This window comes from Mesorhizobium sp. NPDC059054, from assembly GCF_042739215.1.
Lineage (GTDB): Bacteria > Pseudomonadota > Alphaproteobacteria > Rhizobiales > Rhizobiaceae > Mesorhizobium.
In genome coordinates, this window is sequence record NZ_JBHYHV010000006.1 from 398,420 (window position 1) to 513,762 (window position 115,343).

General features: G+C 59.8%; 106 protein-coding genes and 2 pseudogenes (2 of these 108 running past the window's edge). 43 read left to right on the forward strand and 65 right to left on the reverse strand.

Going from position 1 to position 115,343, the window contains the following annotated elements; all coding sequences use genetic code 11:
* From ACFWXH_RS25720 to ACFWXH_RS25735, 4 genes are all read right to left on the reverse strand, one after another.
* A protein-coding gene (locus ACFWXH_RS25720; RefSeq protein WP_379124137.1) for an SDR family NAD(P)-dependent oxidoreductase crosses the window boundary here: on the reverse strand, positions 1-657 show its 5' portion. It extends 102 nt beyond the left edge of the window; only the first 657 of its 759 coding nucleotides appear in the window; its start codon is at positions 655-657; its stop codon lies beyond the left edge, outside the window.
* 24 nt (positions 658-681) lie between these two features.
* Positions 682-1,530: a carbohydrate ABC transporter permease gene (locus tag ACFWXH_RS25725; RefSeq protein WP_379124421.1), complete on the reverse strand. Its 849-nt coding sequence runs from the start codon at positions 1,528-1,530 to the stop codon at positions 682-684.
* A gap of 2 nt (positions 1,531-1,532) precedes the next feature.
* Positions 1,533-2,402, reverse strand: coding sequence for a carbohydrate ABC transporter permease (locus tag ACFWXH_RS25730; protein WP_379124138.1), 870 nt, complete (start codon positions 2,400-2,402; stop codon positions 1,533-1,535).
* A gap of 107 nt (positions 2,403-2,509) precedes the next feature.
* Positions 2,510-3,751 carry an ABC transporter substrate-binding protein gene (locus ACFWXH_RS25735; protein WP_379124139.1) on the reverse strand — a complete coding sequence of 414 codons (1,242 nt, stop codon included), beginning with the start codon at positions 3,749-3,751 and terminating at the stop codon, positions 2,510-2,512.
* A 221-nt stretch (positions 3,752-3,972) separates the two neighbouring features.
* Between ACFWXH_RS25735 and ACFWXH_RS25740 the strand changes: the two genes are divergently transcribed.
* A complete protein-coding gene (locus ACFWXH_RS25740) occupies positions 3,973-4,662 on the forward strand; it encodes a GntR family transcriptional regulator (protein ID WP_379124140.1) in 690 nt (229 codons plus the stop codon).
* Positions 4,663-5,190: 528 nt separating this feature from the next.
* Here ACFWXH_RS25740 and ACFWXH_RS25745 read toward each other — a convergent pair.
* From ACFWXH_RS25745 to alr, 13 genes are all read right to left on the reverse strand, one after another.
* Complete coding sequence (locus tag ACFWXH_RS25745) at positions 5,191-6,102, reverse strand: sugar phosphate isomerase/epimerase family protein (protein WP_379124141.1); 912 nt, start codon at positions 6,100-6,102, stop codon at positions 5,191-5,193.
* A gap of 52 nt (positions 6,103-6,154) precedes the next feature.
* Positions 6,155-7,369 carry an ROK family protein gene (locus tag ACFWXH_RS25750; RefSeq protein ID WP_379124142.1) on the reverse strand — a complete coding sequence of 405 codons (1,215 nt, stop codon included), beginning with the start codon at positions 7,367-7,369 and terminating at the stop codon, positions 6,155-6,157.
* A gap of 71 nt (positions 7,370-7,440) precedes the next feature.
* The gene (locus ACFWXH_RS25755; protein ID WP_379124143.1) at positions 7,441-8,484 is read right to left on the reverse strand and encodes an SIS domain-containing protein; all 1,044 of its coding nucleotides are present in this window, start codon (positions 8,482-8,484) and stop codon (positions 7,441-7,443) included.
* Positions 8,474-9,466 (reverse strand): glucokinase, encoded by a 993-nt coding sequence (gene glk, locus ACFWXH_RS25760; RefSeq protein WP_379124144.1) that lies wholly within the window; start codon positions 9,464-9,466, stop codon positions 8,474-8,476. Before glk ends, ACFWXH_RS25755 begins: the two co-directional genes overlap by 11 nt.
* Entirely contained in the window at positions 9,463-10,674 is a 1,212-nt protein-coding gene (locus ACFWXH_RS25765; protein ID WP_379124422.1) for a Gfo/Idh/MocA family protein, read from the reverse strand. The genes glk and ACFWXH_RS25765 overlap by 4 nt, the downstream gene beginning before the upstream one ends.
* Before the next feature lie 118 nt (positions 10,675-10,792).
* Positions 10,793-11,941, reverse strand: coding sequence for a substrate-binding domain-containing protein (locus ACFWXH_RS25770; protein ID WP_379124145.1), 1,149 nt, complete (start codon positions 11,939-11,941; stop codon positions 10,793-10,795).
* Positions 11,942-12,010: 69 nt separating this feature from the next.
* Positions 12,011-12,928: an ABC transporter permease gene (locus tag ACFWXH_RS25775; RefSeq protein WP_379124146.1), complete on the reverse strand. Its 918-nt coding sequence runs from the start codon at positions 12,926-12,928 to the stop codon at positions 12,011-12,013.
* A 35-nt stretch (positions 12,929-12,963) separates the two neighbouring features.
* The gene (locus tag ACFWXH_RS25780; protein WP_379124147.1) at positions 12,964-13,818 is read right to left on the reverse strand and encodes an ABC transporter permease; all 855 of its coding nucleotides are present in this window, start codon (positions 13,816-13,818) and stop codon (positions 12,964-12,966) included.
* A 124-nt stretch (positions 13,819-13,942) separates the two neighbouring features.
* Positions 13,943-15,463, reverse strand: coding sequence for a sugar ABC transporter ATP-binding protein (locus ACFWXH_RS25785; protein WP_379124148.1), 1,521 nt, complete (start codon positions 15,461-15,463; stop codon positions 13,943-13,945).
* A 183-nt stretch (positions 15,464-15,646) separates the two neighbouring features.
* A complete protein-coding gene (locus tag ACFWXH_RS25790; protein WP_379124149.1) occupies positions 15,647-16,207 on the reverse strand; it encodes a HEAT repeat domain-containing protein in 561 nt (186 codons plus the stop codon).
* 96 nt (positions 16,208-16,303) lie between these two features.
* The gene (locus ACFWXH_RS25795) at positions 16,304-17,197 is read right to left on the reverse strand and encodes a TIGR01459 family HAD-type hydrolase (protein WP_379124151.1); all 894 of its coding nucleotides are present in this window, start codon (positions 17,195-17,197) and stop codon (positions 16,304-16,306) included.
* A gap of 27 nt (positions 17,198-17,224) precedes the next feature.
* Positions 17,225-18,076: a DMT family transporter gene (locus tag ACFWXH_RS25800; RefSeq protein WP_379124153.1), complete on the reverse strand. Its 852-nt coding sequence runs from the start codon at positions 18,074-18,076 to the stop codon at positions 17,225-17,227.
* Between the two features lie 32 nt (positions 18,077-18,108).
* Entirely contained in the window at positions 18,109-19,323 is a 1,215-nt protein-coding gene (gene alr / locus ACFWXH_RS25805) for an alanine racemase (RefSeq protein WP_379124155.1), read from the reverse strand.
* 223 nt (positions 19,324-19,546) lie between these two features.
* Between alr and ACFWXH_RS25810 the strand changes: the two genes are divergently transcribed.
* Positions 19,547-20,719: a hypothetical protein gene (locus ACFWXH_RS25810; protein ID WP_379124157.1), complete on the forward strand. Its 1,173-nt coding sequence runs from the start codon at positions 19,547-19,549 to the stop codon at positions 20,717-20,719.
* 112 nt (positions 20,720-20,831) lie between these two features.
* Here the strand turns inward: ACFWXH_RS25810 and ACFWXH_RS25815 are convergent.
* From ACFWXH_RS25815 to ACFWXH_RS25835, 5 genes and pseudogenes are all read right to left on the reverse strand, one after another.
* Positions 20,832-21,779: pseudogene (locus ACFWXH_RS25815) on the reverse strand (C45 family autoproteolytic acyltransferase/hydolase); the annotation flags it as partial.
* A complete protein-coding gene (locus ACFWXH_RS25820) occupies positions 21,776-22,522 on the reverse strand; it encodes an amino acid ABC transporter permease (RefSeq protein WP_379124158.1) in 747 nt (248 codons plus the stop codon). The gene ACFWXH_RS25820 and the pseudogene ACFWXH_RS25815, both read right to left, overlap by 4 nt.
* Complete coding sequence (locus tag ACFWXH_RS25825; protein ID WP_379124160.1) at positions 22,495-23,136, reverse strand: amino acid ABC transporter permease; 642 nt, start codon at positions 23,134-23,136, stop codon at positions 22,495-22,497. The genes ACFWXH_RS25820 and ACFWXH_RS25825 overlap by 28 nt, the downstream gene beginning before the upstream one ends.
* A gap of 10 nt (positions 23,137-23,146) precedes the next feature.
* Positions 23,147-23,932, reverse strand: coding sequence for a substrate-binding periplasmic protein (locus ACFWXH_RS25830; protein WP_379124162.1), 786 nt, complete (start codon positions 23,930-23,932; stop codon positions 23,147-23,149).
* A gap of 239 nt (positions 23,933-24,171) precedes the next feature.
* Positions 24,172-24,993 carry an IclR family transcriptional regulator gene (locus ACFWXH_RS25835; protein ID WP_379124164.1) on the reverse strand — a complete coding sequence of 274 codons (822 nt, stop codon included), beginning with the start codon at positions 24,991-24,993 and terminating at the stop codon, positions 24,172-24,174.
* Between the two features lie 282 nt (positions 24,994-25,275).
* On the opposite strand from ACFWXH_RS25835, the gene aepX reads away from it, so the two are divergent.
* Genes aepX through ACFWXH_RS25880 form a run of 9 tightly spaced genes read left to right on the forward strand, consistent with a single transcriptional unit; the run spans position 25,276 to position 34,555 of the window.
* The gene (gene aepX / locus ACFWXH_RS25840; protein WP_379124166.1) at positions 25,276-26,208 is read left to right on the forward strand and encodes a phosphoenolpyruvate mutase; all 933 of its coding nucleotides are present in this window, start codon (positions 25,276-25,278) and stop codon (positions 26,206-26,208) included.
* Positions 26,209-26,262: 54 nt separating this feature from the next.
* Positions 26,263-27,474: a pyridoxal phosphate-dependent aminotransferase gene (locus ACFWXH_RS25845; RefSeq protein WP_379124168.1), complete on the forward strand. Its 1,212-nt coding sequence runs from the start codon at positions 26,263-26,265 to the stop codon at positions 27,472-27,474.
* A gap of 11 nt (positions 27,475-27,485) precedes the next feature.
* Positions 27,486-28,283 carry a phosphocholine cytidylyltransferase family protein gene (locus tag ACFWXH_RS25850; protein WP_379124170.1) on the forward strand — a complete coding sequence of 266 codons (798 nt, stop codon included), beginning with the start codon at positions 27,486-27,488 and terminating at the stop codon, positions 28,281-28,283.
* A gap of 29 nt (positions 28,284-28,312) precedes the next feature.
* Positions 28,313-28,918 (forward strand): CDP-alcohol phosphatidyltransferase family protein, encoded by a 606-nt coding sequence (locus ACFWXH_RS25855; RefSeq protein WP_379124172.1) that lies wholly within the window; start codon positions 28,313-28,315, stop codon positions 28,916-28,918.
* Positions 28,915-30,471 carry a hypothetical protein gene (locus tag ACFWXH_RS25860; protein ID WP_379124174.1) on the forward strand — a complete coding sequence of 519 codons (1,557 nt, stop codon included), beginning with the start codon at positions 28,915-28,917 and terminating at the stop codon, positions 30,469-30,471. The genes ACFWXH_RS25855 and ACFWXH_RS25860 overlap by 4 nt, the downstream gene beginning before the upstream one ends.
* Positions 30,468-31,268, forward strand: a complete 801-nt coding sequence (locus ACFWXH_RS25865; protein ID WP_379124176.1) for an SDR family NAD(P)-dependent oxidoreductase — start codon at positions 30,468-30,470, stop codon at positions 31,266-31,268. Before ACFWXH_RS25860 ends, ACFWXH_RS25865 begins: the two co-directional genes overlap by 4 nt.
* Positions 31,269-31,297: 29 nt before the next feature.
* Entirely contained in the window at positions 31,298-32,425 is a 1,128-nt protein-coding gene (locus ACFWXH_RS25870; RefSeq protein ID WP_379124178.1) for an NAD(P)/FAD-dependent oxidoreductase, read from the forward strand.
* A gap of 20 nt (positions 32,426-32,445) precedes the next feature.
* The gene (locus ACFWXH_RS25875) at positions 32,446-33,600 is read left to right on the forward strand and encodes a PLP-dependent aminotransferase family protein (RefSeq protein ID WP_379124180.1); all 1,155 of its coding nucleotides are present in this window, start codon (positions 32,446-32,448) and stop codon (positions 33,598-33,600) included.
* Positions 33,601-33,622: 22 nt separating this feature from the next.
* Positions 33,623-34,555 (forward strand): DMT family transporter, encoded by a 933-nt coding sequence (locus tag ACFWXH_RS25880; RefSeq protein ID WP_379124181.1) that lies wholly within the window; start codon positions 33,623-33,625, stop codon positions 34,553-34,555.
* Between the two features lie 50 nt (positions 34,556-34,605).
* On the opposite strand, the gene ACFWXH_RS25885 is transcribed toward ACFWXH_RS25880, so the two are convergent.
* The 7 genes from ACFWXH_RS25885 to ACFWXH_RS25915 all read right to left on the reverse strand — a co-directional run bounded on the left by ACFWXH_RS25885 (position 34,606) and on the right by ACFWXH_RS25915 (position 42,446).
* Entirely contained in the window at positions 34,606-35,718 is a 1,113-nt protein-coding gene (locus ACFWXH_RS25885) for a PLP-dependent aminotransferase family protein (protein ID WP_379124183.1), read from the reverse strand.
* 58 nt (positions 35,719-35,776) lie between these two features.
* Positions 35,777-37,027 carry an ABC transporter substrate-binding protein gene (locus ACFWXH_RS25890; RefSeq protein ID WP_379124185.1) on the reverse strand — a complete coding sequence of 417 codons (1,251 nt, stop codon included), beginning with the start codon at positions 37,025-37,027 and terminating at the stop codon, positions 35,777-35,779.
* Between the two features lie 189 nt (positions 37,028-37,216).
* Positions 37,217-38,044: a carbohydrate ABC transporter permease gene (locus tag ACFWXH_RS25895; protein WP_379124187.1), complete on the reverse strand. Its 828-nt coding sequence runs from the start codon at positions 38,042-38,044 to the stop codon at positions 37,217-37,219.
* Positions 38,041-38,970 (reverse strand): carbohydrate ABC transporter permease, encoded by a 930-nt coding sequence (locus tag ACFWXH_RS25900; RefSeq protein ID WP_379124189.1) that lies wholly within the window; start codon positions 38,968-38,970, stop codon positions 38,041-38,043. The genes ACFWXH_RS25895 and ACFWXH_RS25900 overlap by 4 nt, the downstream gene beginning before the upstream one ends.
* On the reverse strand, positions 38,970-40,127 hold the full coding sequence (locus ACFWXH_RS25905; protein ID WP_379124191.1) for an ABC transporter ATP-binding protein: 1,158 nt from the start codon (positions 40,125-40,127) through the stop codon (positions 38,970-38,972). Before ACFWXH_RS25905 ends, ACFWXH_RS25900 begins: the two co-directional genes overlap by 1 nt.
* Complete coding sequence (locus ACFWXH_RS25910; RefSeq protein WP_379124193.1) at positions 40,127-41,647, reverse strand: alkaline phosphatase family protein; 1,521 nt, start codon at positions 41,645-41,647, stop codon at positions 40,127-40,129. The genes ACFWXH_RS25905 and ACFWXH_RS25910 overlap by 1 nt, the downstream gene beginning before the upstream one ends.
* Positions 41,648-42,071: 424 nt before the next feature.
* A complete protein-coding gene (locus tag ACFWXH_RS25915; RefSeq protein WP_379124195.1) occupies positions 42,072-42,446 on the reverse strand; it encodes a Rid family hydrolase in 375 nt (124 codons plus the stop codon).
* Between the two features lie 315 nt (positions 42,447-42,761).
* On the opposite strand from ACFWXH_RS25915, the gene ACFWXH_RS25920 reads away from it, so the two are divergent.
* The 3 genes from ACFWXH_RS25920 to ACFWXH_RS25930 all read left to right on the forward strand — a co-directional run bounded on the left by ACFWXH_RS25920 (position 42,762) and on the right by ACFWXH_RS25930 (position 45,859).
* Entirely contained in the window at positions 42,762-43,685 is a 924-nt protein-coding gene (locus ACFWXH_RS25920; protein WP_379124197.1) for a LysR family transcriptional regulator, read from the forward strand.
* A gap of 93 nt (positions 43,686-43,778) precedes the next feature.
* A complete protein-coding gene (locus tag ACFWXH_RS25925) occupies positions 43,779-44,978 on the forward strand; it encodes a pyridoxal phosphate-dependent aminotransferase (RefSeq protein ID WP_379124199.1) in 1,200 nt (399 codons plus the stop codon).
* 8 nt (positions 44,979-44,986) lie between these two features.
* A complete protein-coding gene (locus ACFWXH_RS25930) occupies positions 44,987-45,859 on the forward strand; it encodes an isocitrate lyase/phosphoenolpyruvate mutase family protein (protein WP_379124201.1) in 873 nt (290 codons plus the stop codon).
* Here ACFWXH_RS25930 and ACFWXH_RS25935 read toward each other — a convergent pair.
* Positions 45,856-46,812, reverse strand: coding sequence for a LysR family transcriptional regulator (locus ACFWXH_RS25935; RefSeq protein ID WP_379124203.1), 957 nt, complete (start codon positions 46,810-46,812; stop codon positions 45,856-45,858). The genes ACFWXH_RS25930 and ACFWXH_RS25935 overlap by 4 nt on opposite strands.
* 154 nt (positions 46,813-46,966) lie before the next feature.
* Between ACFWXH_RS25935 and ACFWXH_RS25940 the strand changes: the two genes are divergently transcribed.
* From ACFWXH_RS25940 to ACFWXH_RS25960, 5 genes are all read left to right on the forward strand, one after another.
* The gene (locus ACFWXH_RS25940) at positions 46,967-47,203 is read left to right on the forward strand and encodes a helix-turn-helix domain-containing protein (RefSeq protein WP_379124205.1); all 237 of its coding nucleotides are present in this window, start codon (positions 46,967-46,969) and stop codon (positions 47,201-47,203) included.
* Between the two features lie 128 nt (positions 47,204-47,331).
* Positions 47,332-47,517 carry a DUF3606 domain-containing protein gene (locus tag ACFWXH_RS25945; RefSeq protein ID WP_379124206.1) on the forward strand — a complete coding sequence of 62 codons (186 nt, stop codon included), beginning with the start codon at positions 47,332-47,334 and terminating at the stop codon, positions 47,515-47,517.
* 626 nt (positions 47,518-48,143) lie between these two features.
* Entirely contained in the window at positions 48,144-48,347 is a 204-nt protein-coding gene (locus tag ACFWXH_RS25950) for a hypothetical protein (protein ID WP_379124208.1), read from the forward strand.
* Positions 48,348-48,922: 575 nt separating this feature from the next.
* Positions 48,923-50,467, forward strand: coding sequence for a patatin-like phospholipase family protein (locus ACFWXH_RS25955; RefSeq protein WP_379124210.1), 1,545 nt, complete (start codon positions 48,923-48,925; stop codon positions 50,465-50,467).
* 568 nt (positions 50,468-51,035) lie between these two features.
* Positions 51,036-51,194 carry a hypothetical protein gene (locus ACFWXH_RS25960; RefSeq protein WP_379124212.1) on the forward strand — a complete coding sequence of 53 codons (159 nt, stop codon included), beginning with the start codon at positions 51,036-51,038 and terminating at the stop codon, positions 51,192-51,194.
* A 171-nt stretch (positions 51,195-51,365) separates the two neighbouring features.
* Here ACFWXH_RS25960 and ACFWXH_RS25965 read toward each other — a convergent pair.
* Positions 51,366-51,825, reverse strand: a pseudogene (locus ACFWXH_RS25965) (GNAT family N-acetyltransferase).
* A 214-nt stretch (positions 51,826-52,039) separates the two neighbouring features.
* Here ACFWXH_RS25965 and ACFWXH_RS25970 point away from each other — a divergent pair.
* Positions 52,040-52,477: a helix-turn-helix transcriptional regulator gene (locus tag ACFWXH_RS25970; protein WP_379124214.1), complete on the forward strand. Its 438-nt coding sequence runs from the start codon at positions 52,040-52,042 to the stop codon at positions 52,475-52,477.
* A gap of 1,089 nt (positions 52,478-53,566) precedes the next feature.
* Here the strand turns inward: ACFWXH_RS25970 and ACFWXH_RS25975 are convergent.
* The gene (locus tag ACFWXH_RS25975; RefSeq protein ID WP_379124216.1) at positions 53,567-54,256 is read right to left on the reverse strand and encodes a GntR family transcriptional regulator; all 690 of its coding nucleotides are present in this window, start codon (positions 54,254-54,256) and stop codon (positions 53,567-53,569) included.
* A gap of 298 nt (positions 54,257-54,554) precedes the next feature.
* Here ACFWXH_RS25975 and ACFWXH_RS25980 point away from each other — a divergent pair, with 298 nt between their 5' ends.
* Complete coding sequence (locus ACFWXH_RS25980) at positions 54,555-54,881, forward strand: SDR family NAD(P)-dependent oxidoreductase (protein ID WP_379124218.1); 327 nt, start codon at positions 54,555-54,557, stop codon at positions 54,879-54,881.
* Between the two features lie 316 nt (positions 54,882-55,197).
* Here the strand turns inward: ACFWXH_RS25980 and ACFWXH_RS25985 are convergent, their stop codons facing one another.
* The 3 genes from ACFWXH_RS25985 to ACFWXH_RS25995 are packed head-to-tail and all read right to left on the reverse strand — an operon-like array spanning position 55,198 to position 57,878.
* Positions 55,198-56,769 (reverse strand): sensor histidine kinase, encoded by a 1,572-nt coding sequence (locus ACFWXH_RS25985; RefSeq protein ID WP_379124220.1) that lies wholly within the window; start codon positions 56,767-56,769, stop codon positions 55,198-55,200.
* A complete protein-coding gene (locus tag ACFWXH_RS25990; protein WP_379124222.1) occupies positions 56,769-57,428 on the reverse strand; it encodes a response regulator transcription factor in 660 nt (219 codons plus the stop codon). Before ACFWXH_RS25990 ends, ACFWXH_RS25985 begins: the two co-directional genes overlap by 1 nt.
* 3 nt (positions 57,429-57,431) lie before the next feature.
* Positions 57,432-57,878: a PepSY domain-containing protein gene (locus tag ACFWXH_RS25995; protein ID WP_379124224.1), complete on the reverse strand. Its 447-nt coding sequence runs from the start codon at positions 57,876-57,878 to the stop codon at positions 57,432-57,434.
* Between the two features lie 269 nt (positions 57,879-58,147).
* On the opposite strand from ACFWXH_RS25995, the gene ACFWXH_RS26000 reads away from it, so the two are divergent.
* The 7 genes from ACFWXH_RS26000 (at position 58,148) to ACFWXH_RS26030 (ending at position 65,740) form a co-directional block, all read left to right on the forward strand.
* Complete coding sequence (locus ACFWXH_RS26000) at positions 58,148-58,642, forward strand: hypothetical protein (protein ID WP_379124226.1); 495 nt, start codon at positions 58,148-58,150, stop codon at positions 58,640-58,642.
* Positions 58,623-59,765, forward strand: a complete 1,143-nt coding sequence (locus ACFWXH_RS26005) for an ATP-binding protein (RefSeq protein WP_379124228.1) — start codon at positions 58,623-58,625, stop codon at positions 59,763-59,765. The genes ACFWXH_RS26000 and ACFWXH_RS26005 overlap by 20 nt, the downstream gene beginning before the upstream one ends.
* Before the next feature lie 177 nt (positions 59,766-59,942).
* The gene (locus ACFWXH_RS26010) at positions 59,943-61,241 is read left to right on the forward strand and encodes a glycosyltransferase family 87 protein (RefSeq protein ID WP_379124230.1); all 1,299 of its coding nucleotides are present in this window, start codon (positions 59,943-59,945) and stop codon (positions 61,239-61,241) included.
* A gap of 896 nt (positions 61,242-62,137) precedes the next feature.
* Positions 62,138-62,797, forward strand: a complete 660-nt coding sequence (locus ACFWXH_RS26015) for an ABC transporter permease (protein ID WP_379124232.1) — start codon at positions 62,138-62,140, stop codon at positions 62,795-62,797.
* Positions 62,798-62,807: 10 nt separating this feature from the next.
* Positions 62,808-63,542, forward strand: a complete 735-nt coding sequence (locus ACFWXH_RS26020) for an ABC transporter permease (RefSeq protein WP_379124234.1) — start codon at positions 62,808-62,810, stop codon at positions 63,540-63,542.
* Between the two features lie 43 nt (positions 63,543-63,585).
* Positions 63,586-64,434: a transporter substrate-binding domain-containing protein gene (locus ACFWXH_RS26025; RefSeq protein WP_379124236.1), complete on the forward strand. Its 849-nt coding sequence runs from the start codon at positions 63,586-63,588 to the stop codon at positions 64,432-64,434.
* A gap of 61 nt (positions 64,435-64,495) precedes the next feature.
* Entirely contained in the window at positions 64,496-65,740 is a 1,245-nt protein-coding gene (locus tag ACFWXH_RS26030) for a CapA family protein (RefSeq protein WP_379124238.1), read from the forward strand.
* 122 nt (positions 65,741-65,862) lie between these two features.
* Here ACFWXH_RS26030 and ACFWXH_RS26035 read toward each other — a convergent pair whose 3' ends face one another.
* From ACFWXH_RS26035 to ACFWXH_RS26050, 4 genes are all read right to left on the reverse strand, one after another.
* The gene (locus tag ACFWXH_RS26035; protein WP_379124240.1) at positions 65,863-66,159 is read right to left on the reverse strand and encodes a hypothetical protein; all 297 of its coding nucleotides are present in this window, start codon (positions 66,157-66,159) and stop codon (positions 65,863-65,865) included.
* Between the two features lie 256 nt (positions 66,160-66,415).
* Complete coding sequence (locus tag ACFWXH_RS26040) at positions 66,416-66,658, reverse strand: hypothetical protein (RefSeq protein ID WP_379124242.1); 243 nt, start codon at positions 66,656-66,658, stop codon at positions 66,416-66,418.
* A 262-nt stretch (positions 66,659-66,920) separates the two neighbouring features.
* Complete coding sequence (locus ACFWXH_RS26045) at positions 66,921-67,175, reverse strand: hypothetical protein (protein WP_379124244.1); 255 nt, start codon at positions 67,173-67,175, stop codon at positions 66,921-66,923.
* A 48-nt stretch (positions 67,176-67,223) separates the two neighbouring features.
* On the reverse strand, positions 67,224-67,361 hold the full coding sequence (locus tag ACFWXH_RS26050; protein WP_379124246.1) for a hypothetical protein: 138 nt from the start codon (positions 67,359-67,361) through the stop codon (positions 67,224-67,226).
* Between the two features lie 162 nt (positions 67,362-67,523).
* Between ACFWXH_RS26050 and ACFWXH_RS26055 the strand changes: the two genes are divergently transcribed.
* From ACFWXH_RS26055 to ACFWXH_RS26075, 5 genes are all read left to right on the forward strand, one after another.
* Positions 67,524-68,219, forward strand: a complete 696-nt coding sequence (locus ACFWXH_RS26055) for a response regulator (protein ID WP_379124248.1) — start codon at positions 67,524-67,526, stop codon at positions 68,217-68,219.
* Entirely contained in the window at positions 68,212-69,273 is a 1,062-nt protein-coding gene (locus ACFWXH_RS26060) for an ATP-binding protein (RefSeq protein WP_379124250.1), read from the forward strand. The genes ACFWXH_RS26055 and ACFWXH_RS26060 overlap by 8 nt, the downstream gene beginning before the upstream one ends.
* 79 nt (positions 69,274-69,352) lie before the next feature.
* Positions 69,353-71,143: an ABC transporter ATP-binding protein gene (locus ACFWXH_RS26065; RefSeq protein WP_379124252.1), complete on the forward strand. Its 1,791-nt coding sequence runs from the start codon at positions 69,353-69,355 to the stop codon at positions 71,141-71,143.
* A 31-nt stretch (positions 71,144-71,174) separates the two neighbouring features.
* On the forward strand, positions 71,175-72,815 hold the full coding sequence (locus ACFWXH_RS26070) for a hypothetical protein (protein WP_379124254.1): 1,641 nt from the start codon (positions 71,175-71,177) through the stop codon (positions 72,813-72,815).
* Positions 72,816-72,952: 137 nt separating this feature from the next.
* Positions 72,953-73,306 carry a hypothetical protein gene (locus ACFWXH_RS26075; protein WP_379124256.1) on the forward strand — a complete coding sequence of 118 codons (354 nt, stop codon included), beginning with the start codon at positions 72,953-72,955 and terminating at the stop codon, positions 73,304-73,306.
* Between the two features lie 204 nt (positions 73,307-73,510).
* On the opposite strand, the gene ACFWXH_RS26080 is transcribed toward ACFWXH_RS26075, so the two are convergent.
* Entirely contained in the window at positions 73,511-73,987 is a 477-nt protein-coding gene (locus ACFWXH_RS26080; RefSeq protein WP_379124258.1) for a helix-turn-helix domain-containing protein, read from the reverse strand.
* 22 nt (positions 73,988-74,009) lie between these two features.
* Here ACFWXH_RS26080 and ACFWXH_RS26085 point away from each other — a divergent pair, with 22 nt between their 5' ends.
* The gene (locus tag ACFWXH_RS26085; protein WP_379124260.1) at positions 74,010-74,372 is read left to right on the forward strand and encodes a multiprotein-bridging factor 1 family protein; all 363 of its coding nucleotides are present in this window, start codon (positions 74,010-74,012) and stop codon (positions 74,370-74,372) included.
* Between the two features lie 38 nt (positions 74,373-74,410).
* Here the strand turns inward: ACFWXH_RS26085 and ACFWXH_RS26090 are convergent, their stop codons facing one another.
* Entirely contained in the window at positions 74,411-74,902 is a 492-nt protein-coding gene (locus ACFWXH_RS26090) for a hypothetical protein (RefSeq protein WP_379124262.1), read from the reverse strand.
* 160 nt (positions 74,903-75,062) lie between these two features.
* Between ACFWXH_RS26090 and ACFWXH_RS26095 the strand changes: the two genes are divergently transcribed.
* Complete coding sequence (locus tag ACFWXH_RS26095) at positions 75,063-75,284, forward strand: multiprotein-bridging factor 1 family protein (RefSeq protein WP_379124423.1); 222 nt, start codon at positions 75,063-75,065, stop codon at positions 75,282-75,284.
* Between the two features lie 1,334 nt (positions 75,285-76,618).
* On the opposite strand, the gene ACFWXH_RS26100 is transcribed toward ACFWXH_RS26095, so the two are convergent.
* From ACFWXH_RS26100 to ACFWXH_RS26125, 6 genes are all read right to left on the reverse strand, one after another.
* Entirely contained in the window at positions 76,619-78,379 is a 1,761-nt protein-coding gene (locus ACFWXH_RS26100) for a hypothetical protein (RefSeq protein WP_379124264.1), read from the reverse strand.
* Complete coding sequence (locus tag ACFWXH_RS26105) at positions 78,376-78,537, reverse strand: hypothetical protein (protein WP_379124265.1); 162 nt, start codon at positions 78,535-78,537, stop codon at positions 78,376-78,378. The genes ACFWXH_RS26100 and ACFWXH_RS26105 overlap by 4 nt, the downstream gene beginning before the upstream one ends.
* Positions 78,534-80,069 (reverse strand): hypothetical protein, encoded by a 1,536-nt coding sequence (locus ACFWXH_RS26110; protein WP_379124267.1) that lies wholly within the window; start codon positions 80,067-80,069, stop codon positions 78,534-78,536. Before ACFWXH_RS26110 ends, ACFWXH_RS26105 begins: the two co-directional genes overlap by 4 nt.
* Before the next feature lie 351 nt (positions 80,070-80,420).
* Entirely contained in the window at positions 80,421-82,361 is a 1,941-nt protein-coding gene (locus tag ACFWXH_RS26115) for an AAA family ATPase (protein ID WP_379124269.1), read from the reverse strand.
* On the reverse strand, positions 82,358-82,873 hold the full coding sequence (locus tag ACFWXH_RS26120) for a hypothetical protein (protein WP_379124271.1): 516 nt from the start codon (positions 82,871-82,873) through the stop codon (positions 82,358-82,360). Before ACFWXH_RS26120 ends, ACFWXH_RS26115 begins: the two co-directional genes overlap by 4 nt.
* Before the next feature lie 47 nt (positions 82,874-82,920).
* On the reverse strand, positions 82,921-84,174 hold the full coding sequence (locus tag ACFWXH_RS26125; protein ID WP_379124273.1) for a dsDNA nuclease domain-containing protein: 1,254 nt from the start codon (positions 84,172-84,174) through the stop codon (positions 82,921-82,923).
* Between the two features lie 498 nt (positions 84,175-84,672).
* Here ACFWXH_RS26125 and ACFWXH_RS26130 point away from each other — a divergent pair, with 498 nt between their 5' ends.
* From ACFWXH_RS26130 to ACFWXH_RS26155, 6 genes are all read left to right on the forward strand, one after another.
* Positions 84,673-89,178, forward strand: a complete 4,506-nt coding sequence (locus tag ACFWXH_RS26130; protein WP_379124275.1) for a hypothetical protein — start codon at positions 84,673-84,675, stop codon at positions 89,176-89,178.
* A 502-nt stretch (positions 89,179-89,680) separates the two neighbouring features.
* Positions 89,681-90,046: a DNA-directed RNA polymerase subunit omega gene (gene rpoZ, locus ACFWXH_RS26135; RefSeq protein ID WP_379124424.1), complete on the forward strand. Its 366-nt coding sequence runs from the start codon at positions 89,681-89,683 to the stop codon at positions 90,044-90,046.
* 167 nt (positions 90,047-90,213) lie between these two features.
* On the forward strand, positions 90,214-90,657 hold the full coding sequence (locus ACFWXH_RS26140) for a MarR family winged helix-turn-helix transcriptional regulator (RefSeq protein WP_379124277.1): 444 nt from the start codon (positions 90,214-90,216) through the stop codon (positions 90,655-90,657).
* Between the two features lie 540 nt (positions 90,658-91,197).
* Positions 91,198-92,352, forward strand: a complete 1,155-nt coding sequence (locus ACFWXH_RS26145; protein WP_379124279.1) for a porin — start codon at positions 91,198-91,200, stop codon at positions 92,350-92,352.
* 182 nt (positions 92,353-92,534) lie between these two features.
* The gene (locus ACFWXH_RS26150; protein ID WP_379124425.1) at positions 92,535-93,323 is read left to right on the forward strand and encodes a polysaccharide deacetylase family protein; all 789 of its coding nucleotides are present in this window, start codon (positions 92,535-92,537) and stop codon (positions 93,321-93,323) included.
* Positions 93,307-94,452 carry a glycosyltransferase family 4 protein gene (locus ACFWXH_RS26155; protein WP_379124281.1) on the forward strand — a complete coding sequence of 382 codons (1,146 nt, stop codon included), beginning with the start codon at positions 93,307-93,309 and terminating at the stop codon, positions 94,450-94,452. The genes ACFWXH_RS26150 and ACFWXH_RS26155 overlap by 17 nt, the downstream gene beginning before the upstream one ends.
* A gap of 78 nt (positions 94,453-94,530) precedes the next feature.
* Here the strand turns inward: ACFWXH_RS26155 and ACFWXH_RS26160 are convergent, their stop codons facing one another.
* From ACFWXH_RS26160 to ACFWXH_RS26180, 5 genes are all read right to left on the reverse strand, one after another.
* On the reverse strand, positions 94,531-94,779 hold the full coding sequence (locus ACFWXH_RS26160; RefSeq protein ID WP_379124282.1) for an EF-hand domain-containing protein: 249 nt from the start codon (positions 94,777-94,779) through the stop codon (positions 94,531-94,533).
* A gap of 410 nt (positions 94,780-95,189) precedes the next feature.
* A complete protein-coding gene (gene bamA, locus ACFWXH_RS26165; RefSeq protein ID WP_379124426.1) occupies positions 95,190-97,592 on the reverse strand; it encodes an outer membrane protein assembly factor BamA in 2,403 nt (800 codons plus the stop codon).
* Positions 97,593-97,858: 266 nt separating this feature from the next.
* Positions 97,859-98,332, reverse strand: coding sequence for a GNAT family N-acetyltransferase (locus ACFWXH_RS26170; protein ID WP_379124284.1), 474 nt, complete (start codon positions 98,330-98,332; stop codon positions 97,859-97,861).
* A 438-nt stretch (positions 98,333-98,770) separates the two neighbouring features.
* Positions 98,771-100,171 carry a hypothetical protein gene (locus ACFWXH_RS26175; protein ID WP_379124286.1) on the reverse strand — a complete coding sequence of 467 codons (1,401 nt, stop codon included), beginning with the start codon at positions 100,169-100,171 and terminating at the stop codon, positions 98,771-98,773.
* 231 nt (positions 100,172-100,402) lie between these two features.
* Positions 100,403-101,233, reverse strand: coding sequence for a helix-turn-helix domain-containing protein (locus ACFWXH_RS26180; RefSeq protein WP_379124288.1), 831 nt, complete (start codon positions 101,231-101,233; stop codon positions 100,403-100,405).
* A 327-nt stretch (positions 101,234-101,560) separates the two neighbouring features.
* Here ACFWXH_RS26180 and ACFWXH_RS26185 point away from each other — a divergent pair, with 327 nt between their 5' ends.
* Both ACFWXH_RS26185 and ACFWXH_RS26190 read left to right on the forward strand, forming a co-directional pair.
* Positions 101,561-102,559 carry a class I SAM-dependent methyltransferase gene (locus ACFWXH_RS26185; protein WP_379124290.1) on the forward strand — a complete coding sequence of 333 codons (999 nt, stop codon included), beginning with the start codon at positions 101,561-101,563 and terminating at the stop codon, positions 102,557-102,559.
* Complete coding sequence (locus tag ACFWXH_RS26190) at positions 102,504-103,493, forward strand: LysR family transcriptional regulator (protein WP_379124292.1); 990 nt, start codon at positions 102,504-102,506, stop codon at positions 103,491-103,493. The genes ACFWXH_RS26185 and ACFWXH_RS26190 overlap by 56 nt, the downstream gene beginning before the upstream one ends.
* 29 nt (positions 103,494-103,522) lie before the next feature.
* Here the strand turns inward: ACFWXH_RS26190 and ACFWXH_RS26195 are convergent, their stop codons facing one another.
* The 13 genes from ACFWXH_RS26195 to ACFWXH_RS26255 all read right to left on the reverse strand — a co-directional run.
* Positions 103,523-103,762 carry a DUF2274 domain-containing protein gene (locus ACFWXH_RS26195; protein WP_379124294.1) on the reverse strand — a complete coding sequence of 80 codons (240 nt, stop codon included), beginning with the start codon at positions 103,760-103,762 and terminating at the stop codon, positions 103,523-103,525.
* 2 nt (positions 103,763-103,764) lie between these two features.
* Complete coding sequence (locus tag ACFWXH_RS26200; protein ID WP_379124296.1) at positions 103,765-104,913, reverse strand: TrbI/VirB10 family protein; 1,149 nt, start codon at positions 104,911-104,913, stop codon at positions 103,765-103,767.
* Positions 104,910-105,878, reverse strand: a complete 969-nt coding sequence (trbG, locus tag ACFWXH_RS26205) for a P-type conjugative transfer protein TrbG (protein WP_379124427.1) — start codon at positions 105,876-105,878, stop codon at positions 104,910-104,912. The genes ACFWXH_RS26200 and trbG overlap by 4 nt, the downstream gene beginning before the upstream one ends.
* 23 nt (positions 105,879-105,901) lie before the next feature.
* Entirely contained in the window at positions 105,902-106,591 is a 690-nt protein-coding gene (trbF, locus tag ACFWXH_RS26210) for a conjugal transfer protein TrbF (RefSeq protein WP_379124298.1), read from the reverse strand.
* Complete coding sequence (gene trbL / locus ACFWXH_RS26215; protein WP_379124428.1) at positions 106,588-107,952, reverse strand: P-type conjugative transfer protein TrbL; 1,365 nt, start codon at positions 107,950-107,952, stop codon at positions 106,588-106,590. The genes trbF and trbL overlap by 4 nt, the downstream gene beginning before the upstream one ends.
* Positions 107,953-107,954: 2 nt before the next feature.
* A complete protein-coding gene (gene trbK-alt, locus ACFWXH_RS26220) occupies positions 107,955-108,239 on the reverse strand; it encodes a putative entry exclusion protein TrbK-alt (protein ID WP_379124300.1) in 285 nt (94 codons plus the stop codon).
* 21 nt (positions 108,240-108,260) lie between these two features.
* Complete coding sequence (trbJ, locus tag ACFWXH_RS26225) at positions 108,261-109,028, reverse strand: P-type conjugative transfer protein TrbJ (RefSeq protein ID WP_379124302.1); 768 nt, start codon at positions 109,026-109,028, stop codon at positions 108,261-108,263.
* On the reverse strand, positions 109,025-111,481 hold the full coding sequence (gene trbE / locus ACFWXH_RS26230; RefSeq protein ID WP_379124304.1) for a conjugal transfer protein TrbE: 2,457 nt from the start codon (positions 111,479-111,481) through the stop codon (positions 109,025-109,027). Before trbE ends, trbJ begins: the two co-directional genes overlap by 4 nt.
* 9 nt (positions 111,482-111,490) lie before the next feature.
* Complete coding sequence (locus ACFWXH_RS26235) at positions 111,491-111,772, reverse strand: VirB3 family type IV secretion system protein (RefSeq protein WP_379124306.1); 282 nt, start codon at positions 111,770-111,772, stop codon at positions 111,491-111,493.
* A complete protein-coding gene (locus tag ACFWXH_RS26240; RefSeq protein ID WP_379124308.1) occupies positions 111,772-112,104 on the reverse strand; it encodes a TrbC/VirB2 family protein in 333 nt (110 codons plus the stop codon). Before ACFWXH_RS26240 ends, ACFWXH_RS26235 begins: the two co-directional genes overlap by 1 nt.
* Positions 112,101-113,084, reverse strand: coding sequence for a P-type conjugative transfer ATPase TrbB (gene trbB, locus ACFWXH_RS26245; protein ID WP_379124310.1), 984 nt, complete (start codon positions 113,082-113,084; stop codon positions 112,101-112,103). The genes ACFWXH_RS26240 and trbB overlap by 4 nt, the downstream gene beginning before the upstream one ends.
* Before the next feature lie 185 nt (positions 113,085-113,269).
* Entirely contained in the window at positions 113,270-113,686 is a 417-nt protein-coding gene (locus ACFWXH_RS26250; protein ID WP_379124312.1) for a CopG family transcriptional regulator, read from the reverse strand.
* 5 nt (positions 113,687-113,691) lie between these two features.
* A protein-coding gene (locus ACFWXH_RS26255) for a conjugal transfer protein TraG (RefSeq protein ID WP_379124314.1) crosses the window boundary here: on the reverse strand, positions 113,692-115,343 show its 3' portion. The gene runs 322 nt beyond the window's last position; only the last 1,652 of its 1,974 coding nucleotides appear in the window; its start codon lies beyond the right edge, outside the window; it ends in the stop codon at positions 113,692-113,694.

The window sequence follows — 115,343 nt, forward strand, 5'->3', positions numbered from 1 at the left end:
TCTGCCGACATCCATCGGATCGTTGTAGCGCCCCGTGGCATGCCAGCCGGCATAGATGGCAGCCAGTTCGGGATTGGCTTTAACCTCCAGGGCAATCGCTTCGGTATGCGTAAGACCAGGACAGACGGCATTGACGCGAATTTTGTAGCGTCCCAGACTCCAGGCCATGGCGCGCGTCATGGCAGCCATGCCCCCCTTGGTTGCCGCATACATTTCAAAACCGGGCACGCTGGCAAATGCGTGGTTTGAGGCGATGTTGACGATCACGCCACTCCTGCCCTTCTGCATCAAGCGGCCGGCATGCTGAGCGCACAACAGCGATCCGCGCAGATTGACGCTCCAGAGCAACTCGATTTTCTCAAGCGGAAAATCGAGGAAATCACCGGTGATCGTCAGGCCGGCATTGTTCACCAGTCCGTCGAGCCTGCCGTACCGATCATCGACTGACGCAAAGAGCCTGGTAATGCTATCCGGGTCGGAAACGTCAGTTTCGATGAAATCCGTGTTGCGGCCAAGAGCAGCTACGCTCTCAGCCAACGCAACATTCTTCTCGGCAACGACGATGTGGGCACCGAGCGCGCCAGCCGCCTCGACGATGCCAAGACCAATGCCTGCGCCACCTCCTGTGACGATCACCACGCGCTCAGAAAGCGGCATCAGCGAATTCCTTCTAGCCATGTATCACCCTTTCACGGCACCGGCCGAAATGCCGCTGACGATCTGACGTTGGAGGACGAAGAACAGGATCAGCATAGGCAGCGATCCCAGAACCGACGCTGGAAACAGCTTGGTTGGATCGATGTTATGAGTGCCCAAAAACCTGAAGACGGCAACGGTGATGGTGAACTTGCTTTCGTCGGTGAGCAGCAGAAGCGGGTACACCAGATCGTTCCACACACTCAAAGTAACGAACAGCGCGATCGTGCCGGTAATGGGGCGCAGAAGCGGCAGAATGACGTGCCAATAGACCTGTATGGCGTTGCAGCCATCGATGACGGCAGCATCTTCCAACTCTTGCGGAATGGATTTGAGAAAGCTCGTGTAGAAGAACACGCCCAGAGGCAGATTGAGTGCCGTGTAGGCAATGATAACACCGACATAGGTATTCAGCAGATGGAGGTCCCGCAGGAGGATATAGAGCGGCGTCATGCCGATGAAGAGCGGAATGGTCAAACCCAACGTCAGGAAGAGGTAAATCAGCGTGGAAAGCAGCCCCCGCAGCCGCGCCAGCGGGTAAGCCGCGAGTGAAGAAAGCAGGGACACCAGGAGCGTCGTGCTCACCGTGATCACGATCGTATTGGCGATACTGCGCCAATACGCCATAGCGGAGAGAACCCCACGGTAGTTGTCGAGCGTCGGTGCAAGCGGCAGGCCAAGGGGGGTATCCATGATATCTTCGGCCGTTCGTAGCGACATCGCGATCATGTAGAAGATCGGCCAGAAGAAGAGCGCCGCGACGGCGAGCGCCAGCGCACCCAGATAGATGGACTGCCAGCTTGCTCGCCGTCCTATCGAGATGAAGGACTGCACGGTCAAATCCGGTTCTCCCAGGCTCGAAAGAAGCGGTTCTGGATGAACGCGATCGCCGCGATCAGCACCAACATCACAACCGAAAATGCACTGGCGAAACCGAACCGATATTCATTGAAGAGAGCCTTGAATACCGCCAGTCCTAGCGTCGTGGACGCGCCATCGGGCCCGCCATTGGTGAGAATGAGCGGAAGTTCAAAAGTCTTGAGGCTTCCGATGGTGCTCAGCGTTATGTTGACCGTGAAGGCCGGCGCCAAAAGCGGCAATTCAATGTAAAAAAACCGCGACCATGGCCCGGTGCCGTCGATAGCGGCGGCTTCCTGGATCTCCTTGGGAATGTTGCCGTAGCCTGCGAGGAAGATCGCAGCCGAATAGCCGGCGAACATCCAGATATTGACGATTGCAACCGAATAAAGAGCAAGTTTGGCATCGCCGAGCCAAACCTGTTGCCACCCTTCCAAGGCCAGCATGCCAAGGATCTCGTTCAAGCCACCGCCAATGGGCGAATAGATGTATTGCCAAATGAAGCCGGCAACCACCAGCGAGAGCATTGAAGGGACGAGCATGATAACACGAACGAGGTCACGTACAGCCGGTACCGAAAAAAGCAACACGGCCACCGCGAGGCCCAGAAGGTTCTGCAAAACGACAACGACGAAGCTGTAGAACAGCGTCTTCCACAGGATCGCCAGGTTGTTGGGGTCCGTGGCGATCTGCCGGTAATTGTCAAGGCCGATATAGTTGACAGCCCCCACCCCGGAATAGTCCGTGAGACTGTAACGGAGCGCGCTGAGCAGCGGATAGATGCTGAAGATCAGATAGACCGCGAGCGCCGGCAGCGTGAACAGAATAAGCCGGGACTTTGCCTGCATGACAATCTCCTTTGACAACGTCTTGCCAGCAGCGCGACCGTTGAGCGGGACGCATGCCCCTATTGCGGGCGGAAGCGGGGCGGCCGCGCGTCATTTGCGGCCGCGCGTCATTTCGGGATGGCAGCGGCGTCCCAGCGCGCGAGAAGCGGCTTCGGGTCCTGATTGACGTTGGCCAGGAAGGCCATGATCGTATCGCGGCCGACATCGAGCAGCCGTTTCCCCCATAAGCCCTCCGGGAAGAAAGTACGCTCGCGTCGATATGCTTCGAGAAAGGGGCCAGCCAGATCGGGCAATGCCACGGAGCCGCTCTTTAGCGGACTGAGGCCGGCCTCGGCCTTCAAATAGACGTTGAGGTTTTCATCCCTGGCCCAGAACGCCACCCATTTCTTGGCGGCATCGATCTTCTTCGAATGCTTGCTAATCGCCCAGGATGTGGTGATGACATAGGGAGCAACCCCCGAATTGCCGTCGAGCGCGGGAAACGGTCCGAAACTGAAATTCAGCTTTTTCGCACCCGTTTGGAATGGAATGATATTCCAACCGCCTTGCACCAGGAACGCGACACGGCCCGCCCTAAATTCGCTCAGCGCCAAGCTCCACGCGTCGACACCCAGATTGATCTTTGGGTTGAAACAACCCGCATCCACCAAAGCCCTGATCGCTTCGAAACCGCGGTTGAAGTTGGCGTCGTCGACAAATTTCCGCTTCCCGTCGACAAAGCTTTGGGCATAGCCAGGATTCTGTTTGCCCCCGTCCTTCAATGCCAGCGCCGTGGCGAATGCCTGCGGCGCCCAGCCGTCCTTGGCCGGCATCAGCATAGGCGAAATGCCAGCTTTCTTGAGCTTGCCGCACGCCTCAGCCATCATGGCAACATTTTGAGGAAAAGACGTCACACCAGCCTTTTTCATCAGGTCAAGGTTCCCGAAAATCCCAAGCAAGCTCAACTCGGTCGGCAAGGAGTACAACTTCCCATCCACCTTCGTATTGGCCAGATAGTCATCCGAAAGAGCGGAAATCCAAGGCTGGTCGCTCAGCTCCAACAGTTGATCCGCGCGCCCCCACTGACGAGCCAACACGGGATCGACCATGAGGACATCGGGAGCATCACCGCCCTGCATGCGCGCCGGCATCACCGTGTCGGTATCCCCACGGGACAAATAGGTCAGTTTGATCCTGATATCGGGGTTTTGTTTTTCGAATTTTGCAATCAGCTCTGGGAAGTTTGCGATTTCCACTCCACCGCCCTTCCAGGAACTCACTTCCAATTCGACGGGGGCGGCACTGGAAGAACTTGCATAGACAACAGCGAGCATTCCTGCAGCAATCAGGCTGATAGACCGTAAGCGCATGGTTCCTCCTATCTCCAGTCAGGCTCGGCAGGAAAGCGTGGTTCCGCCCACAATCATTCCTTTGGTGTCTACTACCATCCTATGGCTAGCATCATAATGCACGAACGTCAAAATATAATGTATGATTTTTTGCATTTTGCGTATGAAATTTTCGCTTTGTACAAAATCGCGACCTCCGGTAAACACGGTGGATGGCGAATTTCGCAGCGTTGGAGATGTGAATGGCGGCTAACCAACCGCGAGAGGAAGAACAGGAACATTTGGTGGACGTTCACGGTGCGACGACCGTCCACGACCGCATTCGTGAGGCGATGATCGAGGGCACTCTCGCCCCAGGCTCGCGGCTCAAGATCCAGGAACTCGCCCATCGTTTCGATACGAGTTCGAATCCGATCCGTGAAGCCCTGCAGCGTCTTCAGGGCGAAGGGCTGGTCCAGATCAATCACAATCAGGGAGCCTTCGTGAGGCCGATAGATGAGCAGTTCGTGCGCAATGTCTACGAATTGCTAGGGCTGATCGAACCCTATCTCGTTCGCCGTTTCGTCGAATTCGCCCTTCCCGAGGAGGTCGAGAAACTCGCTCGGTTGATCGACAGATTCGAGGAGCATAATTTCGGCGACACCCAAACCTATCGCAGCCTGGACACGGAAATTCATGGTTTGACCTATCAGCGTCACTACAACAAGCAAGCCATCGATCTATGGAAGCAAAAACGCATTTTGGTGGGATTGCTGGGGCGGCGCTACGCGATCGGCCAGGTACGACGGAAGGCGATATTGCGAGAACATCGAATGCTGCTTGAAGCAGTGCGCCAGCAGGATGCCGAGCAGGCAGCGCACGTTGTAGAGCAGCACGTCAAGGGCTCTGCCGTGCATTTCATCGAATTGCTGCGGGCTGACTTACCGCGGTAGTCGGCAGTGAACACGTTACACCAAGCAGAGTGACCTTGCACATATTCATCCTGGAGCCCTCTCTCGGCTGGCGGCGTCTTGAAGGTACATCACCACGACCTCTACCGTTGACTCGGAAACAGGGAAAAGCTGGGCCGCAATTTCAGAAGCGACGCTCCAAGTAGATCGATGCCCACCGTTTGTGTGGCTGGCACACTCAGACAGCAGGAACACGACGGTGGCAGCGTTTTTCGTCTGCCGTGTCGTCATGCGCTTGCCGAGCGGGGTGGCAGCAGTGATCTCCTCGAGCTTGGCGAGCGGCTCCGGGAAGGTCTTCGGCCAGATCTATGGAGTAGCGTCATGATCCCCGCGAACATGACCGCGTCGATACGAATTCCGTCTCCCGGAAGCGCTGCCGCCCATTCCGTGTTGAACTTCTCGATCGCTTTGACCGCACCCGCGGGTTATCCAAGCCTGATATATTTGTCACGGCGGGTCTGGTTCAACAGAGCCGCTTGGCATGGCGATGGGAAGAGCGGCGTCGCGTCCTCAACTTTCAGATTCGGCGCGCCAATAACGGCAGCTGCTGGCGATATCGTCGAGCACCTTGTCGTCTTCGGCTTCAAAAGCTGGAAAAACTTCCAGGGTAAGATGCTTGACCGCCGAGGCACTTGCTTTCGCCAATGTATCGTGAACCGCCTTTGGGTGAATAATCCCGATTGAATTTGTCTCCTCGGTAAAACACCAATGGCGATCACCCCGACCGTCGGTCTGCTGCAGATGAACAAGGGGACTAAGATGGCTTAATTCAGCCAGCCACAGATACGGATCCTGCTCTACTAGTGGCAGATCGGGCCGACACGCGTGGCCTACATCGTAACAGAATGCGACGCTGGCACCATCCATCTGCTCGAAGCGTGCAGCCAGGCCAAGACATTCCGCAATGCTGCTTGGAAATTCGCGCGCGACAGGCATGGGTTCCCACAAAAGGTAACGCAATCCGGCGTCTCCTGCGTAACTGGCAAGGTTTGCGACATGCTCCAATTGCTCTTGCGCCAATGCGTTTCGTCTTGCGGGGTCGCGAAAGTCAGCTACGCTGTATGCACCCATATGCCCTCCGAACGTATCGGCGCCAATTGAAACGCACAGATCGATACCGCGTTTGTACCGCTCCAGTGCCGCGAGGCGCATCTCAGCTTCGGGATGAAGGAGCATATTGGCGCTATAGTCAGCCAGCCCCGAAAAGACGCTCGAAACGACAATGCCCTCATTCGCGCAGGCGGCGCGGATCCGCGAGGCTTGGGCCGCCAATCGCGCAGCCGAACCGGAGAGGTCGACCAGATCAAGCGAGAGCTGTACATCCCTGACGCCAAGACGCTGCGCAACCAACGCAGCCCAGACCTCCGGTTCTGGCCAACGCTTCATGGCAAAGCCATTGTTTATGCTCAATGTAGGCGCCATTGCCTTCCCCTCAACTGGAAAATTGGGGCAGGACCTGCTGACAGGTCCGACTCTAAATCTTTATCGGTACTGCAGCGCCAACCGGCGTCAGATGGCCGAAGCTGTAAAACAGTGGCAGAACGGCTGCTCCAAGGGCAGCCACTTCCTGTCCAACAGCCCCCAAAATCAACCTCGGCGCTGCCCGTTCTCTTCGAGAGGACACGGACGGCGGCAGCGGGGTAGCCCGTCGCTCGAGCTCGGCAAGTATCGGTTGCGGCATAAAACCATTGATGACGATGGTTTCGGGATCGAACAAATTCTCAAGATTCACCACGAGAATGCGCAGCACGGTCGCGGCCGTTTCCATCCATGTTTGCAATTCCGGATCCTGCGAACCGAAACGGTCCAGGAGTTCGTCATAGACGGCCGGTGCGCTCGGATAACCGAGATGCTCGAAAGCGGAATGGATTGACAGATAAGTTTCCGCACAGCCGCGGTTGCCGCAGTAGCATCGCTTTCCATCGGGATAGACAACCATATGGCCGATTTCACCGGCGTTGCCAAAGGTGCCTTGATAGGGCTGACCATTGACGAGGACGCCGCCACCGAGACCGGTGCCAACAAAGATCGTGACCACATTGCGATATTGACGAGCGACACCGAAATAGTGTTCGCCCATGGCAGCAGCGGTCGCGTCATTCTCCAGATAGACTGGCAGTCCCAGCCGCTGCGACAGCCATTCGGAGATTGGGGCATCGCCCCAATCCGGCAAAACCGTGGGGCCATTTGCGAGAACCTGATCCACCTCGAAAGGGCCAGGCATGACAACGCTGACGCCACAGACGCGATCCAGCGTAATACCCGCATTTGAAACCAACTGTCTCGTGGCAGCTTCGAGCGCTGGCAATCCCTGCTGCGGGGTCGGACTGGCAACCCGGACCATGAGTTCTCCGCACCTTCTCCCTGACAGATCAAGCAGCATGCCAATCAACCAATTATGATCAAGTTGAAGGCCTATAGAGTAAGCGCCATTTGGATTGATGGAGAGCAGCTTTGGCGGTTTCCCGCGGGATCGAATCTGAACCAGACTCTCAACGAGCAAGTCACCAGCAACGAGTTCATCCGCAATATTGGACACGGTTTGCACCGACAGGCCGGTAATCCGCGCCAAGTCGGCTCGCGAGAGCGTGCCGTTCACGCGAACAGCTTCAATCGCAACACGCCGGTTATGATCACGAGCGTTCTCCAAATTGGCACCAGAAAATGCCTGCACATTCTTCGAATCCATGGGCAGTCCCGTCATGCAACCGACAGGATGTCACGTGCGTATCTGTGCATGTGCTCATCCGGAAGATGCCGCTAGACCGTAACAGTTACCTTTTTCAAGCTCCTCGGTGAATCGACATTAATACCACGGCTGCCCGCAACGCATTCAGCCAGGCGATAAAAGCGCGAAATCATGGCAATTGACTCCAAGACGCTGTTGGGCGTTTTGGGAACAGGCAGCCAATCAACGGTTTTTTCACGACCGGCAACAAACACTCGAACACCCATCGAACGCGCTTTTTGCGCGGTCTCAAGTACACCAGGCAGCGCACTGTCCGACTGGGCAAACAGCACAACCGGACGCTCCGGTACCAACAAGGCCGCCGGGCCATGCCAGACCTCCGCGGCGCTGAAGGCTTCCGCGAAGATGTAGCTTGTCTCTTTCAATTTAAGTGCCGCCTCGCAAGCGATCGGGAACCCTATGCCTCGCCCAAGGACAATCGCGCTTTCGACTTGGGAGAACGCTTTCGCCACATTCTCCCAATCCGTTCGCGCGGATTGCTCGATGATATCCGGCAAGCTTTTCAGCGAAAGCGCCAGATCGGCATCGCCACACCATTCAGCAACGACGGCCGCAATAGCGACGAGGCTGCACACAAAACTTTTCGTCGCCGGCAGCGCCAGTTCGGGCCCGGCACCCACCGGCAGCACGATGTCAGAATTCTGCTCAAGGCGCGATTGTGGACTGTTCACAAGCGAAATCGAAAGGGCGCCCGCGAGACGATTGCTGGCTTGCAGCACATTGATATCATCGCTGGCTCCCGACTGCGAAATCGCCCAAGATACCATGCCGCTTAACTGCAGCGGCCGCCTATAGATGGACGACAGTGAGGGTCCAACCGAAGCGACAGGAATGCCGATCCGCGACTCCACCAGATGTTTCAGGAAGGATGCGGCGCAATCGGAACTTCCACGCGCCACTGTCGCCATTGCACAAGGCGACTGTCGACGAAGTCTGCGTCCTGTTTCTATGTAGTGCGGAAGATACGTATCCAATTGCTTTGCTACGCAATCGGGAATCTGGTCGATCTCGCGCGCCATCTGCGTCTTGCGATCGGCGGAAGGGTCAAGCCGCATGGTCGCCACCCAGCCTATCAGAAACGTGTTCGTTGCCTGCCAGGATCCGTGCACACCCCTTTAAGGCTGCAAAACGATCCGTGATTATAAAGGTGCCGACGTCGGCCAAAAAAGGACGTCCCCGCCCTTTTCCTTCCAGGCGCTCTCGCAAGCTGCTGCCCGAAATCAACGGAGCCATTTGGATGAGAAGCTCGCCATTCAGAAATATGCCGCCGCGCGCGCCGCAGGTGAGCGCAGCATTGCCACATACGTCGCCCAGCAGACCCAGAAACATTTCGAGTGTCTCACGCTCCCGGGAAAACGCATCCGCGACGCCGCGCTCCACAATATCATATGACGAGATGCCGGAGGCAGTGTCGGTGGCATCAACAGCCGCAAGCGCCTTGTGTAATTCGACAATACCGCTGCCGCACAAAACGCGTTCGGCCGACACGCGGCCATGACGCGCGCGCAAGACCTGCCAAGCGGCAATCTCCCTTTCCGCGTGGACGGGCAAGGTGACATAACCGCCCTCGCCCGACAGAATGAGGGGTTTTGTAGAATCGCCGTGCAACACAACAGCCATACCCAAACCGGTTCCCGGGCCGATGATGAGTTGGGGCATCGATGGCCGCAGGCTGCCGCCGCCAATTCTGGCCAGACTATTAGCGTCAAGTGTGGGAAGAGCCGCGGCCAGGGCCGCGAAGTCGTTGACGACGACAAAGCGGTCAAGGCGCAGCGTCTTGCGTGTGCCTTCAATGGAAAACGTCCAGCCCCTATTGGTGATATTCACCTCGTCGCCGATGACGGGACCGGCGATACCGATGCAGGCCTCACCGATTTTAACGCCGAACGCCACGATCGCGTGATCCAGCAACTGTTCGAGCGACGAAAAATTGCTGCACCGCAAGACAATAGGGGTCGACTGACGGTCACCCTCCGCAACGGACAAACGGGCGTTGGTGCCTCCGATATCGCCGACAAGGACAGCAGGCGCATTCAAGACTCCACCTCTCGCGCTACGACGGGTACGAAATCGGTGAGGTCTTCCTTGTCGAATTCGACAGTCCGGCCCTCTTCCGCGGATTTATAAAGCGCCATCAGCATTCGCACGACTTCGACGCCGTCCGCGAACGTCTCGAACGGCATTTGTCCCATGCGGAAGGATTCGACCATTTCTCGATTTTCGTTTGTGTAGCCATAGGTGCCGTGCTCGTCTTCCACCACGGGCATGAGGCCTTGTTCGGAATTCTGCTTCTCGACCAGATCCTCGCCCGCTTCGCCTGCGAGATTGCGCGAGAAGAAAACCTTCAATCCTGATCCAAGAGAGCTGTATTCCATTGAATACTCGGCCCCGAGCACCTCGAGCTGAATGCGCAGACCCGCGCCAATGTAGGCCCAGGATGTGGCACATTCGATCACCACATCCGTTCCGTCATCGCGCGTCATGACAATGGTGCCGCGCGCAAAATCTTCTGCCGGCCGCTTCAGATAGTCGACGTCGCCGCCCATACCGCTTGCCAGCGAACGGGCGTAGTCCGGTCTGTTCCATTTGAGCGTCGCGACCGTGCCAGTCGCTGATTTGGGTTTCAGCGTCTGCCGCGCCGCGCCGGGGGCCGTCAGAAGAAAGCGACCGACTTCGACGCTGTGGCACATCATGTCCAGCAGCACCCCGCCGCCTTGGCGCTGGCCTTGCCAGAACCATGGTTCGTGAGGACCGGCATGTTCCTCGGTCGCCCGTGCGACATAGGGAGCCCCGGCAGCCGCAGCCGCACGCGCCCAAAGAATGGACTTGCCGCGCACGACTGCGGTCGCGAAGAGCTGGTTTTCGAGGTAACCGTGCAGGAGCGCTGCTTCCTCGACAAGGTGCAACATCTCTTCCGCCTCCCTGAGTGTCCGGGCAAGAGGCTTTTCGCAGGCGACCGCGCGCAGCACGCCGGGATTGGCGATAGCGAAGTCGCGGATCGCGCGCATGGTCTCGAGACGCACATAATTGGGCGCAAGTATCCACACGGCGTCGATCTCGCCGGAGGCAAGCATGGAATTGAGATCCTGATACGCAACGCAAGGTCCAAGCTTCAAGGCATTGGCTTTGGCGGCCAGCGCCTCCCTTCGCTGCTTGGTGGGACCATAGATGCCCCGCACCTCGACATTGCGAACTGAAACCAACGATTCAAGGTGAAAATTTGCGATGAAGCCGGCGCCAATCATGCCGATGCGCAACGTCTTCAATTCGGTGAATGCCTTGGACAAGATCGCTTCCTTTGTTTTCAGCTGTCCGTAGTGGCCGGGCTGGCCATAGACACCGCCCGGCCGGTTGCTGGCGGGGCTATTTCGTGCCGCCCCAAATTTCCGGATAGCCGACCATGTCCTCGCAACCGCAAAGCGCGTAATGCTGTGGCGGCATGTTGGCTTTGGTGTATCTGTCCAGCGTCTCGGCGGTGATTGTGGGCTGAGGCAGATACCAAATCGGCCCAGGCACTTTCTCGCCGCTCAGGATCTGAGTCGCCGCGATGATTGCCGTACGCCACTGGAAGGTGGGGTAGGTCGGCGCGATCGCGGTAAGCTCCTTTTCCTTCCATTTGGTCAGAAAATCCTGCTGATCTTCACCGGTGAAGATCGGGATATCGGCACCGATATCCTCGAACGCCTCGATAGCGGCCACTGAGGTTGCACCCGCATCCATCCAGACGGCATCGATCTTGCCGAAGCGCTGGAGATAGTCCTCGACGATCGATTTGGCCTTTGCCCGATCGTCCTTGGTGAATTCGGAACCGATAATCTTGATCTTGTCGTTTGCCGCAAAAATACGCTCCGCGGCCGACCAGCGGGTTTCAAGAACATCCACACCGGGAGAAATGCGAAGCGCCAGCACGTTGCCACCTTGCGGCAGCGAATCGACAATGAAGCGCGCCGCCTGCGCTCCGAAGGCATAGCCGCCGATCGGAGTGATAAAGCTGACGGGACATTCCGTTGCAACGCCGCGCGAGAACACGATCACGGGTAGCTTGGCACAGGCGCGCTCGACGGCAGGCGTCAGTGCCGCGGTGGTGTTCGGCGTGACCAGCAGTATGTCGCACTTGTTGCTTGCGAGCAGATCATCGATGTCGGCGATCTGCTTGTCGTCCTTTCCCTCACCGTCGGTTACGATGAATTCCTTGATGTTGGCATGAAGCTTGACTTCTTCCTGCATGGTTTTGTAGCCGACGACTTGCCATGGGTTGAAGATGCCGGCATTCGAAAAGCACACTGTCCATGGCCCGTTCTTCTTGTACTTAGACATGTCGCGGAAATTGTCCGCCATCGACTGCAGCCAGGGCTTGGCGGAATCTCCGATCGGCTTGGCGTCCAGCATCGCGATCTGGCGGTCATGTTCCGCCTGATCGAAGAACTTGTTGTCTTGCGCGACCGCTGAGGTACACACCGCGATAGCGATTATGGCGGGCAGAATCGATTTTATCTTGCTTGGTAATGGCATGACGTCCTCCCTCTTCAACTTCGGCGCATCATCCCGCCGACCGGATGTCAGAGACCGCTCTGACGGCATTCACTTTCTGCGGGCCGAATAGGCCACTGCGCAGATGATGATCAGACCTTGCACAACGTCTCGAAGGGGCTTTGGAAATCCCCAGATGTTGAGGAGCGTGAACAGCGCGTTCAATGCCAGCGCTCCGGCGATGACCGGCAGGACCGAACCGCGCCCGCCAAGCAGCACCGCGCCCCCGAGCACCGCAGCAGAGATTGCCTGCAATTCATAACCGGCACCCGCCGAGGTCGAGACACCGGAGAATCCGCCGAGCAAAATGGCGGCGATCGCGGCGCTCAGGCCCGAAAACATGAAGGCAACAATGCGAACACCAGCAACATTGACGCCCGACAGCCTCGCGGCGCGCGCATTCGCGCCTACCATGTAGAGCTGGCGGCCGAAGCTGGTGTTATGCAGGAGGAACCATGCGACGGCGGCAAAAACAATTACGACAAGCAGCGCGATCGGAAAGCCAAGGATACTCTCGCGTCCAAACCAGCGGAACGCGTCGGGCAGATTGCCGCGCGCGGAACCGCCTGAAAAATAGAAGCCCGCGCCACGCAACATCAGCAGCATGCCAAGCGTAGCGATGATCGATGGCACCTTGCCAACCGAAACGACAAGACCGTTTACGGCACCCGATGCCAGCCCGATCGCAAGGCTCAGCGCTATGCACGGATAGACCAGCTCAGGACTGGTGTTGAGCAGCAATGCGCTGAGGAGGATGACCAAGGTGATCAACGATCCGACCGAGAGGTCGAAGCCCCCGGAAACGATTACCAGAAGCTGCCCGATCGCCAGAACAACAAGCGGCGAAGATCGTCGCAGCAGCTGCATCATGGGCCCATAGTCGAGATAGACCGGGTTGGACACCACCATCGCAACCACGATCGCGAGCAAGATGAGGTAGATGGGTTCGACGGATTGAAGCTTCCGCAAGAAACCGGACCTGACAAATATGGAAGCACTCCGCGTCATGCGACCTCCTCGCGAGACCTGATCGAGTAAGCCGCGACCGCGACGATGATGATCGCCCCACGCAGAACCTGCTTGAGATAGGGGTCCACGCCCAGTTGATTGAACAGGCTGTCGATGAAGCCGAGGATCAAAACACCTGCCAGCGTCCCAAGTATGCCGCCTTTGCCGCCTGCAAGCAGAGTCCCGCCAACGACCGCAGCGGCAATGGATTCGAGATCGTAGATCCCATCGGAGCCAACCCAGGGAGCTCCCGATCCAAGCCTACCGACCAGGAAAAGGCCCGCGGCAGCGGCCATCAAACCTGTTACCACATGAGCGCCGATGATGATGTTTGCCGTGCGAATGCCAGCAAGGCGCGCGGCCTGACGGTTGCCGCCGACCGCATATATGTGCGCGCCGAACCGTGTGCGATGCAGTGCGTAGCTGGCAACCGCGACGAGTATCAAAAGAAGGAAAACGGGCGCTGGAATGCCAAATGGCCGGCCATAGGCGAGTTGCTGGTACTCGATAGGCACGGAGCCCGCGAAATTTTGGAAGCTCGTGCTAAGAATGCCCTGGATGATGAGACCGACACCGAGGGTGGCGATAAGCGGATTGACATCCAGTCGGGTCACCAGCAGGCCGTTCACCAGTCCGATTGCCATGCCGAGCAGAAGAATGAACGGAATGGCGGCTGCGATCATGATTGGATCGCCCTGCATGATGAATGATGCCAGTACCGCCGCCAGCGAGATGACGTAGGCGACGGACAGGTCGATCGATGCCACCAGGACGACGAAAGTCTGTCCGATCGCTACAATGCCGAGCGTTACCGATCGCTCGAGCATATTCGACAGAAATGCCCACGACATCCCTCCAGCGCGCCCGTACAGCTCAAGTATTGGGATGGAAGTGAGAAGCATCATCAGAAAGACCCACAGCACTGGCGGCACTGCGAGCATCGTCCTGAGCCAAGGCGCTTTCCGCGCAGATCGGCTAAGCATGGCTTCTTCCTCCCGCCTCTAGCAGAATTTCAGCCTCGGACGCATCGGGCGGAAATTCGGCAGTCAGCGTCCCGTCTCTTATGACGAGAATGCGATCGCTAAGTCCCAGCACCTCCGGCAGTTCCGACGACAGGACCAAGACCGCGCGCCCTTCATCCGCGAGCCTGCGCAGCAACTCGTAGATCACCGCTCTGGCACCGACGTCGACACCGCGGGTGGGTTCTGCGAGGACCAAAACCCTTGCCTCGGTCAACAACCATTTGGCCAAGACAACCTTTTGCTGATTGCCGCCCGAAAGACTGGATGCCGGCGCGCCTCGGTCAGCAGGTTCGAACGCGACACGTTCCAGGATCGCGTCGATGACGTCGGCCCGAATACGGCCGGGATTCGAAAACCATCCAGCCATGGCGCGTGACGCCAAAAGCAGATTGTCCCCGATAGCCTGCTCGAGCGCCAAACCCTCACTCTTGCGGTTTTCGGGAACGAAAGCTATTCCGGCGCGCATGGCATTGGCCGGATTGTCGATGTCCAGAGGATTTCCGTCGATCGTGACCGTACCCGATTGAAAACCCGGACTTCCCCAGATTGCGTATGCCAGCTCGCTTCGCCCCGAGCCTTTCAGCCCGAAGATACCGGTAATCTCGCCGCCTCGAACCTCCAGATTGATGTTCGAAAGGCCATCGCCACCGCCGCCAGTCACCTTCAGAACGATATCAGAATCCCGGGACGAGCCAGGCCGCTTCGGGTAATACTCGTCGAGTCTCCGCCCGATCATCGCCGACACCAGCCGCTCGGGCGACACCTCCGCGATAGGGGCAGACAGCGCTTTCTCGCCATCCTTGATCACGGTGACCTCGTCGCACAGATTGAATATCTCGGCCATGCGATGCGAGATGTAGACGATGGCAAGCCCGTCGGCGCGCAATCTGCGGATGAGGTTGAACAGAATTTGGCAGTCATCGTCCGCCAGGGTGGCGGTTGGCTCGTCGAAAACCAGCACACTGGCGTCGAAAGCCACCGAGCGCGCAATTTCGATCATCTGCTGGCTGCCAATGCTGAGATCCGCGACACGTTCATCGGGGTCCAGATCGAGATTAAGCAGATTCAAAATCTCCGCTACGCGGCAGCGCATTGCATCGACCTGCAACCTTCCGCCTTTTACCCGCTCGCGACCGGCGAATATGTTCTCCGTTACGGTTCGGTGCGGGAAAAGATTCAACTCTTGATGGACAATGGCTATCCCATGCTCCTGAGCTGCGCGCGGATGGTTCATAACTATGCGGCGCCCATCCAGCAGACACTCGCCTCCGTCAGGAAGGACGGCACCCGTCAACACGTTCATGAGCGTTGACTTACCAGCTCCGTTCTCTCCGACGAGCCCGTGTACGCGCCCACGGAAAAAATCGACACTGACGCCCTTAAGGGCGCGAATGGCGCCATAACTTTTGGTGATATTGCGCAGCGAAAGAATGGGATCCAACCCGATTGCCGCGCGTTCCTCCGCGATGTCCATTTGTCCCTCCAACAGACAAACCTCTAATCGGAATTATTTATTAAGTCAATTTGATTTGAAAAATAATTTCCTAGAGGATTCTGCGATTTTTGGCCAGCATTTGGCGGGTGCCGTTTCTTACTCAACTTCATTGCGGACGCAGAAGCGCTGCGCCAAATAGCTGTAGCCTTCAACCCATTCGCCTCAACCCTTCGTCGACCTCGTGCGGCCCAGGGCAACCTCACGGCGGGCGCTTTTCAGTGAAGCGGTGAATCCAAAATCGGGATCTTTCAGCAACCTCTGCGTCGCATCAACGTGCCGCCGGACCCTCGCGCTTCCGCGTTCTGCCGCGACAGCAAGGACAGACCCGATCACGTCCTTTCCCAACGCAACGAGGGCCCGGCTCAAGCTGCGTTGCGTCTCCGCGTCCCCATCGCCAAGGCTTGCCGCCAGTTTTCCGGCCAGCCAGACGCGCTCGTTTTCGGGCACCAGCGCCACGGCCGAATACCATGCCGTGCGGACGACGCTCTGATCTGCGTCATCCAGCCGAGCCGCCACGGCTGGCCACGCGGTTGCGTCCTTGACCTTGGACAGTGTGTGGAGGGCCTGGCGCCTGGCCCGTGGTTCGGGGCGGGCCAGTTCCTCGACCACGCGCGGCACGACCACGTTCGCCGGGAGCCGGATCAGTGCCCAGGTCAGCATTTCACGGACCTGGAAATCCGGCTCTACGGCACATTGGTGCAGCAATATCTCCAGGTCCCGCAATGATGGGGTCATCCCGGCGCGGAGGGCCGCGTTAAGACGCAGGGATGGGTCGGGATTGTCGAAGATCGGGATGGGTAGGCTTGTCCGTCCGGAATGCTACCATCGCAACGTCGGTGAAACGAACGTCGGAACGACCGCGGATTTCCCAAAGACAATTTCCAGCCGGCCCTTACTCGGTGTCTCACCCCATTGAATGCCAAGTTCGGCTTTGTGGATTCCGCCAGCGATCAGAACACTCGTCATGCCAGCTCCGTTCGCACCGGCGATATCGGTGGCCAGGGCGTCCCCGATGGCAACGATACTGGCCGCATCCTGGCCGAGCCAGCGCGACACGCGCCGATATGTGTCAAGATGCGGTTTGCCGTGATGGAAAACGCGCCCACCCAAAGCCGTGTAGTGAGCGGCAACTGTTCCCGCGCATACAACCACCTCATCTCCAACATCGACCGTAAGATCCGGGTTGGCGCAGATCATTGGCAGATCCCTTGCCGCTATGACCTGCCAGGCATAGCGGTCAAGAGTTGCATCATTGCCAGTGCACAAAACGAAGTCGGGCTGATCGCCGATGTCGACAGACTGCCGGTCAAGTCCTGCCAGCAGGCCAGCCAGTTCGGGCGGTCCAACATGCAGGTAGCGCTTGCCGAACGAAGCGTAGTCCGGATGGTTGTCAGAAGAAAACGCCTCGAACACCAGTTCTCCGGAAGTGACAAGATAATGGTACAGACCGGGCGAAAGTCCCATGGCGGCCAGCCTATTAGCAACAGTTGAGGCACGCCTTGGTGCATTCGAGAGCAGGCAGATCACAATGCCGGCGTCCCGCATCCGGCGGAGTGTTTCTATCGCGTGAGGATAGATGTCTTTGCCGTTGTGCAGGACGCCCCAGATGTCGACGATGGCGGCCTTGTGATGCGGCTCGAAAACATCAGAGAGGCCTTCGACGACTGGCGGCAGGAGCAGCATTGTAGGCATGGGTTCGAGTGTCGAAAGCACAGTTCAAATTCCTTTTCGTCACGCCACCTATCCGGAAACGGCTGATTGGCGCTCCGGGCCTCGAGCCGAGCCGACCAGGAAAAGCAGCACCGAGCCGAGTACGATAGAGCCGCCGAGCACAGTGGATTGCGCCGGAACTTCGTGGAAGGCCAGCCAGACCCAGATCGGAGCCAGCGGTGTTTCCACGGCCCCGATCAGGGCGGCATCACGCGCCGGCAGATAGCGCAAGCTCAGGCCGAATGTCAGGAAGCCAAGTGTCATCTGCACAAGGCCAAAGGATGCGAGCCAGCCGAGATCCTTTGGTGCGACGGCGAGCGGGCTGGCCAGCGGCAAGACGGCGAGCGCGCATAACAGGTTGGAGAGGATCAGAACCTCCGCCAGCGGGAAGCGATCCTGCCTGCGAATGGCTATCGCCATGACGGCCATCAACAGGGTCATGATCAGGGCAAGCAGGTCGCCGAAAAAACCGCCCCCCGAAAACGCGGAAGCGCCGACCGTGAACGTCGTTCCGACGATGACGGCAACACCGGCCATCAGCGTGGTCGAGGGCGGCCTGTCACGGAGCCAAAGCCACGACAGGGCTGCCACCAGCAGCGGTGCTCCGGCATGAATGACCGCGACATTCGCAACCGTGGTGTTTCGCAACGCGAATATGAAGGCGACCATAGCCGCTGATGACATGCTCGCAACCAGCCATGCCGAGGGTGTAAGCCTGCCCGGGATGCCGCTTAACGGCTCCCGAAGTCCAAATTTGACGAACAGCAGCATGAAACCGGCGCTGAACGCGCTACGCCAAAACAGCAGCGTCCAGCCGTCGACAGTGATCAACCGAGAGAACAGCCCTCCCGTGCTCCAGAAGATGGCCGCCAGAATCGCCAAGGCAATCCCCGCATTTCTGTTGCCTGCGGGGATCATATGCCACCTTGAGTGGCGTGACTGTCGGTCGAATGATATCGATCCGGAACACTGGAGCGCGAAGGCTGCCGCTTTCGAATGAACAAGTTGATGTCTTCGCGGCTATCTTGTCGGTATCGCTTCAGGCACCCCAGACCCAAGCGCATCGTGATTTCCTGGGCGTTGACGCCGATACGGGCGGCGAGGTCGTCGACGCCAAAACCGTCATGAAGGAACTCACCCCAATTGCCGGGCGCACAGAAGTCGACCGGTATGTCCGTCACATCGACAGTGACATATTCCATCGAGATGCGCCCAACCAAAGGGGCGAGATAGGATCCAAACCGCACCGAAATCTTATCGGCACAGGCCCACGGCAAGCCTTGGGCGTAACCGATGCCGACGATGGCAATCCGGCTGTTCCGGCGGGCGCGAAACGTCGCGCCGTATCCGACGGCCTCGTGTGCAGACACCTCCCGCAAAGCCAGAACGCGCGCTTTGAGGCGTAGAACCGGATACAACGGGTTGGGATGGATGTTCGCATTGTTCAGTCCAAAAAGCGCCGACCCGATCCGGGCCATGTCAAAGTGGAACGATTTGTCGAGCCACGCCCCAGCCGATGCGATCAGGCTGCTCGCTGACGGATGGGCCGATCGCCGTGCCCTCTCAAACCGCTGCTTCTGGACCTCATTCATCACGTTCGACGAGTGGTCGCTGCAGGCCAGATGGCTGATCAGCACCTTCGGCGGCTGCAGCAGGAACTGTCCGTTTTGCGAGAAGCGCTCCAGCTCCGGGCCTGACAATCCGAGGCGCGAGAACCCGGTGTCGACGTTGAGCAGGTATGGGTCCCCGGCGGCCATGCGAAAGTGGAAATCCATCTCCTCCTGGGTATTGATCACCGGCAGAATGTCTTCGATGCGGTAGACCCGTCCGAAGCGAACGTACTCATCATGGAAGGCTGCGATCGTTGCGCCCGGGCATACCGCCCGCAACCTCAGAGCCTCATCCAGATTGGCAACGAAAAAGGCTGAGCAGCCCGCTTCATAGAGCGCCCTCGCCAGGGGCTCGAGACCAAGGCCATAGGCATCACTTTTGACGACCGCGGCGATGCCCACATCAGGACCGACAATGCCGGTCATGATGCGATAGTTGGCGCGAACCGCGTCCAGATCGATCTCCAGGACGGCACTTTCCGACGGCAAAAATTGCGCAATGTTGGCAGCCTGGATCATTCACGGTCTCCACCTTGCGTTCTCGCCGTGGCACAGCGGCAAAAGGTAGAGGCGAGACTATGTTGCGTGGATGACGCGCATCTTTCAAACGCGTGACAGGGATCAGTTTTTAAGATGCATCGATCTCAAAAAAGCCGGTGGGCGAAGCTGCAAGGAAGATGCTGTCACAAACGCCTGTCATTGTCTTCCATGCCAACCCACAACATGTGAGCACGGAACGCGCATGGCTCTCGAAATGGACAACCCTTCGACCAGGATAGTGATCCTCGGCTGCGGCGTCTTGGGCAGCGGTGTCCTCGATTTTCTGAGCCAAAGCGGTCGCGACTATGACATCCACATCGCGGCCCGGGACAACCAGAAACTGTCGCTTCGCGTGAATCTGGCCCGATATACCGCGGCCAATCTCGGGCATCATCCGCGCATTGAAATCGGCTCTGTCGATCTGATGAATATCGAGGCGACGGCAGCCTATCTTGCTGCGGTCCAGCCTCACATCATCTTCAATGCCACGACACTTCATTCATGGTGGGTCATCACGCAATTGCCTCCTGCGGTCTACCAACGCCTGGACCGGGCCCGGGGTGGGGTTTGGACGGCCATGCACCTGGTCCTCGTGCGCCGGCTGATGCAGGCGGTCCGGATGTCAGGCGTTCAGGCGAAAGTCGTCAACGCGTCATACCCCGATGTGGTAAACGCGGCGCTCGCCGCCGAAGGCTCCGCTCCCCTGATCGGAATTGGCAACATCGCCAATGCCGTGCCGGGTATCCAGCTGGCGGCTGCGCATCTTCTTGGTTGCGAGGTAGCTCGCGTCGGCGTGCGCTTCTTTGCCCATCACTATTTGAGCTACCGTATGCCGAGCACCGGCGGGACGGACGGCGCCCCATATCATCTGACTTTGTCCCTCGACGGCGAACAACTGCCAGTAGATGCAATCGACCATGGCGAATTGTTCGCCACCGTTGCCGGCCGGTTCCGTCGCGTAAAGGGTTTGGCGGGACAGTCGGTGACCGCTTCTTCGGCGACCGCGGTCTTGCGGACGCTGGCTGACGGGGTCGACCGTGTCGTGCATGCACCTGGACCGCAGGGTCTCGTCGGAGGATATCCGGTGAGACTGTCACGCGACAGGGTAGCCGTCGAACTGCCGGCGGGGCTCTCACTGGAGCAGGCCGTTTCTGTCAACCGTGCCTGCCAGAAATTCGACGGCATCGATTCAGTCGATGCGGACGGGACGGTTCATTTCACCACGGACTCGGCCGCGATTATCCGCGAAGAGCTCGGCTTCGACTGCCCTGCCGTGCGCCTCGCGGAGTGCGAAGAGGTTGCGGACGAACTTTCGGCCAAGTTTGCGGCGTACCGGCTGGCGCAGCTTGCGAAATCCGATCTGAACGCGGCCTGACCTGCCCGCTCCGGTTGTCCGCGACGCGGCACGCAACAAACGTACCTGCGCTCGGCAAGCCAAAGCAGAGATGCATCACGCCGGCAGCGCAGTCGTTCACGACCGAGCAGGCTGTTTCGGTTGCTTCCTGCGGCGACGAGCTCTTCGAGACGGCGTTCGGGGCTCCCGTTCGATCACGCAGCACGCGGATGGCGTCAGCCACGGCGTTCAGCGATCCGGTTGCCTCGGCGAGCAATGCATATCGTTCGAATGTCGACGGATAGAGTCGCTGCAGCAGGTGCTGGTTCTCGACCGCCCGAGCCTGCTCAAGCACGGCATGATTGGTATGGACCAGCGGCCCCGCAGCCCGAAGCGAGTTGACTCCCGTGGCGGGCGAGAGTTCAACCGCCGCTATCCGACCTGATGCATCCGCCAGCAGATAACTTCTCCCGGCCATATGCGGCAGCCGGCGCAGCAGACGCAGAGCGCCCGGTACATCCGGTTGCGACATCACCAAGCGACGCACCACTTGGCTGGGCAGACCGGCGGACACCGTATCGAGCATGAGATCGTTGGTCACCAGAGACAGGCCATCGCCGTTCTGGCCAAACCATCCGAGTGTGCCTTTGGACGCGACCGTGGCAAGCCGGGAACCGTCCGGGTCCGAGTGCATGAAAAGGACCAGGTCAGCCTTGGTGCCGCCGGGTGCATCCCAATTCTGGCCAACAACTGCACCACCACGGCCTTTGAAGGCCAGCGCACTGCAGCCGGTAGCCGTCGGCTCATCGAAGAACTCGAACCCGATGCGAAGGAAGATATCCTCGGCAGCGCACCGCGCGCCGGCCGCCAGACCGTCGATCTCTGCCGCGATGGTGGGCGCCAGCTTGAGCAGGATACGCCACGATGCTGCCGCTCGGCGCCGGGCCCCGCGCATGACGCGCGCTGAAATGGATCTTTCCAGGAATTCGAGCGCGGAGAGGATATCCCGGTCAAAAGCGGCGCCATGCTGAACGCCGCGCTCGTAGGGTGAACCCTGCAAAAACATGACGGGAAAAGCGTCCTGCGCCATTCGCATCCTCATCGCGCTAGCGGCGCTGCGCGCGCGGACACATTGGGCCCGCGGTACCGTTTTCGCTTTCCGACCCAGGGTGCGGTCGTTCGTCGTTCAATGGCGCGCGCAATCACCGCGGTTGGCCAGCCCAGCGCGAGATAAAACAGCCCGGCAAGCAGAAAGACATGCAGGGGCATGAAGGATTCGGACATGATCGAGCGGGAAGCCAAGGTGAGCTCGTTGACACCGATCAGAGCACAGACGGAACTGTCCTTGAGCAGCGCGGTCAGGGCAACGATCAACGGCCCAAAGACACGGCGTACCGCCTGAGGCGTGATAACAAGCCGCAGTGCCTGAAGACGCGTCAATCCCAGTGCACGGGCGGCCTCCCATTGGCCTTGCTCGACCGTTTGCATTCCGGCGCGCAACACTTCTGCGACATAGGCGCCATGCACAAGGACAAGGCCGACCGTGCCCGCCAAGAAAGGCGAGAGCGTCAGGCCGAAGCCGGGAAGGACGAAATAGATCAGATAAAGGACGATCAACAGCGGTATGGCGCGCAACGCCCAGACATAGAAGGAGACGAAACGGCGGAGTCCCGGGCTGCGGGATGTCCTCATTGCTTCCAGGAAAAGGCCGAGCGCGCACGCCCCCGAAAAGCTGGCCGCGGTCAGGGCAAGCGTGAGAAAGGCGCCTTCAAGCAGGCGCGGCGCCCAGTCAGCGAGATATGAAGCCATCGCGTCCATCACGCGCTCGCCATCTGTTCGGCCCATCGTGTTGCCCGAAACAGGATGAACGCGATGCCGAGATAAATTGCTGCCGCCAGTGCGTAGACCAGGCCCGTCTCGAAAGTCTGGTTCATGAGCGCGCGCGCCTGGAACATCAACTCGGGGGCCGCGATTGCGGCTGCCAGTGTGGTGTCCTTGAGAAGCGCTAACGCGTAGTTCCCGATCGGTGGAAGGCTTATGCGCCAGGAATTGGGAACGATCACCAGCCGGAACGCCAAAAGGCGTGAAAGCCCAAGCGCAGCGGCGGGCTCGCTTTGTTTCGCCGCAACGGATCGGAACGCCGCAGCGAAGGTGTCCATAAGCATCGCCGATCCTATGACGCCCAGACCGACTGTCGCAGCCGGTACGGGCGCAAGCCGGATTCCGAGATGGCCCAGGCCAAAATAGACCAAAAACAACCAGACAAGACTGGGTATGTTGCGCAGGATGTCACCATAGGCCGTGAGGGCGGTGTCGAGTGCCGAAGACCGCAGCAGAAAGCTTGCCGAGGCCAAGGCAAAGCCGAGCGAAATCGCCAGAACGAGCGCACCGAGCGCGATGATGACGCTGATCCTTGCGCCATCCAGCAAGGTCGAGAAAACACTGCCGAGGTCAACCACAGCTCACGACCTATTGCGGGCAACGCGGAGCGACCCAATCGGCGGGCCTGTCGACACCGGCACGGAAGTTCTCGCTCGAGGGTATGAAATTGACATCGCTGATCAGGCCATAGGGTTTGCCGATGGCCCTGACTTCGCATTTCGACCACATCAGCCTGATCTCCCGGCTGAGGTCGTCGGCAAGCGCCTGGTTGGTCTTGGAAAGACCGAAAACATATTGCCGGCCCGTACTGGTCAACAACGGGAATGCCGGATTGTTGTCGATGAAGGGGATGGTATGCAGCCGCCAATTCGCATTGCGCGACAGCGCATAGTCGATGGCTGGCGGGTCACCGATCATCGCGTCGATCCTGCCGATGACCAGATCACGCATCGCCGCATCGGGCGTGTCGTAGAGCGAAAGCTGCAGGCCGGGCAGCCTTCTCAGTTCAGCCAGAAAGCCAAAGCCGATCATCGAGCCGACCTTCTTGTTCTCCAGATCTGCCAGTCTGTTCCAGTTCTGGCTGATCTTCTGGGTGATCCCGTTCTGGAAATAGGCGGTGGGGTCGGTCATGGCCAGGACGTCGGCTCGCTGCCGCGTCCAGGCAACATTGCCCCCGATGATATCGACGCGCCCGGACTGGGTCGCCGCGATCGCGCCGGACCATTCCATCGGAACCGGTTTGATCTTGAGGCCGAGTTTGGTCGCCGCCATCTGCAGGATTTCGCCATCGTATCCCGACAGCGCGCCATCGACAGCGACAAGCCCCGGCATGTCGCCCGTGACGGCAACGCTGAGGGTTCCCGGCTCACTCAATTGATACCGTTCCGAAGCGAGGCCGGCCGTCGCAAACGGCGCCGTCGCCAGGGTCCAGAGTGCGACACCTAGGCAAATCCGAACAACAAGCCGCGCATAAACCATCTACCCTTTCACTCCCATATGAGAGGGGGAATCGGCCATCGATATCCATAATGTGAGTGAAGTCTAATACTTGCCGGCTTACTTGTAAACGTGCCCAAAACGCCGCGTTTCGGCGGCGCGAAGCGCTTCGCGCTTTACCGGCTTGGACGGTGGCGGAAGGCTATTTCCAATGGGTTGACGTGCATCTCGAGCAGTTGCACTTCCTGTTTGACCAGTGGAAGCAACTGCGCGAACCGGTCCTGGGAGAGTCTGGCGCTGGTCATGTTCACGGCGATGGCGACGCCGCTTGGCCTGCCTCTCGGACAGACCGCCAGGGCGAACGCCGAGATCCCCGCGACAAGGTCGCCTCGGTCGAGCGCGTATCCTTGCTGACGAACCGCCGGTAGCAGACTGCGGACGCGGGCCGCAGTTAGCCCGTGGTGTTGCGGATAGAGCGGCGAATTCGCCTCAATGATCGCATCCGCCTCGTCCGGCGGCAGCGAGGCCAGGATTGCCAAACTAGCGGAACCAACCCCGAGCGGTATCTGGCCGCCTATTCCGCCGGTAAGGCTGTCAATCGTATAGCTGCCTTGGTGACGATCCACGCAGATCGCATTCACCCCGGACCGCGCCATTAGAAAGACGGTATCGCCCGTGGCTGCACCGATCCTCGTCAACGCAGGCTGAGCCAGGGTGCGCAGACCAGACTCATCGGCGGCATGGACGCCGAGCACAAAAAGCCCGAGGCCAAGTCGGTAACGTTTGCTGAGGTTGTCCCGATCGATCAGGCCATGACGCTCGAGAGCCACCGCAATCCGATGCGCAGTTGATTGCTTGAGACTTAGCCCGTCGCTGATTTCAGCAACGCTGGCGCCCGCCGCTCCCGCTGTTTCGCCGACGAACTTAAGCACCGCGATCGCACGGTCAAGAAGTTGCGTTCCGCTCCCCTGCTCCATTTCCTTGACTGCTTTTGGCATCCACCACGCGTTGTCTTGAACCTCAATGCACCCCAATGCCCCATAGCGCCACGCTTGACAAGTGCGCGCCGGTATTTCCTTGCGACGGCTAATCCATAATTTGGGTAATTTTCTGCATTGACAACCACAATGTGGTATGAATATCGTATGACAGTTCGGTGACGCTCGATCCAATCAGCGAGCTTCATCACAGTCGGCTTCGGACGGAAGGCCTGACCAGACGCCCCGATGTCCGAGCCGTTGAACGAACGCGAATGCATCTCAAACTGGGAGTAAGCGTCCATGGCGCACGCAGGAGAAGCAGGCCTTTCTAATCCCGTGGCTTCGTCCGCGGCCAAACCAAGTTTGCGGGGAATAATCCAGGCCAACACGCTGAGCTTCGTCATGGAGGCGCATGATGCGCTCTCCGCGACGATTGCGGAGCGCGCAGGGTTCAAGGGCTTGTGGGCCTCCGGCTTGTCGATCGCATCCAGCCTCGGCTACCGGGATGCCAATGAAGCATCTTGGACACAGCTGGTTGAGGTTGTGGAGCGGATGGCCGACGCGGCTTCAATCCCCATCCTGGTCGATGCAGATAGCGGCTTCGGCAACTTCAACAATGCCAGGCTCGCAGCGAAGAAGCTTTTCCAGCACGGGGCGGCCGGCATCTGCCTCGAAGACAAAGGCTTCCCAAAGATGAACTCCTTCGTCGGTGACCGGCATCCGCTGGCGGAAGTCAGCGAGTTTTGCGGCCGGTTGCGTGCGGTGAAAGATACGCTGGGATCCGAAGACTTCGTTCTTGTCGCTCGCGTCGAGGCGCTCATTGCGGGCTACGATCAGGAAGAAGCGCTGATGCGGGCGCATGCCTATGCCGACGCCGGCGCCGATGCGATCCTCATCCACTCGCGCAAGGCAGACGCCAGCGAAATCCTGTCCTTCGCCAAGGAATGGAGCAACCGCCTGCCATTGGTGATTGTGCCGACGAAGTATTACCGCACACCGGTCGACGAATATCGCGCGGCCAAGATCTCGACGGTCATCTGGGCCAACCACAACATGCGTGCGGCCGTGCTGGCCATGCGCCAGGTCTGCGAACGGATCCTGCGTGAGGGAACGATCGCCGGCATCGAAAGCGAGGTCGCCACATTGGACGATGTCTTCGACCTGCTCAACTACCGTGAACTGGCGGAAGCCGAGATGCGGTATCTTCCGACGGTCGCTGTCGCTGCTGAGTAGCGGCAGCCGAACGGACACTTCCCAACCGATAACTGCAACATTGTGAGGCCGACCATGTTGGCACAACGTACGAAGCTTATTGCGTCGTCGGGGACGGCTGCCGCGCGCGCGGCCGCCAAGGCAGCTTCCGACGCCGGCAAAGAAATCATCGACCTGACCGCCGGAGAAATCTGGTGCGATCTGGCGCCAAGCGTGCGCCAGGGCGCGCTCGCGGCAATCGAACGCGGCGAAAACCGTTATACGGACACTGTCGGCCTTCGCGAGCTGCGCGAAGCACTTGCCGGGAAAGTATCCCGCGAAACCGGGCAAGGCTGGCAAGCCGACGAGGTCGCGGTTACGAGCGGCGCCAAGCAGGCCCTTTTCAACACGGCGATGGTCCTGCTGGATCCGGGCGATGAAGTCATAATCCCGAGTCCTTATTGGACGACCTTCCCGGCGCAGGTTCTGATTGCCGGCGGACGACCGGTGCATGTCGATACGCGCGACAATGGCTATGTTCCGAGACCCGAGGATATCGAACGCGCCATCTCGGCGAGGACCCGCGCCATCGTCGTCAACACGCCCAGCAATCCGACAGGCGTCGTTTACGATCAGACTACCCTCGAGCGCATCGCCAACCTGGCGATCCGCCATAATCTCTGGATCATCTTCGACGAATGCTACGGCGCGTTTGCGCATGCGCCGCATGTTCATCATCCCATCGTCTCGCTCGTCCCGGAAGTTCGGTCACGCACCGTCATCATCAATGCGTTCTCCAAGACGCTTGCTTTGACCGGTTGGCGCATTGGTTATCTTGCCGGTCCGAAAAGCGTGATCGACGCTGTCAAAGCACTGCAGTCCCACACCACATCGAACCCGAATGTGATCGCCCAGCACGCAGTCCTGGAACATCTGAGGAACGGTGACGGCAGCTATGAACGACGGCTCTTGGACCAGTTGACGCAGGCCCGACGGCTCGGCCTCGGTATTCTGGCGCGCCAGGTTATCGCGCCACCGCCGCAGGCACAGGGCGGGTTTTATTTCTATCTCGACCTCGGCGGCCTTTCAGATCTCGGCACCAGGTCTACCGCGCCGCGGACCGCGGACGATGCCGTCAACGCACTGCTTGCAGAAGCCGGCGTGGCCGGTGTTTCGGGCAGTGCATTCGGAGACCCGATGGGTCTTCGCCTTTCCTACGGGATTGCTCAAGACAAGCTCGCGCTTGGGCTCGAGAGGCTCGTGGGGACCTTTGACTCGTGGACCAAAGCATCTCGCAACGTAGCTTAAGGAAGATTGTCATGTATCGGACTGAAGTACCCAAGAGCGCTGTTATCCTGGCTGCAGGTATGGGCTCGCGGCTGCGGCCGTTGACCGACTTCCGGCCAAAACCTCTGGTGGAGGTCCTCGGCGTTTCGATTATCCACAACGCCCTGCGCCACCTCGGCACGATGGGTGTAAGGTCCGTCACCATCGTGGTGGGCTACCGAAAGGATGCCATCGAGTATGCCTGCGGTGACCGTTTTGCCGGCGTCGACATCGACTATGTCGAATCCACCGTCTACGACCGCACCGGCAGCGCCTATTCGCTTTGGCTGGCGCGCCACACGCTGCTGAGCGGCGACATCTTCCTGCTTGAGGGAGACGTCTTCTTCGAACGGCAGGCGCTGGTGTCGCTTATGGCCGCGGGCGCCGGCGACGCAGCCGCGGTCGCTCCATTTACGGAAGAAATGGAGGGCTCCGCCGTCGTTCTTGGCGCCGGCGGGACCATAGCGGAAGTCCGCATGAAGCAGACTGCCGCGGACCTGAACCAGATCGGCGGTCCAAGCCTGTTCAAAACCCTCAATCTGTTTCGGTTCTCCCGCGCCACCCTTTCGACCCTCATCGTGCCTGCCCTAGACGACCTGATCGGCACCGGGGCCGGCACAACCTACACCGAACAGGTGCTGGCGCAGCTGATAGCTCGTGGCCTGAAGATCACCGCGGCGCGATGTGACACCGTGAAATGGTACGAGATCGACAATCAGGCCGACTTGAGAATGGCGGAGAATCTCTTCGCAGCGCCGCCTGATATGCCGGTTTTTTCACAAGCCGTTTAACCCGTTGCCCCGGCCGAGGAGGAACGCACATGCTTCGTCAACTTGCCGACCCCGCGAACGCGATCACCGGAACAGGTCTCGCTTTGTCCGTCATTGGCATCAGCTTAACACTCGCCGGCCGCCCGGAGGCCGGTGTTGCGGTCACGCTCTGGGCCTTGCTCGCCGATCATCTCGACGGCGTGGTCGCCAAGCGCACCAGGGGGCGAGCAGTTGAGACCGGAGAGGTTGGCAAAAACCTCGATTCCCTGGCAGACCTGGTCAGCGCGGGCATCTTTCCGGCGGTCACCTTGATCGTCGTGGGACAGGGGTCACTCCTGTCCATCGTCGCGGCGGCGACCCTGGTGTTGGCGAGCGCGTTGCGCCTGAGCTATTTCAACGTATTCGGGTCTCCCGGCGGGCGCTTCATCGGCGTGCCGACGACATATGCAGTCCCTCTGACGGCAATCCTGTTTCTGCTTCGTCCGCTGATTGCCGAGCAGGTCTTTCCGTTATTCTTTGCGGCCGCAGTCATCGTTCTGGCCGTGCTCCACGTTGCGCCGCTGAGCGTGCCCAAAACCCAAGGTGCGATGTATGCGGTCGTGACGGCTTTCTGCGTCGCCTCCTCCCTCCTGCTCGCATCAAGGACGCTGGGATGAACACGCACTCGACAATCCGGCATTTGCCGGCTGGACCTTCTGCTCCAGGCGCAGTCTTTCGTGCTCTGGGCGTCGAGCCCATCATCCAATGCGCTGGCGTGCGCACAATCTATGGAGCCAGCAATCCTTCTGCCGAAGTGATCGCGGCCATGAATGCAGCGGCCGAAACATTCGTGGACATGGACGAGCTGGCTGATGGAGTCGGCCAGCGGCTGGCCGAGCTCACGGGTGCCGAGTGGGGCGTGGTCACGGCTGGAACGGCCGCCAGTTTGGCGCTTGCAGCGGCCGCATGCATAGCCGGGAACAATCCCGAATTGATGTTGAGGCTGCCCGATACAGCCGGGCTGCGCCGCAAGGTGCTGATCCCCACCGACCAGCGGTTTGCCTATGAGCAGGCGATGCGGATCGCCGGCGGCGAGATTGTCAGCGTCGCTGACCGTCACGAACTGGACGAGGCAATCGACGGAGCGGCGATGATCTGCCTGATCGGCCGCCTCGACGGGACGACTACGCTTCCCCTCAACGCCATTCTGCCGGTCGCCAGGGCACATGACGTGCCGATCCTTGTCGATGCGGCCGGCCTTTCTCCGGCCAAGCCAGATCGCTGGATCGATGGTGGAGCGGACCTGGTCGTCTATGCTGGCGGCAAATATCTGCGCGCACCTCAGTCGACGGCGATCGTGATCGGCAAAAAGGCGCTGTGCCAGGCGATCTGGTGGAACAGCGCACCGCACCAGGCGTTCGGCCGCGCAATGAAGGTCGGAAAAGAGGAAATGGCAGGCGCGGTCGTCGCGCTCGACCGCTGGATCAATCACAGATCGGCAAAAGAAGAGCGAAAGCGGTGGCAGCCCCGCCTGGAGCGGATAAGAGCCTACCTATCCGCGATCGCCGGCGTGTCGACCGAAATCAAGACCTGGCCAGGATCGGTTACCGCGACCCGGCTGAAGGTTTCCTGGGATTTCGGCCAGATTCCGTTCGACAGCGAAGCCTTACGGCTCGCGTTGCTGCAGCAGCGACCGCGCATCCTCATCCACGACTTCTGGTCGACGAGGACCTCCACGATCCTCGATCCCGTCAACCTGTCAGACGAAGAGGCCGACATCGTCGGGGCGGCTTTGGCTGCCGCGTTTGCCGATCCCTCCAGCATCGCACCTTTGGTCCCGTATGCGGCGCCGCAAACGGACGTATCGGGAGCTTGGCGGGTCGACATCCGGTTCCTGCGCGGCATGGCGAGCCACAGCCTGGAGCTTCAGCAGATTGGCGCCTCGGTGGTTGGCACACATCACACGGGAAACCGTACCGGCGTCGTCACAGGGGAAATCCACGGACGCCATCTGCGGCTGGAGGCGGCGCATGAACAGGTCCCGATCTGGCTGTTCTACGGATTCGAAGGCGAACTGAACGAGGACGGGGCTTTCATCGGAACGCTTCGACTGGGCGGCACTGCAAAGGAACATCTGGGGCCGGTCTTCAAGGGGCAGTATGGCACTGCAAGCTGGTGCGCTCGGCGTGCCGGCGCCGGTCCGACGACACCATTGGAGAGCGGATCATGACGGTTCACCAGACGGAATTACATGTCGAGGCGGCATTCGGACTGAGGGGCAGGGTCGCGCTCGTTGTGGGAGGTTATGGTGCGATCGGGACCAGCATCTCGCAGGCGTTGGCGAATGCCGGCGCAACTCTCATCGTGGCAGGGCGCAGCGGCGCTGCCGCGAACGCACTTGCAACGCAGCTCCGTGAAGAGGGCTGGGCGGCCGAGGGAGCTGCGCTCGACGCCTGTGACGTTGCGGCTGCCCGGGAGCAAGTGGCATCGATCGTCCAGCGCCACGGTTCGCTCGATATTCTCGTGAACTGCCTGGGCTTCAACAAAGAGCAAAAGCTGCTTGAAGTGACGGAGGAAGCCTTCGACGAGGTCTATTCCAAGACGCTGAGGCCGGCGATGTTTTTGTCGCAAGCGGTCGCGGCGCAGCAGGTCGCCGGCAACCGCGGCGGCAGCCACATCCATCTGCTCTCGGTGCGCTCGCAACTCGGCTTTCGCGGCCGGGGTTATAGCGCCTTCTGCGCCGCTAAGGGCGGCCTCGCGGTTCTCTTGCGGCAGCAAGCGACGGAACTTGCGCCGTTCGGCATTACCGTGAACGGCGTAGCGCCCGGCGCGGTCCGCACGCGCAAGAACGACAAGGCGCTTGAAGACCCCGAGACCTTCCGCCGGGCAGTGGCCGACATTCCCCTCGGCCGCTTGGCGTCGCCAGCGGACGTCGCCGGAGCGGTCCACTTCCTGGCGTCGCAGCAAGCGCGGTTCGTAACGGGGCAAATTCTCTATGTGGATGGCGGACTGACTGCCAGTGCCTGAATGGCGAACCCTTTCCCTGGAGCAGGCCGATGAGAGTTGGTGTTATCGGAGCAGGAATCGTAGGAGCCTCGATCGCCTATCATCTGGCGAAGCGCGGGGCGAAGGTCACGATTTTTGACCCTCACCCCGTGGGGAGCGGCGTCTCCAGTTCCTCCTTCGCATGCCTGAACGCTTTTGGCCGATCCGGCGAAGATCTCGAATTTCGCCTTCAGGCGATCCGCTACCATCGGACGCTGGCAGCAGAGATTGGAGGAGCACAACTCATCCAGCAATGCGGTACCCTGCGCATTGCATCTGCCGATGATGTCGCGACCAAACTGATGGCCGATGCAGCCGTCTTCGAGGCCGCCGGGGGCGCGGTCACGGCTGTATCCAACAGCGAGATGATCGATCTCGAGCCGCGGATGCATACGGGCTTGGCTGTGGCGGGGTTGATGGTCCGGGAAGAAGGCTGGGTCAATTCGAGTGCGTTATGCAAGCTGCTCGTGAAGATTGCGATTGAGCGTTTTGGCGCGCGGTTTATCGCCGAACGTATTTCCGGAATCGAAGTGTTCGACCAAAGGACCGAACTGCGATGGCGGTTGGACCGTGGCACCTTCGATCGGGTCGCGCTTGCCGCCGGCAATGACACCAACTTGCTTCTTGAACTCGCCGGACTGCCGACGCTGCCCATCCGTACGCTACCCGGTCCCCTGCTCACCCTCGCGGACCCTGGCAGAAGCACTGCTCTTCGGCACGTCGTCTATGCGGACGGATTTCATATCAGGCCTGACCCAGAGGGCCTCATGGCTGGGATTTCGGCATTGCCGGGCGAACTGGAGCCGTTGGACCGAGTTGAACGAGAGCGCGTCCAACTGGTGGCAGCCGGTTCGCGCTGGGTCGAAGGCTTCCTGAATATGCCGAGACGCTGGGTCGTCTGCCCGCGTCCGATGCCCAGTGGTGACCGGCCAATCGTTGGATTGCAGGCCAAGCCGGTTTTTGTCGCCGTCATGCATGGCGGCGTCACGCTTGCTCCCCTGGTGGGCAAGATCGCGGCTGCGGAGATCATCGACGAACCCGGTGCACCTGCGGGGCGTAGCAATCACCACGAGGGCAATGGCATTCAAGTGAGCGATCGGGAGCAGCTGCCGACAGCGTGGCTGACCGCAAGTGCCTGATTTGCAGAGGGATCATCAACATGCGCACGTCTGTCGAGCACGAACTGCAAACCCCGGTTGAACCGATAAGTCTCATCCGCAGCACGCCACCCACGCCGCCATGGGTTGGTGAAGCCCTGGCGCGGACTTTGGGTGAAATCGGAGCGAGCCCGAAGATCGAAAGCCTTATGCGATATCACACCTTTCGGGGTAGCGAAGACGACCGGAACGTCGCGAGCCGATGGCTGAGCGAGCGTTTCGGAGCCGATGCCGGAATCGATCGGATCATCATGACGAACGGGACGCAAAGCGCACTTTTCCTGGCGCTGCGGACGGCCGTTGGCATAGGAAACCACTTGCTGACCGAGGATATCAGCTATTACGGCTTGCGGCGCCTGGCGGCGTTACTGGGAATTACCGTCAGCGGCATCGCGATGGACTCCGATGGAGCGCTGCCCGATGCCTTTGACGAGGCCTGTCGTACGCGGCGGCCGCGCGCGCTGTTTTTGCAACCAACGCTGCACAATCCAACGTCGACTGTCATGTCGCGAACGCGGCGCATCGCGCTGGCAGAAGTCGCGCGCAAGCACGGCGTTCCCATTATCGAAGACGACGTCTACGGGAGCTTGCCGTCGATTGCGCCGGAGCCGATTGCCGCAATTGCGCCCGACATTTGCTGGTTTGCCTCCGGCCCGGCCAAATGCATGGGGCCAGGGCTTCGCCTAGGCTACCTTGTCGCTCCTTCGGGAGCCGAAGCAGAGAAAGCGGTCACAGCCTTCGATACAATATCGACCTGGCATGCGAATCCACTATCGGCCGCAATCATGTCGCGCTGGGTGGGCGACGGAACACTTGCCAACATCCGGAATGCCGTACGAGAGGAAATCGTTGCGCGGCAAACCATCGCCCGCCAATGCTTGTCTCACCTTAGCCTGGCCACCCATCCAGAGTCCGTTTTTCTCTGGATGGGCCTGCCGGCTTCGCTGGATCAAGCTTCGTTTCTTCAGCGATTGAGCGACGACGGCGTTATCCTGCGTCCAGGACATATGTTCTTCGTCGACCAGAGCAAATCGGACAATCACATCCGCGTCGTCCTGGGCAGCCCGGAGACGAAAGACGAGCTGGTCACGGCTCTCGCCACGCTTTCGCGATTGCTGGCCGAACTTGCGGGCGGTTCCATCGAGAGCCGCGGCTGACATGCCAAACCAGGGCAGATCCTTGTTCTTTTCCACGCTCGCCGAAATGGCGGCGTTCTCGGTCGTAACGGTTGCCCTGCGGCTTTCGACCGAAGATATCTCGATTTTCCAGACAACATTCATTCGTTATGCAATATGTGCGTTATTGATAGCGCCTCTGTCTCTGTTGCGAGGAGCGCTTTACACCAATGATGACATCAAGATACATCTGAGAAGATCCATTTTCATATACGTGTCCGCCCTATCCTGGACCTATGCGATCACTTCAATACCCCTCAGCCTCGCTCTTTTCATTTTTTATCTAAAAACAATCCTGCTGTGTCTCCTTTCAAGCCATATCGGATATGGCGCTCCCTCTCGCACCGAGTGGTTTGCCGTTTCAGTGGGCATCGTCGGCGTGCTCCTGGTCGTCGGCCCCCTCCCCGCCTCCTCGTCACCATTGGGCATGGCCGCAGCATTCTTGTCTGCGGTATCGTCCTCGTTGATCGCCTCTGAAACAAAACGCCTTGGCACAACGGGCACGCCGACGTCGGCCACACTCATGGCAATGATCATGGTTGCGGTGATATCGTTTCCAGCGTCCACGTATTACTGGATATCACCCAGCTACAACACGATGACATTTATAACAGTTTCAAGCATTTTTACTGTCATATCGCAGTGTATTCTTTTTTATTCGTACTCACGTCTTTCAATAACAAAAATAGCCCTGATCGAATTCGGCCGATTTCTGTGCTTGTCCTTGATAGGGGCCCTGGTGTTTTACGACAGACTGAACTCGGTTGCTATTTTCGGGCTCGCTCTTATTGCCGGCTGCATAGCCGTCGGCCTGCTGGCGTCACCAGGCAAGAAGAGCCTGAGCGCATCCGCCCCTAGGGGCTATCTCGTATCAGCATCTTCACGCGCCACGTCGCTGTTTTTGTGGAAGCGGAACCGCCGCGGGAGAGAAACGTGACCGACCACGCCAACACCAGCGCAGCCGATCCTCGCGGATGAGCAGCCACGCTATTGCAAGAGCGTTTTCAGCGCCGACAGTCCCGCAAGGAGTTCATCGCGTGTTTCCGGGCTTCCCAGGACGATTCTGATCGAATCGACAGGTGTGGTCGGATGAAAAGCAAACATTGAACCGGGCCTGAGGACGACACCGGCGTTGGCAGCAGCCGTGACGAAGGTTTCTTGGTCATACTGCGCAGGAAGCGTCAGCCAAAGGTGGAGACCGTTCGGATGGGCCGCATAATCACTTCCGGCCAGCAGCTCCCGAGCGATCTCCTGCCGGGCCGATGCTTCGGCGCGCACCGCATCAAGAATGCGCGTGGCGATGCCTGCGCTCACCCACTTATCGACCAGCACTGCCGAAAGCGGCGACATATGCCATGTCGACGTGACCTGAAAACGCTCGAACACTGCTGCGGCATGAACTGCGGAGGGTGCCACAAGGTAGCCAGCTTTAAGCCCGGGCGATACGCACTTTGCCAGGCCGCTTGCATACCAGGTGATATCCGGTGCCAACGCCGCGATCGGCGGTGGCGCATCGGTGGGAAGCGAGCCGTAGACGTCGTCTTCAATGATGGCCACGCCGTATCGGCGGGCGATATCGATGAGCTCATTTCGCCGCTCAAGCGACATCACCAACGTCGTCGGGTTGTGGATGGTCGGTGTCAGAAACAGGGCCTTTGGCGATCGTGTTCGGCAGGCATGTTGGAAGGCGTCTGGCAGGGCACCGTGTCTATCCATGGCGATCGCATCGACCTCGACATTGAGGAAGCCGGCAAGACGGCGAAAGCCATAATAGCTCAGTTCCTCGACGAGCACTAAGCCGCCGTTTCCAACCGCAGTCGCCAGCGCCAGCAACAGGGCATTTTGCGTGCCATTGGTCGCAAGGATCCGGTTGGCGTCCAGGCCACAGCCGAGGCGATGCGACATCCAGATCGCGCCCACCTCCCTATCACGCTCAGTGCCGGCGAAACGGTGGTATCTCAGGAGCGTGGACAGATCCTGTTCCTGCAGGACATCCTGCAGGGTATTTTTGATTTCCTCTCCAATCCATTGCGGCGTCGGAGGCGTGGTTCGTATCAGGCTGATGGGCGCCGCGGAGAGATTTCTCTGGTTGATTGTCATAGCATACGACCTGCAAGCTCGAAGTGAGGGGTCCGCCCTAAAGGGCTCATCGGTTGGCCTACATCAGGCCCTGGACCGCCTTTGCTATCTGCTCGAGAGCGTCCTGGGGTTCGGCTTGCTGGAACAGGACCTTGCGCATTGCGTCCTCGATCACGGGCGTGATTTTCAGGGAGTTTTCGCCTGGGAATGAGAACCAACTGGTCATGATCGGCAGTTGGCTGACCGCCACCTTCAGGTTGGGTTCGCCCTTGTAGTAGTCACCGAGGCGTGCCGGATCGCTGATCGCCAGTGTATTGACCGGAATATAGGCCGTCGACTTCGCCATCAGCGTCTGGGCGTCGGCCCCGGTGAAGAACTTGATGAAATCCCAGGCCACCTTCTGCTTTTCCGGGTCTTTTGTATGGATCATGAGTGCATTGCCGCCGGCAGGCAGCACGCCGCCCGGTTGTTTCGAGGGAAAAGGAGCCACACGAATTTCGAACTGCCCGGCGGCTTGCTTGGTATACAAGGTGATGTCCGAGCTGGACGTAACGAAGACACCGAGCGAACCGGCCGCAAAGGCTTGTTTGGCTTGATCGCGGGTCATGTCACGCATCCCCGAATGACCGATATCCTTCAGTATCTTGAAGGCCTCCAGCCCCTCGGCGCCGTTGAACGCGACTTGCTTCTCATCCGGTGTCATCATCTGGCCGCCCAGGGACTGCACCAGGGCGATGAAAGTCCAATTGGCCGTCGGAGTGTAATCGAAAAAGATACCGCCGCTCGGGGCATCTATCTTCTTCGCGAGGTCGGTAATTCCCTGCCACGTCGTCGGCAGACTGTGAGGGTTGCCTCCGGCCCTACGAACCAGATCGAGATTGAAATAAACGATCGGAACCGAGACCTGGTAGGGAATGCCAAACGTTTCGTCCCCCTTTTTCGCCATGCCCATTACGGATTGGGAGTATCCGCGCTGCTGCCAGTCGTTTTCTTTGGCAATGAACGGCTGAAGCGGGACGGCGAGGCCCCGCTCGGCGAACAACCTGACGAAACTCAGGCCCTGGAAGCCGACATCAGGCACATCTCCCGTCATTGATGCTCTCAACATCAACTGGGTCATTTCCGTATAGTTCTTTACAACATCGAGCTTGATGTCGACGCCCGTGTTGCGCGCTTCGAATTGCTGAACCAGTTCCTCTATCGATTCCTTGTTCACGTAAGCGTTCGAGTAAAGCACCTTGAGCGTTGTCGCCTCCGCAAGTGCCGGCGCGGCACCCGCCGCTGCGAAACAAAGAGCCAGGGCATACTTAGAGATAGCTGAGCTTCCCATTTTACTCTCCAAGAGGATTGAGTGAGATTTCAGTTCACGAACGATGCGGGCCGAGACACAGCGCGGCTGCTTCCTTGCGGCAGCATCGAGATCTTGCCCAGGTCGAGTCCGATCGAAATTCTGTCTTCTCTTTCGACGGCAGCTCTTGATATGGTGGGCATCTCATGGCTCCCTGGGTTGATCGCCCGGTCATTTGATCGCCCCACCCGTCAGTCCCTCGACGAACCAGCGTTGAGCCGCGAGAAACGCGACGATGAGGGGCGCGACGACGAGCGTCGAGGCTGCCATAAGCGGGCCATAGTCGTTGCCCGCCTCCTCATTTCTGAACGTCATGATGCCCAGAGGCGGCGGCATCATGTCTTCAGAGCGGACGGCAATAAGCGGCCAGAACAAATCGTTCCAATGGCTGACGATGGAGAAAATCGAAAAAGCGATGATCGCGGGCAAAGCCATCGGCACCATGACCCGCCAGACGATGGCAAGTTCCGAAAGCCCGTCGAGACGCGCTGCGTGCACGACATCATCTGGAATGGTTTTGAAGAACTGCCGCATCAGGAAGATGCCGAAGGGCGAGACTATAAAGGGAAAGACCAGCGCCGCGTAGGTATTCAGAATGCCAAGTTTGTATCCCATGATGAACTGCGGCAGCGCCAGCACCTGATGCGGAATCAAGAGACCCACGAGGACGAGGCCGAACAACAAGTCGCGGCCTCTGAATTTGAGCTTCGCGAGCGCATAGGCGGCCGGCGCACATACCAGGATTTGCAGCAACAGGATCGCCAGGCACACCCCCAAGCCGTTGAGCATGAATTTGGGCAGCGGGGACGCCGTAAGCGCGCGACCGTAATTTTCAACCAAGTGCCATTGCTGCGGAAGGATCGAGAAATGGCCACGGAATATCTCGCCCGGCGACTTTACGGACAAGGAAACCATCCAGACGAAGGGCACCGAAATGATCGTGGCCGTCAAAAGCAGGGTGGCGTGGCGGGCAATGGCCGCGGGTCGAAGCGACGTCATGAGTAGTGAACCCGCCTGTCCATGATACGGGCCTGGATGAGGGTGAGTGCGATGACGATGACCAGGAACACAAGAGTGACGGCGGCCCCGTAGCCGGTGCGCAAATATTCGAAGCTTTCCCGGTAGAGCGTGTAGAGGAGAACCTCCGAAGCATTGCCAGGCCCGCCTTTGGTCAGGATCTGGACGGTATCGAAAGCCTCGAAGGCGCGCAGCGCGACAACGATGACCACGAACATCGTGACGGGTCCGAGCATTGGCAAAGTCACCGTGCGCAACCGGTCCAGCCAGTTATCCGCCCCGTCAATGTCGGCTGCGTCGTAGAGGTCGCGGGGAATGGACTTCAGCCCCGCCAGGAAGAGCACCATCGCAAAACCGAGATTTTGCCAGATGGCGATGACGGCGAGGACCGGCAGGACGGTCTCTTCGTCCCGCAACCAGTTGGCGGTAGGCAGGCCGAATGTGGAAAGCGCCTGGTTGACGAGGCCTATGGTCGGATGCAGCAGCGCTTCCCAGGCAATCGCCATCGCAGCCAGTGTGGCCATGAAAGGCAGGAAATGGACCGCGCGGTAAAAGGCGCGTAGCGATCGTCCGCTTTCGATCAAGAGGGCGATGAACAGTCCCAGAAGAACGGATCCTGGAACCACCATCAAGACGTAGAGGATCGTATTCACCAGCGAGGTCCGGAACGCCCTGTCGGCAAAAATCTCTGCAAAGTTTCGGACACCGACGAAGGACATGGTGCTTGCACCGAACTGCCAGTCGGTCAAAGAAATGACGAGCACCGCCACGACCGGAAGGACGAAAAGAAACAGCAGCAGCAAGGCGGCCGGGCCAGCCAGGCAATAGGCAGAGAACGCTTCGCCTACCGCTGAAGTGGGTTTTGGCGCGGGACGTGCGGGGACCAATACATCCATGCTGGCGGCCATCAGGCGATTTCCCTGAGCGGCGTGACATTGGCTTGCGGGAGCAGACGTTCACCGCTCTGGTCGAACACCAGAAACCGGTCCGGGCGCACGCTGAGGCTCACGAGTTGGCCATGTGAGAGATGGGGTGCCCTCTCGGCCAGAAGGCGTGCCACGAGTATCTCACCGCCAGGCAGCGCAAGGTGCACGAACAGGTCGGATCCCATATGTTCGATCAATCGGATCGTGCCAGCGATCGCACCCGGCTCGCTTCGTTCGCATAGATGAAACGCCTCCGGGCGAATCCCCAGCGTCACCCGGGCTCCCACATCGAGGTCGACATGCGACGAGAAGATGGAGCCTCCCGCCTCGATATGACCGCGCTGCCGGACCACACCCTCAAGCATGCTGATCTTGGGGCTGCCGACAAACTCGGCTACCCTTCGATCAGCCGGATTGGCATAGATTTGCTGTGGCGATGCAACCTGCAGCAAGTCGCCATCCAGCATCACCGCAACACGATCGGAAAGCGTCATCGCTTCGGACTGATCATGTGTGACGTAAATGAACGTGACACCGAGCCGCCGATGCAGGTCCTTTATTTCGGCACGCATCTGCACGCGCAGCTTGGCATCGAGATTGGAGAGCGGTTCGTCCATCAAGAACACGGCAGGATGGCGCACCATGGCGCGCCCTACCGCGACGCGCTGGCGTTGGCCGCCTGACAACTGCCCAGGCTTGCGCGTCAAAAGGTGGCCGATCCCGACCGCATTTGCTGCTTGTTGGACCTCTGCGTCGATGGCGGCATGGGCTTGAGCCGTCCCGGGAAGCACGCGGCCAAGCAACGGCAGACGCTGCAGGAAGGACAAGCGCCGCATTCTCAGCGGCAGGCCGATGTTTTCGGCCACCGTCATATGCGGATAAAGCGCGTAGGACTGGAAGACCATGGCAATGTCGCGCTGCTTTGCGCGCAAGCCGTCAACGACACGTTTGCCGATCGCCACACGTCCCGTGTCCTGGGGCTCCAGGCCGGCCAAGATGCGCAAGAGGGTTGACTTGCCGCAGCCGGACGGACCCAGCAAAGTCAAGAATTCGCCGTCCTCGACAGTCAGGCTCAGATTGCGCAGGACCTGTGTGGTTCCATACGACTTGGAGATGTTGGTGAACTGCACGCCAGCCATCACGCGACCTCCGTCGTTTCGGCAGCAATTTCGGTCGCTTCAACCCAACCGCCATCGATATAGACCGTCGCTTCCACCCGCGTGCGCTGGACGCGCTGCAGGCAATTGCCCGACCGGGTCTCGAAAACTTCCGTGCTGCTGACCGGCGGAGGTGCAAATGCTCCGCGGGTGGCAAACACCTCAGAGAGCACGCGTCCTGTCATGCCCGAAACTGGTCGCATGTCGAGAGCGGCAAGAATGGTGGGAACGACATCGCAAATGCCCGATGGAACTTTAGAGACGTGGCCGCCGGACAGAAACGCCGTTCCCGCGACGATGCCGACCGATGCGAGTTCTTTCGGGTGCAGTCCACCATGGACGCCAAGGCCCGGAGACCTCGAGCTGTCGTAGAATGTTCCCCCCACGAGGCCGAACCGGTCTCTGCGATCATCCGCGCGAAACGCAAAATAGACGTCAGGGGCCCGTTCGTGGTTGGCCAGCACGAGGCTGCTGGCGAAAGTGCCGGAGACAACTCCTTCGACTTCGTCTCCGGGTGCGGTGAAAACCGGCCCAACCCAGGGAAACTCGGTCAAAGCCCCGACAAGGCGCGCCAGTTGCTTCCTTCCGCGGTCGGCGAGATACAGCGCACCGACCTGCCCCGGCACCACCACGACGTCGACACCGCTCACCGGAGCAGTCCCAGGATGGAAGCCGGCTTCCGAAAGGCAAGCCGCTACGGAGACACGCGTGTGCGCGGTGATGTGGCCATGGTCCGAGAGCGCGATGATCTGGACGCCGTTTGCGCGCCCTTCCGCTTCCCACCAGTCCAGGATCCGACCGAATTCAGCGTCGCAATGCCTGATGACCTTCCGGGTCGCCGCAGCACCCGTGCCGTTGAGATGCGAACAGGTGTCGGGTTCGCCGTAAGAAATGACGGTGACGTCCGGAGCCCGCTCCGGCCACAGATACTCAAGAAAGACCGTTGTGATCAGGGTTTGCGCATCGATGTCCGGTTCTCCTGCAGGAGGAACAGGCGGCAGAGGCCCGAACCGGGCAACGGCGTCATCAAGGACACTCTTTGGCGTGCAGGCTTCTGGAAAATGGCCCGACAACCGAACATGGCCGAACATCTCGGCTTTGTGATGGAAAAGCCGCGTCGTGCCCGGTGTGTTTGTCGCCAGCACCGCCAGGCTCTTTCCGGCACGCGCGAGCAATTCGCCCAATGTCGGCGCGGTCATCAGTCGACCGCCGCTTTCGCGGTCAAGCCGGTCGAGGAGAACGGCGTCTGCGGTGTCGATATAGCGTTGGGGGCTCGCACCGCGGTCAACAAATTTGTTGCCGACCATTCCGTGAACGGCAGCAGTGCCGGCGGTCACCAGACTCGGAAAGGCCGTCCTGGTCTCACTCGGATAGATCGTTCGCTGGGAAGCGAGCGTTGTCCCATGTTTCTTGAGCCTGAAGAGATTCGGCGTCTGCTGCTCGTCAATCAGGTCGGGGCGCAGTCCATCGAAACTGACGATCACGAATTTGGTTTCTGCCATCGGTCAAGGCCCGGTTGATGGCTTTGGGGCTATCGGCCCGCTGTTACGCTCCTGTGACAATCATCGAATAATTCGAACTAAATACGCTCCAATGTGATCCCCTTGCCGAGAAAGGAATGTGTGTTGCCTGGAGCGAGAAGCGTCACCACTCCGGCCCGTGCGGGACCCCTTTAGGTCGCGCTGGTATTTGAGCGCCGCGCACAACGCTGCCTTACAAACGCATCGATTCTAGGGAGATGAAGGCGCGGGAGATGAAGGCGCGGGGTGGGCAGCCACCCTGGGACCTGTGACTGGCGATATGCTGACCTCGCTCACGCGACAAGCGCCGCCACCGGCCGGGCAGGAAGCCCATCCGGGCCTGTCGCTCGCGGAGGCTCTTCCCAATACAAGTATGAAGAAAATCCGACCCCGATAGGCTGCGTTATCAACTCTCGTTTGGTCGCGCGGCGACCACCGCGATCTCAACCAATGTTCCCGCCGACAGCGATGCCCCGATACACATGCGCTGCGGCCAGTGTCCGGGATCATCTCCGACCCAGGCCAGCCATTGGCTGTCGAATGCCTTTTTGTCATCAAGGTTCGCCAGAAAAACGGTGACTGACAGCAGATTTCGACGGTCTGTACCAAGTTCCCCCAGCACACGGTCAATCTTGGCAAAGCTCGCTGCAACCTGACCTTTCAGGTCGAGACTCTTGTCGTCGGAAGTTGCGACCGCCCAGGCGAGATTGCCAAACCCAGAGCCAGAACTCCTGCCTGCAGCAACGCCTTTGGAGCGATCGATGATCGGCATTTTGCTCATTCGAGTGCATCCCGCATAGCCATCAAATCGGTACTACATTTCATTGACATTGTAACGAGGCAAGCTTGTTGCCTCCGTGCCTCTGGGGCGGGAGATGTCCTGCGCAGGATCCGGAGCAGCCAGACCGGCGTTGCCGTGCATCAGTCACCGGCCACGAAAACTGGCATCTTGCGATTTGCCTTGCGCCGCCGACTGCGCTGCAGTGGACACACTTTCAGGCTATCGGCGTGCTGTTACGCTCCTGTGACAATCATCAAATAATTCGAACTCAATACGCCCCCAAGTGATGCCAACGTTTCGAGAAAGGGACCTGCCTTGCCCGAGGGACATGAATCCTTGCCGCTCAACTCGGTACGGGCCTTTGCGGTGATCGCGCGAGAGAAGAGCGTGACCCGGGCCGCCGAGGTGTTGGGCGTCGCGCAAAGCGCCGTCAGCAGACATCTTGCCGTTCTTGAAGAATACCTTGGTTCCAAACTCGTTGAGCGGCGCGGACGCAATTCGGAACTGACCGCGTTCGGAAGGCTTTTTGCCACTGCCGTCAGTGAACCGCTCGACACGATCTATTTTACAGCCCAGCGCATGAAGCGCAGGCAGACGGACGTGAACCGCATCCTTGTGAGAACGTCGCTCCCGACCTTCGCCTCGACGCTGCTCATCCCGAATATCCAAGCGTTCTCGACCGAAGCTGGCGGCGCGGTCGTCGACGTCGTCACCACGCTCTCTCAGCCGACATCCGCAGACAATTTCGACGTGTTGATCACGCGCGATCTGGCCCTGGCGGAGCCTTCCGACAGATGGGTTCTCCTGAACGAGGACTTGGTTTGCGTCGGATCTCCGCGGCAGGTGGCCGGTAAGGAGATCGATATCGTGACCAGGGTTCCGATCGTTTCCATTACGTCGCGTCCCGATGCTCTGCCGACCTGGCTGAGAGGGATGGATATCCGGCAGGACGACATCAAGTTGGGAGCACGATACGACCATCACTATCTCGCGCTCCCGGCGATCGCGCATGGCAGAAGTCTGCTGGTGACCCCGGAGGTTCTCGTGCGGGACCTGATCAAGCAGGGGCTGCTGGAAGTCGTCAAAGGCACACGCACGCCAAGTGGCATGCAGTATCACGCCCATGCAGTCGACCGCAGTCAAAATCTGGATCTGGCGCGAATGTTCTGCAGGTGGCTGGTGCGCTTGTGCCGGGAGGACCCGGCGAAGCCAAAATCGTCAGGCGCCGCATCGAAATAGTCGATGAGTGGCATTCAGTTCCTAGATGGCCAGAGTTGATCGGCAAGAACAAAATGCGCCAGACCGACCTGACATCAGGTCGAGGCCTTTGCATTGACGATACTTTCACATCGGCTCCAGTTTGTCCGCCCGTCCGAAACAAAGGCGATGACCGCCCGCGCTGCAGCCTTGAGAAGCAGCGGCGTCAACGTCATCGTTCTCAGCCAGGGCGAGCCTGATTTTCCGACACCCGCGGCAATTTGCGAGGCCGGTGTGCGCGCCATTGGCGAAGGGCGGACGCGCTATACGGCGGTCGCCGGCGCGGCACAGCTGCGAGAAGCAATCTGCGCCAAACTGAACCGCGACTATGGGCTGGACTATGGCATCGACCAGATAACTGTCGGCTGCGGCGCCAAGCAGGTTATCTTCAACGCGCTCTATGCAAGCCTCGATGCCAGCGATGAAGTCATCGTGCCGACTCCATGCTGGGTCTCCTACCCCGATATGGTCGCCCTGGCAGGCGGAACAGCGGTGCTCGCACCATCTGGGCCGGAAAATGGCTTCAAGCTCAGGCCGGAATCTCTGGCCGCGGCCATCACGAAACGCACAAAGTGGCTGATACTGAATTCGCCATCCAACCCGACCGGCGCGGTCTACACGGCAGACGAACTCGCCGCCTTGGCCGAGGTCCTGCGCCATCATCCGCAAGTGCACATCCTGTCGGACGACATCTACGAGAAGCTTGTCTACGACATTGCTTTCGCTTCAATTCTTTCAGTCGCCCCTGATCTTTTTGAACGGGTTCTGATCGTCAACGGTGTTTCGAAAGCAAACGCGATGACGGGTTGGCGCGTGGGTTACGCCGCCGGGCCGACACAAATCATCAAAGCCATGAATACGATCCAGGGTCAGACGTCATCGCACACGAGTTCGATTTCCCAATACGCAGCGATCGAAGCTCTCGGCGGCGACCAACGTCATGTCTCGGATTTCGCGGCAGAGTTTCAAAAACGGCGCGACCTTGTCGTCGGCCTCCTAGGTCGTGCGCCAGGCTTGAGCTGCCCTGTGCCGGATGGCGCTTTCTACGCCTTTCCGTCATGCGCCGGGCTGATCGGCAAGCGTACATCGCAAGGCAAGCCCATCACCAGCGACGTCGATTTCACGGACTATCTTCTCGACCAATTCGGCGTTGCAACCGTACCAGGATCAGCCTTCCTGGCGCCTTCGTTTCTACGCATCTCCTATGCGTCGTCGCAGATAGAACTCGATCTGGCCTGCAAACGCATCATCTATGCATGCGAAGCACTGACGTGAGGATCTCAATGACCAACGCCACACGGTTACGCCGCGCAATGGCCGAGCGCGGCCTGGTTCACATCATGGCGACACACAGTCCGTTGTCGGCGATCCTTGCGGAGCAGGCAGGGTTCGACGGGGTCTGGGCATCAGGCTTCGAGCTGTCGGCGCTCTACGGTTTGCCAGACATGAGCTTCATATCGATGACTCAGCATCTCGAGATGCTTCGGGCGGTTGCCGGCAGAACCTCGCTACCCATCGTCGCCGATGTCGATACGGGCTACGGCAATGCGATCAACGTCATTCACACGGTTAGGGAATATGAGCGGGCCGGCGCAAGCGCCATTGTGATCGAAGACAAATCGTTCCCAAAGGTCACCAGTCTCGCCGTAGGCGGCCACCATGATCTGGTTCGCATCCAGGAGTTCCAAGGCAAGATCGAGGCGGCCCTCGCAACACGGTCGGATCCCGACTTCCTGATCATTGCGCGCACGGAAGCGCTGATAGCGGGACTGGGCGAGGAAGAGGCTCTGTTTCGAGCGCGCGCCTATGAACGGGCCGGTGCCGACATGATCCTCATCCATTCGAAGAGAAAGGACCCGAGCGAGATCGAGAGCTTTTCGAAAGCGTGGAATGGCGGCATTCCCCTGGTCATCGTCCCCAACGCCTATCCTGAGCTCGACACAGACCGTATTCGCGCGCTCGGCAACATCCGCATGGTCATCTATGGGAACTATGCGATCCGCGCCGCTGCCACCGCGATGAAGCATACCTTCCTGCGTATCATCGCGGATGGGGGTGTCCAGAACGTCCATCGCGACCTGTTGCCGGTAGAGGATGTCTTCCAGATACAGGGGATGGAGAAAGTCCATTCCGACGAGCAGCGTTACCTTCGCTAGGCAGGACGTGCCGACGAAACCGCATTGCTAGCCTCCCCGCAGAGCGTGGGGCTCGAAGCGGCAAACGTCGCTCGTATCGCCTCAAGCGATACCCCGAGCGCCTCGGAAAACACCCGGCCCTTCTGCCAGATCGCGACGTAATGATAGAGAGCCGAAGGCTCGACCGGTCTCGTCTCCAGGCCGAATGCTGCGTATTCCCGCGCCAGAATTTCGTTGGTGATCGAGACGCCCAGTCCCGCCGAAACAAAACCGGCTTCGTGGCCGCTGGAATCGTATTCGACCAGGATGTCCGGTTCGATGCCTTCGAAGCGTAGCGCGTTCATGTTCATTTGATGCGATGCGTAGCGAGGATCGATATCGACGATGGTTTCCCCCGCCAGATCACGAGCCTCGATGCAAGCCTGGCTGGAAAAGCGATGGCTGGGGTGAAAGACGCACACGTTCCGTGCCGATCCGAGTGGCGCCCATTGGAAGAGGCACGGGTCCAAGGGAAGTCGCGAGATTCCGAGATCCGCCCGTCCGGCAAGAATGTGCTCGCCGATCTGATCGTAGGTACCGGAGATTGTGCGCACATTCGATCCGGTTTTTGAGCGGATAATCGCAACCACTTTTGGCAATGTCACGAAACCGAACACGGCAGGCGTGGCGAGGGCGATCCGCTGCCGTCCCTCATTCTTCATCGCAAAGATCGTCGACTGGAGCCGCTCGAGCGCGTTCAATGCGAGTTCGACGTTGCGCAAGAGTTCCCAGGCTTGCTGCAAAGGCAGAATACGGTTCGTCGACCGCTCGAACAGGGTAATGCCGAGCGTGGCTTCGAGCTGCTTGACATGCTGGCTGATCGCCGGCTGGCTAATGCCCAGGGCGGCCGCGGCACGCCTGGTGGAGCCTTCTCGGAGTACCTCGCGAAAGACCTGGAGCTGCCGAACCTTCAATCCGCTCTGCAACAGCTCCATTTCCGCAAGTCCTTACATCCGCCAATGCCTGGGCGTTGCCTCACAGGCTTCCCGGGACGCTCCCTGTCACCTGCTACGAACAATCTCGAATCCGGCACAGTATAGTCACTATAGTGACTGGTAAAGTGGGCGGTTTGCTTATCGCTATGCGCCCATGCGGCTGGTGGAGATATTCGGGGCAAATGTGCGCAGGGTTCGACTGCAGCGCGGAATGACCCTGGAAGCTCTCGCGACCGAAGTTGACCTCGCCTACAGCTATATGGGCGGTATAGAGCGGGGACAGCGCAACCCAAGCCTGAACGTCGTCGAGAGGATCGCGAAGGCGCTGGACAGCGACGCACAGACGCTGCTGCGCGCAACTTCTGCGAGGAGTGAGCCGGCGGATCGGTGAGCGTTGCCATTGAGTGTCAGCATCCGTAGCGGCCTACCCAGCGCGTCCGCCTTCACGCCAGCGCTGCGGCTAGTCAATAAGCCGTTCGTTTGCTTACTTTTGCTCGTCTTCAAATCTGGGAGGGAAAAATGGCAGACGACAAATCGAAGCGTGGCGGATCTGATCGGGACCGCATCGCGACAGGCCAAGCGTATGAGGTAAACTATTTTGCGCGCAAGCACGGCTTGTCGATGGAGGTACGTCGAAGATCATCAAGCAGGCCGGCGGCGACAGAGACAGAGCCAACAAGCTGGCGGAACAGAAGAATGCCGTAAGGTACGTTCAAGGAAAGCTCCATACGTCAGCGGGCTCGTCGGGATGATGGTTGAATGGACTCCACTCCCGGAGTAGTCCGGACTTGCCGACCAACGAACATTCGACGAGGGTGGCTCGCAATACAGTGCAGAGTTGTCGAGATTCCCGGCGCAGCGTTGATTGGCCACCGAAACGCGATGGACATGCAAAACCTGAACTGGGCGTGCCGCAGGGCTCTCGTGTAGCTAAACGTGCGCCGCGTCGGTTTGCATATGCGTGAAGTGACGATCGAGGCAGGCGCATCCAGGGCAACAGCCACAATCCTCCGCCCTATAAGTTAAGATGCTGAGACATCCATCCTTCCGGGTCGCGGCAATGGCTGTAGCCACCACCAACAGGATCGTCTGCGCTTTACCAAAGTACGTTCTGATTGGGACCAGATTACTGCTTCGCGCAAAAAGGGCTGTTTGTCGGCGACGGTCACGCACACGTCGTAATTTCTGCTCTGTCTCATCACCGTTGTTCGACAATATCTGCACAAATTCCCGCCAGATTGAAATCGCACGCTTTCACTCAGCGCTGCTCAAATGGCCGGTGCGCGTCTCGGCGCCTCCAGTCAGCAATTGAACCACGAAGGAGTTTTAAAATGAAGAAGCTTGCTCTGTTTACCTGCGCAGCAACGTTTGCACTCGTTTCCGTTTCTACGACGAGTGCGTTTGCTGGCCCGGCCAGGATCGACAACACCAAATTCTCTGTGAAAACTGAAGCCAAAAGCGATGTTCTCAAAATCGCGCAGAAGAAACAGGAAAAGAAGCAAGAAAACACAACAAAAGGAAAGACCAAGAAGTAATCTTCTTCAATACGGCATCCTTGCCAAACGCTGCGCCGAAAGACGCAGCGTTTCCATATTGGAAAAGCTGAACGCGGTAATTTCCAAAGAAATATCTCACGGATCATGGCATGGATTCGATCCATGCACGAGGGTCGAGCATAAGGGAAAACTTGATTTCGAACATCACGATCCCGATGCGGGCCGACACACTTAACAAGCGTGTCGCGCTGATTACGGTGCTCACCCTTTCCCTTGCGTTCTCCGAGGCGCGTGGAAGAGCGCCCACATCGCCGTGTTAAAATACCAAATCGAAGTGCCCATTCTGCACTCGCCGCACGACTATCGTTGCCAGCGAGCGAGCCCAACCTCACTAGCATCACCGCAAAATCAAAAAGGCGACCTGATCGAAACAGGGCAGTGAGTGTATCGGAGCCGCGACATGCGCCCTCTCCGACAGCCTTGGCATCGTGGGAGCCGGCTTCATCGGGGTAGTGCTGTCCGGGGCTTGCGCCCGCTGCCGAGCGAGCCGCGAGCCCTGGCGAGAGACGTCTCCTGCAAAATCGAAGCCGAGACGATTATGCAAGGCTCCCGCAATGGAAGGCATGGAAAGTCGGCGTGTTCTCTGCCGATCCAACGTCGGCGGGTCGGTTCCGGTGTTCATAATTGCAATGATGATTGCGTTTCCTTTTCGATCCGCCACCTCTCTTCTATTGTTTTTGCACAGAGTGCCGGGGCGAACGAGGGCGCAACTGCCCTTGGTGGCATTACTGGCACTGGCTTGTTTCCTTGCCGGCTGCGCCGCGCCAGATACGCGGCCAACCAATGCACCGCTCGCGCTCGGAAACAGCAGCCAGGCGGCGGGCGTGTCGTTGCAAGGGGACGATACGGCGATCGTACTTACTTTTTCCGGTGGCGGAGCCCGTTCTGCGGCGTTCGGCTACGGCGTTCTGTCAAGCCTTGCGCGCACGCCCTCGGCGTCACGCGGGCGCAGCCTGGCCGATGACGTCGTCGTGGTGGGTGGCGTTTCGGGCGGGGCCATGCTCGCGGCCTATTTCGCGCTGCACGGCCCGACCGGGCTGCCCGACTTCCAGCGCGATTTCCTCGCGAGCAATGCCGAAGCGTCGCTGCATACCAGCTTCGGCCCGGCCAATCTGTTGCGTGGCTATCGCGGCGGTGTCAATGATCGCAACGACCTGCCCCCCTGGCTCGACGCCAACCTCTATCACGGCGCCACGCTCGGCATGTTAGACCGGCCAGGGCGTCCCCGACTGGTGATTCATGCCACCGATCTCTATAATCGCACGCCCTTCATATTCGACAGGGCATCCTTCGCCGCCATCTGCAGCAATTTCAACGATTATCCACTTGCTTATGCCGTCGCCGCTTCCACTGCGGTGCCAGTCGCCTTTGCACCGATCTCCCTGCGCAACTACCGCTCGAACTGCCCGCCGGATGCCGCGGCCGGCATCGCGATGGCTACAAAACCGACCGTGAAACCCGTTTCCCTGGTCGAGGAGCAATATCAGCAATCGCTTGATCGCTATGGCCATGTCGGCAATCTTAATTTCCTCAAGCTCTATGATGGCGGCCTCGTCGACAACATCGGTAGCCAGACGCTGCTGCATTTGATGAACCGGGAGGCCCCAGAACCTTTGCCGGCTGAGAACGCCAGGAGGATCCGGCATCTGCTCTTCGTCGTCGTCGACGCTTCAACCCGCATCGGCGGGAGCTTGTCGGAGACAACCGATAGCCCCTACGCGATGGATACACTTGTGGCTGCGACGGATGCCGTCATCAACATTCCCGGCTTCCAGAGCTTCGACGAATTGCGCCGCCGCCTGCCATCATGGGCCCAGAAGGTAGTGGCCTGGCGCTGCCGCGAGGCGGCTGCCCGCGCCTCCTGCCGCGACCTCGATGTGTCAATCATCCGAGTTGCCCTGTCGGATGTCGAGGACCCCGTCACTGCGCATCGGATCCTCGGCCTACACAACACGCTCACTCTCAAGCCGGCGGACGCGATTTTTTTGCGCAATCTCGGCGGCGCCCTCCTGGCTCGCCAACCTGGCTATCAGCGTTTCCTGGCACGGCTCAGCACATGGCAGCGCCCCAACTATATGAGGAGCGCGCGAAGGAACTGACTGAAGACATTGCTTTCGAAGAAGCCTCGGAGGAAACCGCGACTTTTGGCACCGTTCACGGACGCAGCCGCGCTGGAAGCCGCTGAGGCGAAGCCGCTTGCCGCCGACCGCCGCACCAAGTCGGAGGGCCGCTAACAGTTGTTCGCAGTGCCAGAACTTCACCATATGCAACGGCACCTGCAAGAGGTGCGCGACTTGCGGCGCTACCAGCGGGGTGCAGATGGTTTGAACCCTTGGTAGGTGAAAATGCGACCCGATTTTGTCTCTGCAGGAAGCATTTTGGCACTAACGCCACCTAAAGTTTGTCTCTGACGATCAAAACATAAATTTCCCGGCGCTCCACGAGTGCCCGGAATGCAACAAGGAACAAAACAGAGACTTAGTTAGAAGCATCAGGGGGCAACAGCTCATTCAACACACCAGTTTCGCTCGCTTGGAATGAACAGAAGCATGGGTGAGCATCAAGAGGGTCCCGGCAGTTCGATGCAAACCGCCGAGAACCGATGAGCAAGCCGTGGTTTCGGGTTAAGAAATACGGCTACGGGGCCGACTTGCCCTATGGAGCTGGATGGTCATCGTTGGATATTTTGCCGCCGTCGCTTTTGTCGCGGTCTGCTGGTCGAGCTACAGCGAAGAGCATCCCTGGCGCTACCTTGCAACCATAGCGATGCTGACCGCGATCGCCGTGTTCGTGAGCTGGGCAAAGAGCGATCGGCCATGGCGCTAGAGAAATGGTGAGAACGGCAGCGACAGCGACTGATCATTGCGTCCCTTGCGCGCCACAAGCGTGACTTCGCCGCTGCTTGCCACCCATCCCAGGAAGGAGCAGCAGTTGGAAACGTAACTGTCGCCATCGGATCATTTGATCCGTCTCTTGTTGTCCCAGTCCTCTATCAACTCACTCAAGCATCCCGCGATAGATACCCGGTCCGGACTCCGAAATTGGTGTTGCACCGACCGCATGCTGGCCGCAGGTCCGACATCACCGATGATAGCATAACCGTATCCCATATTCTTCATGTCGAGCAGTGTTGTCAGCAGCAATGCGTGTCCGATGCCCTTTCCACGCTCGGCTTCGTCTACCACGGTAGGACCGAAAAAACCGCGCGCCGTAGTGTCGTAACAGGCGAAACCGATCATCCCTTCTTCCATGGAAGCAAGGAAACAGGTTGGTGGGCAGCGGGACATCGCGATCGTGGTTTCACTCGACCAGCGCGACTGGAATTTCCTCCGCACCCAATCGGTCACCAATTCCAACTCCGGCGCCAACACGCGCCGGATCGTCACACCGGCGTTCCTACGCGCTCGGGCAGCGCCGGATCTGGGTACACCTGAGAAAGATTGACCAGGTAGTCCATGCAAATGTCTCCAGCGGCTTCGAGATTTGCTGTTCTCAGGTTCTAACCTGGGCTCGGCGCAGTCAGCAGTGCAATCTCGCGCCAGTCCCAGCATCGAACAGATGCAGCTTGCTGAAGTCAGGCTGGAGCGCAAGCCTGTCGCCAGGTCGTACGTCGATCCGATCACGCGTCGTGGACAGGGGATTGGGAAGCCTGCAACGCGGCTCGACGCCGCTTGACGGTCGATGAGGTCCGGCTGCGCGTCAGACGCCTTGTGCTCGACGCGTTGGAGACTCCCGACTACCACCATCAATCGACGATTGTCGCAGTCGATCGCGCTGCTGTAAGGCGGGCGGAGGCACTAACGGAATTGATCGGCGCCCACCATTCCAGGTCCCTGTCGTCGACGGAGCTGGCTCGCCTTGCAAACATTCACCCCAGCACCGCCAACAGAACCTTTCGCGATGTGCTGGGCGTTTCGGTCAATGAGTATCTGATGCGCTACCGACTGTCCCAGGCCATGCAGCGCCTGGCCGACACCAACGATCCGATCCTTCAAATCGCATACGGATGCGGCTTCGGCTCAAGTAGCCGGTTCTATGATCTTTTCAAACACCGCACAGGAATGACACCCAAGGCGTTTCGTGCCCGAGCTGGCCTGGTGAAAGAATAGGGTCGGGTCGCCACTTCCAAGCCTGACAGGTTCTCTGACTGCACGCTGCGAATAGGACAGCCGCGGCCGCTGCAAGGGATTGGTTTCATACGCGATAGCGTCGGCCCTCACCCCGTGATCGCGCCCAGCCTCAACCAGAGCACGCCGTCCTTGCCGCTGGCCAAGCCGAGCGCGTTGTCAAAGCGCAGGTTCGTTCGCCGAAAAAACGATAAATTGCCGCTTCATCTCGGAGCTTGCGAGCTTGCCACTCGGCCACTTTCGCTGCCGTCTTGGGATGTGCCCCCTCCCTGAGCAGTTCGTTTTATCAATTCCAATGACGGGCGAGGTTGAATGCGTGACTCACGCTTCGACGCGCGGCGAGCCATCGACGCCACTGCCAGGAAATAGGCTGTTTGAACGATCCAGGCCGCTAATACGGCAAGGCCCACGGCTTGCCAGAGCGATCCTCCGTTCACATAAAACCAGCCAAATGTCGCAAAGAACGTTACCGTCATTCCTGCGAAAAACTGGAGGAAATGCATCGAGGTGATCCCGTGAGGGGGGAGGAAATGTTTCACAATTAGTCATGCATGTTTAATTTTTGTCGAAAGACTATGGAGAATTGGTGGATGGTAATTCACAAATAGAGTTACTTAGCAAAAATCCTCGCCTTTCGCTGGCCAAGCCAGAAAGCTGTCAGGATTGCGCCGAGCTTTTGCTGTTTCCAGTCGGCGTCGGAGGTCCTGGCGATGTCTCTTCAAGACGCCACAAGCGTGCACAAGCTCACATGACTTGGTGTAATTGAACTTTTACTATCGGGCGCCGCCGTCGCTGTTTTCCTCCAGCGTCGCAAATTGCCTTGGCGCTCCCGACGACCGCCATCCATGCCGGCGGTTTGCTACGCAACATGCATCGCTCGCGAGCGACTGCGCTGATAGGTTAGAAGCCGATCAAGGCAAGACCGTACGCGGGATGCGCTTGTTCTTGAGGCTGCCAATCTCGCGGCAAGCGATCTTGCTGGTTTTGGAGAAGGCTCGTAGAGGGCTGCGAATAGGTTCGATCGGGCTCGTGCGATCATACGTGGCCGGGGCTCGGCATGTTTGCTGTCGGCTAGCGCGGTAAGTCAGCCCGCAGCAATTCGATGAAGTGCACGGCGGAACCTTTGACGTGCTGCTCTACGACGTGTACCGCCTTCTCGACATCCTGCTGGCGCACTGCTTCAAGCAGCATTCGGTGCTCCTGCAAGATCGCCTTGCGTCGTGCTTGGCCGATTGTATAGCGGCGCCCCAGCAATCCCACCAAAATGCGTTTTTGCTTCCACAGATCGATGGCTTGCTTGTTGTAGTGACGCTGATAGGTCAAACCATGAATTTCCGTGTCCAGACGGCGATAGGTTTGGGTGTCGCCGAAGTTATGCTCCTCGAATCTATCGATCAACCAGGCGAGTTTCTCGATCTCCTCTGGAAGGGCGAATTCGATGAAACGGCGAATGAGATAGGGCTCGATCAGCGCTAGCAATTCGTAGACATTGCGCACGAACTGCTCATTTATCGGCCTCACGAAGGCTCCCTGATTGTGATTGATCTGGACCAGCCCTTCGCCCTGAAGACGCTGCAGCGCCTCACGGATCGGATTCGAACTCGTCTCGAAACGACGGGCGAGTTCCTGGATCTTGAGCCGCGAGCCGGGGGCGAGCGTGCCATCGATCATCGCCTCGCGAATGCGATCGTGGACGGTCGTCGCACCGTCAACGTCGTCGAATTGCTCCCGCTCCCCCTCTCGCGGTTGGTTAGCCGTCATTCACACCTCCAGCACTGCGATATCCACCATCCCCCCGTGTTTATCGAAAGCATGATTTTGTACAAAGCGAAAATTTCGTACGCAAAATGCAAAAATCATACATTATATTTTGACGTTCGTGCATTGCGCTGTTAGCCGTACATTTATGCTGAACGCCCAAAGGGAATGGCCGCGAGTTTGGTTCCACAGCAGGCTGGCTGTTGCCGTGCGAGCTTCAAATTTCGTTCCACGCCCGTTTGTGAGCGACATCGCAGTCGGTGCCGTGAAAGAGTGATACATGGCTAGAAGGAATTCGCTGATGCCGCTTTCTGAGTGCGTGGTGATCGTCACAGGAGGTGGCGCAGGCATTGGTCTTGGCATCGTCGAGGCGGCTGGCGCGCTCGGTGCCCACATCGTCGTTGCCGAGAAGAATGTTGCGTTGGCTGAGAGCGTAGCTGCTCTTGGCCGCAACACGGATTTCATCGAAACTGACGTTTCCGACCCGGATAGCATTACCAGGCTCTTTGCGTCAGTCGATGATCGGTACGGCAGGCTCGACGGACTGGTCGACTGGAACGGGATTCCGTCCGGGATGGTCGTTGCGGTGATGGACTATCGAGCATACCGCGCCGCCGAATGTGGGTGAACATGTGGCGAGCAAATGGCCGTGCGGTGCTTCATCCGGCCCGGCTTTCAATTGAGGCCGGCCTCAATGTCGGTGTTGTTGATACGTCGGTCCGGCACGACACGACCGTGCCCTAGCAGACGATACAACTGCGTCCCGCGCCAAGTGACCGCCCAAAAAGCCACCTCCCCCAATCGAATCGTAGGCCTGTCGAAGCCGGAAGCGATCATGCGATACGGCGTGATGAGCCCAACTTCAGAGAGATTGCCGAAGCGGGCTTACCTTGGTCGGCAGGGTCAGCTTCAGCTGGAGCTGCTTGGCGAACTGGAAGTCTGGGCTAAGATTTGTCGACCGGTCGGAGCGAGAGCGAACTCAATATCACGTCGAGGGGTCGGCGCGCCCACCGGCACGACGCGAGAGCGACGATCGGGCCAACCCACCTACGACCCTGGGATTCGTGAAGATGGCCAAACGGTGTTGGGGCCATCGGCTGCGATGTATCCCGATGTTGATCATTCACCTGGTTCGACCCTTCGCCATCCGCGCCGTTCTGGGCCAGAGCGAGAGGCAGCCTCAAGATGACGAGCGTGCCACGGCCCGAAGGATTCTGAAACGACATCGCCCCATTGTTCAGGGCTATGATCTCTCTTGCGATTGCGAGCCCCAAACCGCTTCCAGGTGCCCTTTCATCGAAGCGCTGCCCTCGCACGCCAACCAGATTCAAGTTCGAACGATCTATTCCTGGTCCGTCGTCACCTATTCCCAGTTCCGCCCAATCGCGGTCCTTGCGAACCTGGACGCTTACCGTGGATTTCGCCCATTTGACCGCATTCTCCAAAACGACCCCGACAAGTTCGATGAGATCGTTTGCGTCAATATCGACCTCGAGCTCATCTTTCATGTCAGCCAGCCACGCAAGACCTTCGCCTTTCTTTGTCTTCTTCAGGACGAGCATCGCGCGTGCCACGATGGGATTAAGCGGAGCTCTCAACATATGCAGCCGTGCGCGATGACGCAGCCTCGACAAGCGCAGTTGATAGTCGATGCGCTGGTGCATCTCATTCACCAGATCGGAGATGACGGTCGCGTGGTGATGATTGCCGCGCCTCTCCAGTTCATGCGCGACGGTGCCGATTACCGAGAGCGGGGTCTTGAGCCCGTGTGCCAGATCTGCGGCACGCGAACGCGCGAACTCAATCGAGTTCTGTTGCAACGCCAGCAGCTCATTGACCTCGACGACCAAGGGAACAACCTCCGCCGGATAACTGCTTTCGACAGAACTCGCTGCGCCCTTGCGAATGCTCTCGACATCCCGACGCAGTCTCTTGAAGGGCAAGAGACCGAAATGAACCTGCAGGACAGCAATAATGACGAGAGCGCCACCCAAGATAAGCAAGGCTGTCACCATCGACCAGGCGAAGTCCGTGATGGAGTCGTCGAGTATGGAGCGGTCCTGGGCAACGATGATCTGGTAATGCTTGACCTGTTGATTGGTCTTGAAGTTCGCGTTCGAAGACAAGGCAATTAGCGACTGCCCTGCAGGTCCCGTCATGGTTGAGAACCGCTGCCCTTCCAGCCGGGGATCTGTATCCAGCAGGCGATCCCATAGTGAACGGGAGCGTAACGTCCGCTGGGAGTCCAGATCGCGGACCTGCCAATAAAGGCCGCTTTGCGGCGTGTCGTAGCGCGGGTCGGGCAGCCGACCTGAAAGACGCGGCATCGTGCCGGTCACATCCAGGTCGACAAGCGCCACGAGCCGCGCCATGGTTGCCGACAGGTCAGACCGCGCGCCCCGCTCCACGCTTTCGACGAACATGTAGCCAAGCGCGATGCCGGCCAAAACGAGCGCAAAGGCGATCGAGACGACAGTCCCCACAATCATCCGAACCTTGAGCGAGCCAAGTTTCATCAGAAATTGCCGAGCGTATATCCGAGCCCGCGACGCGTTACGATCACGTCGGCTCCCAGTCGTTTTCGCAGTCGGGCCACCAGGACCTCGACGGAATTGGAGTCCCTCGCGAAATCCTGGGAATACAGGTGCTCTGTTATCTCCAGTTGCGAGACAACTCTCTCCCGCTGATGCACCATGAAAGCAAAGAGGCGGTATTCCTGCGGGGTCAGCGATACAGGAAGCCCGTCTCGGGTTACCTGCTTCATACGCGTGTCGAGCATGTATCGACCGATTTCGATCTGGGACGACGAAAAGCCACCTGCTCGACGCACAAGGGCTCGTATACGGGCAACGACCTCTTCGATGCGAAAGGGCTTAACCACGTAGTCGTCAGCACCTGCCTCTATACCTTCGACTCTCTCATTCCATTGGCCACGGGCGGTCAGGATCAGCACGGGCATATTCCGCCGTGCTCGACGCCAGCGCTTAAGAATCGTCAATCCATCTAAATCCGGAAGCCCCAGGTCGAGGATGACAGCGTCGAATGTTTCAGTATCGCCACGAAACCAGACGTCTTCGCCCTGGGAAGAAAACTCAATTGCAAAGCCTGCCGCTCCAAGTGCCTGACCAAGCGCCTGAGCAATGCGGCGATCATCTTCGGCCACCAGCACGCGCATCTGTCATTTCACTCCGACCAGGCGACCGCTTCGGGCATCGAACGAATAACGACGGAGCTGATCTCCGGATTCCAGAACCTTCATTTCGTAGCGAAGTGACCCGCCGACCGACTTCAACTGCGCATCCAGGATCTGGCCATCGGTCAACTTCCGGGTTTCTGCAGCGATGGCATCCAGGGGAAGAGCGTGTTGGTTCTGCACCGCATCGAGGGCTGCATCCTTGCCCCGGTCGCCATCGAAATCGGGGGATGGTCGTGCGATCGAATAATCTCCCCAGATGCCACCGGCGTGCCCATGGCCTGGGTCATCGGATTCCGACTCCGAATCCGAATCCGAACTGCTGACGCCGCCGCTTGCGCCATCGTCCGAGCCATCGCCCGACTCCTGAGCATGCGCGCCTGCCGATAGCAGCATCAGCAGCAGCGCCCCGCACATCACGAGACCCTTCAAGTCAGTCCATCGTCTCACAGCAGTCTCCGGATTCACCTGTCACTTTACAGGAGCGCAGCTGAAAATTCGCTGACATTCGCTTCAGCAGCCTGTCAGCTTCGCCGGTTTAGAAGCATGCGCATGGAACGGGACAACTCGCAAGCGCGGCGCGGCAGGCAAGAGGGAAGAATGGTGTTTGGCCTGATCCCCGGCTTTGCTTTCGTCGCCATACTGTGCGCGACAGTGCTCACCATCCCTTTCGTGCAGCACAAACCCACATTGGATTTCCATTGGACGATGAAATGCCCTCGCTGGGGGGGATTTGGGCTCCCTCCATGCTCGTAAACCAAGACCTTTCGAAACCGGCAGAAGCTCGCGAGGAAGCCATTTCTGGACCAGTCTCTGGTCGGCCGAGCCAGCGCGGGACACGCTCCTCGGAAATCAAGGCCCTCTACATTGACAAAAAAATTCACGCCCGCGCCAACGCGTTCGTGCGCCTCTCGGCCAGCCGCCCCGTAGCGCAAGACAATCGGGGACGGCTGCTGCTCGACCGTTCCGCCGAAAATTTGCTCAATCTTGCGGTCGGCCACGATCGGACAAAGTCACCATATCCGTGGCGTCCGCTGGAAGCGCGGCAAGGTGATGCAAAACACTTCCAGTTTCGGCTCCAGCCAGAGCCGGTGACGGTGTTGGGATATCCTTCAAACGAGGTGGGTCATGGCCACAATCGGGTTCACACATCAGCAAGCGAGATCGGAAAGAAACTTGAATTTTCGATCTCGTGAACGCAGATCCCGTCCAATTGCGATTGAAGGAGTTTTCAGGAAATCCGCATCCAGACTCGATCGTCGTCTCGGCACCTGGATGGCGGCAATCACTGGCATCGCGCTCGCTGTGATGATTGCCGGAATGTTCCTATTCTACTCTCTCGTTGAATATATTGATCCAATGTTCTGGTGGAAGGACTGGAACTCATACTGGCCACAGCCAATCGAATGTATGGCCTTTGTCACTCTCTGGATATTGGGTATTGGCGGTGCGATTGCTGCTGCGGCGTATTTCGCACGCCGCATTATTCGCCCGCTTGAATCGGTCGGCTCCGCAGCACAGCGCATCGCGCGAGGTGATCTGTCAGCACGCGCAACGCCGCAGGAGGCGATGTTCGATGAAACGCGCCGGCTTGTCGACAATTTTAACGCAATGGCCAGTCATTTGAATCGGGCAGAGACAGCAATGGGAGACTGGAACCTGGCCATTGCACATGAATTGAGAGCGCCGCTGACGATCTTACGCGGGCGGCTACAGGGGATCGTCGACGGTGTCTTTGCAACGGAAACGATATCGTTTCGCGGACTGGTGGCCCAAGTTGATACCCTTAACCGCATCGTCGAGGACCTCAACGTTTTCACACTTGCACGACGCGGCAGGCTGGAACTCCGGCTCGAAACCATCGATCTTGCCGACGAAATCGCCACGGTGATCTCCGTCGTCGCCCCGGAGCTCAAGAAAGCCGGCATCGACGTCTTGTTCGATTTGGGTTGCAGCGTACAGGTTCTGGCCGATAGTGCGCGGATAAGGCAGGCAATTCTCGCCATCCTCGAAAATGCGCGAAAATACGCGGCCCCTGGCCTTCTTCGCATCGAAACGTTCGCAATGCACGAGAAGGGAATGTTGCGTTTCTGCGACGATGGTCCCGGCCTCCCCCCTGGCAGTGAACACTTGGTGTTTGAGCCATTCTGGCGCGCTGACGGGCGTCGGTTGCACCCGAACGGCGGCAGTGGTTTAGGTTTGGCCGTTGTGCAAGCCATTGCACATGCGCACGGTGGCACCGCTCATGCGCGTGCAGGGGAGCCCCGGGGGGCTATCTTCGAAATCTGCCTGCCTTGTGCCGAAGCGAACAGCGTCTAGCACGGTCGGAACGTGTCTGGGCGACTTCCCGGCTTCTTACGCAAAACGGAGAACGTTGTGTCGGCAACTCACGGTTTTTGCTGCTCGCCATCTGCAGATCTGTCTTCGTGACCGATGGGATATCCGCCGGATAGCACCTGAAGCGGTTTCCTCGGGGGGCAAACGCGTGCCGTCTCGATGGCAATCGCTATTCACAAGCCCCGCGATCCTGAATCGCGGCTATCGGGTTATGATTTAGGAATATTAGCGAGACTGAATATGATTGGCGGCGGGCGCATGGTAGACCTTTATCGGTTTCGCAGATTTCTCTACGAGCGCAGCGGTCTCGTTTTGTGGCTTCTGTCCATCACGACAGCGTTGGCAATCGCGGCCCTAAAACCGCAAATTCATTCTGTTTTACCCGCTTATGAATTCGGGGCGGCGATGTTCAGTTCGGAGCGCCCGCTCTACGATCTGAATACCGCGATGGGGTATGTGTATGCGCCGGCCTTCGCCGTTTTCTACGCCCCATTCGCTGCTCTTGGATCCCATGTTGGCGGGATTCTGTGGCGGCTTCTCGGCGTGTGTACCCTTACTGTGGCAACGATCAAACAAGCTCGCGTCATTGACAAAAGCAACGCGATGGCACTCGCCTCTACGGCGTTCTTCTTGGCCATACCATTGTCTCTAGGCGCAATTCGCAATGGTCAAGCCACCGTTCTGTTTACCGCGGCGTGTTGGATGCTTATTCTGTCAGCCCGCGACAATTGCCGCGCCGCAACGGTGGCTTGGGCATTGGTCGCATTGGTCGCCAAGCCAACGGCGATTGTCGTCATCTTGCTCACCGGCGCAATTAGGCCGCGACTGATCCCGTTCCTTGTGTTTGCGATAGCTCTGGCGTTTGCAATACCCTACGCATTTGCTTCAATCGAATATGTCAATGAACAGCACCTCGAATTTTTCCGTCTCCTCACGTCAATGAGCGCAAACAGCTCTGGCACATTCGAAGCGGCAGATTTTACAGCACCGTTCACGGCCTTGAACATCTCGCTTTCTGCCAATGTGACGATCATACTACGGGCGGTGGCCGCCGGGGTCGTTCTCCTCACGTCGCTGTGGCTGGATCATCGGGGCGATAGACAATTGCGTTCTTTTGTCATCTTCCTCCTGGCGGCTTATTACATGACCGTTTTCAATCCCCGGGTGGAATCCAATACTTACCTCATGCTCGTTGTACCAACGGCGCTCGCGATCTCACTGATGAAAATCCGCTGCGAGAATCGGAGAATTCCACTTGTCCTTGGAGCCGCAATTTTCTTGTGTGGCTGGACCGGTGTCAGTCACGACCTTCACAGCGCTCTCAATCCCTGGTTCAAGCCGGCCGCTATGAGCCTAATCGCCCTGCCGATATGCCATTGGCTAATCCGACAAAGCACTGAGCCGAGCTCTTCATCACTTTCGGACACACGAACTGAACCTCAAAATGCCGATTTGTAAAATCAGCATCGATACCGGGCGCAGCCACGGTCCTGCCTGCGTCTCTTGAGGTGTCCAGCGGCCGTCTGCGCGACCCTTGAAGTACAGATGTAGTGGGCACTGGGTGCAGTAGCGGCTTTAAGTGGCAGATCGCTTGGAGTACAGCGCGAAAGCCGCTCGTGACTTGCATAAACCGGTTCATGGTCAACGGGCGAAAATCTGCCGGCACCCATCCACCCGAAAGGGGATATATTCGAACACCGTCATCGCGTGATACAGCATTGCGGCAGACACCACGGCAGCCATCGCATCCGGCGATCTAGTCGCATTCGATAGGGTATGTGAAGCCTTCTCGCAGGTGACGTAAGCCCATCGCCCTCGAAATCGTGCGGCATGGCGCCGGCCCCCATCGCATTTGCAAAGGTTCCGCGTCAGCTCCGTCTGGTCGTAGCCGGTGACGTGGTTCCACTCGGCGCGTGCAGGTCGACATAGTGGTCTGTTGCCCCAGCCTCATGCGCGAAGCGAACCATGCCATGTTCCAGCACTTCCGTGTCTTGCCTGCGGGACCGGTTAGCAGAAAGTGAGGGACCGCCAGATAGCGGCTATCGGCCCGGCTGTTTCTCGACCGCCGCGATGATGAACACGCGTCTTACGTGACATATTGCTGCGGCAGCCCGCCCGACCCCGCCGACCAATTCAGAAACAATAGAGATCAACACCACAAATGTAAGCTATATAACAAAATATTATAGGGAAAATATTTTATATTATAGATTGAAGACACGTTATTTACGGATAAATTCTTCTTATATAAAACGATAATCTACAGTTATATCAAAATCAAACGACAACCTCTGGTAATCGGTAGCAAAATCCTTGCCGCCGGACGAAGAAGGCCGTGTCGAATCGAGGCAAGCATGAGCGGATTTGCAAGCCAATTTGCTGGCGCATTCCTGATCACCTTAGGACTTGCTCTTGTCAGCGGGGTGATTGGAACCAGCTTTGGACTGCTGCTGGCCATTGCGAAGACGACGCATACATCCAGGATCGTCGCTCTCATCACCGCCTACACCACCATCGTGCGTGGCGTACCGGAACTGGTGATCATCCTGCTGATCTATTTCGGCGGAACCGCGCTCGCCGGCGCGATCGCCGGCCGCTATGTCGAGATCAACGCCTTCACCGCCGGCATCATCGCGCTCTCGGTCGTCTTCAGCGGCTATGCGACGGAAGTGTTCCGCGGCGCGATCGCGGCGATTCCAGCCGGACAGGCGGAAGCGGCGAAGTCGCTCGGGCTGAGCACCTGGCAACGCTGGCTCCTGGTCATCGCCCCACAGATGTGGCGGCTGGCCCTGCCCGCTTACGGCAATCTATGGATCTCGCTGTTCAAGGACACTGCGCTGGTCTCGATCATCGGGCTTACCGATGTCATGCGCGTCGCTTTTGTCGGCGCCGGCTCCATGCGCGCACCCCTCACCTTTTACCTTGCGGCATCGGCCCTCTATCTCAGCCTGACGACGGCGACGCTTCTGTCGATCCGGCTGGCGGAGCGCCGGTACCCCGCTTTGGGCCGCTAGGAGCACCGACATGGACCTCAACATGATGGTCGAGGCCGCGATGGTGCTGTCTTCCGGTCTGAAGCTCACGCTGACCCTGACGATCCAGGCGCTCGCCATTGGCTTCGTGCTCTCGGTGCCGCTCGCCTTCATGCGTGCCTTCGGCCGCCCTGCCCTATCCTACGGCGTGCTCGCCTACACCTATGTCTTCCGCGGCACGCCGATGCTGGTGCAGCTGTTCCTTGTCTATTATGGCCTCGGCCAGATCGAAGCAGTGCGCGCAAGCATCTTGTGGGTGGTCCTGCGCGATCCCTTCTGGTGCGCGCTGCTGACTTTTTCGCTGAACAGCGCGGCACACACGACCGAGATCCTGTGCCGCGGCCTGCAGTCCGTTCCGAAAGGCGTGACGGAAGCCGCGGCCGCGCTTGGCCTGAAGCGCTTCCAGACAGCCCGCCTCATCACCTTCCCGATCGCGTTCCGCATATCGCTGCCGGCCTACGGCAATGAAGTGGTGGGCATGATCAAGGGCTCGTCGCTGGCGAGTACCGTCACGCTGCTCGAAATCACCGGCATGGCGCGGCAGATGGTGTCGACGACCTTCGCGCCCTACGAGATCTTCATCGTCGCCGGTGCGATCTATCTCGCACTCACATCGATCGCCGTGAAAGCCACTCAGTTCCTGGAACTGCATCTGGCGAGCGACGGCCATTCCTGGCCGCGGCGCCAAACGTGGCTCAAGCCTGTCTTGTCCGATCACGGGTCCTGAGCAGTCTCATCACCTCAATCACCAACCAACCAGGGGGAATTGCATGCGCAGCGTTTTGGCCGGTACTGTTTTCGTCGCATCCATGATTTCTGCGCTGCCCGCGAGCGCCGACGACGCGCGGGTGGTGATGATCGCCACCGAGGGCGCGTCGCCGCCCTGGGACGGCACCAACGAGAAAGGTGAACTCTACGGCTATGACATCGATGTCGGCCTGGACCTCTGCCGCCGCATCAACCTGAAATGCAAGTTCGTCGCCCAGGACTGGGATGGCATCATTCCCGCGCTGCTGGTCGGCAAATACGACGTCATCATGTCGGGCATGGCGATCACCGAAAAGCGCAAGCAGTCGATCGCCTTCTCCAATCCCTACGCCGCCGGCTACAACCAGATGGTCGTGCGCAAGGATCTCGGCCTCGATCCCGGCGACACCGCACAAAGGCTCAATCTCTCCACGCTCAACGCCAACGGAAAAGCCACCATCGAACGTCTGCGGTCGACGCTTTCCGGAAAGACGATGGGCGTATTGCGCTCCTCGAACTCGGAGGCCGTGATGAAGGAGCTTTTCGGCGACGTCGTAGTCCTGCGCAGCTATGACAGCCTGGACAATCTCAAGCTCGATCTCGCGGCAGGACGGGTCGACGGCGGGCTGGCGGACTTCTTCACCTGGTGCGATTTCCTGGAGACGCCGGAAGGGGCTGGTGCGGCGTTCTTTGGCCCGCAGGTGAATGGCGGCCTGTGGGGGCCCGGGGTCGGCGCCGGCATGCGCAAGGATGACACGGCACTGATCGCGCAGTTCGACACCGCCATCGAGGCGGCAATCAAGGACGGAACCATCAAGACGCTCAGCCTGAAATGGTTCAAGACCGACATCTCGCCGGCCGCCTCCCGATAGCGCGAACATTCAAAGCACCGGCTTAACGCCGCAACCAACCACTGCATCCAAGGCGGGTTTCATGAAGGATTCCTTTTGCGTGACCGTAACGGGCCAGTCGCTGATTAAGAACGACGTGCGCCAGATCCAGCACAAGCGGTTCCTGGAAGTGCTCGACTTCCTCAGGCAAGGCAATGTCGTCTTCACCAATTTCGAGTCGACAATCCTTGGGCGCTATGGCGGTTGGCCGACCAAGGGCAGGTATTTCGATTATTCCAGGCCCGAAATGCTGGATGCGCTGCAGACCATGGGCTTCAACGCGCTTGCCCTCGCCAACAACCACGCCTTCGACCTCGGTCCCGCCGGCGTGTTGTCCACGCTGGGCGAGGTGTGGTCACGCGGCTTCCTCCACGCTGGCATCGGCACTGATGCGACCGACGCGATGAAGCCGGGCCGGCAGCGTCACGGCGGCCATGACGTGTCACTTTTTGCGATGGATGCCGGGCCAGGCCCCGGCAACATGTATGCGGAGGACCGCTCGAACGGTCGGCCGCCACGGCCAGGCGTGAATCAGCTCAAGACCGTGCGCAAGCTTGGCGTGACGAAGGAGAGTTTTCGCACGCTGGCAATGTTGGCACAGGAACTGCGGACATCGTCGCTCGAACTGACCAATTACGCCCAGCCGGACGACCCGACGGCGGTCATCGGCGAGAACGAACTCAACTTTTATGGCACTGTTTTCAAGCAAGGCAGCGCATTCCGCCGGCATGTCGAGATCGATCCGGAGAACGCCGGTGAGCACTTGGCTGCCATGCAGCGTGCAGCAGCACGCGGCGACTTCGTCCTCGCCTACCTGCATCATCACCATTGGGAGCCGGGCTGGCAGGAGGTGCCTGGCTGGGTGCAAGGCTTTGCCCGCGCCTGCATCGACGCCGGCGCCAGCGTCTTCGTCAGTCACGGCGCGCCCGTATTGCAGGCCGTCGAACTCTACAAGGACGCTCCCATCTTTTACGGCCTCGGCAACTTCCTCTTCCACGTGCCTGCCGAAGAGACGGAGTGGAGTGCCCGGGAGGTGTGGCGAAGCCTTGTTGCGGCCTGCCGCTACAACGGAAGCGGCCAGCTTGAAAGCATCGACCTCCTGCCCATTGTCATTGGTGGGGAAGAGGAGACCGCAGCGAACCGCCTTGTTCCGCTGGCTGCCACCGGCGAAGTCGCCCGCAACATTCTGCAGGGTTTTGCGAAGCGCTCGAGCATCTTCGGCACCGAGATCGCGATTTCGGGAGCGTCAGCCCGCGTTTCCCTGGCTGCAGCGCGCAAGGTCGGCTGATCGTGTCACGGCATATCAAGCAGATCCTGTAACCCTGCCGGCAATCGTTGCGCTGAGCGATATGCCGATTCCAAGGTTCTGCAGGCTTGGCATGAGGGGAGAGAGCCACGCGAGAGCATGGTTCAATGATTGCCGAGACTGCCTGGTGCGAGGCTGTCCGCCTTTCGATTTCGCAACACGTTATCAATCGAATCGCGCAGCTGTCTCAGACCTTCGACCGGCATGACAAGGCGAGCTCGGACAATTGCTTCGATGCTGACTTCCGGTGTCGGCCCTATCAGTTTGTCTGCGATCGGGCGTTCGTGGGTGAAAGTGAGCGTGACGAAATTTCCGGCGATCGCACAGTTGAACGGACCGGCTGTCAAGATTTCTGGAACATTGTCTGGATCAACTATGGGAACTTTGTGCATCAAATTCACTGGCCTGTCTCAACTGTGATCTGCGCCGTCGCCTCGGATGGCTTGGATGAAAAAACAAAACTTAGACCGCGACAGGCACGATGGCCGAGGATAGCCGCATCACGGTGGTGCACCTCGCCCGGAAAAATATTGAGGAGTCGTCCAGACTTCGTGGACGGTTGATCGAAACCGTTGGCACATAGAACGAAGCGACGACGCGGTGACGTCGAAGGACGCGGGCGTCCTGGGCACAGCGGGCAAACGAGGACCGCGAGATCTAGCGCCGCACCAGTCTTCGGATGAGCGACTCCACCGCATTTCCTTGCGATTGAAGCGATTGACGGAGTTCGCTGCCTTGTTGGCTTGCTTTGCGTTCGGCTTGGCGAAGTTGGTTTTCCAGGAGCTGTCGTTGCTGCTGTTCGTACCGCTGCCGCTCCGGCGCGCCTGATCTGACCTGCGCAATAGCAGGAAAAGGCAGCGTCATCAAAGCCGCGATGACGAGGACCAGGCGCAACGACATCGGCGGTCTCCAGCACATGAAAATTCTGCATCAGACATGGATTTGGAGCGGTGGCTCGGCAAACGCGCGCCGGTGAGACGCACCGCGTAACCGAAACCGTTGCAATGAATTTCCAGCGGAGTTTTCATGGAGGTTCGCTGGAGGCAGCGCACGGATGTCAGCCATGGGTGCCGAGAGCAGCGAGACAAAGCGATCCGCGACGTCGGGGCAGCGCAAGACTGTGACATCGAAAAAGAGAAAGTTGCGTATGCCGCGGCGCGCGTCATGCCGCAATCGCCGGCCAGGTCGGCCTTGCAGCGTCTTCAACTGACCCGACACTTGGGGCGCCGACGCTGACGGTGCGCACCGCCTGCAAAACGCCATGGGCAAGGACGGTTTCCTCGACGGAGCTGAGGACCACAGGTTCTGTGAGAATGGGAACCTGTCTCTCGCGTTCGAGAACGCCGCTGGCCGATGCCAGGGCAAAGACGGCGAGCGCGATCCCCAGCAACACATCAAGGCTTTCGCCAATACCCAAGTGCCTCAATTCATTGTTGCATCGGCCTGCCGCCGGGTGGAACGCCGATCAGTATTGTGGGTCATACTGGAACGAGATCGGCGTCGGCCCGCGCCTGTTTTGCTTGGCCGACTCGACCAGCGCGGAAAACAGGATCGCGAATGCGAACGCACAGATGCAGATGATGGTAAAATGCCGGGCAAGCATCGTCGTCCTTTCCGAGGCGGGTTAGCCCAGGCTGGCCATTCTGCGCCTTTCGTTCGCCGTCCGCGCAGGTTTCGTGGAGGTTGTGTCGAGACATCAGATCCGCTGTTGACTTCGCTAAGGCCGCTCTTCTTTTAGGGAGCTCTTGAAGCCAGGACGCCTGCTATGAACAACGCGCTGATCCTTCTCATCGAGGACGAGCCGGAAATCGTCGAGATACTTGAGACCTATTTTGCGCGGGAAGGATTTCGCACGATTTCCGCAAATGACGGGGCGATCGGGCTCGCCCATCATCAGCGCTTGAAGCCGGACCTGATCGTTCTCGATGTGAAACTGCCGGGCCTCGACGGGTTCGAAATCCTGGCGGCGATACGCCGGCGTGGCGACACGCCGGTGATCATGGCGACGGCGTTGGCCGAAGATCTCGACAAGTTGCAGGCGTTGCGCATTGGAGCGGACGACTATGTCGTGAAGCCCTACAATCCGATGGAAATTGTCGCGCGCGCCAAGGCCGTCCTGCGCCGGACATCCGGGCGTGACGCTCGGCAGCAGATCAGGATCGGAGCGCTGACGGTGGATCCTGTCGCGTACATGGCCTTCGTCGACCTTGGCACCGGCCAACGATCCCTGGAACTGACACGCACTGAATTTCGGCTGTTACAATGCATGGCATCGTCACCCAACCGTGTGTTCGAGCGTTCGGAACTTGTCGATGCCTGCCTGCCGGAGGGTGAGGCGCTCGAGCGTACAGTCGACAGCCACATCAGCAATCTGCGGCGCAAGCTCGCCAGCGCTGGCGCCGACGGGCTCCTCGTCGGCGTGCGCGGTGTCGGTTACAGGCTGGGAGATTCCGGTGGCTAGGAATCTGAACCGCCAGTTGTTCGTCGCCATGAGCGCCTTGACGCTTCTGGCGTCCCTGGCGATGTATTTCGGTTATGTATTTTACTACACGTTCATTTTCGATCTGATCTACAGCGCAACTGACGACACCGAGAAATTGAATGCCGGAGACTTCATCGTCTTCGGCCTTATCGTGGCGATCGGACTTGTCGCTGCGGCTGCCGTTGGATGGCTGATGGCGCAAAGCATCATCCGCCCGCTCAAGTCGATAGCTGTCGCGGCGCATTCGATCGCCAATGGCGACTTTTCGGTGCGCGCGAAAAACACCGAGATGGCTTTCAGCGAGGCCGAGAGCCTGATCGCTGACTTCAACACAATGGCGGCGCGGTTGGAGAGTGCTGAAGCCGAACTCAGATATTCGAATTCCGCGATCGCGCATGAGCTGCGCACACCCCTGACCATTCTGCGTGGGCGTCTTCAGGGCCTCTCCGATGGCGCATACAAACCCAGCCCGGAACTCTACGGGCGCTTGATTGCTCACGTCGACGATCTTGCGCGCATCGTCGAAGACCTTCGCACACTTGGCCTCTCCAGCGTGGGCAAGCTCGAACTCAAGCTCGACGAGATCGACCTGGCGCTGGAGGCCGGTGCGGTCGCAACGTCGATGGAGCAAGGGTTGGCGAGTGCCGGCATAACCGTCAAATGCGACCTCGGAAAGGCCGTGGTCCTGGCTGATCAGGCGAGAATCCGACAAGCCATCCTGGCGGTCCTCGACAATGCGCGCCGTTATGCTCCAGGTAGCGTCGTCGCGGTCGAGACCCGCACCACGAAGGATCGTGCACTGATCCGATGCAGCGACGATGGGCCGGGCCTTCCTGCGGGAACCCAGAAGCGAGTCTTCGAGCGGTTCTGGCGGGGGGATGATTCCAGGGCGCGGGCGAGCGGAGGATCGGGGCTCGGTCTACCCATCGTGAAGGCCATCGCCAACGCGCATGGGGGTGATGCGGTTGTCACCGACAATGGCGGCACGGGTGTGGCGATAGAGATCTGGCTCCCCAAAACCATGCCCGTCTGACTTCCAGCGACGGAGCGGATGAAGATGCTGCGGCCCATCGGCGCTGCAACGTTCGGCTGTGCAATGCAGGATACTGAAAATGACGTCGGACTTTCGGGACGGCAACGAAAACGAATATGAAGACCTCGCGGCGAGCCACGTTTCGCTGGGCAGAGTGCTGGGCCTTTTTGCGCCCTACCGCCTGCGGATCCTTTTCGTCATCGCGCTGATCGTGGTCGGATCGGTGGCGGGCATGGCATCGCCATTCCTCCTCAGGGCGATCATAGACGACGCCCTTCCAGGCCGGAACCTGACATTGTTGTCATGGCTGGCCGGATTGATGATCGGCATTGCCGCGATCGAAGTGGCGCTCAACGCCCTGCAGACGATCCTTTCCACCAAGGTCGGTCAGGCGATCATGCATGATCTGCGCGTGCGCGTGTACGCCCATCTCCAGTCGCTTTCGCTCGGCTTTTTCGCCGGCACCCGAACCGGCGAGATCCAGTCGCGCATCGCAAGCGATATCGGCGGGCTCCAGGCGCTGGTCACCAGCACCGCAAACGACCTGGCGCGCGCCCTGAGCACCGTCGCCATGACGATCGTCGCCATGTTGCTGCTGGATTGGCGCCTGGCGCTGTTCTCCATGCTGGTCGTGCCTGTCTCCGTCCTGATCAGCCACAAGGTCGCCAGGCTGCGGGAGGCCATTACCTACGAGCAGCAAAAGCGCATCGCGGACATGTCCTCCGCCATCCAGGAGTCGCTGTCCGTCTCGGGCATCATCCTGTCCAAGACCATGGGCCGCGGCGAGCACCTGACGCACCGCTTCCGGCGCGCGTCGCGAGACGTTGCGGCCCTGGAAGTTCGTTCCCACACAGCCGGCGAATGGCAATGGTCGCTGATTTCGCTCACTTTGTCCGTTCTGCCGGCGCTGACGCTGCTGCTCGGCGGCTGGCTGACGAGCATGAGCGTCCCGATCACCATCGGCACCCTGGTCGCGATGATCGCGTTGCAGGAGCAACTGCTCTGGCCGTTCGAGCATCTGCTGGAGCTCGGCGCAGAGATGCGTACGACGCGAGCGCTTTTTGCGCGGATCTTCGAATATCTCGATGTTCCTATCGAGATCACCGAGCGCCCTGGCGCGGTGAGGCTGGATCGGCAGCGGATACGGGGAGCCGTGCGATTGGAGAAGGTCTCGTTCTCTTATGGCCGCGCGCCGGAGCCGACGCTGAAGGACGTCTCCATTGACATACCGGCGGGAATGCATGTCGCGATTGTCGGCGCCACCGGATCGGGCAAGACGACGCTCGGCTATCTCCTGGCACGCCTCTATGATGTCGGCAAAGGCTCGATACGCTACGACGGCGTCGACGTGCGCGACCTCAGCTTCCAATCGCTGGCGGATCTGCTTGGCGTGGTCACGCAGGAGCCATATCTGCTCCACGCTTCGATTGCAGAGAACCTGCGTTTCGCAAAGCCCGAAGCGACCAGGGAGGAATTGATCGCCGCGGCAACGGTGGCACAGATTCACGACGCCATTGCCGCCCTCCCGCAAGGCTATGACACCCTTGTGGGCGAACGGGGCTATCGCTTCTCGGGCGGCGAAAAGCAGCGGCTGGCGCTGGCACGCACCATCCTGCGCGATCCACCGATCCTTCTGCTCGACGAAGCGACAAGCGCGCTGGATACCCGGACGGAGCAGGCCATGGCGGCGGCACTGAACGAGCTTTCCAAGGGTCGGACCACGATCACCATTGCGCATCGGCTTTCCACCATCCGCTCCGCCGACCGGATCATCGTGATGCAGCGCGGCAGCGTTGCCGAACAGGGCACCCATGAGGAGTTGATCGCCCGAAACGGGGTCTATGCCATGCTTGTCCGTTCTGACGGTTAGCCGAGCGACCTTTGCGCCAGGGCTAGCGCGATTGTTCATCGTGCTGGCCGCCGGCTGCAGCTGGGCGGACAATTACAGCCGAGCTTGTGCAGATCGAGCCGCGCGGAGAGCGCAAGCGCCTAGCCCGCTCGAGACAAGGACCAGCCTTGGCCGCCCCAGCCTCCACGCTTTCTCCACCCTATTTCCATGGGGGCTCTACCGGCTCGCGAAACAGGAAGGCTCAAAGGAGTCTTCCATGAAGAACATGACTGTGCTGTCCAGGGTCCTGACCCTATCGGCCTGCCTGCTCGTCCCGGTCCAGATGCCGGGCGGCTTTTTGAACATCGCCGTTGCGCAGGCGGCACCGTCAGCCCGCGTCAACAGCAAGAGCCTCTTGAAAGGCATGCACAAATCGCTGGCGACGATTGTCGTGGCTTATCAGGTCAGTTCGACCAAACATACGCGCGCCGATGGCTTGATGCTGGACGCCGCTCGTGAAACCGCGAATGAGCTCGCAAGTCTCAGAACCGCGATAGCGGCTAAGAACTCCTCCCAGACGTCGACATCCGTGCGCAAGGTCTCACAAGCCATCGGCCGCCTGCAGGGCACCTACAGGATGACCTCGAACCGTAATCCCACGGTCGCGGAGGGTATGCGCGCGCTGTCGGCAAACTGGGCTGCCTTCACGGCGCGCTACGCGCTGGTGCCCACGTCCAACCCGTCGAGGCCTGCCACCCAAGCGCAATTGGATGAGCTGAAGCAGCGTATTTCCACCCTGGAACGCCAGCTTGGCGAACGCCGCGCGCAGGCGGCCTCCAATCCGGTCGTGTTGCGCGAGACCGAATATGTTTACGTCGAACTGGAGCGTATCAGCCAGCGAACCATCACCATCGAGACCTATCAAAGCACCCTGCTTTCCTTGTCCTTCATCAGCGGTTCGTTGACCGGCTACGCCGCCGTCTCTGCCGTCTATTATCCCGCTTACCATGCCGACTGGGTGCGGGAGGTCGAGGCCGCCTCCTTCTACGAAGGCTATTGGGACGGTTATTACCAGGGCTATTACGACGGCCTGAGCGACGCGTATTTCGACACGCCGTTCACCGCTTCCGAAACCCTCGAATTGACGATCGATCAAAGCGTGAACCAGCAGGTTGACGTCTATGTCACCCAGGATATCACCGTGCTTGCCGAGCAGGCAGACGCGTTCGCCAGCACTTATTCCGAACTGCCCGGCCGCGCTGACGACATCGCGAGCGAAGAAGCCGCCATTCCGATCGACAATCCGGTCGCTACCGCAGAAAGAATGGTCGACGAGATACCCGAGGCAACGATCGAACGCGAAGCGCCGCAACCGGCGCCGGAGGCTGACCAGCCGGATATCGAGCCCGAGCCCGATCTGCCGTCTCGCGATCCGGACACGGAGCGCGACCGGATTTCACCACCGGAAGATCGAAGCTCGGACGTCCCGGACCAGCCGGGGCCGGACGGATCTCGTGATCGGGAGCTACCTGCCTTCATCAACGATGACGAACGCCCCGAACCGCCCTTGAACCCCGCCGCGGTAGACGAAGAACCGTCGTCGCAACACGAGGTCGAACGGGAACGTCCCGCTGAACCGAACGATGGCGCCGCCACCGATGAACGCCAGGACGAGGACCCGGCCCTCGACGAACCTCGCATGCCGCGAAGATAGATTAGCGCAACTGCCACTGACACAAATGTGCACCAAACCTCCACACGAGCAGGCGCCAATCTCGACAATTGAAGGAGATGATCGAGCAATCTCTGCTGAAATACCGGTATCCCGTTTGACCGGGGAAAGGAGACCAGATGGCCGGCTATCGAAAGGCGGCAGCCTTGCTGATCGCTGCGGCACTCGGCCTGAGCGCGGGCGCAGCCCGTACCGAAGACTGGTCCCATTATGACGAGGATTACCATGGTTCCTACGACTGGGATCATGACCCCTACTACGACGGCTATCATGACGGCTACCACGCACGCCGGAGCGATGCCGCAGGAGCCTTGGCCTTGGGTGTCATTGGTGGGGTGGCGCTGGGCAGCGCCACCTCCAGACCGGCAGTCCGCTACCTCCAGGTGGAGCCCTATTGCGTCAAGACATGGAAGAAGTTCTGGAATCCCGTTCGCGGGAGGTATCAGCGTAAACGGGTTCTGATCTGCGATTGACTGCCCCCGCTGCATCGCAAATCAGACAGGGCAGAGATGTCGGTGTGCTCACCCCAGGGGTCATCGGCGTCTCTGCCGCCTCCTTGTTTTACTGATGGATGGCCCCGCATCCGAACAGGTCGATCTGCCCCTAACCTGTCCGCTTCAGAAAACCATTTGTATCCGGGCGAGCGGCCGAGACGTTTGCAGCTCCAAGGCTGCGGCTCAGCCTTCCGAAATTTCGCCGGCATCCTCTATGCTTCCCCGCCCCGGAGCCGCCAACTCCTCGCCTAGCGCTGCAATCAGAGACGACACGCGAATGCGGACGCGCGGCGGAAGCTGCATCAGCGCCTCGATCACACGCCGGCCTTCTGCGCTGGCGATGAACGCCAGGCGCTCATCGACCGGCAGCGGCGAAGCGGCGGCCTCACCATTGCCGGGCAACCCCTCGAAGAAGCGGCTGACGGGCACGTCCAGCGCACGGCCGATCTCATAGAGCATGGATGCGCTGACGCGATTGCGCGCGCTTTCGTATTTCTGAAGCTGCTGGAAACTGATGCCAATGGTGCGGGCGAGCTGCGCCTGCGAAACATCCGACTGGACACGAACCGTCGCGATCTGTCTGCCGACATGCTGATCGGCCGGGTGAGGCTCGCTTTCCTCTCTACGCTCGGCCAGGAAACGGTCGAGGCGCTTCGGCAAAACCCCTCCTTGCTTCATCGAAGTGCTTTCCCTGTCCCACCGTTTTGGCCGGATCACCCTTTGTGCCAATACGGTGATAAATACACCTTACCAGGTTGAAAATAACCCTTCATGTGGTAAAGACCACCCGCCTGTCGATTGTGGCCGCATGGTCAGTCCACGACAGATTCGAGCCGCGCGAGCTCTGCTTGGTTGGTCGCAGCAGGAGCTTGCAGACAAGGCGATCGTGTCGGTCAATGCCCTCGCCCGGCTGGAGAACGGCAAGGTCGATTCACGGGTCAGCACGCTGCAGTCCATCGAAGCGGCACTGACAAAAGCCGGCATCCTCTTTCTGCCTGCAGGCCAAAGGGGCGAAGGTGTCCGCCTCTTCGACCCAAAGGCCTGAGCCTGCGGTCGAACTGAGCAGCCGAACGAGCAGCGCAATCATCGCGACCCTCCCCGATCGGCCTGAGCGGCCGCCGGCTCAGTCAGCCCGCCAATCCGGACAATGTCTTCCAGGACGGACCGCAGCTGCGGCCAGGGAAACTCCGCATCGTCCTCGCCAGGCCGCCCTTCGGTCAGCACAGCATCCAGCTTGGCCACGACACCGGCAAGCGATGCTGCCGGTGTCTCAGAGAACTGCTCGAGCAAATTCAAGGCACGCGCACCCGCCACGCTTTCAGCCCGCAGCGCCGCCTTGTAATCCTCTTCCCGCCCTCCCCCGAATCTCAGGTCGGCCTCCAACCGCTGCTGACTCCGGCACAGCTGCTCAGTTATCGCGTGAGCCGCTCGCCATTCGCACCACATGACGATCGCAGGATCAGACGCTTCGCCGCCTCCCAAATTATTGGGCGAATACAGTGTTGCCGCGCGACCCGCGATTGCGTTCGTGCGGATGACGCGAGACAAAGTCGTGGTATTGTCGGAATCAGCCATGATCCGAGCTCCAGACAGCTTAGATGTGGTCAGGCTAGGCCCAGTGCGCCAACACTGCGTCTAGCCGCCTCAGACCAAAGGCCCAAGGGTAGCACTGATACCTTTGGATCATAACGGAATGATCTAAAGGGATCAAGCAGAATTGGTAACAGCGGCACAAATGCGAGCGGCGCGAGCGCTGATTGGTCTCTCTCAGGCAGAACTCGCTCGCCGAGCCGGCGTTTCTATTCCGACGATCAAACGGTGTGAGAGTGACAGCGCGCGCGTGGCCGCGGTGTCTGATGAAACACAAGCTAAAGTTCGAGAGGTTCTGGAGTCTGAAGGTGTGGAATTCACCAACGGCAACCATCCTGGCGTCAGATTACTTCGCGGTAGTTCTTAACGCTTAGATGGTAGTTGCTCTTGAAGGTGAAGGCGGAGCCACATGAGACCGTGCAGGTGCGACGCGCATCGCGACGACTTTCGCCTGCGCTGAAGGACTATTCTAGCTAACAGCCCGAACGAAACAGAGCGCACGCAGGACACTCCAAGAAGCAGGCAGGCCACGCCGGGACGCGGGGCTATCCACCTCCGACGAGCGGTCAATGCGTGAGCCATCTTCTCTTCAGAGATTCAGGCCGCATGCTGTCGATAGCGTATAGCTCGACCGACATGCCTACTCGACTTTTCGTCGAGTTTGCTGTGAGGTTCCGATTGGGGTGGGACCTACTTGGGCAAGCTTTCCAAATCGGGTTGGCTGATTGCGGCTGTCATGGCGCTTGGATGGTATGGCAGCGTTCGCGATGCTGCGCGGCCACGGCAACCGCCGATTGCTACGCCGTCTGCCGCACCAACGGCCGCGAAGCCGGAAGCCACGGCAACGACGCCACAACCCTTCTACACAACCCCTTCACCGAGAACACAATCTGAGGAACGACTGTTCACAACGAGAAAAGTGAAGATGCGAGTAGAGGCTTCCGTCGACGCGGGCGAGCTCGCCATTTTGCCAGCCGGAGCTCAAGTTGTTGCTCTCGGGCGACGAGGCGATTGGCGCAGTGTTCGTTTGGGGGCCGTACGGGCTGGATATCGTCCCGCTATCTCTCTCCCGACATGCCAAGGCGTGCCGTCAGTCCCGTTCCAGCAGTGCCTCGGCAGATGACCCGTTCCAGCAACCAGCCGGCCCGGAGTGGTCAACCGGTGAGAAAGCCAATGGTGGGACGCTGCGATTGCCCTTACGACCTGATGCGCAATGGACGTCTTTGCGGTGGACGCAGCGCGTATAGCCGCCCGGGTGGTCGAAGCCCGATTTGCTATTTGTAGAAGCCCTGAAGATAAGGAAGTATTGTAACTCCCGCCGGAACGGCGCCAATCAAAAAATGCAGCGCATAAAGCGTAGAAGCCCCGACATCCGCAGCTGTGATCCAGCTGGCGGGGCTTCGAAGCAAATTCGCGTCCGCGAGATCGGTTCAACGAGGCGGTCTAAGGAGCGTTAGTATGCGACGGCGAAGCCGGGACGCGGGACAGCCCGCCTCCGACGAGCGGTCAATCTCCAGCCCTTCGATCAAACGTCCGCAATGGGGCCGGGAGCGGTCCGTCAGCTTTCGGCTGCAGCCGTGTCTATTGCTGCCGTCCCGCAGCCGACCCCATTGTTACCGTTCGTCGCGCTTCCGACGACACCCAGAACAAGACCATCGGCTTGTGGTCATGCCAATGAGAACTCGGCCGTTTCAGAGCGTGTTACGACGAAGGGTTGCTACTCGCAGCTACTGGGTCGACGGCACCCAACGATGCAGTTTCGGATGCTGTGCTGTCCGGTGTCGAACGATCCTGACCCTGCCAAACATGCACTGGTACAGGCATACGATAGTGGCGGCAGGCAGTTAGAAGGATCGGCGTCAGATTGGTTCGAACAGCGCTGACTCGCTCATGCAGCGGGTGCTCCTTCATCACGCGATTGAGGAGATCAAAAACGGCTTCGAGCGATTCGTTGAGGGGTAGACCTAGTACCGAGAACCCATGATCTCGATCACCGTCCCAGAACACATCATCCGTTCGGTCGTCCGGAACCCAGATTTGGTGCGTCATTTGCGGAGCGTGTTCTAGCAACGCGCTGCGCAGACGCTCTGCGCGTTCTTGGTCTCCCATCATCGCAAGCCAAGCGAGAACGAAGGTATAGAGGATCCCCGCTCGCGTATGCTCTTCGAAGTATGAGTCACTGCGGTCTTTGGGATGGACGAGGACGTCTCGATATACTGTCGTCGGCGTCGGATAGTGCTGCCGTAAGCTCAGCCCGTTGCATAGGCGATCGGACATTCCACGAATGTAGTCGGCGACGTTTTGAAGACGTCCGCGCACGTCCGCGAGACGCATGAAGAGGGCCAATTCGATCACGAAGTCGTCGCGAACGGGGAGGATGAGCGCCGGGTTCGCGTTCACTATCCCGATTGCTAGGTTAAGTACCTTATCAGCCTGTTCGTTCATCGCTTGGCCGAATGTTTCGTCCTGCCCGGCGCTGAGTGCAGCCAACCACAGTCCGTGAAGCGACAACCTCCCCAGCGTCTCGAACAGTGCGATGTTGATGTCGACTGCGTTGCGTGAATTTACGGCCATCGAAAGCGCGTAGCGCTTGTCGGCAAACGGCCCAATCTTCTCGACGAGAAGAAGGTGAGCGATGATGATGTGAAGTTTAACGACCTGATCGAAATGAGCAAGCCGCTCCTGTCGCGTTGAATCTTTGTCCAAACGGGTGCCATCGCAGTGCGGCCAACTGCGTAGCAGCACCAGCTCAGATGCTCGATACGCCGCCTCAAGGTTATCGGCGTCCCGAGCCCATACAAAGAGTATCCAAAGGCACAGGTAAGCCTTGCGTAGCTGGCGTGTGCGCTCTGTCTGGTTTTTCGGCTCAGCGAAGATGGCATTGAGCAAGTGACGGAAGTGCCGATAAGCGACGTCTGGCTGATCAAGCATCGCGAGCGCCTTCTGGAACACCCCCCGGTGTTCGCTCTCAATTAACTCTGCACGTAGCATGCCGCTGAGGATCAGATCCGCGAGGCGATCTCCGTTCCATTCGGCGAAGTGAACGTTGGCTTTCTCGTTTGCACGGCAGAAGCCGCTCCATTGGGCACGAACATCCTCGCGCATCTCGCCGCCCATGCAGACACAAATGACGATGGGCAGATTCGTCAGGTGAGGCGGGATTCGGTTGGGGACATAGTCATCCAGAACCTCGTTGAGCGAGGGCCGTACGGCCTGCTGACCGGTATCCCAATGCTCGCGCGTCAAATCGCCGGACTTGATTGTGAAAAGGAACAGGCTTCGAGCGCCGTTGCGATCAGGATTGGGACCGACTGCAGCGACGTCGACACCGGCTTGCCGCGTGCCACGGCGGGGACGGGTTAGAACTTCGAACCCGCTCTCAGCCAGAAGATCGGGCAGAATAGCGTCAAGTTCGTCGCGTTCGCGCAAAGAGCGCAGATAGTGCGTCACGACAAGTTTCATCGCTGTTCCCGCGGCTCAAGCTTGAAGTGGAAAAGCATGTGGTCGAGGCCGACCGGGTCAACGATATTGAGGATGGGCAACTCGGACGAGATCGAGAACGATTTCATCTCGATTTCAGTCAGATGGGTGGTGCCGTCACCAGCATAGATCGGCGTCAAAGACGAGCGGCCGTACAGGATGTATTGTTTGGTGAAGAGATCCTCAAGAAAAGATTTCCGGCGCCCCTGTTCCATACCCCGTTCCATCTGTTCGTGCCACTGAACTCGTTCCGCCTCGCGCTGCGTTTCGCTGGGGTGCAGTCGACAAGACGTTCGATGCCCTTCATCTCGTCCTGAAATGCGGTTTTACGTGCGAGCAGTTTAGCGAGGCCTGCGCCGTTCCTTCCGCCGTCTGTGACGTAGCGCTTAAGGTAATTCTTCAGCGCCCCGCCATAGCTCAGCAGCAGGGGATCGTAGATCAGATCGAGGACGTCATTCGCGATATCCGGAGATCCATCGCGAAGTACCGCTAACGGGATAACAACTGCGGCCAGCGGATCGATGAAGAACCATCCAACGGCCTTACGGCAGAGGAAAAGTTGGTCCGACGGGTCTGGTGGAAGCGACGACGTGGGGATGGAAAAAGGAGGGTCATCGTTCCCGACACCGCAAACTTCGCTAGCCACGCATTTGCGAGTGTGCGTGCCCCCGTTCAATAACCAGAATACGACCGCGCCACCGAGCACGTCAGAGCCTGCATTTTGCAACGCGTGGTAGGTGCTCTGGAACTCGTCCAGCGTAATCCGCCCCTTTGAACGATCGATCAATTCACCAAGTAGACGCACCACACGCTCGACCCGCCCGGCGCCGACGAGTTGATATGTGGCATGGTCAATGTGCGAGATCGTGCCGGTGTTATCTGGTTCAACGTGGGCAACGGCGTCGAGACACAGGTTTATGGCGTTCTCTGCAAGGCCTCCTCGGTGGAGCCAAAGCAGGTCTGCCGCAAGGTGAATCGCGAGCGGACTGCGCGTCTCAAGGGTCCGGCCCAATTGTTCATCGAAAGCGGCTGGTGCGGTGTCTTTTCGCTGTGCGGCAGCACGGTAGCCCGCCTCCAGGGACCGGAGGGCAGTGTCCTGATCTGCGCTGGACGCCGCTTGAAGCAGGGTGTCGAACACCTCGCCGTAGCGTTCACCCAACTCCATAGCACCCAAGGCCGAGATGGCCGCGAGCTTCGCTTCTCGCTCGTCAGCTCGCGCGAACATAAGGGCTTGTTCAACATCAGCGTTCATTCGAAGAACCGTGAGTAGTTGACGCACGGCAAGCTTGTCGCCCGCACGTGCAGCTTTGTAGATCTTGGAAGGCCTGTTTGGGTCCTTCTTCGTCCATTCCCCAAACGCAGTGCTCGGGGCACCTGCAGCCAGATCGTTGCCGCCTGCATCTAGCAGACGTCCGACGAAGGCGAGAAGGACGTCCTGATTTACGTTCAGAAGGGGTAGAAGATCGCACAGAACGTGCTGGACGAGGAAGAAGCTCGGTCCTTGCAGCTCCGCGAGCGCCTCCTCCATATGAAGATCAATCGGTGGCGCGTCGGTAGCGTTCAATATGGTCGCGAGCGTCTCGAGCAACGCAGAATGGTTATCGTCCAGACGCCGAAACTCCCGATCCGCGACAGTACGAACTAAGCCACCTGTGCGGAGTTCCGTAGCCAATTCCGTCTCGTCTACCGGTGTCCCCTCTGTTGCCATCGGTCTACCCATTGGATCCTTTGTTCCCAGAGGAGGTTACAAGATTCGCAAAGTCGATGAAGTTGATGCGCGCGCCTACCGTCTATTTCGCACTCACCGTCACCGCAGCTGTTGGATTGTCCGCTTTCGGATCACGATAAGAGATCCTGGAAGGGCCGAGATATAAAGTAGACCGCGATGTTTCGTAATACGGCTCGGGGCCGTCTGCTGTCTGTCAGGTTCTGGCGGAGACATTGAGAAAGCGGCCATGCTACCGGAGCGCCACGGAAACCCGCAATATACGTGCGACCAGGGCGACTGCGTGTAAGATATGCGTCAATGGCCGTGGTAGTAGCTTATCAGCGGCGGATGTTTTGGGTCATTTTGAGTCAATCGACGCTCCATGTGGTCATCGAGCGTCGATGGCGGCTCAAAAAAGGTTTGGTCGATCATGATACATTGCCATGACTTAAGTTCGTTACTTAATAGCCTGTAAAGCTCCGTATAGAAATTCTGAAATATCTCCGGGTTTATGTCCGGGGTGATGTTTTTCATCGGTGAGTCGATGATGATGAGTCGTGGTAGCGGCAGATCCCGTTGCGCTGCTGTCTGGTGCAGCGCAAGCGCAAAGCATATTTTAAATAGCACCATCTTCCCGCCGGAGCCGGCGTCGCTGAACGTCCAAGCAAGGGATTCATTGCCTTTCGGATGCACGTAGGGAAACCAAGTGCGCTGGTTCAGGAAGACTTTGTCGTCCGCCTTGATCTCAGGAAAACGGATCGCACGAAGCAACGCATGAAAGTTTTTTTCCAGCGCATCGACGTTCTTCCGCCCGTCCTCGAAACGCCCCTGTTCGGTCTGGATGTTCCGCTCAAGCTCGCCTATCCGCGCTGAGAGCGCATCGGCTTCTTTCATCTTGGCTTCGACTTCGCCCGGCATGCCCATAATGCGCATCAGAAGGCGGCGGCGTTCCCTGATCTCGCCTCGCCGGCTCTCCAGCCGGCGGGCGCGCTTCATATATTCCGACTCCACCTGCCTGCGGGCAGCATCCACGCGTCGCTGGGTATCGGAGCGCCGGGTGGTGAGAATGCCCAGTTCTTCGGTCTGCCGGTCGTGCGCTCTCTTCAGGCGCTGCACGGACCGTTTCAGGTCGTCGATGCGGTCGGACAGGTCGCGTTCCATTACGGCGCTGTCGCTTTGGAAGCCGCCGGGAGCTCCTTCGAGGTCCGATTTACACAACACGCAATGCGCTCCATCACTTTTCCGACTGACCTCCGTGCCGCATGCCGGACAGGCATGAAACGCCGCGCCTTTCAGCAGTTCGGACGCGGTTGAGGAGCGGGCGACCTTGAATTTCATTGCCAGGAACTCCGCGATGAGCGACTCTTGTTCCTTCAGACGCTGGTCGACATCGGCGATCGCGGTCGCTTTCGATGCGATGGCATCAGAAAGCGCGGCGATCACCGCCTGATCCTCTTCGGTGACGGTCGTAGCGTGGAGATCGTTAATGTCCTGGTTTTCGATCTCGTGATCGAGTTTTTCTTCTTCATTGTTTAGCTTGTCGATCTCGGCTTCGATCATTGCTTTTGACGCAAAATCGTACCTATGGAGAAACTCGTCGATCTGTCTGGCTGCTTCGCGCATCGTACGCTGTTCCTGCCGGGTCTCGGAAAGCTCGGCCTGCAGTTCATTTAGCCTATCGCTATGAAATCCAAGAACGTAGCGTAGTACATCCTTCGACTTCTCCTGACGAATAGGTTGGTCGAGAAGGAAAAAGCTGGAGTCCAGATCCGGCTGGTCGAGATAGCAGAATTTGTAGAAATCTCTGAAACTCAGGCGCTGAAGTGCCGACTCCGGATCACCCTTGCGCTTGCGGACTTTCAATACCGGCATGCCGAGCGTGCGTAGGAGAAAATCGCTGTAATTGTAAATCTCGTCACCTACGATGGGCACTTCGCCAGCAGCAAAGGGCAGATTTTCGCGCCCGGCCTCGCCGTCACGTTCCCAACTCACTTCAACCGAGGTGATCGTATTGGGGTTGCGCTCGATCAACACAGCCGTGTCGCCGACGACCGCCTGAAGCTGGACCCCCACAAGCTCACTCTGGACAGCGGGCGTCTTTTGCAGCGAGCCGCCAAGGCAGTAATCGATCAGCTCCGCGATCGTGGATTTGCCCGTGGACATTTCTCCGTGGAAGAAAGAAAGCCGGCGGCCGAAGCGGACACGTTCCTCGCTCTGCTTGCAGAGCAGGACAAGGGTTTCAATCAGCAGGTTCATCGGGCATCCCCTGTAAACGCGATCCCTTCGTTGAATTCGAGAGATGTCAGTTCCGGGAACTGTTCATAGATAAATTCCATCAGCGCGCGCGCTTTCAGGTTGAGATGCTTCTTCAACAGCGCTGCCCTTTCATAGACCCGCGAAAATCCAGGCGATTCGATCAACTTCTCCGCGAGATCGCTGCCCTGCGATGTGAGGTCGATATGTATTGTACGCCCGTCGGTGCGCACGACCGCAAGGCGGCGAGCGACCAGAATGTTGAGGAAGCGGCGATATCGGTGATCCCACGGGCCGTAGCGGTAGCGTATCATTCGCGCTTCGATGGTCAGCCGTTCAAAATCGTCCACCGGAATGTTCTTGGCAGAAACCCCGCGCGCGATCAGGGCTTTTTCCAGGCATGACGGATAGCGGAGCAGGAAATCGAGTTTCGCCAGCTTGGTGATGCCTTCGATCGCTGGGGCATCCGGTTGCGAAAAGGCTTTGAGCAGGACGATAATGCGGGCAAGGTGCACGTCCTCGTCCTTGTCCAGGGCTGTGACGATCTCGACGAGGTCCAGGCTCATGGCGCGTCCCCGACAGCGTTAAAGTGCGGCGACCACCAGGTCTTGCATTGCTGCGTAAGGAGACCCGCGGCGCCTATCAGGTGCTCGGGGCGGCAACCGTGGAGTTGATCGCGATCATCCCTGGCGCGGGCCATCAGGCGTTCGGCAAGCGCGCCAAACATCGCCGAACCGTAAGGCTCACCGCCCTTCTGGGCGACGGCATGCGCCTCGGCGGCTTCGAATTGCACCGCCGCGAGCACATTGTTGTAGCGCTTCGTGGCTTCGTCCACCCCGTACTTTCGGCTCCATTCGAGGAACAACGCCTCGAAAGAGCGGACACGATCCTCGATGTTTGTGACACGGCCGGCCTCGACGCCGCCCTTCGCCAATTTGCGGAATGCGATCACCAAATCGGAGGGTGCGTCCGAAGGCGTCACCAGCGTCGAGACGTTGATGTCCTCGTAGGGCTTGGTGCCGCCCTTAAGCCGATCAATGACAGCGAGAACGTCGGCTTTGCAGATGCGCTTGCCGGCGAGAAGCTGGTCATCGACCGCTTGCTGTAGGTCGGTTCCTGGAGCAAACAACTCTGTTATCGGTCCCCGCAGCATCTTGGCCGACGCCTCGCGCGCAAGCTGGACCAGCGCCTTCGCGATCGCGGCGACTGTGGCATAGGGCAGTTGCTCCATGCCGGGACACTGACAAAGCGCTTCCTGCACGTCGCTGCTTATATGGCTGACCTCCGCTTCGTGCCCCCGAGTGGTCGTCCTTGCGAGGGTGGCGGCAACATTCTGGGAGCTGAGACCGGTGCTAGCGGCTATCCCTTCGACGTAGCGGCGCAGCGGGCTGTTCTCTCGAAGGCCCTTGATGCCGTCGCGATGCCGGAGCGAGTCCAGGAGCCAGGGGAGGTTGTTCGGCGACTGCTCATTTTTCCAGAAGGAATGGTTCGTCGTAAGGTCAAAGCCTTGAAAGCAGCCAGGGAACTTTTGGTCGAGCAGGCAGAATTTCCCAAGCGCGTTCGTGACCTGTTCATCGCCGGCCTTGAGCGGCGCTAGCGTAATTCTGCGCGTCTTGATCTGAGTGCCGATGAACTTGCCGCCACCGTTCTTCAGCAGAAAATCTTCGTGATTCTCGCAGATGATCTCAACGCAGTCGCCTTCTCCGGAAATGAGACGGATGGCGTTTATCGCGGCGTAGGCATGCTGATAATCAAACCGCGCGGCCACATCGTCGCCAGGATCAGCTTTATCAAGAACAAGATCGGGAGATTTCACGACGTCAGCACATACCTCTGTTTTTCACCATCCATTTGAGCATGCTACTCCATAAGTCGTACAGCAAGTACGATCGCAAGTTGTAATCTTCGTTATCCTTTATGCGTGGTTCGGGAGGACTTCACGAACCGAACTGACCGGCATTGCGTTGAGACGTCGCGGCTCTTCCAGCCGCAGGCATTCCACCCGACGTGTCCGCTTTCAGAAAGCTGCAGTGCTGATCTCTACGTCCGAGTTGACGGCGCAAAGCGGAAAGTCAGCTTTGGTTTCCAGATCAACAGCGCAGCGAGGTCGCGCGCCGTTGAAAGGCAATCAAGTCTTTCGAGCATCGCCATTTCGGCTTGCTTGTCGGAAATAGCCGGAGAACTGCTCTGGCAGAATCTATTCCGCAGCTCTCCACGCCAACGTCAGAGTATGATAGCATGTATTAGACAGGCCTAATGTGGTTTCGAACCATGGGGGGGCGGTATGGGCCGGTGCGGTTGGTTCGTTGTCCTGATGGCGATGTTCGCAGGTCCCGGCGCGGCTTCCGCGTTCGAGCCCGCACCCGGCGTCGTGACAACGCTGCAACCTACCTTTGTCTGGGAAGACGGCGATCAGTTCGCCAGCTACCGCCTGCTCTTCCGGAAAACGGGGGCCGCGGTCGCCGACCCGACTGTCACACTGAACGCAGACGACCCGACGATCTGCCCCGGAAACGGGGAGTGTCGGTTTGGTTCCGCATCGGCCGGCTATCCGGCATGGGACGCGGCAGATTACACTTGGGCGATCCGGGCCACGACCCGAACAGGCACCACGGTTTGGTGGGGACCGAACTTCGCCCCGTTCCACTTGACGCCTGGCCTGCCTGATGCGCTTTCGGTCAACTGGACTGGCGATGAGATCACGGCGACCTGGCCCCAAGCGGCCGGCGTCTCTGAATACAGGGTTACCTTCGAACACGGTCTGTTCGCGCCGGCGACAGCAGAAGTTTCCTGCAGCACGGCAACGTGCACCCTAACGCAAAATGTCTCCTACATTCCCTATGGCACGGTTCACGTCAGGCTGCGCAGTTGCCGATCGGATGGTTATTGCTCGCCTGAGCCCCGGTCCACCGACGCTCTCCGTGGCTGTCCGCAAGTTCCCGCAGCACCTGTAATTATCGCCCCGACAGCTGCGGCGACCGTCTCCAGCCTGGTCGCGCTCCAGTTCAGCCATGTCGGATACGGCGAAAGTTATCGGGTCAGGATTACCGATACGACCTCCGGCAATCCGGTCGTCGAAGAGAAAGTCGAGTATCCACAGCTGGCCTGCACGCCGGGTTCATGCACCCGCCTCTATCCGCTTCCTGCCGGCCATTACCGGGCCGGCGTCTCAGCCTCGTGCGCCGCTGCTGTCGGGCCTGAGACAAATGTCGACTTCGTCACCGACGGCAGTAGAGCAGCGCCACAACTGCTTTCACCGACGGCGGGATCAACAACATCGGTGTATCCGCTGGTAGCCTGGAACAAGATCTTCGGCATCGACCGCTATGAGGTGATCTTCAATGAGAGCTCGGGCGGCGCAGTCACTAAGGCGGTGACGGTTTGTCCCGAACCGGAAATCTGCGTGTTTGATCCGCAACAGGCGGGCCTTCCTCCGATCGAGGGGAATTTCACCGCAACGGTCCGGATCGCTATGGCGACCATGCCGCCAGCGGCGCCAGTCGCGTTCCATGCCAGCTTCGCATATGTCCCTCCAGCGGCCACTGAACTCAGTCCGATTCCCGGCAGCCGACTTCGCGACGTCCCGACGGTTGGCGTCAGTTTCAGGCTTGACCCGCAGGTGCCTCTTGTTTCAGTCGAGTTGGTCGACACGGGCGGCGCCACGCTAGCGACGAGCGGCCGCGTACAGCGACTGTCATCGTGCAAACCGCAGTTGGCCGAGACGCTGTCACTGCTCTGCAGCTTCCCTTTTTCGCTCAGTCAGTTCGGCACACATCTGGTCGCCGCAAGAGCTTCGACGCCGTCAGACACAACGGGTGGCGTAACGACCCAGACCGCGAACAGCGATTTCGATCGGTCAGTACCTGTGTTCGGCAATGTGGATAAGGCAACCTACAGCATCTATGCCCAGAACACCCAGTTCCTCCCGTCATCGCCATTCAACGGAGATGGCAGCAACGCCTACTTCCAGAGCGACACCAGCCGTGCCGATTTGTTGGCTGACTACATCCTGAAGAACAAGTTCGACGTCGTTGCGCTGAGTGAAGTCTTCACGATGGACGCCAAGCGCCAGCTGAACTTTCGCCTCGGCTCTCCCTATTCCGGCGTCAGCCGGATCGACACGGCCGGCCGCGCTGACGAGATGTCCTATGCCTCGATCGTAGGCGGGTATTTCGGTGGATGGTGGCTGAATGCTCAGGTGCCCGGCGGTCTATTCGGGGCGAGCAAAGTCATCGCAGACTGGGCCGATGAAGCCAATTCCGGCCTGGCGATCTACACCCTCTTCAGATTCAAAGAGCATCCGACCGAAAACTGGGAAGAGAATTCCCGCTGCACCGATAAGACGTTCAACGATCTCAACGACGATCACGCGGACTATGAGGACGGCTTCAAGATCAGCGACCGGGTCTGGTTCCGCCAATATTGCCACGGCGCCGGCAATGATGATTTGTCGGCGAAGGGGATCGCGATCGCCGAGTTGGAGAACCCGGTCACGGGCCTGCCGCTGGTGATCGCCTGGTCTCATACCCAGGCTTACACCACCGACAAAACTTTCTTCGAGCTGTCCACCAGCGATTATTCGGAAAGCTACGAGGATCGCGCAACCCAGGTGGAAGACAACGCAGGCCCAGCGGTCCGCTATGTGGTCGACCGGATGGGGACAGCGCCCTTTGACGCCTTCATTCTCGGCGACTGGAACATCCCGAGCCCGGCCGCAGCCGCGGACCTTCCGCGCAAGCATCCGAACCTTGCGACCCAGGATGATGGATGGGCGAACCCTGTCAGGATGTACACGGCGCCTCCGGGTGCCGACGACCCAAACAATCCGAAGCTCAGCGCGCTTGTGGGCGACGATGCTCCCAATGACGGTGCCCGACTGTTCGGGCAATATTGGGACTATTTTGATCCACGCAACCCAGGCCGGACGTTCACCGGTTTTCACGATCTGTGGCTGGAAAATCCAGCCGGTGACCCGGGGTTCACCTTCGATCCGAACAGCAACAAGATTGCCAAATGCCATGAATCGGGTGAGCCGTGCCACGGCACGGGCGCACTCGACAAGGGTGCACGCTACGACCAGGTTCTCGCCCGCTTTCACGCGACGAACATGCCCCTCGCCGGAGCCGGCAATGGCCAATACCCCGGTACCGGCGTACGAGCCTGGGGCGATCGCACGAGTTGCGTCCAACATGTGCGGCTGGCTCGGGATTTCGGTTATAGCGACCATTGGGGAACCATCATCGAGGTGGGTCCGAGCGCGCCATTCTGCAACACGAACACCGCCAAGGCCGACCCGCATCTTTGGCGTTTCCCCGTGAGCGCCCCGATCCCGGCTGACAAGACCAAGGATGCCGCGGCGGGCCGCCACAAGGGCAGCCTGGCCTATGGCGGCGCCAACGAATGGTTCCATTTCAGTGAAGCCGGCGGCTTCGATGTCATCGTGGTCAACAAGGACGCGACAATCCCCGCGCTACGCGTCGACGCCTATGACGCTCGCGATATCTCCACCATGATCCCGGTCGCCGACGCCGAGCAAAAAACCGATCAGACGGTGAGCCAGACATGTCCTGAAGCTGTCGAGTCGATCGGCGTCGACGGCTATATCCCCGTCGAATGCGCCACGGCGGAAAAGCGCATCACCTATCGCAGCCCCGGCCCATTCTTCATGCGCATCCGGGCGGCATATACGGATGGGTCACTCTGCGACACCTGTGCCGGTGAGTATCAGGTGATCTTTCGCAAGCGCACCTGCAAGGTCTACTGGGATGCGGTCCCTGTGGGCCGAGGCATCCCGAACGCAAGCGACCGCGGCTGGTTCGGTCAGGGCCAGCCGCGCTGCTGGTTCAGCTACGAACTGGCCAAGTCGACGCAGGAAGACGATCCCCAAACCCTCCAGGTCGCCGATGTCTTCGCCGACAATCAGGCGCTTTGTCAGGCGGCCGGCGGCCCATGCAGCAATCACTACGAGGTCCAGTTTTTCGACGCGGCTCCGGCAACCGACTTCACCAAATTCCCGGCCGAGCCGACCGTAGAGATCCATTCGCGGGAGGGCTTCGCGCCTGGAATGGGTGGCCGTTCAATCGTCACCGATCCGCAATGGTTCAAGCGAGCCGGTCCGATGAACGAAGGAGTGATGCCCGAAACCGGCCGCCGCAAGCTGTACGCAGTGGTCGAGCGAGGCGATAGCCAGGCCGCCCACGAGGCAGCATTTGCCTGGACGACCAACCTGATGTCGGTGACCTACCACGCGCTCTCGGTGTTCGACATAGAGGACGATATTGAGATCGAGATCGAAATCTGTTTACCCTTCATCGGTTGCATCATCGACGAACCGAAAGACCCTTTCGAGACCGAGGATGAGATCTCCACCCTGCTGTGGACCAACAGTCGAGCCCGAGAGAGCCTTCGAATACATGATTTCGGCGTCGACTATGCTGGAGGCAAAGGTGCCCGGTTTCCCAATGAAGCGCCCGGCGGCCTGCCCAGTGGCTGCAAAGCCTACCAGAGATGCCGCCAGCCAGACGTCGCTGATACGCTCGTTGGCACGACGGTCAACTACACCAGGCATTCGTACGCGCGGGTGCTGGAACTCGATTCTCCAACCTCCAACGACGAGGTTGTCGGTGACACCGTAATGTGCGGCGTCTCAGGCGCCGCTCCGTATTTCACCTGGCAGGCGACCCGGTACAAGGAACAATGGCAGGCTATCCTGGCCGGAGGGCTGGAGGCCCCGACCGCATTTGAGTTTTCCGACGACTGCCCCGACGACGATCCGCAGTTCCGCTACCGCCTGCAGGTAACGGTTCCTCGGATCCAATGAGAGCCGGCAGCAGAACGCGCTGCTCGATGGTTCGTCGCTCGGGAGTTCAAAGCAGCATCCGACCTTCTTACCATGGCAAGTTCGAGCGGAATGAGCTTGATCGGTCTACGATGGCCGCACCACCAGCAGAGCTGACGTCATCTCGAAATCGACAACGCTGCGCTAGAGGCGGCGTACTCGCTCGCAAATCCTAGTACCTCGCCGGCTGCCGCAACTGCGGACGTTCAAAGGCTGTCGTCGGCCACGCGGTAGACTGCCGTTCCTACGCCCTCCACAAAATCCCGACAGAGCTTCGACAAAAACACGATATTGCCTCCCTATCGTTTAATCGCATCTCTGACTGTCTTTTGACGGAAATCGAGTCAATTACGGCGGTCCACTCTATCCTTTAATAGAATAGCTGACTTCAGGTCCGATTTATTAACTGAAAGAGACAAGCCAGACGATTTTACTTTATTTTTCTGATGCTTACTTGATGCCGCTTCGAGATGAGGGAAAGCACGTGGCTAGAATTACCGTCGAAGACTGCATCGACAAAGTCGAAAATCGCTTCGAACTCGTCCTGCTGGCTACTCATCGCACACGCCAGATTTCCTGGGGCGATCCGATCGCCGTCAAGCGCAACAACGACAAGAATACCGTCGTCTCACTGCGGGAGATTGCGGAGGGAGTGCTTTCACCCGGTGATTTGAAGGAGAGCTTGATCCATTCTCTCCAAAGTCAGGTGGAGATCGACGAGGCCGAGGTGGCTTGTACATTTGGCGCGCAGGATGCGACGAACGAGGAATTTGACAGCGCTGCGGAAGAAGAACTGCTTGCGAAAATAGAAGCTCTGGTGCCGCCGCCGGAGATCACCGAGCCGAACTAAAGCTCACGCTTTCGGCATCCACGCCGGCCGCAGCCGTCAGTGCATCGAGCCTCCACCCGTCAACACCGTGCCGCCACGCTGCGTGCTTGTTCTACATCGAGGTAGCCACTGTGATTGTCGAACTTCTCCTCGGCGAAACAATTTGAAGGCTGTTTGGTTTGGATAGCATGCGTCAAGATCTGGTATCGGAACTGGTTCGGGCTGACCGACGCTGGCGTTCCTATGCCGAACGAAAGTTCCTGCGCTTCGATATTTCAGAAGCGCGCGCAATGACCCTGATATGGGTGTTGCGGCTGGGAAACGGCGTGTGGCAAACCACGGTGGCCAAAAGCATCGGTATTCGTGCAGCGACGCTTGCTCAGCTTGTCACGCAACTCGAAGCAGCCAAACTCATTGAGCGACGCAGCGATCCGACGGATCAGCGCGCAAAAGCTCTGTGGCTGACCGACGACGGTTCCGCCTTGGCATGCAGGCTAGAAGAACTGCTCAACGAACTCCGAACTGATGTGCTGGCAGACTTCGAAATCTCTGATCTCGAAGCAGCGATCAGAGTGCTGCGCGGAATATCCGCAAGCAAGCTCAAGCCTCATCGCTTCCAGCTGAAGAAGTAGCAGGTCTATCTTTCGTGGCGATGTGCCTAAGAAGTCGCTGCGGCAACGCCCCCTATTTGTAGCACTTGAGCCGCTCTAGCCCTGAGACACCGCTCGCCATTCAAAGTGACCCAATAGCGGCCTGATTATTCGTTCAGACACGCAAAAACCGTACCCTCCACAGCAAACGCTATGCCTTGTGCCTTCCTCCCATCGGCAGGCTCCGTGTCGGGGGAAGGCAGGGGAACTTTACCCCGGCACGGAGCCTCATCGACTGGAGGTCGATGTAACGCATTTGTAATTCAAAGCACCATGATTCACCACATACATCAGCAACGTTGTAATAATTTATTTGGTTAGCTTCCTAACTAGCAAACTTAAATTCGTTAGGAAGCAAATTATTATGTATCAATAGCGTCACTATTAGATAGATTCACGGTCATCGAAAAATGTTATATTACGATTTCATTTGCTAGCGATTGCGCTGAAATGTCATCGCTTCGCTTGAAAGGGCGTAGAGACGCTGCCTTTCGAAGACGTTATCGAAGATAGGAGTTTGAAATGAACATGAAGAGCCTTCTCCTTGGCTCGGCTGCGGTCTTGCTCGCAGTTCCCAGCGTGCGCGCCGCCGACGCCGTCGTCGTAGCCGAACCGGAACCGGCTCAATTCGTCCGGATCTGCGACGTGTATGGCGCCGGCTACTTTTATATCCCGGGCACGGAGACCTGCCTGCGTGTCGGCGGCTATGTCCGGTACGACATAGGCGTCGGCGAGCTCGGAAGCGTCCGGGCGACGGATCGCCTGAATGGAGGCAGCCACGATACCTACGCCAAGAATGCTCGCTTCGCCTTGAAGACGTGGACGGCCCAGGAAACTGAGCTGGGAACTCTGAAGACCTATACCGAAACGCGCTTCAATTTCGGCAATGGTTCTTCGGATCTCGTCGCGGGGCCGTCGGACCTGGCACGCAACAAGGGCGTTACCCTGAATTTTGCCTGGATCCAACTTGGCGGCCTGCGCATCGGCAAGGACGAGTCGGCTTATAACACCTTCATCGGTTATGCCGGCAACGTCATCAACGACGATTTGGTTCCGTTCGGTGAATACGACACCAACCTGATCAGCTACACTTTTGACGCTGGCAACGGCTTCTCTGCACTCGTGTCCCTTGAGCAGGGTTCGGGTTTCTCCAAGGGAACCCTTGAACGGAAAATCGGCGGTGTATGGCGCAGCGTTGAAGGGTCTGCGCTGACGACAAACCAGACCATCGACAACTATGTTCCGCATGTCGTTCTCGGCGCAAAATATGCTCAAGCCTGGGGCGCCATCACCGGCGTCGCAGCGTATAACAGCGCCTGGGAAGAATGGGCGGGCAAGGTCCGTTTGGATGTGAACGCGACCGACCAGTTGTCGTTGTTCGTCATGGGCGGCTACGGCACCGAAAAGAAGATTGTCCGGTCCTTCTACAAGCCTTGGGACGGAAATTGGGCGGTTTGGGGCGGCGGCACCTACAAGTTCAGCGAGAAGACCTCGTTCAACATCCAGGCGTCCTACGACGAAGGTAAGACCTTCGCCCTGGCTGCCAATGTCGCGCATCAGCTGGTGCCAGGCTTCACCGTCATCGGCGAAGTGGACTATGTCAACAAATCGCGCAGCAGGTACCACGCCAAGAGCGACGGCGTGGGCGGTGTTCTTCGCTTCCAACGCGATTTCTGACGCATAGCCGGCAAATCAAACCGGAACCCGTCAGCCAGGCTGGCGGGTTCTTTTTTGCCGTGGGACGGGCTCTCCATTGAAACGCGACCTGCTCTCGACCGCATTTCGACATTTGCCCGCGAATGAAGCGCCGTTATCGCGGCCGAACGGTCGTTTCGAAGTCGAGATTGCGCTGCTGTGCGATGAGTTGCCCCACAAAATCACCGCCGCGGCAGGTCTTGTTTACGAATTGCGCAGCCCCGGTGCCGATCCTGACCTACCATCAAATTCAGGCACCGCCGCCGCGCGGAACGCCATATCGCAGCCTCAACGTCGCTCCGGAAGTTTTCCGGCGCCACATGCGCTGGCTGGCAGCGCTCGGCTACCGCGGTCTCTCGATGCGCGACCTGATGCCTTACCTGTCCGGTGAGCGTACGGGCAAGGTGTTTGGCCTCACCTTCGATGACGGGTTTCAGAACGTTCTGATTCATGCACAGCCCGTGCTGCAGGATCTCGGTTACACGGCAACGAACTATGTCGTGGCAGGCCATCCAGGACGCTGGAATTTCTGGGACGCGGATAAGGGCGTTCCCGTTTCCCGCCTGATGAACCGCCACGAAATAGTCGAATGGGCGAACGCTGGCAACGAGATAGGCGCTCATACCGTCGACCACGCCGATCTATCCCGGCTCGCTCACGGCATCGCCCACGCACAGATTTGGCGCTCGCGTGTCTTGCTCGAAGATCTGATTGGCAGATCCGTCGAAGCCTTTAGCTATCCCTACGGGGCCTATTGGATCGAGCATGTCGAGATGGGGCGACTTGCCGGCTTTACCAGTGCGACAACAACCAATCGTGGTCGCGTTCGAACCGGCATGGACTTTTGGCAGTTGCCCCGGATCTCGGTCAGCCGGTCCACCAATTTTCTGTTGCTCGCTCAAAAGCTTTTCACAGCCTACGAGGATCGGAGGCGCGGTGTCCGACGCAGATAAACGTGCGCGTATCGCGGTTATGATCCGCCGCTTCGGTTCACAGTTCGGCGGGGCAGAGGCGTATGTCGAGCATCTGACCAACGAGTTGCGCAAGACCTACGACATTCATGTTTTCTGCCAGGCCTGGGCCAGCGATGCCCCCATACCGCACACCACCGTGCCTCGAACTCTTGGCCTGCCAAATTGGATGGATCTGCTCGATTTCACCTGGCGCTGTCAAAAACTGACCAAGAGCTTCGATCTGGTCCACTCGCACGAAAACAGCTGGCTTGGCGAAATCCACGGCGTACACGTGATGCCCGTCCGGTTTTCGCGTCTCCACAACCGACGTTCGTGGCGCAGGCAGCTTTCGACATGGAGCAGTCCCCGCCTCATTGCCTATCTGGTCCTGGAAGCGCTGCGTTACAGGCAGGCCAATCGACAATTCGTCGCCGTTTCACCGCTGACCTTGTGGCAAATCAAGGCGGCCTACCGGAAGTATCCGCATTTGTCGATTATCCCGCCGGGAGTGCATATGCCGGCCCGTCGGCTCGATCGACATGGCGCGTGCAGGATCTTGGATCTGCCGACGGACCGCCGCTACGCACTTCTCGTTGCACACGAACCGTTGAGGAAGGGGTTGGCAACCCTGCTGGGCGCTCTGCGGCACATAGATTCAGATGTCGATCTGCTGGTCGTGGGCGGGTATGACGGCACACCGACGATGGTGCGGAAACTGGCTGAGGCAGTCGGTCTATCTTCGCGGGTCCGAACATGGCCGCTTCAAAGCGATCTGGCAACATTCTACAGCGCCGCGGATATCTGCACCTTTTTCACTTCAGGCGACGCATTCGGCATGGTTCCTTTGGAAGCCATGTCCTATGGGCGACCGGTTATCATGAGTTCGAGCCGTCATTGCGGTCTGGCGCATTACGTCACGCACGGCGTGGACGGCTTGCTCGTCGACGATCCAAGGAACCCACACACTGCGGCAAGCGCGATCAATTTGTTGCTTGGTGACGAGAGCCTCTACGAGAAACTGTCGGTGAACGGCAGAAAGCTCGCACAGGACATGAGTTGGCAGAAGTGCGCGCACTTGCATTCCGCCCTGTACCAGCGGGTGCTGTCCGGGACCCGGATACGCGCCTGACGCCGGGCTGAGGGGCCCGCCGAGCCAAAAGCATCCGGCGCCCGAAGCGCCAGATGCATGCTTCCTTATTTGGGAGGCTTATTTCTGCATCGCAGCCCAGGCATCGTATTCCGCTTTGGACAGACCAGGCCCGGTTCCAGTGTGGGCCTTTACAAAGGCACCGTTGGAAACGCTCGGATAGGCGGCCTTGAACTCCTTCTCGGAGATCTGACCGTCCTTGTTGGTGTCGACTTTCGCAAAATCCACAACCTTGGCCGCAGCTGACGCGCCGGAGACTGTAAAGGTTGCCAGCATAACGAAACTGAGCAGCTTGAGTGTCGATTTCATGTTTTGCTCCTTAGCTATCCGATAGCTGGCTCGAGCCAGCTATTCTTCGTGAACATCGCTTAGCTTGCCTGCGGAGCATGAGGATTGGTGGAAGCGGAATGAATGTTGCGTGGAGCCTTCGTGGTGCCGGTGCAGTTCACATTCGCCTCACCTGTGACACCATCGGCATTCTCGCGAAATCTGCAAGGCAGGGTCCATCGGTGCGCCGACAAAAGCAAAGCCTCAGAGCCAAAACGATGCGGCGAATATTTCACGACGAGCCGTGGCAGCTGCCAGCCAACCGTCACCGATCGACTGGAATTGCCTGACCCTCATCAAGGCGCTGCAGATCGCAGGCGTGCGGCGCTCGCACGAGAAGGGTGCGTTCGTTACAAGGATTATGTCTCTGTCAGCGATTACGGATCGTCGGACTAGAACCGGGTCGATATACCGAAGTTGAAGCTCTGAACATCATCGGTGGCTTGCTTCTTGACCGGTATCGCGTAGTCGATACGCAACGGACCGAACGGCGAAGCCCACATCAACCCCAGACCGACGGAAGCGCGCAGCTTCGACTCCCGCGTCGCCGGGTCAACGCCTTTGACATCGTTGCCGTAGAGCGTTGCTGCATCGGCAAAGACAGCGCCGCGCAGGCCAAGGCTTTCAGGAACCAACGGCAACGGGAATTGCGCTTCGGCGGACGCATTGAAGTAGGTCGTGCCGCCGAGATGATCGTACCCGCCGCCACCGCGCTTTGCCGCGGCCGGACCAATTCCATTGAACTCGAAGCCGCGGATCATGCGGTCGTTGTTCTGGAACATGTCGAAGACACGCAGCTCCTTGTCGCCATAGCCTATGATGTGACCGGCACCGCCGGAAACCAGGCCGACAATGTCCAGTTCCTCCGACAGCGTCTGGTAGATCGAACCGCGCGCCGTCAGCTTGACGAATTTGGCATCGCCACCGAGACCGGCAACCTCAACGCCAGCATTGGCGTAGATGCCGTAGTGCGGGTTCTTCATGTCGTCGATGGTGTTGTAGATCAACGAACCGCTGACCGATGACTTGATCCACGCGCCGCGGAGCCTGCCGCTGCCGACCGGTTCCTCTTCCACAGCGTTGCGGATCGCATCTGATACGTTGCACTTTGCCGGATCGAAAATGCCGTTCGGGGCCAAGCAACCCTTGTTGTATTTATATTTCTCCTGCGAGATGTTGTAGGCGAGCTGCGTCGTCAGGTTCTGCGTGATCGGCAGGCCGAAACGGATGGTCGCACCCGTCGTTTCCGCCGCATAGGATTTATATTCGCGCGTCGAACGATAGATGTCGAAACCAGCCGCGATGCGGCGGCCGAGGAAATACGGCTCGGTGAACGACACGCTGTAGTCGCGCGACTTACGGCCACCGCCAGCCGACAGCTTGATGAACTGGCCGCGACCGAGGAAATTGCGCTCGGTGATCGAACCCATGACCGACGGGCCAGGCGTCTCGCCACCGGTCGAGTAACCGGCACCGATCGAGAAATCACCGGTCGACTTCTCGACCAGATCGACAACCAGAACAACCTGGTCCGGCTCGGACCCTGGCTGGGTCGAAATGTCGACCTTCTCGAAATAATCAAGCCCTTCGAGACGCTTCTTCGCACGCTGCACGAGCACCTGGTTGAAGGCATCGCCTTCGCTGAGATCGAATTCGCGGCGAATGACATAGTCGCGGGTGCGGACGTTACCGCGGATTTCGATACGCTCGATATAGGCCTTGGCGCCCTGATCGATCGTGTAGGTGACCGAAATGGTCTTGTTCTCGAAATTGCGGTCGCCGCGCGGCGTCACCTGCGCGAAGGCGTACCCTTGGCCGGCAACCCGCTCGGTCAGCGCGATAATCGAATCCTCGACCTTCTTGGCGTTGTAAGTGTCGCCCTTGTAGGTCTGAACCACCGACTGCAGCGCCTGCGCATCAATTTCCGGGATCGACGAGTCGACGCTGATATCGCCGAAATCGTAACGCTCACCCTCGTCCACCGTGATGGTGACCGTGTATTGGTTGTTGGCGCTGTCGAGGTCGCCAGTAGCCGACACGACCTGGAAGTCGGCATAACCGCGGTTGTAGTAGAAGCGGCGCAGCAGCTCCTCGTCGGCCTTCAGCTTGTCCGGATCGAACACGTCGTCGCGCAGGATGAACGACAGCCAGCTCGACTTCTTGGTGCCGATGACATCGGTCAGGCGGCGGCTCGAGAATGCCTTGTTGCCGACGAAGTTGACGGAGACGATCTTGGTGCGTTCGCCTTCGTTGATGTTGTAGACGACATTCACCCGGTTTTCGCCAAGATCCATGATCTGGCTGGTGACCGTGGCATCATCACGCCCGATACGGCGATAGGCTTCCTTGATCGCCTCGACGTCCGCATCGGCAGCCGCTTGCGAATAGGATGAACGCGGCTTCAGCTGCACGCCCATGGAGAGCTGGGCGTCCTTGATCTTCTTGTTGCCCTGGAACAGGACCTGATTGACGACCTGATATTCAGACACGCTGATGACCAGGGCCGAACCGACCTGATTGATGCGCACATCCGAGAACAGGCCTGTACCGAACAGAGCCTTGACGGCTTCGTCGATGTCGGCACTCGAGAACGACTTGCCGGGCTTGATCTTCACATAGTTGCGGATCGTCTCGGCGTCGACGCGGGTGTTGCCGTTCACATCGATACGGCTCACCACGGCCGCATGGGCAGCAGACACGGATACAAACTGAACAGCGAGCGAACCTGGAACAACCAGGGCGGCTGACAAAGCCGCCGCAGACGCGGCGCTCAGAAACTTGGATGCTGCCTTCAGGCCAGCGGGCCATTGCAGTGAACGACCTGTCATGCCGATGGAATTTCTTGTTCGATTTCGCGCCATACATCCCCGCACTCTGCAGCTTCGCCAGAACGGCGGCGCGATAACGGCAGCCAACTGCATATGAATGGTGGAGACCGGCTCGAGATTACATGGACGAAGCCTTATCCATGCGCTCCATTCTCGGCTGCCCGGCGCGAAAGCGTCCCGCGCAACGACGTCCTAGTGACGCCCGCATGAGGATCTCATGATTCAAAGGGCAGTCATATCGAGGAACTCGATTCGCTGGTTGGATGTCTGCGCCAGGTGCGCCAGGGCTCACCCTCCTCGGTAGCCATGACGACGAAACCCATCGATCGAAACGCTCGTTCGGATGCGAGGTTCGTCGGCGCGATGGCGGCTGTCAGCGAACGCGCGCCGAATTGATCCACCAGCCAGCGAATTATCGCGCTTCCGATGCCCTTTCCTTTTTCCGAACCAAAGACGATGACACCAAAGATATGCGCGGTCTTATTCTCCCAGCCAAATATCGGAGGATCCATGATCGAGCACCAGCCGACCGGTTCGGACTGCTCCGGCCTGCGTACCCACCACGCACATATCGCGCGCTCGGCGAGCAATTGCCGTAACTCTCTCCCATCGACCAGGTCATTGTCGCGCATCTCAGCACGCGCGAGCTGGTCGTATTTCGCAAAGTCGGCGCCCAAGTCCATTTGCTCAAATACCAGCTCGCTCATTTGAAGCTCTCTTATCCGGCGTCAGGCGTGCCGAACGCCCGTTGCCTAACCATCAGGCCAGCCAAAGGGTTATCGTCGTTTCGGCGCCGGGGCGGCTTATCCCGGGAACTCCGGGACACATTCCGCTCGACGGAGAGTCTTGTCATTGCGCGCGTCGTGTCTGGAGACAATGGAGAGCGCGTTGAGATGCCGTGGAGGTCGGGCTTCCTGCCCTCCCGGCAGTTATGCGATCGTCGAGGGCCTTCGCTTGTCCGAAGCACCTTCGCGACCGTGAGAGATCGTTCCCGCAACACTACCAATCGGCTGTGCGGATCGGATGACACTGACCGACGCGACGGTCACAACAGTTCAAACATCGATGGATACTGCTGCCTCAGCGAGGTTGGAGGCGCCGAGACGAGAGGAGCGGAAACAAAGAAGCGCTACACTCCAAGCACGTTACGCAAACGCCCATTCCGAATCCGTCACAGCGATCGCCCTGACCTTTATTCGCTCGTGAAGATCGGACCAGGCGCTGTCCTGCACGAAACCGGTCATGTCTCCGCATGCGTCAGTCAAACGATCGCCTCCAAACTGGTTGATCGCAGCAGAGATACCGCTTGGACCAAGGGCTCTGAAGAGATCGAACGGATCTCTGCCGGTTCCGATCACGCGATGTCCCCATGCTCCGGGCACATCGTCTGTCGCCAATGAATGCCGAAGATCCGCGTCCACCCCGGCAACCTCAAGCGCACGGCACATGATGTAACGCATCAGCGGAAAATAGATCGTCTGATGGCTGCCTCCCAGCACTCGAATTCCGGGCAGGATGGCCAGCACCATGAATGCCAGGAACATATTCGGAATGAGGCGTCGGTGGAACAACCACGCCGTGATTTCGGAAGCTTCAAAGCGCACCACTTTCACGCCTGTCGCATGGTGTACCAAATGCTGCCCCTCAAGCCGAAGCGGCACCCGTCGGCCATGGTCATAGAACCAAAAGAAATCCGTACCGCGCGTAAGCCAGCCTGCCCATGGCCCTATGGCCAAACGATCAATGCCCTCCACAATTCCTGACGCAACATTTGGCGTCTCAAGAAGCCGCTGTCGCAACCAAGAAGCGCTGTCATTCAAATGATCAGCAACCAAGTCAGCGACGTCTTCATCATCGAGCTGGAGAAATGCGAACCGACGGCCGAACAGCGTCGGCCACAGGGACAGGTTTGCCGCCTTGATTGCATGCGCGGGTTTGTCGAACCGGGCTGTCGGGAGGAGAGTGCGCAGATGCGTAAGCGCGTCGACTTGCCCGCCGGGATCGGTTGTCGCGAGCTGAAACTGGTAGGGACCCAGCTCGGTCAGCAGACCGTATCCCGTCATGCGGCTTCGACTGAGGCCAAAGATGTTGATCGCTTTTCCGTCCACCGCAAGCCATCCTGGTCCCTTTCGCGTCCTTTCAACGAGGCTCACCGTCGAGACTGCGTAAGAGACGTATGTGGAGCAGCCATGCGCTGATAGGCCAATGAGGCTGAAGATATGCGTATAAAAGGCCTCCGGCTCCACGACGAGCAGGAGATGCGGCCCAGTCTGCAATACCCGACGTTCCTCTACATCCTTGCAAATCTTCTTTGCAGTTTGGTCCGGCAGCCGGTTGCGGATCGCAGCGACCTGAATCCTGTCGAGGAGTTTGTGCAAGGCTACGATCCGGCATTCCAGTTGGGAGCGCGATGCGGGCGGGTCAAAAAGGCGCAAGGCATAGTCGCGGACCGGACGGACCTGGAAGGGCTTCATCCAGGGGTAGAGCGCTGCGAGGGATGCGAGCGCTGCCGCTTTTCTATCTCGATCCGATACGAGGTTGCCCACCTTATGCTTCCCCTTTTCTGCGCCTGACCGATGCCGCGCAAACGCCGTAGAAGTCCCGATGAACAAATCCCGAGAGGAGTCCGACTGCGCACAAGCGATCCCGATCGGATCGCAGTCCTTTATATCTTGCGCATCTGCAGCGGCCCTGATGATCGTATGGTGTCGCCAGCGCCGCTTCCAGCTCTTGATGGGATTTGCGGATGATTGCTGAGAAACACGCCGCCGCAAGCGCTAGATCCGGGACAGGCGGCGATACTCCGTTGGCGTGACGCCGAAAGCGAGCTTGAAAGCGGTCGAGAAGTGACTCGAGCTTGAGAAATTGCATTCCATGGCGATTTCTGTCGCCGAGAGAGCGGTCGCCCGCAACATCTGCGAGGATTTCTCCAGCCGGCGCTTCGCCGCGAGTGCGCGCGGCGTTGCACCAGTCGACTGCTTGAAAGCCCGCCAGAGGTGAAAACGGCTCACCCCGAGCTCGTTCGCCAGGTCGGTCAAGGTCACGGTTTTGTCGGGCGACTCGATCATCTCCAGCGCCCGGCGCAATTGGAAGCCGGACAGGCCTCCCTTGGCCACCTGCGCTGGCATTCCGTTCAACCGCAGCATCTGCACGAACAATTGCATCGCCTGGCTTTCCGCCATTACCGCGCTAAGAGGATCGGGATGCGTCACCTCCATGGCGATCCGTTGCAACGCCATTTCCACCACGCAGTCGCGAAATCCGATCGACGGCGCAAGCCTCGGCAGGCGATGACGTTTTGCTCCCGCGAATGTGTCCTCGGCAAGGTTACGGTCGATCGAGACCAACAGATAGGAGGCGGTCGCGTCACCCTCGTCCCAGCCAGTCCAATCGGTGCCGGCGGGAATGTAGATCACAGACCCGGCATGTCGCGGCTTGAACGCGATGGGATGTCCGTCGACGACATCGCTGCCTCGGGCGGCCGCCCCTCTCAAGTTCATGATGAAGACGTGGTCCAGCGACGCGATCTTTGTCTCCTGTCGTCCGAGCCCGGTCCGTTTGACAAGGTCCGCATGCATGCCGCCCCAGTTCTGATACTGGCGGTTCAAAGCGCTATGCCGGGATTGACGGATGCAATTTGTTTGGAAACAAACTATTTCCTGCAAAAAAGTGATCTCCTAATGGATCGCGCATCGTATTAGCAAGTTTGAATAACCAACGGTTACTCAGCAATCAAAAAATAACTCACGGTTGGTTGAAGACGTGACTTTTCTATAAACATAGCAATCCAAGGAAAGCGCCTTCCAACCTGCCGGTTTACCAGCCGGACAGCCCACACTCTACCTGAGCGGGATTGTCGCTTACTCGAACTTCGCGCGTTCCCCGGCCGGGTCGTGGGTATCTCGTCACCTGTTGGCTGTCGGAGGTATTGTGGAATGCGGGGCCTGGACGATTTCCTCGCCGAGTGCGAACTCGGCCCACGGATCAATGAACTCAGCTGCTTTTTCGCAGCCACTGCAGCAGGCAAGAGCGGCATGCCAATCCGCAAGCCGGCGGCGGACATCCGTCTCTTGCCCAATGAAGATCTGCTGCGCAGCCTGGTCGCGCTTCATGCGGCACGACAGGGACATTTTGACCAGCACTATCACGGCAGCATCCCCTACAGGCTGGAAGAAGAATGCCGCATGGCGCACGCCGTCCTGAAATATGCACGGCGGCGCGGTATCTTGCTATCGCTTTACAGCCTCGGAACGGCCGAAGGCACGATGGCAAGGACCCTTTCCGAACTGTCGAACGGTCAAATCCGCACTCTGTCGTGCAGTCCAAACCCGGAAAACTACGAATGCTTCTTGGGGTATGGCGAGCCGGCTCACGCGGAATTTTTCGTCGGCCCGTTCCATAGGGTGTCCAAGGCCGTGCTCGATTCCGATGCACGGCTGCGGCAGTTCGTGTCCGGATTCGATTTCATTCTGGAGGACACCACCTTCCAGATGTATTCGCCGAACAGGGCAAAGCAGATCGAATATGTCACACAGCACCTCAAGCAGGACGGCATATTCGTTTTCGTGGAGAAATTTCGGAGGCGCGACGAATTTGAATACAGGCGTCGCGAACTCCAGAAGGATCACGGCTTCAAGGCGCGATACTTCGACCGGGAGGAGATCGAAAAGAAGCAGGCGGATGTGCTCGACACGATGTTCGGCAACGAGGTGACACTTGCGCAAATGACAGAGGCCATACGCTTGCAGTTCAAATATTGCGCGATGACGTGGAACAGCGGGAACTTCTACAGTCTCGCCGCGAGCAACGCCAAGGAGAACCTCAGCCTTTATCTTTCCCAAATGGAGGCCCCGGCGATTCCGCACGAATATGTCTACGATGTCAGCCTGCCGCGCGATCCGGCCGACGACGTCGTCTCCGAGCAGATCCGTTAAACGGATCGGACGCGCCGGACCGGTGACAAACGCCAACCCCCTGCGTCGCCTGGACTGTGTCTTCGCGGCTATCGATCACGGTAGCCTGAGGCAGGCTGCCCGGGCTCTCGGCGTTCGGGAATCCAGCGTGAGCCGCAATATCGTCGCGATCGAACAGTCTCTGGACATGCAACTGTTTGATCGCAGCGCGCATGGCGTCCGCTTGACGAAGGCAGGAAAACGGTGGGCCGGCTCCGCGCGTGCGCACTATGAGGCCCTGTATGATGCCCTCAGCGCAGGCAAGCAGCCGTACCGGGAGACGGACACGCTTAGGCTTGGACTGTCGGGGCTGGCAGGCCGCGATTTCCTTGGCCGCCTCATCCGCCGTTTCGGCGCATTATACCCCAAGATCGACGTCGTCATCAAAGACATCGCACATGACCAGGGCCTTGCCGCGATACGCCGGCGAGAACTGGACATCCTCTTCACGGGCGCACATGTGGCCATGTCCCGCTCGACGGAGAGCTTCGGCCAGGGGCAGTTGTTCGTCCTCCTGCCTGCGCATCACCGGCTGGCCGCGGCGAGTGCAGTCCGTTGGTCAGATCTTGCGAATGAGCGGGTCTTCGTGCCGTCCTTTTGGAGCGGATCGGCATCAGAAATCCCCCTCGCTGGCCATTCCGATGCAACCCAGGCCCAGATCTGCACGGCCAGCGAAGCGACGGCGATCCTCAACGTTCAACTCGGCCAGGGCGTGACCTTGGCGGAGGCGGGCTTCGCCAGGGCGGTATCGCCAGAGTTCACAATATGGCGCCCCCTGAAGGGCAACAACAGCGCCGGCCTGATCAATGCCGTCTGGCTGGGGTCGAATCCGAAGCGCGCGCTTTTGCGGCTGCTTGGGACTGCGAAGAGACTGGCTGATCCGCGCCCGCGTGGTCGTCCCACAGCTTGGCGATAAAGCGCGCCTGCCCGCTTTCCGGGCGGGTTTCAGTCGCCGGTGCCTGAAGCTGCTCCCGACCGCTTTGCCTTGGCAAAACCGCGATCGGTCGCGATGAACCGTTCCAACATCGGAACAATGAGCCGGGCGGGTTCTGCAGGCGCGCGTCCGGACTCTTCGCCAAGAAGCGAGGCATATGCAGACAGGTCCCGGTGCAACGCCGCCGGCAATTCGATCGTGACCTTTACAGGTCTATCGTCCGCGATCGGGCCGAGTTTCAGCTTGGCCATCTTCAACCTCCATAGGGTTCGAGCACAAGGTCGCGTGTCACGATCACCCGGACAGGGAAACCGGGCCGAATGGTGAGCGTCGGCGCCACCTGCAGCTGACGCTGGACGATCTGCTGGCCGGCCTGGTTGATGGTGTCTTGAGCACCGCTGCGAATGGCGCGGATCAAACGGTCATTGTCGTCGGTCGCGATTTCCGCACCGATTCCGAGCAGCGTCGACAGCCCGGCCGCCTTGAGAAGATCCCACCAGTGATGGTCGACACCGTCTTCCAGACCGGCGTAACCTTGCGTATCGGCGCCGGGCTGACGTTCCAGCACGATCGAGCGGCCATTCGGGAAGACCAGCCGGTTCCACACGAGCAGAACACGCCGCTGGCCGAAACCGACACCGTTGTCATACTCGCCGATGACACGGGTCCCCTGCGGCACCAGAAGCACGCGGCCGCTCGGGCTGTCATAGACGTTCTCAGTGACCTGCGCGGTGATCTGGCCGGGCAGATCCGAGCGGATGCCCGTGATGAGTGCAGACGGTATCACCGCGCCGGCCTGGAGCATGAAGGGCGATGCCGGCGGGAGGATGCGATCGGCGGAAAGGGTGCGGCGCTCCATGCCCGCGCCGAGGAAGGCATGCTGCCGGTCCTGAGCGTTCGGGGCGCCGCTTCGCTCGGGCGATTCCGAAGTTGCGAGGCCGGGGAACGCGGCACCGGAGGATGGTTGGACAGCACGCCCGGGCTCCGTCTGGAAAAAGACCTTGCTGGTGCGCGCAGCTTCCTCCTCGGCGCGACGGCGTTGTTCGGCCTCGTCCACTGTCGGCGCCGAAATCATCGGGGATATGGCTGGCTGGCCGCGATTTTGCGCATCGAGGATCGGGCGGCCGAGATCTCCGGGCAGCGCCGGCCCAAGGACAGGACCGGTATAGTCGCGCGGCAAGGAACCGAGGCCATCCGCTGTCGGGCGGCTGGACGTCGAATAGAGTTCCAGCGTGTCCGTGAGCTGACTGCTCGTCTGCAGCGCGTAGATCAGGGCGCTTCCGACACCGACGGAGGCGGCGGCCGCGAGGGCGACGAGCACCTTCGGCGACAGGCGGACGATGCGTGGCGGGTCGGCGCGCAGCCGCATCGTTGCGGCAGTCGTCGGTTGGTTTTCGGTCATGACGAGGTCCTTCCGCCCGTGCGGACGATCCTGACGGTTTGCTGGCGGTCGCCGCTGCCCAGACGCAACTCGGCCGCACCGAACAGGCGGTCGACGATCAGTATGTTTTGATGGACCCTCATATTGACGATCTGGCTCTCGCCATCGGGGCCAAGGACGAAGAGGGGCGGCATCTCGCCCTGTACGATCCCGCGCGGAAATTCCACGTAGACGCGCCGGCCGTCGTCATAGACGGAAGCCGGCCGCCAGGGCGGCGTGTCCCCTGTCAGCCCGTACCGGTAATTGCGCGCGGCCGGAAGCGGGATGGCGGGCGTGGCTGGCATGTTCCATCTCTGCGGTCTCGCCGGCCGCGGATAGGCCCAGGCCACCGATGGCATATAGGGCTTCTCGCCCGAACGCAGTTCGATCAGATAGGTGCGTCGGTCCGTGGTGATGACGAGGTTCGTCGAGATGCCCGCGCGCGACGGCTTCACCAGCACATGCACGCGCCGGCTCGTGCCTGATCCGCTTTCGGTGTCGCCGATGATCCAGCGCGCGGTGTCGCCGGCCGCGATAGGGCCTGATCCTGCCAGGCTTTCGCCGGGCTCGAGCGCGATATTGGTGATCTGGCCGGGCGCGGAATAGACCTGATACAGCGCGCCCTCGCTCCACGGATAGATTTGGGTGGCATTGAAATATCCCTCGCGGCGCGGCTCGATGCGCGCGGCGGCATTGGCGTTCTCGACGCGCTTTGTTGCGGAGCCGGCCGCATTCCCGCCCCGCGCCGGCCTCCAGATGGGCGGGATGAGCAGCGGCTTCGGTGGGTCGTCGCTGACGGCAGCCGGCAGGGCCGGCAATGGCGGCACGTTGGCGTCATAGCTGAATTCGGGCGGCGTTCGTTTGGCGGCGCAGCCCGCCAGCGCTGCCGCCGAAAGCAGCAATGCCGCGAGCGCGGATCTGCCCAGCAGCGCCGTCGCGCCGCGCATTCCTCGCGTTTCGACAATGGCGATCATTGGCTCGCCTCCCGCGACCAATTGATCGCGTTCACATATATGCCGAGCGGGTTGGCTTTCAGCGTTTCGGCATCCTGCGGCGGCTGGATCGCGACGGTCAGGATCGCGGTCCAGCGCTGCGTTGTCGAGAGCTTGCCATTCTCGTACTGACGCTCGATCCAGGCGACGCGGAAAGAATCCGGCGAAGCCCGGATGACGCTCGAGACTTCGACGGAAATCTGCTGCTTGCCGACCCTGGTAAAGGGGTCGTTGGTGCGGGCGTAGTCGTTGAGTGCCGCCGCGCCGAGGTCGGTCGTCCATTCATAGGCGCGCAGCCAGTTCTGGCGCACGACGATCGGGTCCGCCGGGATCGACCGGATCTGCTCGATGAAGCGGGCGAGATGCCAGGCCGTTTGGGGATCGCTCGGACGGTATCCGGCAACCGCCGGCCCGGCCGCTTGCGCCTGCCCCAGACTGTCGATCTGGACAACCCAGGGGACAACCGCGCCACGCGCGGACTGGAACACCAAGGCGGCGGCGAATCCCGCCGACAGGATCAGCGATCCGAAGGCCATGTACCGCCAGTTCTTGGCCTGTACGCGGGCAGAGCCGATGCGGTCATCCCAGACCTGAGCGGCTTTCTGATAGGGAGTCTCCGGTTGAGGGGTCTTGCCGTAGTGCACATGGGGTCTTTTGAAGGGGTTCATGGGCGTTCACTTTGCGAGAGGTTGACTGAGGCGCCGGCGCTGTGACTGTCGCCGGAGCGTAGCGCGTGAGCTGCGGCGCTGGCGCCGCTGCTCAGGGCATGACTGCGCTTCATGCGCTTCGCCCAGTCGGGCGCGCCGCCGTCACGCGCCACTGCCGAAGAAGAGGATGACGGTGGGGCGTCAGCCGATGCGGGGTCGCCGATCGTGCCGGCAGTGGAGGAGCCGCCGGCCGCGCGATATCCAGCCTTGACGCCATCCGCGAAGCTGGCCCCGATGCTGGCACCGGCGCGCCGAAGCGGTGACGTCGTTTCAGTTCCGGCAGCACGCGCGATGCCGCCAAGGCCGGATGCGATGCCTGCACCGCCAGACCGCCCAAACGCGCCGAGTGTGTAGGCCGAGGAGATGGCCCCGGTGAAGGCAGCGCCACGCCTGACGGCCGCTGCGCCAGCGCTGGTTGCTGCGGCTGCTCCCTTTAGGGCGAGCCCGCCGGCACCGGCCGTGGCCGCTCCTGCGCCGACAACCGTCAGCGCCGTGCCAGCGGCTGCCCCCGCGCCGAGTTGAGGGCCGCCAGAGACGAGTCCGTTGGCGATGCCAGGGCCAAAAATGCCAAGGCCGACAAGCGACAATGCCGCGAGCACCACCGCCATGGCATCGTCTATGGAGGGGGTCTGGCCACCAAAGCCCCGCGTGAACTGGCCGAACAGCGTCGAACCGATGCCGATGACGACCGCGAGCACCAACACCTTGATGCCGGACGAAATGACATTGCCGAGCACACGCTCGGCCATGAAAGCCGTCTTCCCGAATAGACCGAATGGGATCAGCACAAAGCCGGCGAGCGTCGACAGCTTGAATTCGATCAGTGTGACGAAGAGCTGGATGGCGAGGATGAAGAAGGCCAGGATCACAAGTGCCCAGGCAAAGAGGAGGCAGGCGATCTGGATGAAGTTCTCGAAAAACGCCACCCATCCCATCAGGTTCGAGATGGATTCAAGCAGCGGCCGGGCGGCGTCGAGTCCGGTCTGCGCGACCTTTCCCGGCCGCACCAGGTCGGCCGCCGTAAAGCTGGTGCCGGATGCTTTCAGGCCAAGTCCCGCAAAGCTTTCGAAGACGATCTTCGCCAGATTGTTCCAGTTGGAAATGAGGTAGGCAAAGGCGCCGACAAACAGGGTCTTCTTGACCAGGCGCGCAAGGATGTCGTCGTCGGCGCCCCAGCTCCAGAACAGTGCCGCCAGGGTGACGTCGATTGCGACGAGCGTGTTGGCGATGAACCCCACCTCTGCGCCGAGCAGGCCGAAGCCCGAGTCGATATAGCGGGTGAAGACCGCCAGGAAATTGTCGATGACGCCGGCGCCGCCCATAATCATCGCGCCGGGTCGGGAGACGATGCGGGTGCGGGCGCGCGTCCGAGAAATCGATCGCGCGTGAGAGCCCACACGCGCAGGCATTCTGTGTCTTCAGCCGCGTTCTGGCCCAGTTCCTGGCACCGCCGCTGGCTTGCGCGCAGCGCGCTGTCTTCGAACTGACGCGGGCGCGCCTCGCTCGGTGCCGGTGTGTCCTCCTTGCGGCTCATCTCGACCGCGATTGCCGCGGAGACAGCCGCAACGAAGGCAACGGCTCCGATCCGGGCCAGGATCCTGGTGTCCATGATGATCTCGCCCCTCGCCCGTCAGTTGGCGCCGTTGAACATCCGCGCGTTACCGGGCTGATAGCCGGAACCTGCGGTCAGGAAGCGGCGGCGCTGTTCGCGGCCCTGTTCGGCGGCGGCAGAGCGCTCGGCTTGCGCCAGTGCGGTGGCGCGGCCATTGGCAGAAAGCAGCGCAACAAGGTCGGAGAGCTGCTGCGACTGAAGCGCGAGGATCTGGTTGCCCGCCTGTGTCGCCTGAAGGGCGCCGGTCGCACCCTGGCTCTGGTTGACAAGGGCGGACATCTGTATGCGGTTGGTGTCGATGTTGCCGACCACACCGGCCTGAACGCGCATGGCGTCTTGCAGACCGCCGACGGTGTTTTGCCAACGCGACCGCGCGTCTGCGACGAGCTGCTGGTCTGCCGTCGACATTGAGACGCTGTTGTATTTCTGCTGGAACATCTGATCGATGCGCTGGACATCGTAGGCGATGTTCTGGGCCTGGCCGAGAAGCTGTTGCGTCCTCTGGACAGCTTGCTGGATCTGCTGAAGCGCGGAGAAGGGCAGGCTCGCGAGGTTGCGGGCCTGATTGATGAGCATCTGCGCTTCATTCTGCAACGAGGTGACCTGGTGCGTGATCTGCTCCAGCGTTCGTGCCGCCGTCAGCACGTTCTGCGCATAGTTCGACGGGTCGAAGACAATACGCCATGCGAGGACCGGCGTCGGCAGCACCGCCGGAAGCACCAGCGGTGCAGCCAGCAGCGACGCTGCGAAAGCCATGGTGCGCCGACGCGCATGAATGGTCGTCATGATTGAGCCTCCTTTGCAATTTCAGAACTGGCTGTGGGAAGATGCGGGATGAGATCGACGGCCCAGCTGGCACCACGGGCCGTGAGCCATGCGGGGAGGAACCCCTCGCGACCATGCTCGGCAAGAACGCGTGTGATCAGGGTCTGGTCGGCCTTGGAGGACGCCGCGCACAGCGCAAGACCGACGTCGCTGAGACCCAGCTCGAAAAGGCGGTTGCCGTGTCGGGACTGGCAATAATAATCGCGCTTGGGCGTTGCGCCCGCCAGGATCTCGATCTGGCGGTCGTTAAGTCCGAAGCGACGATAGATGGCAGTGATCTGCGGCTCGATCGCACGTTCGTTGGGAAGAAGCAGCCGCGTCGGACAGCTTTCGATGATGGCCGGCGCGATCGCCGAATTGCCAATGTCGGAGAGCGACTGCGTGGCGAAGACAACGCTGGCGTTCTTCTTGCGCAATGTCTTCAGCCATTCGCGGACCTGGCCTGAAAAGCTCTCGTCGTCGAGGGCGAGCCAGCCCTCGTCGATGATCAGCAGCGTGGGCCGCCCGTCGAGACGGTGGTCGATCCGATGGAACAGGTAAGCCAGCACCGCGGGCGCGGAACCCGATCCGACCAAGCCTTCGATTTCGAACACCTGGACCGCAGCACCGCCGAGGTCTTCATGCTCAGCGTCGAGCAGGCGGCCATGCGGACCGCCAACGCAATAGGGCCGCAGCGCCTGCTTCAGATCATTCGACTGAAGCAGCACGGTCAGCCCGGTAATCGTGCGCTCTCCGATCGGCGCCGCCGCGAGCGAGGTCAGCGCCGTCCAGAGATGTTCCTTGACTTCGGGCGTGATCGCCACGCCTTCGCGCCCGAGGATCGCGACGATCCAGTCGGCGGCCCAGGCGCGCTCGGGAACCTGGTGTATCCTGGCCAGCGGCTGGAGCGAGACCGAGGTCTCCGACCCTTCGGTCAGGTCGCCGCCGAGATCGTTCCAATCACCGCCCATGGCGAGGGTGGAGGCGCGGATCGAGCCGCCGAAATCAAAGGCGAAGATCTGCGCGTCCTCATAACGCCGGAACTGCATGGCCATCAGCGCAAGCAGCACCGACTTTCCCGCACCGGTCGGCCCGACGATCAGCGTGTGTCCGACATCACCGACGTGAAGGGAAAACCGGAACGGGGTCGAGCCCTCGGTCTTGCCGTGCAGCAAGGGGGGAGCACCGAAATGCTCGTCCCGTTCCGGCCCCGCCCACACGGCGGAGAGGGGGATCATGTGGGCGAGATTGAGTGTGGAGATCGGCGGCTGCCGGACATTGGCATAGACGTGGCCAGGCAAAGACCCGAGCCAGGCATCGACCGCATTCAAGGTCTCGGCCATCGCCGTGAAGTCGCGGCCCTGGATCACCTTTTCGATCAGCCGCAGTTTCTCGTCGGCGGTCTGCGGATCTGCGTCCCAGACGGTGACGGTACAGGTCACATAGGCCTGTCCGGCATAATCGGCGCCGAGTTCCTGCAGAGCGTCGTCCGCATCGGCGGCCTTGTTGGCGGCATCGCTGTCGACCAGCACCGCCTGCTCGTTGGTCATCACCTCTTTCAGGATCGCCGCGATCGACTTTCGCTTGGCGAACCATTGCCGTCGGATCTTGGCCAGCAACCTGGTGGCCTCGAGCTTGTCGAGCAGGATCGCGCGGGTCGACCAGCGGTAAGGGAATGCGAGACGGTTCAGTTCATCGAGAATGCCTGGCGTGGTCGCGGTGGGAAAGCCGACGATCGTCAGGACGCGCAGGTGCTGGCCGCCCAGGCGCGGCTCGAGACCGCCTGTGAGGGGCTGGTCAGCGAGCAGCGCGTCGAGATGCATCGGCGTTTCGGGAACCCTGACCCGGTGTCGATGCGTCGAGATCGTCGAATGGAGATATGTCAGCGTCTCGCCGTCGTCGAGCCAGCGACATTCGGGCATGAACCCGTCGAGCAGCGCGATCAGCCGACCGGTGCGGTCGCTGAAGCTGCGAAGACGCTCATGCGGGTCGGTGCGGGCGTGTTCGCGCCCCTCATAGAGCCAAGCCTCCGCACGCGCCGCTTCCTCCGCCGGCGGCAGCCAGGTGAAGGTCAGGAAATAGGAGGATTCGAAATGCGCCCCGGACTGCTCGAAGTCGGCCTTGCGCTCCGCATCAAGCAGACCGGATGCGGCATCGGGAAATGTGCTGCCCGGATAGGTCGACGCCTCATGGCGCTGGGCTTCGACGAAAATCGCCCAGCCGGAGCCGAGCCGCCGGAACGCATTGTTCAAACGACCGGCGACGGCGACAAGCTCGGCGGCAACGGCGGACTCCAGATCCGGGCCGCGGAACGCAGCGGTGCGCTGCAGGCTGCCGTCCTTGTTGAGAACGATGCCCTGACCGACGAGCGCGGCCCAAGGAAGATAGTCGGCCAGCAGTGCGGCGGATCGGCGGAATTCGGCAAGATTCATCATAGGGCTCTCTCAAACTGCAAGCTGGGCGGGAATGCGCAGATGCCGGCGTCCGACCTCCATGAAGAGCGGATCGCGCTTGGCCGCCCAGGCCGCCGCGAGGTGACCGATCGCCCAGATGGCCAGGCCGACCAGCCACAGCCGCAGACCGAAGCCGACAGCACCGGCCAGGGTTCCGTTCATGATGGCGATCGAACGGGGTGCGCCGCCAAGAAGGATGTGCTCGGTCAAGGCGCGGTGCACCCGAACCGAATAGCCCGGTACAGTGTCGATCTGTTCGAAAGTGGCAGCCATCACAGCAGCGCCCCGCCGCCGAAGGCGAAGAAGGACAGGAAGAAGCTGGAGGCGGCGAACGCGATGCTGAGCCCGAAAACGATCTGGATCAGTCTCCGGAAGCCTCCGGAAGTGTCGCCGAAGGCCAGCGTCAAGCCGGTCACGATGATGATGATCACGGCCATGATCTTGGCGACGGGCCCTTCGATGGACTGCAGTATTTTTTGCAGCGGCTGCTCCCACGGCATCGATGAGCCGGACGCATGGGCGGCAGGGGCCAGCAGCAGGCTGACGCAAATGGCGGTGAGGTTGGCGGCGATCGGACGATAGCGGCGTTGAAGCGTGCGGATCACGAAGCGTCTCCAGTCATGTTCGGGGTGGTTTCGGTCAGGCGGTAGTCGCCGTCGGCTCCGAGCCCTTCGACGCGGGCGAGCTCCGTCAGTCGCCGTGCGGCGCCGCGGCCGGAGAGGACGGCGATGACGTCAATGGTTTCCGCGATCAGCGCGCGCGGTACGGTGATGACGGCTTCCTGGATCAGTTGTTCGAGGCGCCGCAGTGCGCCCATCGCCGTGCCGGCATGGATCGTACCGATGCCGCCGGGATGGCCGGTGCCCCAGGCTTTCAGCAGGTCGAGCGCCTCGGCCCCGCGCACCTCGCCGATTGGGATACGGTCCGGGCGCAGGCGCAGCGATGAACGCACGAGATCCGAGAGGGTTGCCACACCGTCCTTGGTGCGCATGGCGACGAGATTGCGGGCGGCGCACTGCAATTCCCTTGTGTCTTCGATGATGACGACGCGGTCGCCACTCTTGGCGACCTCGGCGAGCAGCGCGTTGGTGAGTGTGGTCTTGCCCGTGGATGTGCCACCGGCGACAAGGATGTTGGCGCGCGAGGCGACGGCAGCAAGCAACACGCCTGCCTGGCCAGGGCTCATGATGTCGGCGGCGACATAATCGTCGAGCCTGAACACGGCCACGGCGGGTTTGCGAATGGCGAATGCGGGCGCCGCGACCACGGGCGGCAAAAGCCCCTCGAAGCGCTCGCCCGTGTCGGGAAGCTCGGCCGAGACCCTCGGTGCGCGGCTATGGACTTCCGCTCCCACATGATGAGCCACGAGACGCACGATGCGCTCGCCATCGACCGCAGCCAGCGTCTCGCCCGTATCGGCCAAGCCAGCGGAAAGCCTGTCGACCCAGATGCGGCCGTCGGGATTGACCATGACCTCGACGATCGCAGGGTCGTCCAGAAACCGCGCGATGGCGGATCCGAGCGCCGTGCGCAGCATGCGTGAGCTGCGCGAGCGTTGTTCTGGGTTGTTGAGCGAAGCCACCATCTTGTTCCCGTTGGAAATCCTTCACGGTTCCGGACGGGGACGATTAAGAGAACCGCAATTCGGAGCGGTTCAACAAAATTCGGACGTCGTAGTAGTATGGCGTGCAAAGACAGGTGAAGGGCGGTGCGGCCGTCGCGCCGACCTTGGCCTGCCGGGCCATCGGACCGAGCGAACAGCGTGTCCGTTCAGACTTTGTCTTCGCTGATTTCCTGCCGCAGCAGCGGCCCCTTGGCCAGCCGGCGTCCCAGCGCGCCGATGAAGGCTTCATATCGCTCCGCAGCCTTGGCCCGCGCCGCCTGCGCTGCGGGCTCCGGCAGCGAAGGGGTCGTGGCCAGCCAGAAGCGGACGAATACGGCCAGGGTCTCGACCGCGATGCCGACATCGCGCTCCTGGCGAGTCAAGCGCCGGTCGATCTGGTCCAGACGTTTCGCGATCGCGGCCTCGCGCCTTTCATCGGCATCTGGAGAAAGAAAAGAAGCGATCGCGGCTTCGGCGATCATCGATTGCGAGCGGCCACGCCGGGCCGCGTACTCGATGAGCATCGTCGTGATATCCGGGTCCAGATAGACCGAAAGCTTGGTCTTCTTCATGTGGCGGCCCATGGCAATTACAAATCCATCCCGTCATCCGGATCAAGCGACACCTGACGCGCGACGCCCCGCATGATCTGTGCCAGCTGGCGGCGACGCAGCGCTCTGTCGTCATCCAGGCCTGCAGCGGGATCGATCTCGAATTCGTTTTCGGGGGCGGCGTTGGTCCCGGCCAGATTCAGTTCGGGCTGCCGGCGGCGCTCGGACTCGGTTGGATCCTCCTCATCGCCGGGGCGCGTGGTGCCGGCGCGGACGTCCGGCGCGCTTGGAAGGGGACGCGCGCTCCAGTCGTCGGGGCGATCCTGTTGTGCCATCGGCGATACGGGCGGCGGCAGGATGCGTTGCCTGAAGCGGATGTCCTCATAATAGCGGGCTTTCCTCGCCCGGATTGGCGGCGTGCCGGCGATCATGACGATCTCGTCGGATGGCGGCAGTTGCATGATCTCGCCCGGCGTCAGCAGCGGACGCGCCGTTTCGGAGCGCGAGACCATGACATGCCCGAGCCACGGCGAAAGCCGGTGTCCGGCATAGTTCTTCATCGCCCTCATCTCCGTGGCCGTGCCAAGCGCGTCCGAGATGCGCTTGGCGGTGCGCTCGTCATTGGTGGCAAAGCTGATGCGGACATGGCAATTGTCGAGGATCGAGTTGTTCGGGCCATAGGCCTTCTCGATCTGGTTCAGCGATTGTGCGATCAGGAAGGCCTTCAGGCCGTAACCCGCCATGAAGGCCAGGGCCGATTCAAAAAAATCGAGCCGGCCAAGTGCCGGGAACTCATCGAGCATGAGCAGAAGGCGATGGCGCCCCCTCGCCTGCAGGTCTTCACTGAGACGCCGGCCGACCTGATTGAGGATCAGGCGGATCAGGGGCTTGGTGCGGCTGATGTCGGAGGGCGGCACGACGAGATAGAGCGTCGTCGGTTTCTCGCCGGTGAGGATATCGCTGATGCGCCAGTCGCAGCGCCGCGTTACCTCGGCGACCACGGGATCCCTGTAGAGACCGAGGAACGACATTGCCGTGGAGAGCACGCCCGAGCGCTCGTTGTCGGATTTGTTGAGCAACTCGCGCGCAGCGCTAGCGATGACCGGGTGCGGACCGGCCTCGCCGAGATGGGCGGTTTTCATCATGGCGACCAAAGTCGACTCGATCGGACGCTTGGGATCGGAAAGGAAGGCGGCGACACCAGCCAGCGTCTTTTGCTCCTCGGCGTAGAGCACGTGAAGGATCGCACCGACCAGGAGGGCGTGGCTCGTCTTTTCCCAGTGGTTGCGCCGTTCGAGCGAGCCCTCGGGATCGACCAGGATATCGGCGATGTTCTGGACGTCTCGCACCTCCCACTCGCCACGGCGGACCTCGAGCAAGGGGTTGTAGGCAGCCGATCCCGGATTGGTCGGATCAAACAGCAGCACGCGGCCATGCTGTGCGCGGAAACCGGCGGTGAGCTGCCAGTTTTCGCCCTTGATGTCGTGGACGATGGCTGAGCCTGCCCAGGCCAGGAGCGACGGCACGACCAGCCCGACACCCTTGCCGGATCGTGTTGGCGCGAAGCACAAGATATGCTCGGGCCCGTCGTGACGAAGATAGGCATCGCCATACCGGCCCAGCACGACCCCATCCGCGCCGAGCAGCCCGGCGGCGATCACTTCCTTCTCGTCGGCCCATCTTGCGGAGC

Coding starts and splice junctions, on each gene's coding strand:
- trbF (WP_379124298.1), bottom strand. CDS start 106,591: ATGAACCCCTTCAAAAGACCCCATGTGCACTACGGCAAGACCCCTCAA.
- ACFWXH_RS26100 (WP_379124264.1), bottom strand. CDS start 78,379: ATGAAACTTGTCGTGACGCACTATCTGCGCTCTTTGCGCGAACGCGAC.
- ACFWXH_RS25885 (WP_379124183.1), bottom strand. CDS start 35,718: ATGACAATCAACCAGAGAAATCTCTCCGCGGCGCCCATCAGCCTGATA.
- ACFWXH_RS26235 (WP_379124306.1), bottom strand. CDS start 111,772: ATGGCTGCCACTTTCGAACAGATCGACACTGTACCGGGCTATTCGGTT.
- ACFWXH_RS26030 (WP_379124238.1), top strand. CDS start 64,496: ATGAAGGATTCCTTTTGCGTGACCGTAACGGGCCAGTCGCTGATTAAG.
- ACFWXH_RS25900 (WP_379124189.1), bottom strand. CDS start 38,970: ATGGCCGCCAGCATGGATGTATTGGTCCCCGCACGTCCCGCGCCAAAA.
- ACFWXH_RS25740 (WP_379124140.1), top strand. CDS start 3,973: ATGGCGGCTAACCAACCGCGAGAGGAAGAACAGGAACATTTGGTGGAC.
- ACFWXH_RS25960 (WP_379124212.1), top strand. CDS start 51,036: ATGGTCATCGTTGGATATTTTGCCGCCGTCGCTTTTGTCGCGGTCTGC.
- ACFWXH_RS26065 (WP_379124252.1), top strand. CDS start 69,353: ATGACGTCGGACTTTCGGGACGGCAACGAAAACGAATATGAAGACCTC.
- ACFWXH_RS25820 (WP_379124158.1), bottom strand. CDS start 22,522: ATGGGCCGAACAGATGGCGAGCGCGTGATGGACGCGATGGCTTCATAT.
- ACFWXH_RS26170 (WP_379124284.1), bottom strand. CDS start 98,332: ATGAGCGAGCTGGTATTTGAGCAAATGGACTTGGGCGCCGACTTTGCG.
- ACFWXH_RS25750 (WP_379124142.1), bottom strand. CDS start 7,369: ATGGATTCGAAGAATGTGCAGGCATTTTCTGGTGCCAATTTGGAGAAC.
- trbB (WP_379124310.1), bottom strand. CDS start 113,084: ATGGTGGCTTCGCTCAACAACCCAGAACAACGCTCGCGCAGCTCACGC.
- ACFWXH_RS25895 (WP_379124187.1), bottom strand. CDS start 38,044: ATGACGTCGCTTCGACCCGCGGCCATTGCCCGCCACGCCACCCTGCTT.
- ACFWXH_RS25975 (WP_379124216.1), bottom strand. CDS start 54,256: ATGACGGCTAACCAACCGCGAGAGGGGGAGCGGGAGCAATTCGACGAC.
- ACFWXH_RS26130 (WP_379124275.1), top strand. CDS start 84,673: ATGGCGATGTTCGCAGGTCCCGGCGCGGCTTCCGCGTTCGAGCCCGCA.
- ACFWXH_RS25890 (WP_379124185.1), bottom strand. CDS start 37,027: ATGGGAAGCTCAGCTATCTCTAAGTATGCCCTGGCTCTTTGTTTCGCA.
- ACFWXH_RS25765 (WP_379124422.1), bottom strand. CDS start 10,674: ATGATTGGCGCCGGCTTCATCGCAAATTTTCACCTTGAATCGTTGGTT.
- ACFWXH_RS26145 (WP_379124279.1), top strand. CDS start 91,198: ATGAACATGAAGAGCCTTCTCCTTGGCTCGGCTGCGGTCTTGCTCGCA.
- ACFWXH_RS25940 (WP_379124205.1), top strand. CDS start 46,967: ATGCGGCTGGTGGAGATATTCGGGGCAAATGTGCGCAGGGTTCGACTG.
- ACFWXH_RS26055 (WP_379124248.1), top strand. CDS start 67,524: ATGAACAACGCGCTGATCCTTCTCATCGAGGACGAGCCGGAAATCGTC.
- ACFWXH_RS26140 (WP_379124277.1), top strand. CDS start 90,214: ATGCGTCAAGATCTGGTATCGGAACTGGTTCGGGCTGACCGACGCTGG.
- ACFWXH_RS26050 (WP_379124246.1), bottom strand. CDS start 67,361: ATGCTTGCCCGGCATTTTACCATCATCTGCATCTGTGCGTTCGCATTC.
- ACFWXH_RS25955 (WP_379124210.1), top strand. CDS start 48,923: ATGGAAGGCATGGAAAGTCGGCGTGTTCTCTGCCGATCCAACGTCGGC.
- ACFWXH_RS25985 (WP_379124220.1), bottom strand. CDS start 56,769: ATGAAACTTGGCTCGCTCAAGGTTCGGATGATTGTGGGGACTGTCGTC.
- ACFWXH_RS26025 (WP_379124236.1), top strand. CDS start 63,586: ATGCGCAGCGTTTTGGCCGGTACTGTTTTCGTCGCATCCATGATTTCT.
- ACFWXH_RS25730 (WP_379124138.1), bottom strand. CDS start 2,402: ATGCAGGCAAAGTCCCGGCTTATTCTGTTCACGCTGCCGGCGCTCGCG.
- ACFWXH_RS25745 (WP_379124141.1), bottom strand. CDS start 6,102: ATGGCGCCTACATTGAGCATAAACAATGGCTTTGCCATGAAGCGTTGG.
- ACFWXH_RS26150 (WP_379124425.1), top strand. CDS start 92,535: ATGAGTTGCCCCACAAAATCACCGCCGCGGCAGGTCTTGTTTACGAAT.
- trbK-alt (WP_379124300.1), bottom strand. CDS start 108,239: ATGGACACCAGGATCCTGGCCCGGATCGGAGCCGTTGCCTTCGTTGCG.
- ACFWXH_RS25910 (WP_379124193.1), bottom strand. CDS start 41,647: ATGGCAGAAACCAAATTCGTGATCGTCAGTTTCGATGGACTGCGCCCC.
- ACFWXH_RS26190 (WP_379124292.1), top strand. CDS start 102,504: ATGTCAGCCTGCCGCGCGATCCGGCCGACGACGTCGTCTCCGAGCAGA.
- ACFWXH_RS25860 (WP_379124174.1), top strand. CDS start 28,915: ATGAACACGCACTCGACAATCCGGCATTTGCCGGCTGGACCTTCTGCT.
- ACFWXH_RS25810 (WP_379124157.1), top strand. CDS start 19,547: ATGGCTCTCGAAATGGACAACCCTTCGACCAGGATAGTGATCCTCGGC.
- ACFWXH_RS26015 (WP_379124232.1), top strand. CDS start 62,138: ATGAGCGGATTTGCAAGCCAATTTGCTGGCGCATTCCTGATCACCTTA.
- ACFWXH_RS26075 (WP_379124256.1), top strand. CDS start 72,953: ATGGCCGGCTATCGAAAGGCGGCAGCCTTGCTGATCGCTGCGGCACTC.
- ACFWXH_RS25990 (WP_379124222.1), bottom strand. CDS start 57,428: ATGCGCGTGCTGGTGGCCGAAGATGATCGCCGCATTGCTCAGGCGCTT.
- ACFWXH_RS25945 (WP_379124206.1), top strand. CDS start 47,332: ATGGCAGACGACAAATCGAAGCGTGGCGGATCTGATCGGGACCGCATC.
- ACFWXH_RS25905 (WP_379124191.1), bottom strand. CDS start 40,127: ATGGCTGGCGTGCAGTTCACCAACATCTCCAAGTCGTATGGAACCACA.
- ACFWXH_RS25735 (WP_379124139.1), bottom strand. CDS start 3,751: ATGCGCTTACGGTCTATCAGCCTGATTGCTGCAGGAATGCTCGCTGTT.
- alr (WP_379124155.1), bottom strand. CDS start 19,323: ATGATCCAGGCTGCCAACATTGCGCAATTTTTGCCGTCGGAAAGTGCC.
- ACFWXH_RS26185 (WP_379124290.1), top strand. CDS start 101,561: ATGCGGGGCCTGGACGATTTCCTCGCCGAGTGCGAACTCGGCCCACGG.
- ACFWXH_RS26040 (WP_379124242.1), bottom strand. CDS start 66,658: ATGTCGTTGCGCCTGGTCCTCGTCATCGCGGCTTTGATGACGCTGCCT.
- trbE (WP_379124304.1), bottom strand. CDS start 111,481: ATGATGAATCTTGCCGAATTCCGCCGATCCGCCGCACTGCTGGCCGAC.
- ACFWXH_RS25755 (WP_379124143.1), bottom strand. CDS start 8,484: ATGCGGCTTGACCCTTCCGCCGATCGCAAGACGCAGATGGCGCGCGAG.
- ACFWXH_RS25870 (WP_379124178.1), top strand. CDS start 31,298: ATGAGAGTTGGTGTTATCGGAGCAGGAATCGTAGGAGCCTCGATCGCC.
- ACFWXH_RS25855 (WP_379124172.1), top strand. CDS start 28,313: ATGCTTCGTCAACTTGCCGACCCCGCGAACGCGATCACCGGAACAGGT.
- ACFWXH_RS25770 (WP_379124145.1), bottom strand. CDS start 11,941: ATGCCATTACCAAGCAAGATAAAATCGATTCTGCCCGCCATAATCGCT.
- ACFWXH_RS26090 (WP_379124262.1), bottom strand. CDS start 74,902: ATGGCTGATTCCGACAATACCACGACTTTGTCTCGCGTCATCCGCACG.
- trbG (WP_379124427.1), bottom strand. CDS start 105,878: ATGCGCGGCGCGACGGCGCTGCTGGGCAGATCCGCGCTCGCGGCATTG.
- ACFWXH_RS25980 (WP_379124218.1), top strand. CDS start 54,555: ATGCCGCTTTCTGAGTGCGTGGTGATCGTCACAGGAGGTGGCGCAGGC.
- ACFWXH_RS25845 (WP_379124168.1), top strand. CDS start 26,263: ATGTTGGCACAACGTACGAAGCTTATTGCGTCGTCGGGGACGGCTGCC.
- ACFWXH_RS26200 (WP_379124296.1), bottom strand. CDS start 104,913: ATGACCGAAAACCAACCGACGACTGCCGCAACGATGCGGCTGCGCGCC.
- ACFWXH_RS26010 (WP_379124230.1), top strand. CDS start 59,943: ATGGCAATCGCTATTCACAAGCCCCGCGATCCTGAATCGCGGCTATCG.
- trbL (WP_379124428.1), bottom strand. CDS start 107,952: ATGGGCGGCGCCGGCGTCATCGACAATTTCCTGGCGGTCTTCACCCGC.
- ACFWXH_RS26115 (WP_379124269.1), bottom strand. CDS start 82,361: ATGAACCTGCTGATTGAAACCCTTGTCCTGCTCTGCAAGCAGAGCGAG.
- ACFWXH_RS25850 (WP_379124170.1), top strand. CDS start 27,486: ATGTATCGGACTGAAGTACCCAAGAGCGCTGTTATCCTGGCTGCAGGT.
- ACFWXH_RS25930 (WP_379124201.1), top strand. CDS start 44,987: ATGACCAACGCCACACGGTTACGCCGCGCAATGGCCGAGCGCGGCCTG.
- ACFWXH_RS26020 (WP_379124234.1), top strand. CDS start 62,808: ATGGACCTCAACATGATGGTCGAGGCCGCGATGGTGCTGTCTTCCGGT.
- ACFWXH_RS26160 (WP_379124282.1), bottom strand. CDS start 94,779: ATGAAATCGACACTCAAGCTGCTCAGTTTCGTTATGCTGGCAACCTTT.
- ACFWXH_RS25935 (WP_379124203.1), bottom strand. CDS start 46,812: ATGGAGCTGTTGCAGAGCGGATTGAAGGTTCGGCAGCTCCAGGTCTTT.
- ACFWXH_RS25785 (WP_379124148.1), bottom strand. CDS start 15,463: ATGGACATCGCGGAGGAACGCGCGGCAATCGGGTTGGATCCCATTCTT.
- aepX (WP_379124166.1), top strand. CDS start 25,276: ATGGCGCACGCAGGAGAAGCAGGCCTTTCTAATCCCGTGGCTTCGTCC.
- ACFWXH_RS25835 (WP_379124164.1), bottom strand. CDS start 24,993: ATGCCAAAAGCAGTCAAGGAAATGGAGCAGGGGAGCGGAACGCAACTT.
- ACFWXH_RS26095 (WP_379124423.1), top strand. CDS start 75,063: ATGCGAGCGGCGCGAGCGCTGATTGGTCTCTCTCAGGCAGAACTCGCT.
- ACFWXH_RS25875 (WP_379124180.1), top strand. CDS start 32,446: ATGCGCACGTCTGTCGAGCACGAACTGCAAACCCCGGTTGAACCGATA.
- ACFWXH_RS25865 (WP_379124176.1), top strand. CDS start 30,468: ATGACGGTTCACCAGACGGAATTACATGTCGAGGCGGCATTCGGACTG.
- trbJ (WP_379124302.1), bottom strand. CDS start 109,028: ATGACGACCATTCATGCGCGTCGGCGCACCATGGCTTTCGCAGCGTCG.
- ACFWXH_RS25915 (WP_379124195.1), bottom strand. CDS start 42,446: ATGAGCAAAATGCCGATCATCGATCGCTCCAAAGGCGTTGCTGCAGGC.
- ACFWXH_RS26195 (WP_379124294.1), bottom strand. CDS start 103,762: ATGGCCAAGCTGAAACTCGGCCCGATCGCGGACGATAGACCTGTAAAG.
- ACFWXH_RS26250 (WP_379124312.1), bottom strand. CDS start 113,686: ATGGGCCGCCACATGAAGAAGACCAAGCTTTCGGTCTATCTGGACCCG.
- ACFWXH_RS25950 (WP_379124208.1), top strand. CDS start 48,144: ATGAAGAAGCTTGCTCTGTTTACCTGCGCAGCAACGTTTGCACTCGTT.
- ACFWXH_RS25780 (WP_379124147.1), bottom strand. CDS start 13,818: ATGTCGTGGGCATTTCTGTCGAATATGCTCGAGCGATCGGTAACGCTC.